We start from the raw sequence: 115,343 nt of genomic DNA on the forward strand, positions 1-115,343 counted from the left end.
AACATCGCCGTCACTGCCATCGTGCGCCCTGCCCCTGTCATAATGGCAGTATGCGCGCGTGAGGCACTTTTCGTCAATTTCATATGGCTCATAGCTACGGTTCGCTTTCCTGCTGCTGAATAGCGGGTTCATTAATGTCGAGGGATTCGAGAAGTTCGCGCGTCGCCTGCTCTGCGGCGGCTTCGTCCTGTTCGTCGACAGTTTGCTGGTCAACGGTCTGACGCAGTCGCACCCCGTCACGCGTCACAAGGCCAAGATCGCGTGGATCGCGAAGCGCAGCGGGATCGTACATGGCGCGCAGCGAAGTCATCAGTTGATAGAAGGGGGCACGGATATTGATGCGCAGATCAATCGGAATTCTGGCAATAGCACGGGTGACGAAATTGCTGTCCGCCGTCTCCCCCTGTCCGATCCCGGTGAAGCGCACCCGCGTGACCAGTTCGCCCGTTAGCGGACCGTCCATGTCGATGTCCATCGTATCGAACCGCAAATCGCGCAGCGCCGCAAACGCATAATTGGCGAAGAAAGACATATCCTCATAAGTCAGATCCCCTACGTAGGAGAGGTTGCCGCCCGGCGCGCGCGCGACCAGTGACCCGCCGACAAGTTGGCCATTGCCGCCTTCATCGAATACAATGGGGATCGTGCCGTCAAACGTGCCATTGGCGGCAAGATTGCCCATCTCCATGCTCTCGACAAATTGCGCGGCTTCCAGCCCGACTATATCCATGATGTAGGCGCGGCTTTCCGCCACGCCGATGTTGATTTCTACCGGCCGCATGGTCAGCGTACCGCCCATGAAGGGCCAGCTCGCGCCAGTTACAGTCAGTTGCTCCCCGTTCAGAAGCTGGAAGCCGATGTCGCCGTCAGTCACCTCGATACCGGGATTGATAGAGCCAACAGCGATCCGCTGATCGGGGGCAGTGGTCAGACCTAACAGATCGGTGAACACAACCGTGCCGCGGGCACCTTTTACCGGACCGAACGCAGCAGCAAGGTCCAACCCGTCACTGGAAAATTCACCACGTGATGTAACGGTGTCTGAATTCCATTCGATGCGTCCACTGCCGGTGACCGTGCCTTTGACATTGGCGACCACGCCGAGCGCGAGGCGGGTAAGATCGAGCGGCTGGAAGCCTTCGCCGAACGTCAACCGGTCAATCGCGAGATCGGCCCTGCCTGTACTGGTGGCCAGATCATGCGTCATGCTTACGCCCGAAATGACAGTACCTGTCTCTGGATAACGAAGCAGCGCCTCTGCAGTGATAATATTGTCGGCAAGCGCAAGAGCGGCGCCCTGTGCGGACAGCGGTTCAAACCGGCGCGCTCCACCGCGGTCCTGAAGTGTGAACCCGGCATCGCTGATAAGGAATTGCCCATCCTCATAACGCCAGTTGCCATTTGCGCCGAGAATGTCGAGAGGGACCGAGGCGAGGAACACGTCCGCCCCCGCAAATTCTCCGCCAATCCCCGCCGCCGAAACGTCGGCGCGCAAATCTGTGATGGTGAAGCGTTGGGCATTGTCTGCCGGGCCAAGCACGATATCGAGATCACGGGCAGCCACAGCGCCGGGATAGGCAAAACCTACCGCTCCGCTGCGCAGCCCCAATGGAGTGCCGGCCAGTTCGCCTGACAAATCAAGCGAATTCACGCCTGCCGCCAATCGCAGACCGCTGTTGTCGTAACGCAGGATCGGGCGACCGGATGGCGGGCATACAGTAAGCGACTGGCGGCCCAAAATGAGGTTGGACACTTCCAACCGGTCAAAGCGGATATCACGGCACCCGCTCCACAGCGCAATTGCGCCGTTGGCGCCGATAGTACCATCAATCGGCAAAACCAGGCCTTGTGCGGATCCTCCCGGCAGCGGACCGCTTGCGAGCGCCCTACCTTCCAGCGCAAGACTGCCATCCCGGCCTTGAAGAACAATCAGCTGCGGGATCGCAAGCCGTGCATCACCGGCGGAATATTCCCGCATCGCCAGCCGCAATTCCAGCGCGCCGTTGCCGCCCTGCTCCATACGTCCGGTGATCTGCGGCAGGCCATCACCGCCAGTCGCCAGATTGCCGGAGAAGCGCGGCAGACCCTGCCCGCCCAGCGCCACCTGCGCGCGTGATAGCGAAAGCAAGGTCGCGCCACTGGCCTCGCGCAGGCGCGCTTCCGGGACGATAACGCTGGTCAAATCACCGAACATGCGCGCATCGAATGTTGCCGAAAGCGTGGCACCGCGCATTGCGCGCGGCAAATTGCTGCGCAGCTTGACCAGCAAGGGTGCTGCCAAAGTGCCCTCGGCTGCGGTAATGGCAGATGCCAGTTGCGCATCGAGATCTGCACCCAGAGCAACACCGTTGGCCGCAATATCGCCTTCCACATCGAGCCGCGCAAAATCTTCGAGTGTTCGCAGGCGGCCTTCCAGCGCCAGTTCACTGGCAGCCGCCGCAGGTGTTTGCAGCCCGCTGGCGGTCACATCATACAGAACATTCAGATCACCATCACGCCATGTGAAGCGACCGTCTCCGGCGAGGCTTGCCATGCGCGAGGTCGACAGCGATCCGCGCCCTGTGGCTATGCTGTAGGTTCCCTCGAAATCGGTCAGGTTGCGTTCGGCCTGACCTGCAATCTGCAATGCGCCGTTGTTCAGGGCGAAGTCCTGTTCGGGGCAATTAAGCCCGGCGAACCGCAGCGGTCCGGCAAAAGCTGGTCGTTCAGCGTCGATCGACAGTTCGCCGTAAAGGGTTGGTGATCGCACTGTACAGCCGGGGAAGGTCAGCGCCTCTGCAGTCGCGGCAAGCTCTGCCCGGAAACCACCGCGCAAATGGCCGCCACCCGCCAGTTTCAGCCCGACGCGGCCATAATCCGTTTCCAGCAGTCCGCGGCCATCGTCGATTACCAATCGCGCATCGGGAAAGGAAAAAGGTTCCGCATCATCTTCGCCAAACAGCAACGGATCAAGCTCGCCAAAACTCAGATGGCCTTCGCGGTAACTGCCGTAGATGCGAGGACGCACTACGGTAATACCAGCGAGATCAGGCAGGCCGAAGCGCGGGATAATTCCGATTTCAAGCCGCTCTATGGTCAAATCAGGCCGCGCAGGATCGCCGATCACCAGATCGGTCAGCACTTGCAATTGCGGAGAGATCGTCTCGACAGTGTAAGTGGCGCGGATGTTGTTTTCGGCCAAGGTATCGGCGATCAGCGTATCGGCGATTTCCTTGCGTTGGAGCCACGTAACCAGCAGCGCAAGCACCAGAACTATGGCAAAAATGCACAGCGCATTTCGCAGCGGGCGGCGCTTCCTGCCTTGGGGACCAGGTTCCCCTTTCTTCACGGCTTCTTGCACCATTTCATACCGAGCCTTGCGCGAGCCGCGCAGCAAAGGCAATGCAATCTGTGCAAAAGGGGCGAGGCCAATATGGCGCAAGGTACAGAAAATCCTCCGAAATCCACGCCGAACGGGGCATCGGGTCACCGTGCCCGCCTGCGTGAAAGGCTGCTCTGCGGCGGGGCGGAGGCGCTGGCGGATTACGAAGTGCTGGAATATCTCCTGTTCGGCGCACTCGCGCGCGGCGACACGAAACCTGCCGCAAAAGCACTGTTGGCGCGATTCGGCACTTTGGCGGGCGTATTGAATGCCGATCCAGGCGCGCTTAAACAAATCAAGGGCGTGTCCGATGCCAGCGTCGGCCAGCTCAAGATTGCAGCGCTCGTAGCCCGGCGGATGGCTCGCAGCGAGGTTTCGAACAAGCCCGTACTCGGCAGTTGGCAGGCGCTGATGGATTATCTCGCCATTGATATGGCCCACCTTACGATAGAGCGCGTTCGGGTGCTGTATCTCAATGCAAAGAACCGGCTGCTGCTCGATCACCACGTGGGTGACGGCACGATTGACGAAGCCGCGATCCACCCGCGTGAAGTCATCAAGCGCGGGCTTGACTGCGGCGCATCGGCGCTGATCCTTGTGCACAACCACCCCAGCGGCAATCCCGAACCCAGCCGCGCCGATATCCGCATCACGCAGGCGATTGCAGAAGCCGGAAGGCCGCTTGGCATCACGGTCCACGACCATGTCATCATCGGGCGCGAGGGCCATGTTTCGCTGCGCGCAAAAGGCGTAATCTAGCGGCGCGTCAGCTTCGCAGCGCGATCCCGCGCCGAACATAATGGCAGCGATTACGAAACGAAACCGATCGCCTATCACCAACGCTGTTACCTTCGCATGTGCTACCCCCCTTGCAATGCGTCGATGAAGGCAATAGCCGCCCTGCAAATCCTTCCCATTGCCAAATCCGGAGTTTCTGATGGTCCCCCGCTATGCCCGCCCTGCCATGACAGCGATCTGGGAGCCGGAATCCAAATATGAAATCTGGTTCCTGATTGAAGCGCACGCTACCCAGAAGCTGGCCGAACTGGGCGTGGTTCCGCAAAGCGGCGCTAAGGCGCTGTGGGATTGGTGGAAGACCGATCCGGGCATCGACGTTGCTGCTATCGACGCCAAGGAAGCTGTGCTGAAGCACGATGTAATCGCGTTTCTTGACTGGGTGGCAGAACAAGTCGGGCCCGAAGCGCGCTTCATGCATCAGGGCATGACCAGTTCGGACGTGCTGGACACGACGCTGGCTGTCCAGCTCACCCGCGCCACGGACCTGCTGCTGGAGGATATGGATGCCCTGCTCTCCGCGATCAAACGCCGTGCACTGGAACACAAATACACCGCCACCATCGGTCGCAGCCACGGCATTCATGCCGAACCCATGACATTCGGGCTGAAGCTGGCTCAGGCCTATGCCGAATTCGACCGCAGCCGTGCGCGGCTGGTGACGGCCCGCGCCGAAATCGCGACCTGCGCCATTTCCGGCGCGGTGGGCACTTTTGCAAATATCGACCCCAGCGTTGAGGAATATGTGGCGCAGCAGCTTGGCCTGTCGGTGGAGCCGGTCAGCACACAGGTAATCCCGCGCGATCGCCACGCCGCCTATTTCGCCGCCCTTGCCGTTGTCGCCAGTTCTATCGAGCGTCTCGCGGTCGAAGTGCGCCACCTTCAGCGGACCGAAGTTCTGGAAGCGGAGGAGTATTTCTCCCCGGGCCAGAAGGGTTCATCCGCCATGCCGCACAAGCGCAACCCGATCCTGACCGAGAACCTGACCGGGCAGGCCCGCATGATCCGTTCCTACGCCCTGCCCGCCATGGAAAACGTGGCGCTGTGGCATGAACGGGATATCTCGCATTCCTCCGTCGAACGCTTCATCGGGCCGGACGCGACGATCACGCTCGACTTCGCGCTCGCCCGCCTCACCAGCGTGGTCGACAAATTGCTGGTTTACCCTGATCGGATGCAGAAAAACCTCGATAAGATGGGCGGTCTTGTCCATTCACAGCGTGTGCTGCTGGCGCTGACGCAAGCGGGCATCACCCGCGACAATGCCTACCGGCTGGTACAGCGCAATGCGATGAAGGTGTGGGAATCGGACGGGCGGATGTCGCTGCTCGAATTGCTCAAGGCAGACGAGGAAGTTGCCGCGGCAATGTCCGCGGCGGAACTGGAGGACAAGTTCAACCTCGACTATCATTTCAAGCATGTAGACACGATTTTCGCGCGGGTTTTCGGGGAATAGCCCTCGCCCTTCCCAATTCACTGTCTTCAGCCTAGCATTACCGCAATCACAGTCCTCACAGGGAATCCCGTATGTCCATCGTCCGCACTGTAATCTGGGTTCTGCTACTGGTCGGCCTGTTGCTGTTCTCGATCGCCAATTGGGACCCCACGGTCACCGTGCGCATCTGGGAAGGGATTGTAGTCGACACCAAGATCCCGGCCATCGTCATTGTATCATTCGCCATCGGTTTCCTGCCGATGTGGCTTTACCACAGGGCCAGCAAATGGGGTATGCAGCGGAAGATCGCCAGCCTCGAAAATGCTGCGCGCACTGCGGCTGCAACGCCAGTTGCCCCTCCCCAGCCTGAAGTGGAACGGGACACCGTTGTGCAAACATCAGCGCCCGAACCTGCAAGCAATGATACCGTACTGGAAGCCGATCCTGACATGACGACAGGCTCTACCCATCGTCCCGTTTCGGAGTAGATTTCCCCGATGAGCAATCCCGTCTTCCTCGCGCTCGATCTGCCCCAACTCGACGCGGCAAAGGCTCTTTGCGCGAAGGTTAAAGGCCATATCGGCGGGGTGAAGCTGGGCATGGAATTCTTCTATGCCCATGGCCATCACGGCGTGCATGAGATTGCGCATCTTGGACTGCCGATCTTCCTCGATCTGAAACTGCACGACATTCCCAATACCGTAGCGGGCGCGATGCAATCCATTCATGTGCTGGAACCTGCCATCGTCACGGTCCACGCGGCCGGGGGGCGCGCCATGATGGAGGATGCGAAAGCTGCGGCAGGGGAAGACTGCAAAGTGGTCGCCGTGACCGTGCTGACCAGTCTTGATGACACAGCCTTGCAAAACACCGGCGTTGGCAGCTCCGCGCATGATCAGGTCATGCGCCTTGCCGAATTGGCAGAGGCCAGCGGGCTGGACGGGATTGTCTGCTCCGGCCACGAGGTGAAGGCTGTCCATGACCAATGGAAAAAGGGTTTCTTCGTCGTCCCCGGCCTGCGCCCCGGCGGCAAGGCAACTGGCGACCAGAAGCGGGTCGTCACCCCGCGCCAGGCCCGCGACGACGGCGCAAGCTGCCTTGTAATAGGCCGCCCGATCAGCCGCGCGGATGATCCGCTGATGGCAGCGCGGGAGATTGAAGGGACCTTGTGAATAAATTCATGACACTCTCATTCGCTGCCGCACTATTATCGGCTTGTGCCAGCATCACAGCTATCCCGGCAGAGGGCATTGATTTGATGAACCCGGAACACGGCGCAGCTACGCTTGCAACGTGTTCAAGAAATGCGCCGATGGCGACCGGCGGATTTTTTACGCCCTCGCCTGCAGACATCACCAAATTGGAAAGCGATCTCGCAACCCTGCTATCGATCTCAACCGAAAATGCGGGGCAATCAGCATCCTTCGCAGTCGATCTGTCTTCTTATCGCCGGGAATATATTGGATATCAGCGTGACGGCGCTCGCATGATATACGGCAATTTCCTGCCAGTGCTCAGGCGTTCGAATCCGGTGCGGATGCGTTCGAATGGTCTTCCTACGATCGCATGCGATGGGGGGGCGGCATTTTTCGGGGTCGAGTATGCGATTGCAGATGGTAAAGTGGAGGCCGTTCGTTTCAATGGGTCGCTTGGCGGGCGCGCGCAAGAAGATATCCTGCGCTAGGCCGTCATTTTTCTGGCAATCGCGCGCACCACTATTTAGGTGACTGGCCATGCCGGAAACACTTATCAAGATTTGCGGGCTGACCACGCCCGATGCCGTGGACGCTGCCGTGGATGCAGGCGCGACTCACATCGGGCTGGTGCATTTTGAGCCTAGCCCGCGTCACCTTTCGATTGGCGATGCGGCAAAGCTGCGGGCACGCGCTCCGGCAGAGGTCAAGGTCGTGCTGCTGACTGTGAATATGCAGCCGCAGGAGACCGCGATCGCTCTTCAGGATGTCCAGCCAGATGTGCTGCAATTGCACGGCGCGGAAACGCCCGAATGGCTTGGCCTGCTGAAAGACAAGACAAAGATGGAAATCTGGAAAGCCGTCGGCGTGAAAGACCGGACGGCGTTGGAAAAGGCGCAAAGGTTCAAAGGCAGCGCCCACCGCCTGCTGTATGATGCTGCGCAAGGCGCACTGCCGGGCGGAAACGGCCTGTTGCTCGATTGGCGGCTGCTGATGAATTACCACCACACAATGCCGTGGGGACTGGCAGGCGGATTGAATGCCGAGAACGTAGCCGATGCGATCCGCTACACCGGCGCGCCGCTGGTCGATGCGTCTTCAGGACTGGAAAGCGCGCCCGGCGTGAAGGATACCGCCAAAATCCGGGCTTTCTGCAAGGCCGCACTTGCTGCAAAGGCTGCTGCATGACCGAAAATACACCCAACTCTTTCCGCAACCAGCCCGACGATCGCGGCCATTTCGGCCAGTTCGGCGGGAGGTATGTGGCTGAAACGCTGATGCCGCTCGTGCTGGATCTGGAAAAGGAATACCGCAAGGCGCAAGGCGACTCCGCCTTCAAGGCCGAGTTCGACGATCTGCTTGAACATTACGTTGGCCGCCCGAGCCCGCTCTATTTCGCGCCCCGGATCACCGAGGAATTGGCCAAAACTGCCCCGCAGGGAATGGGCGCGCAGGTCTGGTTCAAGCGGGACGAGCTGAACCACACAGGCGCGCACAAGATCAACAATTGCATCGGGCAAATCCTGCTCGCGATGCGCATGGGCAAGACGCGCATTATCGCGGAAACCGGCGCGGGCCAGCACGGCGTTGCGACCGCGACCGTATGCGCTCGCTTCGGCTTGCCATGCGTCGTCTACATGGGTCAGGAAGACGTGCGGCGGCAATCGCCCAATGTGTTCCGCATGAAGCTGCTCGGCGCAGAAATCGTGCCGGTAACGGCAGGGCGCGGCACGCTAAAAGATGCCATGAACGAGGCGCTGCGCGACTGGGTCGCGAATGTGCATGACACGTTCTACATCATCGGCACCGCCGCTGGCCCGCATCCCTACCCTGAGCTCGTCCGCGATTTCCAGAGCGTGATCGGCAAGGAAGCCCGCGCACAAATGTTGGAACGCACCGGCAAGCTGCCTGATCTGGCGGTGGCCTGCATCGGCGGCGGATCGAACGCCATCGGCCTGTTCCACCCCTTCCTCGACGATCCCGAAGTCAAGCTGCTCGGCGTGGAAGCGGCAGGCAAAGGCCTTCACGGAGACGAACACGCCGCCAGCCTTGCGGGCGGTTTTCCCGGCGTTCTCCACGGCAACAAGACCTATCTGCTGCAGGACGAAGACGGCCAGATCACCGAAGGCCACTCGATCAGCGCAGGTCTGGACTATCCCGGCATCGGCCCCGAACACGCATGGCTGAAGGAAACAGGCCGCGTGGAGTACACCTCCAGCACCGATGACGAGGCGCTGGAAGCTTTCCAACTGCTCTGCCGCACCGAAGGCATCATCCCGGCACTGGAACCGTCACACGCAATTGCAGCCGTGGCGAAAGTCGCACCAACGATGCGGAAAGATCAGACGATCCTGATGAATTTGTGTGGTCGCGGGGACAAAGACATCTTTACGGTGGCTGAGGCTTTGGGGGTGGAGATTTGACCTTCTCTCCTGCCCGCGCGGGTATTTTCTTCCTCTTCGGCCTGCCGATTGGCTTCATTCTTTCCGCACTTGGCTTTGCCATTGGCGGACTGGAGATCACCGCTCCGGCAATTGCCCCATTCGCAGGCGGGATCGCAGTATTGATCGCCATTGCGGCGGGACTATGGAAGCCCGCGAAATGATCCGCCTCTGCACCATCGTTACCCGGGAGAAGGCGGGAGTCCGTCTATTCGGCAGCGCCTGCGGAGGAATGGTTTCTGGCCTTCGCCGGAATGACGAAGAGCCGGTTGATGCACTGGAGTGAAGATTTGAAGCCCAACAAAACGGGCAAACAGAAAATCTTGCCGATGGAGGGCTACGAGGAGAGGTTTTTCTCCCGCACCATTGGTCGATTCATCAGGAATTGGAGCGTACGCCGAGCCAAGTTGGCTTTCGTTATCTCCACGCCGATTTATGCCGGGTTTGCAGCATTCGCGCATTTCTTTGACGAACCGGTTACTTTCGTAGAGGCGGCAACTTTCACGACAACCGCATCTTCCCTGACCACAGTGATAGCGTTCTTCTCAAAACACGTACCGGACATTGATTTTGACTAACCGCCTCTCCACCGCCTTCTCCAACGGCCCCGCTCTCGTCGCCTTCATCACCGCTGGCGACGGCGACACCGACGCCAATCTTGATGCGCTCGTGGCAGGCGGTGCGAATGTTATCGAGCTCGGCATGCCGTTCACTGATCCGATGGCGGATGGGCCCGCCATTCAGGCAGCGAATATTCGCGCGCTCGGCAATGGCACCAAGACTGCCGATGTGCTCACAATCGCGACCGATTTCCGCACCCGCCACCCGGAGGTGCCGCTGGTTCTGATGGGCTATGCCAATCCGATGATCCGGCGCGGGCCGGAATGGTTTGCCGACGCGCTGGAGGCTGCTGGCGTAGACGGCGTTATCTGCGTCGATCTTGCGCCGGAGGAGGACGAGGATCTCGGCCCTGCCTTGCGCGCCAAGGGCATCGCTCCCATCCGCCTTTCCACTCCCACCACGGACGATGCGCGCCTGCCGCAAGTGCTCGATGGCTCAGCCGGGTTCCTGTATTATGTCAGCGTGGCGGGCATCACAGGCAAGCAAAGCGCGGCGATCGACTCGATCGAGGCCAATGTGCGCCGCATCAAGCAACACACCGATCTGCCCGTTGCGGTCGGCTTTGGTGTGCGAGAACCAGACCAGGCGCGGGAAATCGCCCGCATTGCGGACGGCGTTGTCGTAGGCTCTGCCTTTATCGATCTAGTCGAAAAATACGGCAGCGATGCGCCGCAGCATTTGCAGGCCCTCACCGCAAAGCTTGCAGACGCGGTCCATAATGCGCGATAGGCGCTGGCTAAGGAGACAGAAGCAATGAGCTGGCTAACCCGCGTCCGTGAACGTCTGCCGTTCGGCACAAAGCGCGAAACGCCTGACAATCTGTGGGTCAAATGCCCGCGCTGTCAGGAAATGGTGTTCCTCCAGGAATATGAGGCGAACCTCAGCGTTTGCACCAAATGCGATCACCATGGCCGCATCGGCGCCGATGCACGACTGGCGCAATTGCTGGACGAGGGATACTCGCTTCTCCCCGCGCCGCGGGTTACTGAAGACCCGCTGAAGTTCAAGGATTCCAAGCGTTACAAGGACCGGCTGAAGGCCGCGCGCGATGCTAATCCTCACCCCGATGCCTTCACCGCTGCTTATGGCGCGATCGAGGGCCGCGCGGCAGTGGTTGGCGTGCAGGACTTTACTTTCATGGGCGGCAGCATGGGCATGGCCGTGGGCGATGCCTTTATCGCCGCCGCGCAAAAGGCGCTGGACGAGAAGTGCGGCTTTATCTGCGTAACCGCCGCTGGTGGGGCGCGGATGCAGGAGGGCATCCTGAGCCTGATGCAAATGCCGCGCGCAACGGTGATGACCCGGCGGCTGCGCGAGGCCGGCCTGCCCTATATCGTCGTACTGGCGGACCCGACCACGGGCGGGGTTACGGCCAGCTATGCGATGCTGGGCGATGTGCATGTTGCGGAACCCGGCGCATTGATCGGCTTTGCTGGCCAGCGGGTGATCCAGGAAACCATCCGCGAACAATTGCCCGAAGGTTTCCAGCGCGCAGAATATCTGCACAAGCACGGCATGGTCGATATGGTGGTCCACCGGAATGAGATGCGCGGGACACTGGCAGAATTGCTCGGGTATTTGAGCCCCGCAAAGGCGGCTTAGGTCGCGCATACGCCGGTGAAAGACTTCGCCATATCCGATGATCCGGCGGTACAGCGGCAACTGGACCGGCTGGGCTCTCTGCCTTTGCCCGGCAAAGGAGCCATAGGGCTTGATACGATCCGCACTCTGCTGGACCGGCTCGGCAATCCGCAGAACGATTTACCGCCGGTTTTCCACGTTGCAGGCACCAATGGAAAAGGCTCCACCTGCGCATTCCTGCGCGCCATGCTGGAGGCCGACGGCAAGCTTGTTCACGTCCACACAAAGCCGCATCTGGTGCGTTACAATGAACGTATCCGGGTTGGCGGAGAGCTGATTTCCGACGCGATGCTCGCTAGCCTGCTGGAAGAGGTGTTCGACGCCTCCGAAGGTCTGCCCGCCAGCTTTTTCGAAATCACCACTGCGGCCATGTTCCTCGCCTTTCACCGCGAGCCCGCCGATGCCTGCGTGATCGAAGTCGGGCTTGGCGGGCGCTTCGATGCGACCAATGTGCTTAGGCGGCCCGCCGCCTGCGGGATTGCCGCGCTTGGCGTAGACCATGCGGACTGGTTGCTGCAGAAGGACCCAAGCGCCCCTTCACCCGATCAGCCATTGGTGCGGATCGCCTTCGAGAAGGCCGGTATAGCACGCAACGGCTCTCCACTGGTGACACAGAATTACCCTTCCGAAGTCGAATATCGCATCGCCCAAAGCGCCCATGCGGCTGGCTCGCCTTTGGTAATGCGCGGGCGTGATTGGCAAGCGGTTCGCTCCGAGCAGGGTATCGCCTACCGCGACGAAAAGGGTGAGCTGGCCCTACCTCTGCCCGCTATGCCCGGGGCACATCAGGCGGACAATGCCGCGCTTGCCGTGGCGATGCTGCGGCATCAGGATGCGGTAACGGTTTCAGCGGACGCTATGGCAAGCGGCATCCGCGCCGCGCGCTGGCCTGCGCGGCTGCATTGGCTGGCGGCGGGGCCAGTGACGGAAGCTGCAAATGGTCGCTCCGTCTTGCTCGATGGCGGTCACAATCCTGATGCGGCGGAGGCCATCGCGCGTTATCTGGCGCAGGTCGAAAAACCCGTCGATGCACTAGTAGGGATGATGGCCGCGAAGGACGCGCGACAGTTCCTCAGCACCCTCGCCCCGCATCTGAACAGCGTGACCGCGCTGCCGATTGCAGGCCATGACCACGCGCCGCTGGAGGAATTGCAGCAGATTGCAAAGGATGCTGGTGTTGCTGAAACGTCCACCGCGCCGGGCCTGCTCGCCGCGCTGGATACCCTGCCTTCACGGGACGGTGGCACAGTGCTTATTGCCGGATCACTCTACCTTGCGGGCAAGGTACTAGCTGCAAATCGGGAATTTCCGGACTAAAGCTTACTCTGCGGGTACGACCTTGGGATCTGGCGTCACCACACCGGCCGCGCGGCCAGAGCTTTTTTCGCGAATCCATTCCATGATGCACAGCACAACCGCCACGCCGCCAATCGCCGTGGTGAAAATGAAGACCCAGTAATAGCCGCGATCTTCGATCATCTCGCCAAGCGCGCCGCGCCCGAGCGTACCGACAAGCAGGGTAAGCGAGGACAGCAGTGCATATTGCACGGCGGAATATTTCTTCGACACGATGGAACTGAGCCACGCGACATAGGCCGCGCCCGCGATGCCGATGGCAAGGTTCTCCCACATGACTGTGAAGGTCAGCCGCGGCAATGCATCGGACCCGAAGGGTGCCATGAAGTTGATCAGCGCGGAGAAGCCGATCGCATCGCTGGCCGCCTGCATCAACGCCCCGCCCCGGGCCATATCGGCATACAGCAGGTTCGTCAGAGCCGCGAGAATTGCGCCCAGCGTAAGCGTGGCCATACGGCCAATCACGGTGATCAAATAACCACCGATGGCCAGTCCGGCGATGATCGCGCCGACGCCGAAGAATTTGGAGGCGAAGGCCACCTCGTCATTCGTATATTGCAGCTCACCCAGATAGAACGGATAGGCAAAGGTGCCCCAGATCGCGTCACAAATACGGTAGGTGAGCACGAGCGAGAGAATCAGCACGAGCGACCAGCCCATGCGGCCCACGAATTCCACCAGCGGCATCACCAGCGCGCGATAAAGGTGATCGGCAGCGTAGGAATTGCTCGCGCGCGGCGGGAGGTCTTCGGTCAGCAGATTCACGCCCTGCTTCTTCTGTGAAGCCAGCCAGCCTGCGATCAAGGCAGGGATCACAACCGTCGCGACGATGATCCACGGCCCCCAGGTGATCGTGAAATCGGTCGGGTTCGGGCGCTCTTCGGGCGCATAGGTCAGCGACATGAACATGAAGGTCAGCACACCGCCGATGGACACCGCCCACAGCAGACCGACAGCCATCAGCGCGCGGGCGCGAATCGCGGGCTCCAGTTCGCCCTTACGGCGCAGGCTCAGCAGCAATTCGTCTTCCGCTTCGCCCTCGATCGGATCGCCGACCTTGGCATCGGGCGCCCAAAGGCCCGCAATGCCGATCACCAGCAAGATCGCACCCATTACCAGGTAGGTTTGCGGCCAGCCAATTCGGGCGGCGATAATCAGGCCCAACGCCCCGCCAACCAGCGCCGCCAACCGGTAACCCATTTGATAGACAGTGGAGAGAATATCGAGCGTCGCGTCCTCATCGGCCACGTCGATACGCCATGCGTTGATGGCAATGTCCTGCGTCGCGCTGGCCAGAGCGCCGATGCCTGCCAGCAGGCTGAACCAGCCCATATTGCTATCAGTCGGATTGCTCAGGCTGAGCGAAATCAGGATGATGCCGAGCAGTATCTGCGCCGGCACAATCCATTGTTTACGCCTGCCAAGCTTCGAAAAGCCGGGGATCGTCACCTTGTCGATCAGCGGTGACCACAGGAACTGGAAGGCATAGGCCAGACCGATCAGGGAAAAGACTCCCATCGTCTCCAGCTCGACTTCAGCCTCGCTCAGCCACGCATACAGCGTGCCCAAAAACAGCGCGAATGGCAGGCCGCTGGCAAAGCCAAATAGCGCCATATACCCGCTCTTGGGATTGCGCAGAGAACGAAACAGCGTGCCCCAGCCGGGCTTTTTCTTCGGTGTTTCTGCAGCAGTTTCGCCAGCAGTTTCAGGGGCGGCTTCGGCCATGCGGCGTGCTCCAATTGGTCAGTTGGTTTCCGTCTAGCTGTAATTCATCGCAATGGAAGGCTGGATGAACGGGTCTTCAACGCCTAAGGGCAGGCAATGTCCGAAAATGATCGCTCAGCAGATCGCCCCGAAGGTGATCGTATCGCAAAATTGCTCGCCCGCGCCGGTGTCGCCAGCCGCCGGGAGGTGGAGCGCATGATCGAAGACCGCCGGGTCAAGATAGATGACGAGGTGGTGAAAACGCCTGCAACCTTCCTCACCAGCCTGAAAGGCGTGAGTGTTGACGGCAAGCTGGTCGGCAAGCCGGAGCGCACGCGCCTGTTCGCCTTCCACAAACCATCGGGGCTGTTGACGGCGGAGCGGGACTTTACCGGCCGCGCGACAATATATGATGCTTTGCGCAATGCCCTGCCCAAGGATACGCCGCGCGTTATGCCGGTGGGCAGGCTCGATCTGAATACCGAAGGCCTGTTGCTGCTGACCAATGATGGTGAGCTGAAGCGGCAGATGGAACTGCCCTCATCTGAAATCCCCCGCACTTACCGCGCCCGCACCTATGGCGACGTATCCCAGCAACAGCTTGAAACGCTGATTGAAGGGGTCGAAATCGAAGGCATGAGATACGGCCCGATCGATGCCAATCTGGAACGCCGCACGGGCAGTAACCAGTGGATTGAAATGACGCTGACCGAAGGCAAGAACCGCGAAGTGCGCCGCGTGCTGGAATACCTCGGTCTCGAAGTCAGCCGCCTTCTTCGCGTCGCCTACGGACCCTTCTATCTGGACGATCTGCCGCGCGGCGGTGCCGTGGAAATTCGCAAGGAAGACCTCGAACGCTTCCGCTCCACGCTCAAACCGGCGAAGGGCAAATGAGGATAATCGCGGGCGAATGGAAGCGGCGCAATGTGCGCGCGCCGGCCGGGGAAGGCACGCGACCGACAGCGGATCGGACGCGCGAGACGCTGTTCTCCATGCTCGCCAGCAGGCTCGGCACGTTCGAAGGCTTGCGCGTCGCAGACTTGTTCGCCGGATCGGGCGCCTTGGGGCTGGAGGCACTTTCCCGCGGAGCAGCGCATTGCGTTTTCGTGGAGCAGGATGCCGCCGCCATCCGCACCATCAGGGACAACATCGCCGCCTTCCGCGCCCAGCAGAAATGCGCAGTGACAGCCGGATCTGTGATGACACTCGGCGCGGCGAAAGCCCCCTTTGATCTCGTCCTGCTCGATCCGCCCTATGGCACCGGTGCGGGCGCTGTGGCGATTGAACGGCTGATACGACTGGGCTGGATCGGTGAAGCGACATGGGTCGCATTGGAAGTCGGCGCGAAGGAAGACGCCAAGGTCCGCGTGCTGGAAGTGGACAGTGAACGCAAGGTCGGATCTGCCAAACTGGTTCTGCTTAGGCACCCGGGTCCAACTTCAGCCGAATAACCCGCGCCGCGCCCTTGCGCCGCACCCTCCCGTTCCCTAGTTGTTCACGTGTGACTGACGCCCTTATCCCTGCCGAAAATGCCGGCGAAGACACCGGCCTGCAAAACGTGCCCGAATGGCTCGCCCGGCTGAACCAGCCGCAGTGCGATGCTGTGATGACGACCGAGGGCCCGGTGCTGATGCTGGCCGGCGCAGGCACCGGCAAAACCTCCGCGCTCACCCACCGCCTCGCCCATATCGTGCGCGAAAGGCGCGCATGGCCAAGCGAGATCTTGTGCGTCACGTTCACCAACAAGGCCGCACGCGAAATGCGTGAGCGAGTGGGCAAACTCAGCGGCGGAGCGCTGGAGGGGATGCCATGGCTTGGCACGTTCCATTCCATCGGCGCAAAGATGCTGCGCCGCCATGCTGAACTGGTGAACCTGAAAAGCAATTACACCATTATCGATACGGACGATCAGCTGCGCTTGCTCAAGACATTGGTGCGCGAGAACGAGATCGACGAGAAGCGCTGGCCGCCACGCCAACTGGCCGGATTGCTCGACAACTGGAAGAACCGGGGTCTGAACCCAGATGATCTGACCGCCGTGGACAAGGAAAGTTACGCGAACGGCAAGGGGCAGGAAATGTACCGTCTCTACCAGGCGCGGCTGATCAGCCTGAACGCATGTGATTTTGGCGATCTGCTGCTCCACATGCTCAATATCTTCCGCAAGCACCGCGATGTGCTGGAGCAATATCAGCAGCGCTTCAAATATGTGCTGGTGGACGAGTATCAGGATACCAATGCTGTCCAGTACCTGTGGCTGCGGCTGATCGCGCAAAAGCGCAAGAACATCTGCGTGGTGGGCGATGATGACCAGTCGATTTATTCATGGCGCGGCGCAGAAGTCGCCAATATCCTGCGGTTTGAAAAAGATTTTCCCGGCGCGAAAGTGGTCAAGCTGGAGCAAAACTATCGCTCCACTCCGCAAATTCTCGCCGCTGCCAGCGGGCTGATCCAGTCCAATAGCCAGCGCCTCGGCAAGACACTGTGGACCGATCTTCCTGCAGGCGACAAGGTGCGCATTGTCGGCGTGTGGGACGGGCCGGAAGAAGCACGCCGCGTGGGTGAGGATATTGAGCGACTGGAAAGCGAAGGCGCACCTTTGGAACAGGTGGCCATACTAGTGCGCGCGCAATACCAGACACGAGAATTCGAGGACCGCTTCATCCAGATCGGCCTCTCCTACCGCATCGTTGGCGGTTTCCGCTTCTACGAACGTTCTGAAATCCGCGATGCGATGGCATATTTGCGCGTGATTGCGCAGCCTGCGGACGATCTGGCGTTTGAGCGAATTTACAACCAGCCAAAGCGCGGGCTTGGCGCAAAGACGCTGGAGAAAATGTACCAGCACGCGCGCCGTCAGCGCCTCCCCCTCGCCGCCGCTGCGCTGGATCTTGCCGATACCGATGAACTGCCAGCCCGCGCTCGCAACACCACGGCAGATCTCATGCGATTGTTCGTGCAGTGGCGCGAAATGGCGGAGGCGGTCACACCGTCGGACCTGCTGCGCGCTGTGCTGGAGGATTCCGGCTATGACGCGATGCTGAAGGCGGATCGTTCGCCCGAAGCGGCTGGCCGCGCGGAAAACCTCGTCGAATTGCAGCGCGCGATGGAGGATTACGAAACGCTCGGTGATTTTCTTGAGCATGTCGCGCTGGTGATGGACAATGACGCTGCCTCTGATGAGGAAAAGGTCACCATCATGACGATGCATGCAGCGAAGGGACTGGAATTCGACAATGTCTTCCTCCCCGGCTGGGAAGAAGGCGTTTTCCCCTCGCAGCGATCACTCGATGAAGGCGGCTTGGCCAGCCTTGAGGAAGAACGCCGCCTCGCCTATGTCGCCATCACCCGTGCCCGGCGGCGCTGCACCATATTGCACGCAGCAAACCGGCGGATCTACGGACAGTGGACCAGTTCCATCCCCAGCCGCTTCGTGGAAGAATTGCCCGAAGAGTTCATCGCCAGCGAAACCACCATGACCGGTGGCCGCTCCCTGTGGCAGGCCAACTGGAGCGAAAGCGAAGACCCTTTCGCCCATGTCAGCCAGTCGCGCCCCGACCGATCGCAGCAACGCGGCCCGGGCTGGCAACGGGCACTGGCCACCGGCTACGAAACGAAGCAGACACGGGTGAAGGAAAATAGCCGTAGCGCCGCCAGCTTCGCCGCCAATCCGCGGGTCGATATCGCGCTGGGCGACCGGGTCTTCCATGAAAAATTCGGTTACGGCGAAGTGATCAGCCAGGAAGGCAACAAGCTGGAGATCGAATTCGAGAAGGCCGGGACGAAGCGGGTAATCGATAGCTTTGTTACCTTGGCCTGACACTTACCGATTGATGGGCGCGCAGCCACGTGCTTAAGAACGTCTGGGTCGCATAATCGAGGGGGATTAGCTTGACCAAGCAGGCATCATTGATCGCGCCATCACCGGCTGCGGATCGTTTCACGGAAATCGATGCTCTGCGCGGCTTCGCGCTTTTCGGCATTTTGCTGGCAAATTTGCCCAACTGGATGGGCATCGGCGTCGTCCCGCCCGATCAAATGGCCGTTCTTATGCGCGGTATCGGGCTCGAAAACTTCACCGCATTCTACAACGGCGTGCTCGACGGCAAATTCTATACGATCTTCTCGCTACTTTTTGGCCTCGGCTTCTCCCTACAACTTGAGCGGCTGGAAAAACGCGGCGCAGACGGGCGAGCTGTCTTTATGCGCCGGATGGCAGTGCTCCTGTTCTTCGGACTATTTCACCTCTCCTTCATCTGGGGCGGCGACATTTTAACTCTCTATGCCCTGCTCGGGTTTACGCTGCCGTTATTCCGCGGCTTGTCGGACAAGGCGCTGCTGGCAACAGCTGCGTTTGCAATCTTCGTCGTGCCCTTTGCCGGTGTGGCTTTGTTGAACACGCGCAATCCGGAATGGATTGCCCCCCTATTCGGTCAGGCAGACGCACTGTGGGTTGCCGCAGGTGGCAACGCAGACGATGATTATTTTGATGTGCTGAAGTACGGCGGGTTTTCGGAAGCGATGACACGCGCCGGGAGCTTGTGGGCATACAATATGGTCGAAAAGATCGAAAACTGGCGGATTTTCAAGGTGCTCGGCACCATGCTGGTGGGTATGTGGGCGGGACGGATGCTGCTGCGCGGGCAGCTTCTGGAAAACCGCCGCCTCCTGTGGAGCGTATTTCTGGGCGGTCTTGTTATCGCCCTTCCCACCTTGTGGATTTATGCCCAGCAACCACCGCATTCGCAAACGCATTGGGCGTCGCTACTGGGCACTGCACCTGCCGGGTTCGCCTATGCGGCGGGCTTCGTCTTGTTGCTTGACCGCCTACCGGCGCTGTCTCGAATATTGTCACCAGTCGGGCGAATGGCGCTTACAAACTATATAGCCACCAGCGTCGTGATGGGTTTCGTGTTCTACGGACTTGGACTGGGATTGATAGGCGATGTGCCGACAGGCACCGTTTACGGCATGGGTTTGCTTTTCTTCGGTGTTATGATCGGCTGGAGCCATTGGTGGTTGGCGCGTTACAAGCAGGGTCCGTTGGAAGCGTTATGGCGCCGGCTCACCTATCCCAAAAACAGTGCGGCGGTGCCAGCGGCGGCTTGAGCGACTTCAGAATTTGTTTGGGTTCGGCCCTGGTTTCAGACGTTCGAACTTCAGTTTGACGAACTGCTATTGGCATTGCGCCACGCATCGAATTTGCGCGGCCGGACCGGACATGCTTTTCTGTCCGAGCTGGATATGCCTTGGGGGGACCATAATGAAGCAAGTTCTTATCGCTGCCGCACTCGCCCTGGCGCTATCGGCGTGTTCCCCCGCACCTTCTCAAAGCGATCAGCCGCAAGCAAACACACTCGAGCTTGAGGTCCAGGGAATGTCGTTTGCCGGGCCGGATACAATCAGGTCGGGTTGGACCACCATTCGTGTCGTCAATAATGGCGGGATGACACATCATGCGCTGGTTTATCGCCTGCCCGAAGGGGTCACAGCGGAAATGGTCGACGAGCAGATTGTGGGCCCCATCCAGAGGAGCCTGACTGCGGCGATCGCTGGCGACACGGAGATGGCGGCACAACTCGCAGCAACAATGCCAGCATGGGTAGGTGACCTGACATGGCTGGGCGGACCAGGCATGATGTCTGACGGAGTGACCGGCGAAGCGACGATGTATCTGGAACCGGGCAACTATCTTGTCGAATGTTACGTCAAGACGAATGGAGTTCAGCACAATTTCAACCCGGAACCAGGCGAATTCGGCATGGTCTTTCCGCTGACGGTGGTTGCTGATGAGGGAGGAATGGCAGAGCCGGATGCCAATGTGACGCTGAGACTAACCAATGGCGGGTACCAAATTTCGGACGGCGCTTTCGTGTCAGGTGACAACTCCGTGCGGGTCAGGTTCGAGGAACAACGCCTCTATAACAACTTCGTCGGACACGACGCGCATATGTTCCGCATCGAGAGCGATACCGATGTCGATGCTGCGGCAAACTGGCCGGATTTCTTCCCGATCGACGGACAGCAAACACCGGCTCCAGCACACTTTGTGGGAGGTATCCATGACATGCCACAGGGAGCCACGGGCTATTTCACAGTGAGGCTCGAACCAGGTGATTACGGCATTACGGCAGAAATACCCGGTGCGAAGCAAAACGGGTTCTTTTTGCGATTCAGCCTGGACAATGATTAGACAAATTGCAGGCTGCTGATCAGTCAGGGTTAGATATAAGTCTTTCCTAAGCCGGGCGTCCTATGCAACCACTCGCCATGCTTTTTGACCATGCCTGATCTTGGCATTCGAATAAATAACCAGGCGCGGATATTTCGAATATTCACTCATGATCAAATTTTTGACGACACAAGTGTCACCCTATCCCTTTGACCTTTAATATATTGATTTCTTGATTTATTTTTGCAGTTTCGAAAGGTGACACCCTGTAACCATTGTCACCCAATACGACCGGACCATACGCAGATGCGTCTGCTCCAGATATCCAGAAAACGCCTTTCATTGATCGCTTTGTGACATCACCCACTTCGTATAGTGCAAGCGCAAATGCCGGTTGCCGGCCAAGCCTTGAAAGACTTGATTTGAACCCGATTTTCATCCGCCAGACTGGCCCGCTGAACTGGGCACGCCGCACTTTTGTCAGGCAGCTTTACAAGCGCGTGTTGAAGCGTGAACAGGTCATCACTCTTCCCAGCGGCCGCCCGATGACGCTGCCGTTGGGCAGTAGCTTTGCTTCAGAGATCTACATAACCGGCTGTAATGTCGATTGGGGCGCCGAACGGCTGTTTTACGACATGCTGACAGGCAAGGGCGCGTTTCTCGATATTGGGGCGAACATCGGTTATTTCGCGCTCTACATGGCGCCGCGCGCTACACGTACCTTTGCTTTCGAGCCTGATCCGCGCTCCATTGCACGGCTCGAAAGCAATTTAACCGGGCAAGGCGATATCGAACTGGTGCCCATGGCGGTCGGCCGAGAAGCCGGAACGGCGCAGTTTACTCTTGCAGGCGCGCCGGAGCTTTCCAGCTTGAGCGCTGCGGGCAGTTCGGGCAGTTCGGGCAACGCCGATACCGTCTCGGTCCCGGTCGTGACAATTGATGGCTTCGTGAAAGAGCGCGGCCTTCAGGTCGAGGCGATCAAGACCGACATCGAAGGCTTCGATCTTGATGCCTTGCTGGCCGCAACCGAAACGCTGAAAGGCCAGCGGCCGCTGGTTCTGACCGAAGCGCCGATGAACGCGGAAATCGCGGCGCTGGCCGAAGGGGTCGACTATGCCATCTGGTGCTATGCCCTGAACCGCGAAACAGGCACGAAACGGTTTATCGAAGGCAAGAACCTGAAAAGCGCAGAAAGCGCCAAGATGTTGTTTATGGTGCCTTCGGAGCGAGTTGGGGAACTGCGCTCCAAAGCTTGAACATCATCACCAATCGACAAGGTCAGCCTTTGAAACCGACCTCCAGGAAGCCGGGCTTGGGTCCGTTCCATTCACCAGCTTCCACCGGCCCATCGTCCTGATCACGGCGACGCGGCTTCCGTGCTTCCTTGCGCGGTTCTACATCGCGAGCTTCTTCGCGCTTGGGCCTGGTCTCTTGCTTGCGCTCTCGCGGCTTGCGTTCGGGCGCATCTTCACTCTCCGGCTTTTTGCCCCGTGACCGCGTCCGCTTATCGTCTGATTGCTGTTCCTCCGGAGCGTCCTCACGCTCCTCGCGCTTGGCCCTGGATTTCGGTTTTGCGGCAGCGTCGGGCAATTCGACCCGTACGTCTTTCTTGCCAAAAACATTGATCTTTGCACCGGTCAGCTTTTCGACATTGTCGATCGCCTCGGCATCTTCTGGCGTTACGAAGGTGAACGCGCGGCCCTTGTTTCCAGCGCGGCCGGTGCGGCCGATGCGATGGACATAATCGTCCGGGTGCCACGGCGTGTCGTAGTTGAACACATGCGACACGCCTTTGATGTCCAGCCCTCGCGCGGCGACATCGCTGGCGACCAGGATGTTGATTTCCCCATCCTTGAAACGCTGCAATTCCTGATTGCGCGTCGCCTGATCGATATCACCGTGGATTTCGCCGGAGCGGAAACCGTCGCGCTGAAGGCTCTTGTTAAGATCGCGCACAGTGGTCTTGCGGTTGGAGAAAATAATCGCGGTGTCTACCAGATCGTTCCGCAGCAGCCAGGTCAGCGTGCTCTTCTTGTCACGTGCACCAACCGGCACTTTGAAAGCGGTGATATTTTCATTGGTCGATGCCGCGCGGCTTACTTCGATCCGCTTGGGATTGGTGAGAAATTTCTTGGCCAGCTTCGCAATCGGCGGCGGCATGGTCGCGCTGAACAGCATGGTCTGGCGCGGTTCGGGCAGTTTTTCACAGATGAATTCGATATCGGGGATGAAGCCCATGTCGAGCATGCGGTCCGCTTCGTCGATCACCAGCAGTTCACAACCGTTCAGCAAGATTTTGCCGCGTTCGAACAGATCCATCAACCGCCCGGGGGTTGCGATCAGTACGTCGACGCCTTCATTAAGGGCCTTCACCTGGTCACCCATCTGCACGCCGCCAATCAGCAGCGCCATTTTCAGATCGTGATTTTCGCCGTATTTTTCAAAATTCTCGGCAACCTGTGCCGCCAATTCGCGGGTTGGTTCCAGAATGAGGCTGCGCGGCATAAGTGCGCGGCGGCGGCCGCTGGCCAGAATATCGATCATCGGCAGCACGAAGCTGGCCGTCTTGCCGGTGCCGGTTTGCGCGATTCCAATGATGTCTTTCATCATCAGGACGGCGGGAATAGCCTCCGCCTGGATCGGCGTGGGTTCGGTGTAGCCGGCGTCATCAACGGCCTTGAGCAATTCAGGAGAAAGGCCGAGATCGGCGAAAGTTGTCAAAATATAGGTTTCCGGAAAGTAAGGTAGCCATGCGAAGGTGCATTGGCATCGCGCCGCCTCTAGTTCGTATCAAGGCGAAAAGTCAAGATTTCCGCAAGGCGGCGTGGAGGATTGAGAACGGGGCGTTACTAGTCGGCAACGGCCACAAGTCGCGTGAAATCGTCCACCTGGCAACTTGCGCCAGCCCGGGATTGCAGACGGTCCCGTGCAACACACAAGCGCCTGTCTTCGCTACGCTCAATGTAAAAGCCTGCATAAAAGGCCCGCGCGGAACAGCCATTTTCCAGTGAAGCTGCGAGAATTTGATCGCCGCCGGTGAAGAACAGCAACCGGTTATCGTTGGTGGGCTGTACGCCAATCACGTCTTCTGCATCGATGCAATTGCCGTGATCGACCTCTTCATACCGCGTCCGCATGGGACGGCGTGGCAATTCCGACATCATTTGCCGACGGGCTTCCTGGGCTGCAGGACCGATGCGAATAACAACGCGGCGTTCGATCCGCACCTGATTCTGCAAAGCCGGCTGCCGCGCCCGCTCCAGCGTGTCGAAAGGCGCCTCTGCATCAGGATCGAAGCCAAGGACCGTGCCGGGCAGCGGGATCGATTGGCTCCATGTTTGTCCCGGCCGCGACGGCGCTGCATCCTGCGCCTCCACACGCGGTACCATCTGCCCCGCCAAAAGCGGAACGGTAATGGCGACAAGCGCGAGAAGGGCGAAAAGGCGTTTCATGCAGGTTGTAGCTCCGCAAAAGCAAGTCGGCGCCCGCTTCTGAATGTCTGCGTTCTAGCGGCAGGTATTGAATGGCGGCTTAACTGGTCGATTGCCCTTTGCAAGCCTGCCCGTCCAATGGCATTTGCTAACGAATGACCCAAACAGACGCATTTCTAGACGCAGCCCGGCACTTGCTGGGCGAACGCGGGATTACCACCGATGCTGAATTGGTGTCCCCGTGGCTGACCGATTGGCGCGGGCGGTACACCGGAAAGGCCCGCGCACTCGCATCACCGGCCTCGGTGCAGGAAGTCGCCGGTCTGGTGAATCTGTGTAGAAAATTCGGCGTGCCGATCGTTCCGCAAGGCGGCAACAGCGGCATGTCCGGCGGCGCCACACCTGATGACAGCGGCGATGCGATCGTCCTGTCTTTGCGGCGGATGAACTCAGTGCGCAAATTTGACAGTGAAGCGAAACAGATCACCTGCGATGCCGGGCTCATTTTGCAGGCTTTGCATGAGATGGCAGAGGCAAAAAATCTGCGTTTCCCGCTAACCTTGGGTGGCAAGGGCTCTGCCACCATTGGCGGGCTGATATCGACCAATGCAGGCGGCACGCAGGTCCTGCGCCATGGTTCGATGCGCGCGCAGGTGCTCGGCATAGAGGCAGTTATGGCGGATGGAACGGTTTTCGATTCGCTCACCCCGCTCAAGAAGGACAATCGCGGTTTTGACCTCAAGCAATTGCTGATCGGTTCCGAGGGAACCCTCGGCATCATAACAGGTGCGACCTTGCGGCTTGTACCTGCATTGGCACAGCGCGCCGTGTTGTGGGCCGGGCTTGGTGAACTGCGCGATGCGCGCAAGCTGCTCCTCCACGCGGAACAGATAGCGGGCGACGCGCTAGAAGGGTTCGAGGTGCTGCCACATCATACGCTTGCGTCGGTATTGGATCACAACCCGGCGGCGCGCTCGCCCTTGCAAGCGGACCATGCGTGGTACGCACTTGTCGAATTGGCAGCCGACACCTCTGCCGGCGGAAATCTTTCGGCGCTTGCCGAACACTTGCTGGAGGAGGCATTTTCAGCCGGCTTGCTGGAAGATGCGACCATCGCAGCAAACGAAACCCAGGCGGAACAATTCTGGGCAATCCGCGACGGAGTGTCCGCTGCCGAACGCGCTCTTGGCCCGGCGATGCAGCATGACATCTCCGTACCCGTTGCCAGGATGGCCGATTTTGTCGTGGAGACCGTGCCCAAGGTAGAAGCGAAATTTCCCGGCACGAGGGCAGTCGCCTTCGGTCATCTAGGAGACGGCAACGTGCATTTTCACGTGCTTGCACCAAAAGGCGCGCAGTCCGGGGTGTGGGAATTGGAAGAAGGCAAGGCCATCAGCGGGCTTGTGCATGATCAAGTGACGTCATGGGGCGGCTCCATCAGCGCTGAACACGGCATCGGGCAGATGAAACTTGATGAATTGGCGCGATTGGCAGACCCGGTGCATCTGGCGATCATGCGACGGGTGAAACAGGCGCTTGATCCTGATCACCTGCTTAATCCCGGCAAACTGGTGCCCGACCTGGATTAGAAGCTGCACTGCGACTTGCATGGGACGCACGCACACATTAAGGCCCGCGCGCAACATTACGGTATCTGTGGCAGCGGTGAATGCTGCGCGATGGCTACCTACCGACAATCCTGACCGGAGAGATAATCATGGCCAGCGCGCCGAATTCCACCCTGCCCGTCCTTTACAAAGACCTCGTTCCCCTCAACAGCAATGACCACCTGACGTGGAAGGGCCGCACTACGGACAAGGCGCCGTGGATCGCCAGCCAGCATGCGATTCCGCTTACTGTTGAAGAATTTCCGGTGGCGCAGCGCGACTATCCGATCGTATTTTCATCCGGCGAACGCCCTGTTCCACTGGCGCTGATGGGCCTGAACGAAGGCGTAAACGTGTTCTTCGAAGAAGACGGTACGCCGATCGGCACACCATATGTGCCGGCGTACGTTCGTCGCTATCCTTTCCTGCTCGCCAAGCTGCAGCAGGATTCGGATAATCTTTCGCTGTGCTTCGACCCGAGCAGCGGCCTTGTTGGTGATTTTGAAGAAGGTCAGCCACTTTTCGGAGAAGATAAGCAGCCGAGCGAACATTGTCAGGCATTGCTGCAATTTTGCGAAAAGTTCGAAGAAGCGGGCAACAAGACCCAGCTTTTCATGGACGAGTTGACCAAGGCCGACCTCCTGATGGACGGCGAAATTTCCATTCAACGCCGCGACAAGCCGGATCAGCCATTCACTTACCGCGGCTTCCGCATGGTAAATCAGGAAAAGCTGCGTGAACTGCGCGGTGACCAGTTGCGCAAATGGAATGAAAACGGCCTGTTGCCGCTTATTTTTGCCCACTTGTTCTCACTGGACCTGATGCGGATGATTTTCGCCAGGCAGACCGAACAGGGCAAGGGCCCGATTGCTGCGGAAATGGCCAATGTCGCCGCAGAAGCGGAGGCCCCGAAAGCCTAACGGCAACCTGCCTTGTAATTGCGATCGGGCGCGGCTTGGCAACAGGCGGCGCCCTTTTGCTGTGCACTTGAAATTTGGGCTCTCATTCCTAGATTTCAGAGGTCCGGTCGCCGCTCCCCTCATGGCGCGGCCGGATTGGCGCACCTTGGTGCGCCACCTCCCTGAACCTTGGCCGCCTCGTGCATTATGCACGGGGCGGTTTTTTCATTCAGCCGCTTCGGCAAATCCGCCTGATGCTTTGGCAAGTTCATCGGCCAGTCGGCGAACCAAACCTGCAACGATGCCCACGACATCGGGCAGCCCAGCACCCAGCTCCCGCAACTCACCATCCAGATAGGCTGAACGGCATATCTCCAGTTGCATCGCGCTGATCCCGCGCCCGGGCGCGCCGTGCCGATCAAGCACATATCCGCCAGCATAGGGCCGATTGTGTGCAGACAAGGCTCCGGCCGCCGCGAAGTGGTCAAACCCCGCCATGACGAGACGGCTGTCGCAGGAGCCACCGAACCGGTCCCCGATCACATAATCGACTGCGGGATCATCACCTGTTTTCGGGCCGAGCGGTGGCATAGAGTGCAAATCCACCAATAGCGCTGCTCCCCAGCGGTCGCGCATCGCCTCCAGCGTGCGGGCAATCGCCGCATGGTAGGGTTGGTGGACCGTTTCGATTCGCTCAGCCAGATCGCTGCGGGATATTTGTGCGCTCCACAATTCGCCAAGCCCCGGCAAACGGCGCGGAACAAGGCCAAGCCCGCTGCGCGCGCGGCGGCCCGCGGCATGCCTTGGGCGTGTTGCAGCCGCCCTTCCCGCTACCATTTCCCAATCAACGTCATCGGGCGACCGGTTCAGGTCAATCATCGCTCTCGGCGCGTGCGCCACCAGCAGAGCGGCCCCCGTTTCGCGCGCTACCGCGTCGCCGACAAGATCGACGTATCGGTCTTCCAGACGAAGCGGGGCAGTATCAGGATGGCGCAGTGCGCGCACCAGCGGGAGCGGATATTCACGCCCGGCATGCGGCACTGAAATCAGGATTGGAATGGGCCTGCGGCGGCAAAACGAAAAAGCGGGCTTGCCATCGCTTCCGGGTATCAGCCCGCCGCCGCGATTGCGCGAATCGCCAGCCGATGTATCGCCAAGGTCCATGGCCAGCGTTGCTGAAGGCGATTGACGCCCTTGTCAAAATTCGCGGGGGAAAGAACATATCGGCCTTGTCCTGTATCAAAGCAGGGCACCTGCGATCTGGCGCAAGACTTTTTTACAACATCGGCGCTAAGTGCAGCTTACAAATCACGAACACCATTACAAGAGGACGAACCGCATGATCCGGATCCTGCTGGCCGAAGACGACACGGCGATGCGCACATATCTGAAGCGCGCGCTCGAGCAGGCTGGTTATTCGGTAGCAGCAGTAGGTTCCGGAACAGAGGCTCTGCCGCTGATCCAGACCGAGATTTTCGATCTTTTGCTTTCCGACATTGTCATGCCGGAAATGGACGGAATCGAACTGGCGCAGCGTTGCAGCGATCTGAGCCCGTCGACCAAGGTGATGTTCATTACAGGCTTTGCCGCCGTGGCTCTTCGAGCGAACCGCGAAACGCCGCAAGCCAAGATGCTGTCCAAACCATTCCATTTGAAGGACCTTGTTCTGGAAGTGGAACGCATGTTTGAAGACGTCGCAGCCGCTTCACTTTGACGGCTAAGCTTCGGCTGCGTGATTTAGATTGAGCGGCAAGTTGGAAAGCCCCCTTGCAAGCAGGTCAAGGCAGCGCTAGATGGCCCGCCTGCCTTCCGACCGAAGGCACATCCCGAATGGTGCGGGCGTATAGCTCAGTGGTAGAGCACTATGTTGACATCGTAGGGGTCCCAAGTTCAATCCTTGGTACGCCCACCATTCGAAAAGCAGCCGTCTCTGTGGCGCCTCACTGAATATCATTCGCCCTTGGCGGTCAGATGACCGCGCGATTGCTCTTCAATGCTTTCCAGTTCCGAAATCGTCTGATCGATGGCTTCGCGCTGTTGGCGAAGCTCTGCCAAACGGTGCTGCGTCGCATCGAGCATGCGCTGCGCCTGAACCTTCTGGTCCGGGTCTTCATCATAAAGCGCCAGAAATTCACCGATTTCACGGATACTGAAACCCAGCCGCTTGCCGCGCAGAATCAGCAGCATCCGGCCCATTTCGCGTTTGGAATAGGCGCGCATGGTCCCAACCCGCTGCGGCGATATAAGGCCTTTGTCCTCGTAAAACCGCAAAGTTCGCTGCGTCACGCCAAGTGCTTCAGCGGCCTCGGCAATGCTTTTCAGCGGCTCGTCACCCTGCGCTTCGTTCATGGTGGCAATGCTATCCGGCATCAGCGTCTCCATCGGCAGCGGCTTCGCGTTTTTCCTTCTCCTCGGCGACAAGCTGCTTTTTCTCCAGCTTGCCGACCAGTGTCTTGGGAAGCTCGTCCCGGAACTCGTAAGAATCTGGCATTTCGATCGGATTGAGGCGCATCTTCAGAAATGCATCGAGCTGACCTGCGTCCAGTTCCTCACCTTCGTGCAGCGCTATGAACAGCTTGGGCGCTTCGCCGCGATAATCATCGGGAACGCCAATCGCGACTGCTTCTTTCACAGCTGGATGTTCATAGGCCGCATCCTCGATCACGCGCGGATATACATTGTATCCGCTGCACAGGATCAAATCCTTGATGCGGTCGACGATGAACAGGTATCCGTCCTTGTCGAGATAGCCGATGTCGCCAGTTCGCAGCGCGCCATCGACAAAGGTCTTTTCCGTTGCGTCAGGCCGGTTCCAATAACCTTTCATGACCTGCGGACCGCGCGCGCAAATTTCTCCCTTTATGCTTGGATCATCATGCAGTGCGCCTGTTTCCGGATCGCGGATTTCAATGACCGTGTGCGGGAACGCGGGCCCGGCGGAATTTTCCTTCACCGGCTGACGACCGAGCAACGGGTTGCTGGTGATGATGGGTGACGCTTCTGTCAGGCCGTAGCCTTCCGATACGGGAGAACCCGTGCGCTTTTCGAATTGGAGCCGCACATCAAGCGGCAGCGGCGCGCCGCCAGAACAGCTGGTGCGAACTGCGGAGAGATCGGGCACTTTGTCATCCGGCAGCGATCCCAAGGCATTGTAAATAGTTGGCACTCCGAACAATTGCGTCGGCGGCTTGCGCTTGATGGTCTTCAGCACCTCGTCCATTTCAAATTTGGGCAGCAGCACCAGTTCGGCGGCCGTATCGACGCCAAAATTGAGGACGCAAGTGAGCGCGAAAACGTGAAACAAGGGCAAGACGCCCAGCGTGCGTTCCTGCATGTCGCGCATTTCGCCCACGTGCAACATCATCTGCGCGCTGTTCGCGGCAAGATTTGCATGGGTGAGCATGGCACCCTTTGGCCGCCCGGTCGTTCCTCCTGTATATTGCAGCACCGCCACATCGTGCGGATCCTGCGAAACTGCCACGGGAGAGGCATCATGCGCAGCGAGGCTGCGGTAATTGAGATAGGCCACGCCGGATTGCCGCTTGGCAAGGGCCGACCGTTTGACCGTGCGCAGGCCAACCCCTTTCCAGAACGGCAATACATCCGCCATCGGGCACAGGACAATCTGCTCCAGCGCGCCATTGCCAAACGCGGCCGCCACTTTCCGGTGCAATATCTCAAGATCCGGAACCGCGACCATTTTGGCGCCCGAATCGGTCACCAGAAATTCAACCTCGCTGTCGGAATACAGCGGATTGATATTCACCACGACACCGCCAGCGCGCAGCACGGCGAAGTACATGATGACCGAGTAGGGCGTATTGGGCAGGCACAAGCCGAAGCGGTCCCCCTGCCCGAGGCCTGCCTTCTGAAGGCCGGTGGCAACACGGTCCACCAGTTTACCTATCTCTTCATAGGTCCATTCACGGCCCAGGAAATCCACGCATATGCGGTCCGGAAAATTGGCCACCGCGTGGTCCAGCAGTTCTGTCAAAAGCCGCGGGCGCAAATTGCCATCCGCATCAATAATGCGGCTGGTGTCGAGCGGTCGCGAGCTGGCGTCGGCAGGGCGCATTTATATCCTCTCTTTCCCCGGTTTCTTTCGCATGAAATTGTCATGCGGGACGAAAGGCGGGGCTTGATTCCAATTTGCTTAACGTATACGTCAAGCATCAGACTTTATCGTAATCATTCGGCGCAAAAGGTCAATCGCGTCGAAAATGAGAATTTTTGAGGAAAGGCTTAGGCACTATGGTTGATGTCGTCATCGCGGGATATGTCCGCTCCCCCTTCCACCCGGCTTATCGCGGCGCGTTTGCGCGTGTCCGTCCGGATGATCTTGCAGCGAACACGATTCGCGGGCTGATTGATCGCACCGGCGTGAAGGCGGAAGATATCGAAGACATCGTGATGGGCTGCGCCTTCCCTGAAGGTGAACAGGGCTTCAACATCGCGCGCCTCGTTGGCCTGCTGGCCGATTTGCCGCTGAGCGTTGGCGGGATCACAATGAACCGGTTCTGCGGTTCTTCCATGAGCAGCATTCACTACGCCGCCGGCCAGATCGCCATGGGCGCAGGCGATGTCTTCATCGCTGCCGGTGTCGAAGGCATGAGCCGCGTTCCGATGACGGGCTTCAACCCGATGCCAAACCCTGCTCTCGCCGCCAAGAGCGCGGCCTATCTTGGCATGGGAGATACGGCAGAGAACGTCGCCAAGAAATACAGCCTGACCCGCGCGGAACAGGAAGCGTTTGCGGTGAAGAGCCAGAACAAGGCTGGCGAAGCGATGAAGAACGGCTCTTTCACTGACGAGATCGTCCCCTACACTCTTCCCGATGGCACTGTTATCGATACCGACGGCACACCTCGCCCCGGCACAACGACGGAAGATCTTGCGGGCCTCAAGCTGGCATTTGACGCAGAAGGCACAGTGACTGCTGGCACATCTTCACCACTTACCGATGGCGCGGTTGCCGTGCTGGTTTGCAGCGCGGATTACGCAGCGAAGAATGGCCTGAAAGTGATGGCCAAGATCAAGAGCATGGCCATTTCCGGCTGCGCACCCGAAATCATGGGTATCGGTCCGGTCGAAGCCAGCAAGAAAGCGCTGAAGCGCGCTGGCCTGACGATGGACGATATCGACATTGTCGAACTGAACGAAGCTTTCGCCAGCCAGTCCTTGGCCTGTATTGCCGACCTCGGCATTCCGGAAGAGAAGATCAATCTGGACGGCGGCGCGATTGCCATTGGTCACCCACTTGGTGCGACCGGTGCACGCATCGTCGGCAAGGCTGCCAGCCTGTTGCAGCGTGAAGGCAAGACATACTCGCTTTCCACGCAGTGCATCGGCGGCGGACAGGGCATCGCGACGATCCTGGAGAAGGCATAATGGCTAACAATACCATCAAGAAGGTCTGCGTCATCGGCGCTGGCACGATGGGTGCCGGTATCGCCGCACAGGTCGCCAATGCGGGGATTCCCGTGCTGCTGCTCGATATTCTTCCCAAGGAAGGCGACAATCGCAATGCAGTCGCCGAAGGCGCTGTTGCCAAGATGCTGAAGACAGAGCCTGCACCTTTCATGGGCAAGCGGGCTGCAAAGCTGGTCGAAACGGGCAATATCGAAGATCATCTTGGCAAGGTTGCCGAGTGTGACTGGGTGGTCGAAGCGATCATCGAACGGCTCGACATCAAGCAGGATCTGTATGCCAAGCTGGAAGCCGTGCGCACGCCCGGCACGGCGGTGTCGTCCAACACCTCCACGATCCCCTTGGCGCAGCTGACTGATGGCCGCTCCGATGCGTTCAAGCAGGATTTCCTGATCACACACTTCTTCAATCCGCCGCGCTACATGCGCCTGATTGAAATCGTGGCTGGCCCGCACAGCAATGCCGAAACCGTGGCCCGCGTGTCCGACTTTGTCGATCGCAAGCTTGGCAAGAGCGTTGTTGATGCCGAGGATTCTCCCGGCTTCATCGCCAACCGTGTCGGCACATTCTGGATCCAGGCATCGGTCAACGCTGCCTTTGATCTTGGTGTAACCGTGGAAGAAGCCGACGAGATCGGTGGCCGCCCGATGGGTGTTCCCAAGACTGGCATTTTCGGCCTGATCGACCTGATCGGCATCGACCTGATGCCGCATCTGATGAAGTCACTCACCAGCACTCTTCCCGCCGACGATCCCTACGTGAAGATCGCCCGCAGCGAGAAGCTGATCGAGGACATGATCGAAACTGGCTACACCGGCCGCAAAGGCCTCGGCGGTTTTTACCGGATCAACCGCGAAGGCGGCGGCAAGGTCATGGAATCCAAAGACCTGAAAAGCGGCGAATATCGCGCTGCTGCGCGCCCCGGCCTCGTCCGCGGGCCTGCTGCCAAGGGCGATCTGGGCGCATTGATCGAAGCACCGGGCAAAGTCGGCGCCTATGCGTGGGCGGTGCTTGGCCCGACCCTCGCCTATGCCGCCAGCATCGTGCCTGAAGCAACGAAGAGCGTTGTCGGCGTCGATGATGCCATGAAGCTCGGGTACAACTGGAAGATGGGTCCGTTCGAGATGATCGACCGGATCGGCGCGGCAAAGCTGCGTGAAAAGCTGGAAGCCAGCGACATTCCGGTTCCCGCTATTCTCCAGCAAGTTGGCGACCAGACCTTCTACCGGATTGAGAACGGCAAACGCCAGTATTTCGGCACCGATGGCGCTTATCACGATGTCGAACGTGCTGAAGGCGTGCTGCTGCTGGAAGATATCAAGCTCGCTTCCGAGCCGCTTATGAAGAACAGCTCTGCCGCTTTGTGGGATGTGGGTGACGGCGTTGTCGCGCTGGAATTTACCGGCAAGATGAACGCGCTCGACGGTGAGGTTATGAAGCTCATCCAGAAAGCCATTCCGCTGGTAAAGTCCGACTATAAGGCGCTGGTCGTTTATAACGAAGGCTCCAACTTCTCTGCCGGAGCCAATCTCGGCCTCGCGTTGTTCGCATTGAACATTGCCGCATGGAGCGAAGTCGAAAAGTCGATCCGCGGCGGTCAGGATGCCTACAAGGCGCTGAAATATGCGCCCTTCCCCGTCGTTTCCGCTCCGTTCGGCCTTGCGCTGGGCGGCGGTTGCGAAATCCTGCTGAACTCGGACGCCATTCAGGCGCATGCCGAAACGTACACCGGACTTGTAGAGACCGGCGTGGGTATCATTCCCGGCTGGGGTGGTTGCGGCGAAATGCTCAGCCGCTGGGCAGACAATCCGCGTCAGCCGAAAGGCCCGATGCCAGCCGTAAGCAAGGTGTTTGAAATCGTATCTACGGCCACGGTCGCCAAGTCCGCTGCCGAGGCGAAGGACGTTGGTTTCCTGCGTCATACCGATCAGATCACCATGAACCGTGACCGCTTGCTGCATGATGCCAAGCAGCGCGCCCTGGCAATGGTCGATGGGTATGAAGCGCCAGAAAAGCCCGAGTACCGCCTGCCCGGACCAACCGGCAAGGCCGCACTCGACCTGGCTGTCGACAGCTTCCACAAGCAAGGCAAGGCGACCGACCACGATGTGACCGTGGCTGGCGAACTTGCATACGTGCTGAGCGGCGGCGATACCGATATGATCGATACTGTAACAGAGGCCCAGATGCTGAAGCTTGAAGTCGAAGCCTTCATGCGTCTTGCCCGCAATCCGAAGTCGCAGGCCCGCGTCGAGCACATGCTCGAAACCGGCAAGCCGCTCCGCAATTAATCCACGAAAGGACCTGTCCAATGCAAGTCTATGAAGCCCCCATCCGCGACATGCGGTTTACTCTTGAAGAGCTCCACACCGACGACGGTTTCGGAAACCTCGAAGGGTTCGAGGATTTCGACGAGGATATGACTGCGGCAATTTTGGAAGAAGCAAACAAGCTGTGCCGCGACGTGCTACTCCCGCTCAACTGGCCGGGTGATCAGCAGGGCTGCCGCATCGAAAACGGCATTGTGCGCACGCCCGATGGCTTCCCCGAAGCTTACAAGCAGTTCTGCGAAGGCGGTTGGGCAGGTCTTGTGGTTCCCCAGAAGTGGGGCGGCCAGGGCGCGCCTCACTCGCTCGCCAAGATGGTCGAGGAAATGAGCTGTTCCACCAACCTGTCGTTCGGCCTGTATCCAGGCCTGACGGGCGGCGCGATGGTCAGCCTTGAAGCTTATGGCAGCGAAGATCAGAAGAACTTCTACATGCCCAAAATGGCCAATGGCGAATGGTCCGGCACCATGTGCCTGACAGAACCGCATTGCGGCACCGATCTGGGCATGCTGCGTACCAAGGCAGAGCCGCAGGAAGACGGCAGTTTCCTTATCACCGGCAACAAGATCTTCATCAGCGCAGGCGATCATGACCTGACCGAGAACATCATCCATCTCGTGCTCGCACGCTTGCCCGATGCGCCCAAGGGCGTGAAGGGTATCTCGATGTTCCTGGTACCGAAGTACCTTCCGAAAGAAGACGGTTCGCTGGGCGACTTCAACAACATGAAGGCCACCGCGCTAGAGCACAAAATGGGCCTCAAGGCTTCGGCAACCTGCCAGATGAGCTTTGACGGCTCCAAGGGCTGGCTCGTGGGTCCACTCAACCGCGGGCTTGAAGCGATGTTCGCGATGATGAACACCGAACGTGTTGCTGTGGGCATCCAGGGCCTTGGCGTTGGCGAAATCGCCTATCAGTCCGCTGTCTGGTACGCGAAGGACCGTTTGCAGGGCCGCTCGCTTTCAGGCGTGAAGAACCCCGATGGTCCAGCCGATCCGATCATCGTGCATCCAGATGTGCGCCGCATGCTGATGACCATGCGCGCCTACAATGAAGGTTGTCGCTCGGTGTCCGCATGGGTCAGCCGCGCGCTCGACGCAGAGCACGCGTCGCCCGAACCCGAAGCACGCGCACGTGCAAAAGACTTCGTCGCACTGATGACCCCGGTCGTGAAGGCGATGTTCACCGATCTGGGCCATGAAAATACGCATATGGCGATCCAGATTCACGGCGGTCACGGCTACATTCAGGAAACCGGGATTGAACAGTTCGCGCGTGATGCCCGGATTGCGCAGATCTATGAAGGCGCGAACGGTATTCAGGCGCTGGATCTGGTCGGCCGGAAACTGCCCGACCGCATGGGCCGCAATTTGCGCTCCTTCTTCCACCCGGTATCGCAATTCGTTGAAGACAATGCCGGCGATGAGAACATTGGCAAGCTGGTGGCATCGTTGCAGCAGAGCTTCGGCGCATTGCAGCTTTCCACCGGACACATTGCACAAAAGGGCATGAAGGACCCCGAAGAAGCAGCGGCCGCAGCTTATGATTACCTGCGTCTGCTTGGCTTCGTGGCAATGGGTTACTGCTTCGCCAAGGCGGCCAAGGTCGCGCATCAGAAGCTGGCCGAAGGCGCTGAAGACGAACAGTTCTACAAGTCCAAGATCATCACCGCGCAGTTCTTCTTCGACCGTCTGCTGCCGCCCGCGACGGCGCAGTTCATGGCGATCAAGAGCGGCAAGGCGAGCATGATGGACATGCCGGCAGACGCGTTTTGACCGTCGATGACTTCAAGGCGCGGCTGACGGTTCCGGCCATCGCCGCGCCAATGTTCCTCGTGTCAGGTCCCGACCTTGTGGTCGAGACTTGCAAGGCAGGCATGTGCGGCACTTTCCCTGCTCTCAACCAGCGCACCAGCGAGGGATTTGAGGACTGGCTGAAGGAAATCCAGGACCGGCTTGGCCCGGATGATGCGCCGTATGGTGTGAACCTGATTGTCCACCAGTCGAATCCGCGTGTGCAGGCCGATCTGGAATTGTGCGTAAAGTACAAGGTTCCGCTGATCATCACGTCGCTTGGCGCTGTGCCTGATCTGGTGAATGCAGTGCATTCCTACGGCGGTTTGGTATTCCACGATGTGATCAAGCGTCGCCATGCCGAAAAGGCCGTGGAAGCAGGCGTGGACGGGATCATTGCAGTTGCAGCCGGTGCTGGCGGCCATGCAGGCACCTACAGCCCCTTCGCGCTCGTGTCCGAAATCCGCGATTTCTATGATGGCGCGATTATCCTTTCAGGCAGCATGAGCCATGGCGGCCATATCTTGGCCGCAGAGGCGATGGGAGCTGACTTTGGCTATTTTGGCAGCCACTTTATCGCAGCTGCCGAAAGCATGGCGCCTGCCGGTCAGAAAGAAATGATGATTGGCGCGACCGCCAAGGATATCACTTATACCAACAAGGTGACCGGGGTGGGCGCAAACTTCCTCACGCCCAGCCTTGACGCGGCAACCTTGCACGATGCTCCGGGCGAAATGTCTCTGAACGAAGAGGCAAAGGCGTGGAAGACGATCTGGTCAGCGGGCCACGGTGTCGGCGCGGTGCATGATGTGCGCCCGACACGCGAATTGTGCGAACAGCTGATTGCCGAATACCGCGCAGCAAAAGCGAAAATCTGCGGTTAAGCGGCACTAAAGTGGCGGGCGCTCATTAAAGATATGATGAGTAGCAAGAAGCAACCAATTGTCCCGCGTATAAACGCTATCGTAACGGCCGTGCCGGAGTGCGATGTTCATGCGCGCTATACCGATTGGGCGGAGCAACAATTGCCCGGGCGCAAGGCGGCAGTTTTCCGCCGGATGGAAGCGCGCGGCGGCATTGACCACCGTTTCTCAGTGCTTTCCGGCACCGATGCGGCGATGGATTTCGGCAGCTTTTACATGAGCGGTTCCCCGCCGGGGACGGCGCAGCGGATGCAGCGTTATGCAGAAGCCGCGCCGGATCTGGCGCTGAAGGCGATTGCGGGCCTGCCGTCCACCGACGGCGTGACGCATCTGGTGATTGCCAGTTGCACCGGCTTTATGGCCCCTGGCCTGGATCAGGTCATTGCCCGCCGTCTCGGACTTGCCACCAATGTGGAGCGTGTGAGCATTGGCTTCATGGGCTGTTATGCCGGAGTGACACTGCTGCGCACCGCTGCACATATCGTCCGCTCCCAGCCCAGTGCGCGGGTGCTGGCGGTTTCGGTCGAGCTTTGCACATTGCACTTGCAGGAAACTGACGACCTCGAAAGCCTGCTGGCGATGGGCCAGTTCGCCGATGGCGCGGCAGCAGTATTGGTCAGCGCGCAAAGCGAGGGGCTCGGCCTCGGGGAAGGTCTTTCCGCAACGCTTGAAGATAGCGAAGACTTGATCACCTGGACCGTCGGCGACACCGGCTTCGCCATGCACTTGTCCGGCGCTGTTCCAGGCAGGCTGGCAGAAGCGCTCGATGATCCACAATTGCAGGCGACAATCGAAGGCGATCTGCGGCCAGAGGCATGGGCCATCCATCCTGGTGGGCGCTCCGTGCTAGATGCGGCTGAAAGGGGCCTGAAGTTGCCATCGGAGGCACTGAAATCCTCTCGCGCCGTGTTGAGCGAGTGCGGCAACATGTCATCCGCCACCGTGCTTTTCGTGCTTCAGCGATTGATGGCAGCAAAGCCTGAGAATGGCATCGCGCTGGCCTTCGGGCCGGGTCTGGCGATGGAGGGCCTCCGTTTTGGGTGGGAGACCGGCAATGCTTGAAGAACGGCTCCAAACCGAAGAGCTGATGGACGATCCTTCGCTGCCGGAAGATATCTACCGCGAAGTTCTGGCAGATCTTTCCAAGGTCAATCGTGTCACCCTCGCCTATCGCCCCACACTGAAGTTCCTCGAGAATGCGCTTGCTGGCCGCAAGAGCTTCAAATTGCTCGATGTGGGTTTTGGCCAAGGCGACATGCTGCGCGAAATAGCCGACTGGGCCGAGGCCCGCGGCATCAAAGCGACGCTCGTCGGCGTAGACTTGAACCCTCGCAGCGAAGCCGCGGCCCGCCTTGCAACTCCTGCAGCAATGCCGATCACCTATCGCACCGGCGATTACGCTGATCTTATCGGCGATCGCTGGGATTTCGTGATATCCAGCCTTGTCGCCCATCATATGACGCGGGAGGAACTCGTGCTGTTCCTGCGCTTCATGGAGAGCGAGGCAAAAATTGGCTGGTTCATCAATGACCTGCACCGCCACGGGCTGAGCTATCTTGGTTATCCAGTCCTGGCAAAACTGGCGCGGTGGCATGAAATCGTGCGGCAGGATGGACAGACCTCCATCGCCCGGTCTTACCGGGCGGAGGAATGGCAGGCCATACTGGCCGAGGCCGGAGTCACCGGCGCCTGTATTGAACGCTTTTTCCCGTTTCGCCTGTGCGTATCTCAGACCCGTTAGACCTCCCCATCGTCGGCGCTGGACCGGCGGGCTGCGCAGTGGCGATTGCACTGGCGCGCCGCGATGCCCATCCGCTGCTGATCGACCGGGACGAAGAGGTCGGCGATCCCCTGTGCGGAGGGTTTCTTAGCTGGCGCACCGCAGAGCAATTGCATTCCCTCGGCATCGACCCCGCCGCTCTTGGGGCGCATCGTGTCACGAAGCTGCGCTTGTTCGATGGAACGCGCAAAGCCGAACTTGATCTACCCCACGCAGCATGGGGCCTGTCGCGCCATGCAATGGACACGGCATTACGCGCCAAAGCATTGGCAGTAGGCGCGCGGATTGCGTTCGACACTATCCGCGAAGTCCGGCCCGGCGTCGTCATAGGCAAGTCGCATGAGTGGAAATCACGCGACATCTTCCTCGCGAGCGGCAAGCATGACATTCGTGGCCGATCCCGCCCGCGCAAACGCAAGGACACGGCTTTGGGCCTGCGGTTACGCTTGCCACCGACGCCCGACCGGCAACGCTTGCTCGAAAAGGCGATTGAATTGCACCTATTCCCGGGCGGATATGCGGGCATAGTGCTGCAGGAAGGCGGTTCGGCGAATATCTGTCTGGCCTTACGCAAAAGCGCACTTCGCGATGCGAGCAGCTCTCCGGAAACACTGTTTGGGCAAGTCGCCGACAGCAACCCTGCCTTTGCCGCACGACTGGGAAGCGATTGGCGCGAAGGCCGCTTCGATACAATCGGCGCAGTTCCATACGGTTATATCGCCGACAGGACAGAAGCGGGCATCTGGCGGCTAGGCGATCAAGCCGCCGTCATTCCCTCGCTTGCAGGGGAGGGAATTTCCATCGCGCTGGCGAGCGGCATTATGGCTGCCGACTATTGGCACGAAGCAGCCGGTTCCTCGAGCTTCCAGTACGACTTCGCGCGAAAGGCCCGCAAACCGGTTCGCCTCGCCTCTGTGGCATGGCATCTGGCTGAAACTCGGATCGGCGCGCGCGCTGCCATTGCACTGGCCAGTCTTGCCCCCTCTTTAATTGCCAGTTTTGCCGACCTTGCGCGTATTGAAGCTGCGCCCTCCCTTGCGCCGCGATAAGGCTCTGCTAGGACGCGGCCAAACCGCATCACTTCAGACACAAAACAGGTAGGCCCAACATGGCGAAAATTCAGGTCAAGAACCCGGTCGTTGAACTCGACGGCGACGAAATGACAAAAATCATCTGGCAGTGGATCCGCGAACGGCTGATCCTGCCTTATCTCGATGTCGACCTGAAGTATTACGATCTTTCCATTGAGAAGCGTGACGAGACGGACGATCAGATCACCATCGACGCCGCAAATGCCATCAAGGAACACGGTGTTGGCGTGAAATGCGCCACCATTACTCCTGATGAAGCCCGCGTTGAAGAATTCGGCCTCAAGCAGATGTGGCGTTCGCCCAACGGCACGATCCGTAACATCCTTGGCGGCGTCGTATTCCGTGAGCCGATCGTGATCGACAATGTGCCGCGCCTTGTGCCCGGCTGGACCGATCCCATCGTTGTGGGCCGCCACGCCTTTGGTGACCAGTACCGCGCCACCGACACGCTGATCCCGGGCGCAGGCAAGCTGCGCCTGGTATTCGAAGGCGCAGACGGCAAGAATATCGACCTCGACGTGTTCGAATTCGAACAGCCCGGCGTTGCGATGGCGATGTATAATCTGGACGAGAGCATCCGTGATTTTGCTCGCGCCAGCTTCAACTATGGCCTCGACCGTGGCTGGCCGGTTTATCTCTCCACGAAGAACACCATCCTCAAGAAGTATGATGGGCGCTTCAAAGACCTGTTCCAGGAAATCTTCGACACCGAAGGCTTCAAGGAAAAGTTCGAAGAAGCCAACATCACTTACGAACACCGCCTGATCGACGACATGGTCGCAGCCGCTCTCAAGTGGAGCGGCAAGTTCGTATGGGCCTGCAAGAACTATGATGGTGACGTGCAGTCCGACATCGTGGCTCAGGGCTTCGGCTCGCTCGGACTGATGACTTCGGTTCTGATGACGCCAGATGGCAACACTGTGGAAGCAGAAGCGGCGCACGGCACCGTGACCCGCCACTTCCGCCAGCATGAGCAGGGCAAGGCGACTTCCACCAACCCCATCGCCAGCATCTTCGCATGGACGCGCGGCCTGATGTACCGTGGTCGCTTCGACAACACGCCCGACGTGGTAGCTTTTGCCGAAACGCTGGAGCGGGTCTGCATCGAGTGCGTTGAACAGGGCAAGATGACCAAGGATCTCGCGCTTCTTATCGGCCCGAGCCAGAGTTGGATGACCACCGAGCAGTTCTTCGAAGCCATCGTTGAAGGCCTTGAAGTGGAAATGAAGAAGCAGGGTCTGGCTTGAAGTCGACCTCAGTCAAACATTTGTAGTGAAACGAGGCAATCCAGTGCGCTATGCGCTGGGTTGCCTCTTCGCTTTCAGAACAGTCAAATAGGAAAAGTGGCCGCCAGTCATGAGCAGCAAAGCCCGCCTTGAAGTCCGTCAGGCCGAAACTGGCGATATTCGCCGCATCGCCGCGCTGGCGAAGCGCGTCTATGATGATTTTGCGCCCTACACACAGGGTGAAATCCGCGGGCAACTGAACAACTATTCGGCGGGCTGTTTTGTTGCCATTCTGGATGACAAGCTCGTCGGCTATTGCGCCACCATGCGCATTGGCGGAGATAAGGCGCTGCGTCCGCATACGTGGGATGAAATCACCGGCAATGGCTACGGCAGCCGGCATGATCCCAATGGCGATTGGCTGTACGGATATGAAATGGTCGTCGATCCCAAAGTGCGCGGCACCCGCATTGGTCGGCGGCTGTATGAAGAGCGGCGCTCTTTGGCCGAACAGCTGGAACTGAAAGGCATCGCCTTTGGCGGGCGCATGCCAAACCTCAAGAAATCATGGCGCAGGGTAGATAGCCCTGCCGATTATCTTGAAAAAGTCATCGCGGGCAAGATCCATGACCCTGTCCTGCGTTTTCAGCTGGCCAATGGCTTTGAACCAATAGGCGTGCTGGCCAAGTATCTGCCTGAAGACCGGAATAGCCGGGGCAACGCAGTCCACATGGTCTGGCGCAATCCCTGGGTCGATCAGGAAGCGAGCACGCAGGCGCGTGTTCCACGCGGCGTGGAAAACGTGCGCGTCGCCACCTGTCAGTTGCAGGCACGGGCGGTGAAGGACTTTGACGAGTTTATCGGACAAATCCGCTATTTCGTCGATGTTGCAGCGGATTACGAAGCAGATTTTATTCTGTTTCCCGAATTGTTCACGCTGATGCTCCTCAGCGCTGAAGCGGAAGAGCTTTCGCCATTGGAAAGCATTGAACGCCTGTCCGAATACACGCCGCGCATCCGCGAAGCGCTGAGCGAGATGGCGCTCAAATGCAATATCAACATTATCGGCGGCTCCCACCCGACGCGGATGGAAGACGGCGACATTCACAATGTTGCGATGGTGTGCCTGCGCGATGGATCAATCCACGAGCAGGAGAAGATCCATCCGACGCCTAACGAGGCATATTGGTGGAACATTCGCGGCGGTGATGCTGTGGATGTAATCCAGACAGACTGCGGCCCCATCGGCGTGCTGATATGTTACGATTCGGAATTTCCGGAACTCGCACGCAGACTGGCCGATGAAGGCGCGCGGATCATCTTCGTGCCTTTCTGCACCGATAGCCGCCAAGGCTATATGCGCGTGCGTTACTGCTCCGCGGCCCGGGCGATTGAAAACCAGTGTTATGTGGTGATGAGCGGCAATGTCGGCAATTTGCCCAATGTCGCCAACATGGACATCCAATATGCGCAGAGCTGCATCCTGACGCCTTGCGACTTCCCCTTTGCACGTGACGGGATTGCGGCCGAAGCGACAGAGAATGTCGAAACGCTGACTATCAGTGATGTGAATTTGGCTGATCTTGCATGGGCCAGAGCTGAGGGTACCGTGCGAAATCTGGCTGACCGGCGTTTCGATCTCTACCGGATCGAGTGGGAACACCGGGAAGGTGCAACACAGGCCGAACCCAGCGGCCCGCCACCAACGCGCCAGCATGGACCGGGTGGCGGCTAGGCAGCTTGCCAGGCTCCCAGATTATTTGCGGGCGGCGATGTCGAACAGTTTTTGTGCCGCGAGGACGGCGGCGGGCGCGTTAGGCGCAGTGGCATCTGCCCCGACTTCGGCGGCGAGGGCCGGATCAGCGGTAAATATCGGCCCGCCCACCATTATACCGATGTTGCGGTTTTTCGAATCGCGGCGCACATCGACAATTACGGACTTCAGCCCTTCGACCTGCAAATCCGATCCGGCGGTCAGCCCGATAACGGCGAACCAGTTGTCGCGTACCGTACGCGCGATTTCGTCCGCGTCACCCGAATATTCGGTCGTGACTTGCCATCCTCCGGCAACCAGCAGTTTTTCAATCATGGATGCCCCGAACACATGATGGTTGCCCGGCGTGGTGGCCATAATGACCTGACGCCGCGTCTCGAATTCCGGAAGTGCGTAGGTCTCGTTGAAAATCGATAGCAGCGTTTGCAGGCGTGCAACGCCGAATGTGACATCGATAAAGTCACATTCGTCATTTTCCCACATCGTACCCAAAAAGCGCGCGGTCGGTTCGAGTAGCTCCACATAGAGAGCTTCCATAGAAAGGCCGCGATCCCGCATGACTGTTACATAATCCGCTGCCGCATCAAGATCGTCACCCAGCACGATATGGGCAAGCTCGTCAATTTCTGCGCCGTTTGGCCGTAAACTCTTGATGACATCGTCAATCGGCGGTGCATTTACGACGACTTCTGTATGCAGACGCAAAAGGCGCGGAATGATTTCGCCGGACACGATACGGGCCAGACTTCCCTGGCGGTCAGCAGCGTCGGGGCGCTGATATATCTCCGGTGCAGCAAAACACTTTTCGAACTGCCGCAGGTCTCTGCGGCCCACCACGGGCGTGCTTGTCATATTTGCCGATTGGCCCATCCCACACCTCTCATCGCGCGCCTTTCTGGCGAGTCCCGAGCATACGAGCAGATCAGAGTGTGTAAGTCGATAGCGATGCAATTCGGAATATCCACCTTTGGCGGACTGCCCAAAGAACGGGACCCCAAGACCTAGACCAAAGCATGTAGTCGTTGCGGATCGGCACAACGGCCGTCTTCAACCAAGTCCGGGATATTCGGCGATCGCAGCACTTACCGAATCGAAATAGTTTCCGCGTCCGTCGCCGTCGCCAAACTCACCAGCCAGATTGCCAGCCACGCTGCGACAAAACCCGGGATGATCTCGTACACGCCCGTTGACGCGCCGAGGCCTGTCGCGATCCATGCCATGACGGTCGCTGCGCCCACAACCAGCCCGCTGACTGCGCCAACGCCGGTCATGCGTTTCCATGTGAGTGACAGGATTATCAGCGGCCCGAATGCGGCGCCGAAGCCCGCCCAGGCGTTGGCGACCAGTGAAAGCACGCCGCTTTCCGGATCACTAGCGATCGCGATGGCAGCCAGTGCCACCAGCGCCACGCACAGTCGGCCCACATTGACCATCTCGCGCTCGCTTGCGTCCTTCTTCAGGAACAGGCGATAGAAATCTTCGGTTAGCGAGCTGGAACTGACCAGCAGCTGGCTCGAAATCGTACTCATGATCGCAGCGAGCAACGCGGCCAGCAGAAAGCCGGTAACGAAGGGGTGGAACAAAGTATTGGCCAGAAGGATAAAGATCGTCTCGGGATCCTCCAACGTCAGCCCGTTCATCTCGACGTGCGCGCGGCCTGCAAGTCCCACGCCAAGCGCGCCAATCAAGGCAACAAGCATCCAGCTCAAACCAATGGTCCTTGCTGCCGGTATCCCGCCATCACGCACTGCCATGAAACGGACGATGATATGCGGCTGCCCAAAGTAGCCGAGACCCCAGGCGACGGCTGACAGGAAACCGACCACTGTCAGCCCGCCGAACCAGCTGAGATAGTCCGGACTGATATCCGCAAGCGCGTTGCCGACATTGCCCCAGCCATCGCCAAACAGCACCACCAGCGGCATGAGCACCAGCGCAATCACCATGATACAGCCTTGGACGAAATCCGTCAGGCTCACAGCCAGAAAGCCGCCAACCATCGTGTAAGCAAGCACGACCACAGCAGTAATTATGACGCCAGCCATATAGGGCGAAAGGCCCAGCATTTGCCCGTCGATGAAGGTGCTTTCAAACAGCTTGCCACCGCCTACCAGCCCTGCCGCAGAATAAACCGCGAAGAAAACCACGATGATGATCGCGGAAACCACTCGCAGGGCGGTGGCTTTGCCTGGAAACCGGTTGGCGAGAAATTGCGGGATGGTGAGTGCATTGCCGTACTCCACCGTTTGACGGCGCAGGCGCGGCGCGACGACCCACCAATTGATCACAGCGCCAACAAACAATCCGATCCCGATCCACGCCTCCACCAGTCCGGTGGCATACAATGCACCCGGCAAGCCCAGCAGCAACCAGCCCGACATGTCGGAAGCACCCGCAGAAAGCGCAGCAACTGCAGGGTGCAAATTGCGCCCGCCCAGCAAGTACCCCTCACTATCGGCGGTGGAGCGTTTCCACGCGAACAATCCGATGCCCAGCATCAAGATGAAATAGGCAGCGAGAGCGATCAGTGTTCCTGTTTGCATGACGGCCTGCATAGCGGACTGGCCTGCTGTGTCACGGTATGCCTGGTCATGATCTCCTATTTCGCAGTTGCAGCGAACACCGTGCCTCTGTCATAGGCTCTTTATGCACGGTGCCGAAATTTCCCCATTGATGAAGGACGCCCTGGTTATCCTTGGCGCGACCGGCATTGTTATTCCGCTTTTTGCCCGCTTCCGCGTGACCCCGATCATCGGGTTCATTCTGGTTGGGCTGCTTGTCGGGCCATATGGCCTTGGCCGGATGGTTTTCGAATATGAGTGGCTGAGCCATGTCACGATCACCGACCCCGAACGGTTAGAGCCGTTCGCGGAGTTCGGCATAATCCTGCTGCTATTCACTATTGGCCTTGAGCTGAGTTTCAACCGCCTTTGGCAATTGCGCAAGCTTGTATTCGGTCTCGGTGCGTTGGAACTGCTGGTTATCGGCGCTCTGCTGGCGGCGGTTCTATCCATGATGGGGCAATATTGGACCGGGGCGATGGCGCTAGGCCTTGCCCTTGCCTTCTCCTCCACCGCGCTGGTGCTGCCGATTTCCGGCACCAACACACCTGTCGGCCGTGCGGCGCTTTCGATGCTGCTGTTCGAAGATATCATGATCGTGCCGATCATATTCCTTCTGGGTGCCTTGGCCCCCAATATGGCCGAAGGGGGTTTGGGCGATCTTTGGACAACGCTGTGGCAGGGTGCACTTGTTGTCGCAGTCATGATGATCGGTGGCCGGTTGCTGCTGCCGCGCCTGTTCGCACAGGCTGCACGCACCAAAAGCCCGGAACTGTTCCTTGCTGCCAGCATGCTGGTGGTGATCGGGGCCAGCCTGGTTACCGCCTTTGTAGGTCTGTCCCCGATCGTTGGCGCATTGCTTGCCGGATTGCTGATCGCGGAGACCGAGTACCACACCGAAGTCGAAGGCATCATGGAACCGTTCAAGGGCCTCGCTCTGGGCATATTCCTGATCACCATCGGCATGGGCATCGATCTGTTCACGATCTGGGACAATCTGGCGATGATCGCGGGCGCAGTTATCGGTGTGCTGCTGCTGAAGGCCATCGTTACCGGCATCTTGCTACGCCTGATGGGCGCACGCAGCGCAACCGCGACAGAAACCGGCATCCTGATGGCAAGCCCGTCGGAGACATCGCTGATCGTGCTCGCTGCTGCTTCCAGCGCGATGCTGATCCAGCCCGGCACAGCGCAATTCTGGCAGATCGTGACCGCTATCGGACTAACCGTGACGCCGCTGCTCGCCATGCTCGGCAAACGGCTCGCGCGATCGGTCGATGAAGCTCCATCGCTGGAACATCTGGACGGGGATGCCGATACGCCGCGCGTCATTATCGTCGGCTTCGGGCGCGTCGGCAAATTGATCGCACAAATGCTTCAACGCCATGACCAGCCCTATGTTGCCATCGATTCCAACCCTGACTTGATCGAAGAGGCGCGGCGTGAAGGGTATTATGCGGTCTTTGGCAACGCATTGCGCGAAGATGCGCTGGACAAGCTGGGCATCGCGCGCGCGCCTGCCGTTATCCTGACCATGGACGAACACATCCTGGCACAGCGCATGGTCAAAAAGCTACGCACCGCCCATTCGGAACTGCCAATTATCGCGCGTGCGCGCGACAGTTTCCACGCGGCAGAGCTATATCGCAGCGGCGCCAGTACAGCAGTGCCGGAAACGCTGGAAAGTTCACTGCAATTGTCCGAAGCGGTGCTGGTCGATATCGGCGTACCGATGGGGCCGGTCATCGCCTCGATCCACGAAAAGCGCGATGAGTACCGGGAAAAAATCCAGAAAGAGGGCGCGCTGGAGCACAAGCCGAAATTGCGCACGAGCACCATGGAGAGCTGATCGTTGCCAAGAAAGCGACGTGGCCGTGCTTCAAACAGTCAAAGTAGCATTTTCTTCCAAGGCAATTATCTCAGGCAATCATTTGCCTGCCAGCACTTCCTTGATGGCAGCAATGGCAACATCACTCTTATCGCCGTCCGGACCTCCGCCTTGCGCCATGTCAGGGCGGCCGCCGCCCCCCTTGCCGCCAACCGCGGCCACGCCCGCGCGCACAAGATCGACCGCGCTATGAGTGCCGGTCAGGTCGTCGGTGACGCCAACCGCAACGGCGGCCTTGCCATCGTTCACTGCGACAATTGCCGCAACGCCCGAGCCCATGCGTTTCTTCGCCTCATCCAGCAGGCCGCGCAATTCCTTGGGGTCCATACCGTGCAGTACCTGTCCTGAGAAGGCGACGCCGCTAACGTCTTCATCAGCCGCAGGTGCGGCCCCTGCTGCGCCTCCGCCACCAAGCGCGAGCTGCTTCTTGGCCTCCGAAAGCTCACGTTCGAGCCGTTTGCGTTCATCCATCAGGGCAGCGACGCGCTCCTCCACCTCGTCTGGCGAGGTCTTCAGCGTTGCCGCAACCGATTTGAGCGATTCCTCGCGTCCTACCATCCATTGCCGCGCCGCTTCACCAGTCAGTGCCTCTATCCGGCGAACGCCCGATGAAACTGCGCTTTCGCCGATGATCCGGAACAAGCCGATATCCCCTGTCGCTTTGACATGGGTGCCACCGCACAGCTCGACCGAATAATTGCGGCCCGATCCCTGCCAGTCGGCCCGACCAATCGACAGAACACGCACCTCTTCCCCGTATTTTTCGCCAAACAAGGCCATCGCACCAGCCTCTATTGCTTCATCAGGGCTCATCAGTCCTGTTACAACCTCCTGATTGGCGCGAATTTCTTCATTCACTTCCGCTTCAATGGCTTCAGCTTCAGAAGGCGCCAGCGGCTTCGGGTGCGAGAAGTCGAAGCGCAAACGCTCTTTTGCTACAAGCGAGCCCTTTTGCGTCACATGGTCGCCAAGATGGTTGCGCAGCGCGGCATGCAACAGGTGCGTTGCGGAATGGTTCGCGCGGATCGCATCACGCCGAACCGCATCTACGGCAAGATGTACCGTATCGCCCACCGCGACCTGACCGGATTTGATCTTGCCATGGTGCGCATGCAGCCGGCCCAGCGGCTTGGCAGTGTCGCTAACCGCAATCTCGAGCCGGTGATCACCGGAAATCGTGCCGCTGTCGCCCATCTGGCCGCCGCTTTCGCCATAAAACGGAGTTTGATTGGTCAGAATAGTGACATTCTGTCCGCTGTCAGCCGACTGGACTTCCTTGCCGTCCACGACCAGCGCGACAACCTTGCCCTCACCTTCGGTGGCGCTGTAGCCGGTAAATTCCGTCGCGCCTTCACGCTCCGCTATATCGAACCAGATCTCGTCATCGGCGGCCGCTCCGGACCCCTTCCACGCTGCGCGCGCCGCGGCCTTTTGCTGCGCCATTGCGGCATCGAAACCCGCACGATCCACACCGATACCGCGGTTACGCAGTGCATCTTCCGTCAGATCGTAAGGAAAGCCGAACGTATCGTAGAGCTTGAAGGCGGTTTCGCCTGCCAGACTGTCGCCTTCTGCAAGATCGCCGGTTTCTTCATCGAGAAGTCGCAGACCCTTTTCAAGGGTCTGGCGAAAACGCGTCTCTTCACGCTCCAACACTTCGGTGATCAGCGATTGCGCGCGAGGCAATTCGGGATAGGCCTGACCCATTTCGCTAACCAGCGTCGGCACCAACCGATGCATCAGCGGCTTGTCCGCACCCAGAAGATGTGCGTGGCGCATGGCCCGCCGCATGATCCGGCGCAGTACATAACCGCGCCCTTCATTGGACGGCAAAACACCGTCGGCGATCAGGAAACTGGTCGAGCGAAGATGATCTGCGATGACGCGGTGGCTGGGCAAGCTGACGTCATCGATCCTGGACTTCACCAGATCTTCGCTAGCATCCACAATCGTGCGGAAAGTGTCTGTTTCAAACACATTGTGAACGCCCTGCATGACGGTCGCCAAACGTTCCAGGCCCATTCCGGTGTCGATACTGGGGCGCGGCAGATCACCCGTAATTGTGTCAGCCTGCTGGAGGTGCTGCATGAACACGAGATTCCAGATTTCGACAAAACGATCGCCGTCTTCGTCCGGTGACCCCGGAGGTCCGCCTGCCACATCCGGCCCGTGATCCCAGAAAATTTCGGAACAGGGTCCGCAGGGGCCGTCTGCCCCCATCGCCCAGAAATTGTCCTTCGTGGGGATGCGGATGATCCGGTCTTCCGGTAGGCCAGCAATCTTGCGCCACAGATCGAATGCCTCATCATCAGTGTGATAGACGGTCACGCTCAACCGGTCTTTTGCAAGACCGAGCTCTTTGGTGACCATTCCCCACGCAAGTTCGATTGCGCGTTCTTTGAAATAATCACCGAAACTGAAATTGCCGAGCATTTCAAAGAAGGTCAGATGCCGCGCTGTATAGCCGACATTGTCCAGATCATTGTGCTTGCCACCGGCCCGCACACATTTCTGGCTGCTGGTAGCGCGCGGTGCCGGTGGTGTCTCAACCCCGGTAAAAACGTTCTTGAACGGCACCATCCCTGCATTGACGAACATCAGAGATGGATCGTTATGTGGGACGAGCGGGGCCGATGGCACCACCTGATGATCGGCAGCTGCGAAATAGCCAAGAAAAGCGCGGCGGAGGTCGTTAGTCGATTGCATAAAGGCGAATTAGGCGCTGCAAAGCGCTGCGACAAGCGCAATGCTTATCTTGCTGTAACCAAGATGACCGATTGGCCATTAGACCTTACGTGCAGTGACCATCCATGCGGCCGCCCGAAAGGCGACAATATTGTGATGACAATTGCGCTCGACCAAGGCCCTGAGGAGTTTCAGAAACCGCTCCGCGGAACCGGTATCGAGTTCAGTCAATGCCCGAGCAGCAGGTCCGATGCGTTTGAAATAGGCCATGGCTTCCTCAATTGCGTGCTCTCCGGCACCGGCAATCATCGGGAAGTCGAAAGGCGTTAACTGAACCTGCTTCCAACCAGCCTGTGAAAGTATTGCTGCAACCCGCGTCGGATCGGCGAATGCAAAAGGTCCTGGTGCATAAGGGTCAACGGCCTCCGGCGGATTGGGAAGAAGTCGAAGAACATCCGCGAAGAGCGGGTTTTCGGACCGCGAGCGGAAACAGGAGAACAACAGTCCGGCACCGTCTGCCCCTTGTTTCGCGAGATTCGCGAATGCTGCAACAGGATCTGCGAAAAACATGACCCCGTGGCGGGAGATCAGCAATTCCGGAGCAGCGCCCGGTTCGCTTTGCCAGTCCGCAGCATCTGCCAGTTCAAAGGATGCATTCGCGCGGTGCGCCCCGCGTTCCTTTGCAACTTCTATCAAACGCGGTGACACATCGACACCGATTACAGTTGCTTCCGGTCGGCCACGGGCAATTGCAAGCGAGAGTTCTCCTGCCCCGCATCCTACGTCCAGCACCCGGTCAAAGGCAAAGCCGCGGGTCCCGGCAAGCAATTGTTCTGTAAGGTGGCTGAAGCTGCGATCTGTCCGGCGCCACTCCTGCGCCCATGCATCGCCCGTCCTGCCTTGCCAGTCGTCCTTTTCAGCCACGTTTGGCCACCCCCCAAGATTTTCTCCTACGGTACTTTAGTATCGCAAAGTTACACGGAAGTAAAAATACGAAGAAGCCGGCGGTGGCAAACTATAAAGTCTGCCTTCGCCGGCTCCGGTTTCGCAAGAGGTGGGACAGAAAAATCACTGCCTTGGGGAGGGTCTCCCCACCACCTTCTTCTTGAGGATCAATCTTCAGGCTCCGCGTCCGTGCCCTTCATCATCTCCTCGGCGACCTCATCGGTTTTGCTGCGAATGGCAGCCTCCAACTTGGCGCAAACTTCTGGGTTTTCCTTCAGGAATGTCTTGGCGTTTTCCCGGCCCTGACCAATCCGGATACTGTCATAACTGAACCATGAGCCAGACTTTTCGACAAGATCAGCCTTCACCCCGAGATCGAGAATCTCACCAATTTTGGAAATGCCTTCGCCATACATGATGTCGAATTCGACCTGCTTGAACGGAGGGGCAACCTTGTTTTTCACGACTTTCACCCGGGTCGAGTTGCCGATCACTTCGTCGCGGTCCTTGATCGCGCCTGTGCGGCGGATGTCGAGGCGGACAGAAGCATAGAATTTCAGTGCGTTACCGCCGGTGGTCACTTCTGGATTGCCGTACATCACGCCAATTTTCATGCGCAGCTGGTTGATGAAGATCACCATACACTTGGAACGGTTGATAGAACCCGTCAGCTTGCGCAGCGACTGGCTCATCAAACGGGCCTGCAAGCCAACGTGGCTATCACCCATCTCGCCCTCGATTTCAGCGCGGGGCACCAATGCCGCGACCGAATCGACGACCAGCACATCAATCGCATTCGAGCGCACCAGCGTATCAACGATTTCAAGCGCCTGTTCACCGGTATCGGGCTGCGAGATAATCAGTTCATTGATATCGACGCCAAGCTTTGTCGCGTAGATCGGATCCAGCGCGTGTTCGGCATCGATGAAAGCGACTGTGCCTCCGCCCTTCTGCGCTTCTGCCAGAACATGCAGCGCGAGCGTGGTCTTGCCCGAGCTTTCCGGCCCGTAAATTTCAATTACACGGCCCTTGGGCAGGCCGCCAATGCCGAGTGCGATATCCAGACCGAGCGAGCCGGTGGAAATCGATTCGACGTTCATGGTTTCTTTCGAGCCGAGCTTCATTGCCGAGCCCTTGCCGAATGCGCGATCAATCTGCGCGAGTGCGGCATCGAGTGCCTTCTGACGGTCCACTTTGGATTCCTTTTCAACCAATTTCAGGTTCGTACTCGCCATGACACGGCCTCCGTCAGTTCGCTAGGGGTGATACCCATTCATCAACTGACGTAGCTTGTACCCACTTTGTTCCACAAGAACAAGAGTGGAACGAAATTTTTGTTGGATCGCCCAATTTGTCGTCGGAATAGGCCGGTTTCGCGCTCTAATCCTCGCCTTCAGGCTGAGGTGGGCGCACCTCCCATTCGAGCAGGCGTGTGCCATTGGCTGGCACCATGACCTCAGCGATTCGCTGGCCGTCCTGCACCTGCTCCCGAATCCCGCGATATTCCCATTGGACCGGACTTCCCAGATTCACCCGCACAGTCACGGGGTGCGGGTTGGCGTTGGTCAGTTCTGCCGACATCGTGGTCCAGTTGGTACGCCATTCCTCGTTCGAGCGATCTGCGCCGGAGGTGCAGGTCGTAAACACCTGATTGCTGGATGAAAGCGTCAGTTCGACATCTTGGCCATTGGCAAAATCGCGCAAGGACGTTTGCCCGACGAGCAGTTCCTGACCGCGGCCACGCTCGAAAATCGTTACCTGGCCCGATGGCAGCGCGGCCCCGAGGCCGCTTTCTTCATTGTTGACGGTTTCGATAACCAGCTGCGCCGGCGCCGGCTGAAAATTGGAATAGATGGGAAAACAGGTCGCGCGGTACGCAAGCGCTCCCTCAATGCCTTCCTCGCGCAAGAAGGCGACCTGCTTCAACCCTTGCGCAGTCACATCGACCGGCACGGGGACACGGTATAACTTGAGATCGCCGAGATTTTCTTCGCCAGCCAATACAGGAGGTGGTGGAGGCGGCGGCGGAGGAGGAGGTGGTGCCATCATCATATCCGCCATCGTTGCGCGTTCCACTCGATTTCCCGTCACCACAATCGTTTGGCGATCCCTGTAATCAGGAATTGGTGATCCTGCCGCCGTGCTGCCGAAGGGATAACAGGTCAGTTGCAAAGGCTGCGCAACTGGCGGCGCGGCCAGTTGCCGGAAATCACTTACGACATTCAGCGTGCCTGCCACCGCCATCAGCTCTGCCCCCATAAAGCTCTGGCCATTGTCGTTCAGGATTGTCAGCCAGCTCGTCAGGTCAAAACGAAGGTCATCGGCATCACCGCCTTCATCCACGGTCGCGACATAGTTTGCTTCCCAATCGAAGCCCCATGCAAGGTAAGACAAGGTTACAGTATAGGTGCCGCCGCTTTCGTCCGCCGTATCAATTGTGAACACCGGATTGGCGGACAGGCCATCTGGAATGCCACCAAATGTCAGTCGCTCGGGCAAGCCGGAACAGCTCACTGCCTCATACCCGTCCCGCGTTTGCAGCACGAGACCGCCATCGGCGCGGGTTCGGACAATCGCATCATCGCTTGCGCTCGCGCCGGTCGCCGGATCAGTGCGGGTGATGGTCACGCGGTTGCCCAGCATTCCATTCACCAGCGCGGCAGGACTAAGCAGATCGGCGTTGCGGTTTTTCTCAATCGTGCCGCCCGGCAGGCCTGAGACAATGGCACTGACCGCCACCATTCCCTCTGCCACCCCATCAAAGCGAATTCGCGATTCGCCAGGAGGAAGCGTGACGGTGCGCGTTTCGCTGATCATCGCAAAACCCTGCGGCCAATTCGGGTTCATTGGCTGACCCACGCCGCGGTTGGGGTCGCGGTAGACCGTCACGGCCAAGGCCTCTGGCGCAGAGGCTTCTACCGCGACACGGTCCTGCGCATGGGCAGGCACGCAAAGCGCTACCGTCGCCAAACCGGCGCTGGCGCAAAGCCATGCCGGCCGAAGGGAAAGAAGGCGCACCGCCCTCCCCTTAATATCGCGATTCGTAAGTTACGCGCACCACCCGCTCGCCATTGGCGGGCACGGTCACACGGTAAAGCCGGTTGCCGTAATTGACCTGCTCACCCTCGACATCCTCAGATGTCACGCGGAAATCGCGGCCCCACCAGCCACGGTCCAACCCGCCCTGCATCAGTTCGACCTCGACAGCCTCGGACTTCGCATTCGTGAAGGTATAACGCATGGTGGTGCGGTAATAATCGACGGTGCGGTCTACTTCGACTTCTCTGGTTAGCTCGCCATTTTCATACACGCGGTATCGCGCGCTGCGCTCGTACTCACCGGGCGAAATAACCTGACGGCTTTCGACCTCGGCTTGCATGAAAACGTCAAACGCATCGCCTGTCCGCAGCGAAAGTGTGCTGCCCATCGGTGTGTGCCCGATGCCGTTTTCACCGATGAATTGCGGGCTACCCTGCGCGTCACGCTGATAGAAGCGCACTGTGCCAGCGGGCAAAGCATCGCCCAGGCCGCCCCCATTTTCAGCATTGGCACTGCTGGAGCTGAAACTGATCGCGCTGGACGCGGGACGGAAATCGCTATCGCTTTGCAGCCAGCTGCTACCGATCGAATATACGCGGCGAGCGGGAACGCCCTGCACGTCCATAAAGCTCACCTGTTTCGTCTGCGCATTCGCAATCGTTGTGCGGCCTTCGATTGGATAGAGATAGAAATCGCCTAGCCGCTCCCGCTCAGCAGTCTCGGTTCCGGGGCGCACAAGATCTGGACGCGGTCGACTGCCGCCTTGGTTCCCACCCTGACCGGGAGTTCCCGCCACCAGCAGCGTGTCTGCATTATGGAAAGTCGTGCCGGTATTGTTGATCAGCGTGACCCATCCCTGCATATCCACCGTACCGCGGTTTTCATCATACAAAGCTACGTAATCGGAAGACCAGCCAAGGCCGGGTGTGAGGTAGCGAATGGATGCGGGACGCGTACCGGAACGGTTGGAATTAAGTGTGACGGAAAGCGTAGGGCGAGAGCGCAAATTAGGCGGCACACCGTCAAAGATGACGCGCACCGGCAGGCCATCGTCGCGCAGCACCTCTATCCGGCTGCCTATGCGCACGACTACGCCGCCAGCAGTGGAGAGGACCTCGGCTTGCTCGCGCGTTTCTGTGCCGGTGGCAGGATTTGTGCGGACCAGCGTCACCATTTGTCCGATGGCCTTTTCCATCAGCTTTTGCGGGGTGAGCAGATCGAAATCGAAATTCTGTTCCACAATGGCGGTACCATCGGCGTTGAAGCTGAGTGTTTGGGGGCGAATTTGGGCAGATACATCGGGGAATTCGATGCGCGTGGTCCCGCGCCTGATGTCGAGCTGCCTGACATCCTGCACCAGCGCCAGATTGCCCTGATATATGGTTACTGCAACATCGCCTTGGGCGGTTTCCTCTGCGGAGGATTCCCCTTGCTGTGCGGCAGCGGGCAGCGCGAAGGCTGAAGCAGCCACCAAGCTCAAGAGCGGCAGGGCGGCGGCGAAAAGGCGCTTGGTCATGACAATTGTCCCTCACTCAAAGACTTGCTCGTGATATAAAGTATCACGTCCTGTACGGCGCATGAACACAACTTGTTGAAGTGTTTGTGAAGTAAGGTTGCCTTACAGGCAATCGCCTTGCGCTACGCGGCCACGACAAAGACCTGGAGGCTATTGCCGCGATGCGGATTGCCGCAGCACATTGCCCACTTTTTCGCCAATCTGCTTCACGCTGAATGGCTTGGCGATGAAATGCATATTCTCGATGTCGATCTCGCTGCGGAGCTGTTCTTCAGCATAGCCGGACATGAACAGGATCGGCAAACGCGGCCGAAGCTTGCGAATTTCTTTTGCCATGGCTGGGCCATCCATGCTCGGCATGACAACATCGCTCAGCACCAGATCGAAGCGGTCTGGCTCTTTCTGCAAAGCTTCCAGTCCCTCGTCGCCATCCGTGGCTGTGACAATGGTGTAACCCTGCCTCGCCAAAGCTCGCTCTGCCACAGCGCGCACCATGTCTTCATCCTCGACCAGCAGGATTGTTCCGCCACCAGACCATTCACGGACCTGCTCTTCGGGTTCGGTCCGGGCCTTATCCTCCTCAGTCAATTCGTGAACCGGCAAGTAGATCGTAAATCGCGCGCCTTTGACTTTGCCATCGGCGCCCTTCGCATTGCTTGCAAAGATGAAGCCGCCCGACTGTTTGACGATTCCGTATACCGTGGACAAGCCAAGACCGGTGCCTTTGCCCTGCTCCTTCGTGGTGAAGAAGGGTTCGAAAATCTTGCCCAGCACCTCTTGCGGGATGCCGCCGCCGGTATCCTCTGCGATCAGCACCGTGTAATCGCCCGCAGGGATGATTTCGCTTCCCATACGGCGAATGTCCTTCGCCTCCACACGGCGCGTGGCGAAGGCAAGCGTGCCAGTTGCCACTTCGCCGCCGCCTGCCGACTGGATGGCATCGCGGGCGTTGACTGCCAGATTGATGATGACTTGCTCCAGCTGGCGCGGATCGGCCCGGACAAGGCCCAGATCGCGGTCATGCCGCACCTTCAACGTGATTTTCGCACCGAGCAGGCGTTTGAGCAGCTGGCTGACTTCGGAGATAATATCCGGCAGTTGCAGGATTTCCGGCTGCAAGGTTTGCTGGCGGCTGAAGGCAAGCAATTGCCGCGTCAGGCTGGCTGCACGGTTGGAGTTCGCCTTGATCTGCTGGATATCGTCGTAATCGCTATCGCCGGGCGTGTGCCGCAGCAGCATGAGATCGCAATAACCGATAATCGCGGTGAGCACATTGTTGAAATCATGCGCCACGCCCCCTGCAAGCTGTCCCACAGCCTGCATCTTGGTGGCCTGCGCCACTTGCCGTTTGAGCCGCGCCTCTTCCGTTGTGTCCGCCAGACTAAGCAGGACTGCTGCCTCTCCCAAACCGCGCACACCAGCCAGACCCAGGCTGACAGGTTCGTCCGGATCGCTCCGCAGACGCACGGCAATATCGCCTGAACTGGCAGGGCCTTGGCCATGACGTCGCACAGCATCTGATATCGCTGCCTTGTCACGCGCCACCACAACGTCACCCGGATAGGGCGGCAGATCGCTTTTGCCGATACCGGCCGCACGGCGAAAAGCCGGGTTCGCGTAAATAAAATGCCCGTCGCGGTCTGTCGTCGCCAGCCCTAGCGGCAATTGCTCCAGCAACCCTTCAAGCTGGACCGCCTGACCTTTGACATCGCCGGTTGCCGCGCCGCCAATGCCGACACCTGCATCGATCAGCAACATCAGCGATGGGGCTTCGGCTGCAGCTTTGCCCGGTATACGCTCACGCGCGGCTTCCTCTGGATCGACCAATGGCACCTGCACCAAAGTTTGCGGGCTGCCTTTCTTGCCTTCGCGTGCAAAATATATCCGCTCACGCTCATCGGAACGAAGCAACTGCACGAATTCCTGCCCGGTCATGCGTGCCGCTTCATCGCCAAAAGCGCGGCGGGCCAACGCCGCATTTCCAGCACGGATCGTACCATCAGGAGATACCATCGCGACGGTGATCCCTGCCGCGCCCATGACTTGGCCGAACATGCCGGTAATGTGTTTGGCAATTGCGACAACCGGTTCGCTGCGGACTACCGGAGCAAAGCGCCAGATAAGGTATTCATCCGCCTGGCCAGCGCGCACCGCGCTTGCATTCCAGCTTTGATCCTCATCCGCAATGGTGACTGTTTCGCCTTTTCCATCGCGCCAAACCGCCCGCGCCAGCCGGGCCAGCTGGTCTGCGCTGAAACCGTCTACCGGAAGGCTTGGCGGGCCATTGTTGGACCCGAACCAAAGTTCAAACGCAGAGTTTGCACACACAAGCCGATTGGCCCTGTCTGTAATCGCTATGGCAAGATCCCGCTGCTCGATCGCAGCGACAGTAACCGCCCAGTCGGGCGCATCGGACTGCATCGAAGCAGGACCTTTGGCTGGCAGGCGCCCGGCGATAAAGGCAATCATGCCCAGCACGACCAATCCGCCGGCGTAGGCAAGCGACGCGCCCGCGCTTTGAGTGGCATATTGTACCAGCGCCACGCTGGCGAGCACGGCGGCGGCCACGGCCAGGCCGTCCACCAGTCTGCGGGATTGTTGCAAATGCGCCAAATTCATGCCGCCCGTTTAGAGTCCAGACCGCGCACTCGCAACGGCCATGACGTAGCTTTCGATTATTGCCGTGTGCTCGTCGGCACGCCGAGGACTTTCCCGTTCCCCGGTCGCCGCGACCATCGGCGTGCGACCATGAACCGCCAAAGGAAGCCGGCGAACAAATAGCCGATGGCGGCGGTCACAACGGACAGCACGACAAAACCAAACGCCGTGACACCGGCAGTTTCGAGCCACCAGCCAAATTCGACCCACCAGCCTTGCTCCATCGCAGCCTTGGCAGTTCCGAAAGTTTCGGGATCGACCTTCAGCGTAAATCGCCCGACTTTATTGGCCACTACCAACCAGAAAGGCACGGTGAAAGGGTTCGTCACGAAAGTGATAACAGCGGCAACCGGCACATTTGCGCGCGCCGGAAGTGCCAGGAAGGCGGCGAGAAAAATCTGGCCCAGAGGAATAATAAAGGCCGCAAACAAGCCTAACGCCACGCCGCGCGGGACAGAGCGGCGAGTAAATCGCCAGAGTTCCGACCGGCCAAAGCGATGGGCAATAGGCGCAAGCCAGCGATTACGCTCCATATCGGAACGCTTCGGCATTTTCGGCATGCGTGCCGAAAACCAATTGATCGCTTTCTTAACCATGATTCTATGTGCGGTCTCTACACCTTCAGCGCCAGCCTGTAACGTGGTGATAGACGAGCAGATAACAATGTCAGCTTAACGACAAACAGGAACATTGGGGCACGGTGGTCACAATATCCCGTCGGCGCGTCTTTTGTATCAGCCTTTGTCGCGCATCAGCCGCGCTTTATCGCGCTTCCAATCACGGTCCTTGATTGTTGCGCGCTTGTCATGGGACTGCTTGCCCTTCGCGAGTGCCAGTTCGATTTTCGCCCGGCCTTTGCTGTTGAAATACACGGACAGCGGCACCAGCGTCATGCCCTTGCGCTCCACCGCGCCTAGCATCTTGTTGATTTCCCGCTCATGCAGCAGCAGCTTGCGCGGACGCTTGGGTTCATGATTGTTGCGGTTGCCGTGGCTGAATTCCGGGATGTTCGCGTTGATCAGCATCACCTGTCCACCGCGCACTTCGGCATAGCTTTCTGCAATCGTGCCTTCACCGCCGCGCAGCGCCTTCACCTCGGTCCCTTGCAGGGCCAGCCCCGCCTCGAAAGTTTCCTCGATATAGTAGTTGAACCGCGCGCGCCGGTTTTCGGCGACGACTTTCTGCTTGTCGAACGGGGCGGGTTTAGGGCGTGCCATGATGCAGGCGATGTAGGCATTGTCGCGCCCAAAGCAAACCCGCTTTGCGTCATCGGCCTAGTTTACGACAATCGTGCCTTTCATCCCGAGCGCGCTGTGGCCCAGATGTGTGCAATCGACGTCGTATGTGCCCGCTACCGGCACCAGGAAAATCGATACGCCCCGCCCGCCGCGCAGTTCAATCAGCCCATTGCGCACAAGATCGGCATCTTCTGCGCGAATCTGCGCTGCGGCAAAAAATTCGGCCGCCGCGAAGTTGTGGCCACTGTCAGATACATTGGTGAACACCAGCTCCACCGGCACTCCCGCTGCAAGTTGTAGATTCCGCGGTTCAAAATCAAAACTGCTGAGGGAGACTTCAGCCCGCTGCACAGCGGAGAAATCGGTCGAGACAGCAGCAATCTGCGGCTCGATGGGCCGTGTGCTGACGCAGCCTGCCATCAGGAGAGCGAGCGGGAGGAGAGCATAGCGTTTCATATCCTCTAAACGCTCTTCCCCCGCATTGGGTCCTCCCGCCTTACATCAAATCCTCAGGGAGCGTCGGCGTGTTGAGAATGGCGATAAAGCGCTGCCAGCGCGCTTCACTACTTTCGCCAGCGGCCTCGACCGCATTGCCAACGATTTCTTCGCCCAGCCCGTAATTGATCACATAGCTGCGATAGGCGTCCATGAAGCGCAATGATTGCTCGGCGCGCTCGCGGCTTTGCAAGCGGTAGCGCATCGACGCCTCGATCACTTCTTCCCGCGTCATTGTCTGATCGAGATAGGCGGCGGCGAGCGTGTAGTAGGCGCCGGAGAGATCGCCCGTAGCTTCCCGCAGTTCGTAATAGGCTTCCAGGTCGCTCGCATCGATCCCCGCCAGCGGAGCAAGCACATCGCGCTCATATTCCAGCTGGCTCGTTCCGGGGAATGCCAGCTTCACGCCGTATTCGGCGCTGCCTTCGGAAATGATTGCGCGCGGACTGTAAAGCGGCAGCAACGTGTATTCGATCTGGCCCATGGCATTCACCCGGTCCCGCTCGATTAGTGTCGAATAGACGTGGTGGCCCGGATAGGCTTCGTGGCAGCCGACATCCACGGCGCGGTCCAGCCGGGTTGGCAGATCGGTATTGATCTCGATCACCGAGTGATAATCACCCTGATAATAATTGAACCCGCCCCACGGCTTGTCTGTCACCAGACTGAGTGTGAAATTTTCACTTTCGGGCAGCGGAATATGCGGCAAGGTGCGCGCACGGCATTCGGCCACGGCAGCGTCGATTACGGCGCGCAAGCGGTCGTTTGGGATGATGAAACGATCCTGAAAGGCATTCAGCCGTTCGTTCAGCGGGCCATCGCTGGCATCGCCGGGCACCAATTCCTCAATCCGTTCAAGCACCGGGTCAAGCGTGGTCAGGTCGATGAGTTCAGGCCGAACACCAAACAGGCCCTCTGCCTCATCCTGAAAAGAGATTTGCTCCCCGCGCAGCATCCGCAGCCGGACCTTCGCGGAATTCAGCATGGCACGAAGATACCGGACCCGCTCCGCCTCAACACTGCCCGCCGCTACCGGCAACGAGCGCAGCGTTGCATCAAGCGCGAATACCCGCGCCTGAAGTACGGGCAGCGACACATTGTCATCCTCCGCCGCGGCAACCGCCGCCAGATCTTCCGGCCCGTAATAGGCATCGACATAGCCGGGGTCTTTCTCCCCAATAGCCAGCTGCACACTGAGATATTGCCGCGCCAGATCGTCCAGCGCAGGCGGAGGGACGTTGGGCATTGTGGAGCAGGATGCGAGCGCGAGGGCTGTTGCTGCGAGAATGCAATTCTTGATCATACGGTAACTCCTGCAAATTCCATCGCCGCATCCACCGCCGCTTTCGCAGCGTCGGAGCATTCGACAATCGGCATCCGCACATCGGGGGCGAACCAGTCGAACAGCTTGCTCAAGCCATATTTCGCCGGCGCTGGCGAGGCATCGGAGAACATCGCCCTGTGCAGCGGGTAGAGCTTTTCGTTGATCTCCCGCGCGGCGGCGAAATCGCCCGATGCAGCGGCGGCGTGGAACTCCGCGCACAGCTTTGGCGCGACATTGGCGGTCACCGAAATGCAGCCCACCTGCCCCATCGCATATCCGCCCAGCACCAGCGGATCATCGCCCGAAAGCTGGCACAGCGCAGGCGCGCCCATGCGGTGGGTGACGACGCGGGAGAGGTCTCCGCTCGCATCCTTCAGCGCCACGATCTTTTCAGGAAAGCGGCGGTGCAGTTCCACCACCGTCTCCGGCAAAATGTCAGTCACCGTGCGGCCAGGCACATTATACAGCACAATCGGCAGATCGGTGCGCTCCGCCAGATAGCTGAAATGTGCGAGCAAACCGGCTTGCGAAGGGCGGTTATAATATGGCGCGACCAGCAGCAGCGCGTCTGCGCCCGCGATCTGCGCCTCCTTCGCGTGCCACAGCGCGGTGCGCGTGTCGTTGGAGCCTGCGCCAGCTATCACCGGCACGCGGCCCGCGGCCTGCTCTGCGCAAACGGCGATCACCCTGTGATGCTCGTCATTGTCCAGCGTGGCGCTCTCGCCAGTTGTGCCGCATGGCACCAGACCGCTGGTGCCGTTGTCGATTTGCCAGTCGATGAATTGCCGATAGGCGCTCTCATCGAACGCTTCACCGCGAAACGGAGTCGCCAGGGCCGGAATTGAACCAGAGAACATTGTCGCCGCTCCTGCGTTGTGTTGTTAAGCAGGCAATACAACCGATTGCCTTCAATATTTACGTGAATCCCCCACCGGAGGAATAATGCATTCAGCGTCTGATAAGGAGAGCCTTGGCACAATGTCCAGCATGGTTCGACTTCCACTGATAATCGCCCTCGCCGCAACCACCGCTATGGTCGCCCCGATTTCTGTTGCCGCCCAAGAGGCAAGTGCGTGGGATAATGCTCGTGCCAGCCTTGTGGCAGAGGGCCCTGGCCCGATGGCGCCGCAAATCGCGCGGTGGGAACGATTGTGGGAAGACCGGCAGGCGCAGCTTCCGTTCACGACCTACGCCAATTTTCTGATCGCCAATCCCGGCTTCCCGGATGAGGCCACTTTGCGCGCCCGTGCAGAGCGCCGCTTGCGCGAGGAATTCACCGACCCGGCATTGCTGCTGCAGTTCTTTGAAGGGCAGGATCCGTCCACCAATTATGCGAAAGCGCATTACGCGCTGGCGCTGATGGGACCGGACCGGGCCGCTTCGCAGCGCTGGGCGGTAGAGGCATGGCGCGGCGGCGAAATGAGCCCGACAGCTGAAGCGGCCTTGTCTGCCACCTACGGCAGCGTATTCTCTCAGGAAGATCATGATCAGCGCATGGATGCCCTTTTATGGCAGCGTGACGGCGATGCGGCAGCGCGCCAGCTTGCTTTGGTGTCGCCGGGCAAGCGCGCCGTGTTCCAGGCACGTCTTTCAATACTGCAAGGCGGTGACGGAGCGACGACTGCCGCCGGGGCCACGGCCGATCCGGGGTATCTCTTCAATCGCAGCCGCGAACTGCGGCAGGAAGGCCGCGTCGATGCGGCAGTGCGGATGATAGTGGACGGGCCGCCGTTGGCCTCTTTGCCGCTCGACCGCACGGCATGGATCACCGAGCTGCTCGCTGTCGGCCGCGCCGCAAGCCGTGCCGACACGCCCCGCGTCGCAGCCCGGGCGAACGAGGCTTTCGCGCCCGGCGAAGATATCTCGGGCATGGAATACAAGCTGCGCGATGATTACACCTCGCTGATGTGGGCTGGCGGCACCAATGCGCTCTGGCATCTGGGTGACGGCGCAACTGCCGCGCCGCTGTTCTACCAATATGGCGCTGCCGCGCGCACCAGCCAGACCCGGTCAAAGGGCTTTTTCTGGGCGGGCGAGGCCTACCGGCAGGCAGGCATGACTGCCGAGGCCACGCGCCATTACGAGATGGCAGCGCAATATAATGACCGTTTCTACGGTCTGCTGGCGCTGGACAGGTTGGGCCGGGCGCTGCCGCAATATGCAGCCGCACCGGAAGCATCGCCAACAGATGAGGAACGTCAAGAATTCCTCTCCGCACCGATTACCGCCGCCGTTGCCGAAGTCGCGCGTGATGCGCCATGGTCAACGGGCATCCGCTTTTACCGATCCATTGCAGATCAGGCCGAAACCATTGGCGAACATCTGCTCGTGGCAGAGCTTGCCCGCGACATCGGGCGGCGGGATTTGGCGGTAAACCTTTTGGACGCGGCGGCTGCTGACGGACATGAAGGTTTTACCCGCATCGGCTATCCCGTCTTGCAGACCCCTGCTGGCAGCAACTGGACGATGGTTCACGCCCTTGCCCGCCAGGAAAGCCAATTTGCCGAAAACGCGATCAGCCATGCCGGCGCGCGCGGCATTATGCAGTTCATGCCTGCCACCGCGCAGGAAGAGGCGCGCCGGGCCGGTGTGCAATATTCGGCAAGCGCACTGATGGATGATCCGCAATATGCAATGCGGCTGGGCAGCAACCACATCGAGCGGCTGATTGCCTATTACGACGGCAGCTATCCGCTTGCGATCGCTGCCTACAACGCCGGGCCAGGCAATGTTAATCGCTGGCTGCGTGAAAATGGTGACCCGCGCCGGACAGGCGACTGGTTGCGCTGGATCGAGGAAATCAGCTTTTTCGAGACTAAGAATTATGTGCAACGCGTGATTGAAAACGCCGTGGTCTACGAAACCCTCTATCCGGACCGGGCCAGCATGGGCCGCAGCCGCGATGTGGGCGATTTCCTGCGGTAGGGTTGCCACGAACCAGCCTGCTAACGGCCCCCTTGCTATGGGTCCTCGCTGCGTGTGCGCCTGAGAGTGTCACTGCGCAAGCGGGCGAGGCACGCCATGTGTTCTACCTGCATGGCCGGATCATAGAGGTTCAGGGACTTCCGGCGATAAGTGAACGCTACGGCGAGTACCGCTTCGATGCGATCCAGGACAGGTTGGCGGCTGAAGGTTTTGTGGTTCACGCACCCGTCAGGCCGGCCAACTCCGATGTCGATGCACAGGCACGGCAATTGGTTCTGGAAATCAATGACCTGATTGATGGCGGCGTTCCTGCACAGAACATCACGGTGATTGGGGCATCGAAAGGAGCTTACATTGCTTCGCTGGTCTCGCACCATGCTGAAAACCCGCAATTGCGGTTTGTCCTTCTGGCCGGATGTGCGCCAGCAGTCACGGACCATATGGTGCAAAATGGCATCGGGTTTTCTGGTGCGGTTCTGACCATCCGTGACAGTCTCGACACGCTGCTTGCAGGGTCATGCCAGGATGTCTTCAATGCGTCGGAAAACGCGACACAGATGCGCGAATTGGTGGTGGAGACAGGGCTAGAGCACGGCCTGATTTACGGACCACGGGACGAATGGATCTTGCCGGCGTTAGACTGGGCGAACGCCGTTTCAGTTCGCTAATCTCTGCATTCTTGATCCACATCAATGCTTGCATCTCCCTTTTTGCGCAGTGTGTTTACGTTGGGAGAGACCGTTGGACAAAAGCGCAAACAGTACGCGAGGCCATGTGGCAGACGATCTGACGTTCGCAGATCTTCGCGCCGCATTGGCTGCCGGATGGCAGGATTATCGCAAACAGCCCTTGTTCGGCCTGTTCTTCGCAGCGATTTACGTGGTGACCGGATTGTTTATCTACGCCGCCGTTATGGGGCGCGGTGAAATCATCTGGTGGATCGCAGCGCTGGCGGGGTTTCCGCTGATAGCCCCTTTCACCGCTGTCGGCCTGTATGAAGTCAGTCGCAGGCGAGAAGCCGGTCTTCCTATGCGGTGGGGTGCAGTGCTCGGAGCGCTGAAAGGACGCGGGGATGAGCAATTGTTGTTGATGGGCGGCATATTGTTTGTTGCTTTCAGCTTCTGGGTCATCATCGCGCACGGTATCTTCGCGATCTTCATGGCTGAAGCTGGCGCAGGCGGGGAATCCATCGCGGCTCTGGCCACGCCGGTCGGTATCGCAATGCTGACAGTCGGCAGCATTGTCGGTGCGATCATCGCCCTGTTTTTCTACGCCATCACCGTAATCAGCCTGCCGATGCTGGTGGACCGCGATGTCGATTTCATTACAGCAATTATCACAAGTGTTTCGGCATTGCGCGCCAATCGCAAGGTGTTGCTAAGCTGGGCCATCATCATCTCTGCGGCGCTTTTCCTCTCGATGTTGCCCGCTTTTGTTGGCCTGCTGGTGACACTGCCGGTGTTGGGTCACGCGACATGGCACTTGTATCGCCGCATCGTTCCGGCGACAGGCGTTGGTGCCACAGATTGAACGCCAGAGACCTTTGTGACTGACAGAACCAATCCCATCACTCCCGCAGGCCTGACTGCGCTCAAGGCGCGCTATGACCATCTGCTCGGTACCGAACGGCCCGAAATCACCGAAATCGTGAGCTGGGCTGCGGGCAACGGCGACCGGTCAGAAAACGGCGATTATCTGTATGGCCGCAAGCGTATGCGGGAAATCGACCGGGAACTGGCATATCTCGCCAAGGTGATGAAATTCGCCAAGGTCGTCGATCCGTCACAGCAACCCGACAAGAGCCGCGTTTTCTTTGGCGCGACCGTAACCATCGCAGACGAGGACGATGAAGAACGCACGCTGACCATTGTAGGTGACAAGGAACAGGATGCCAGCGCCGGCCTTGTCGGCTGGTCCAGCCCCATCGCCCGCGCCCTTCGCCGCGCGGAAATTGGCGATTTGCGCACCGTCAAATTGCCCGGCGGGACGAAGGAATGGGAAGTCATCGCGATCATATATCCTGACTGACCGAAAAAATTTTCGCCAATCGTGTAAGACTTCCCGTGCCGGGCCGACTACCCAATCATGGCACGAGAGAATGACACATTGCACGATGCGCATCTATCGCAGGATGAAGCTTACCGGCAGGCTGCCGCCGCTTACGGAGCAGCAATTGCCCGCTTGGCGCGTGGTTATGAAGCCGATGCCGATCTGGCCCGCGACCTGGTGCAGGATATTCACGCCGCGCTGTGGCGCAGTTTCGCCTATTTCGAAGGGCAATGCTCGGTACGCAGCTGGGTTTACCGGATCGGCCACAATGTCGCGGTAAGCCATATACAGGCCGCTCGCCGCACAAAACCGGGCAATTACGCCGGGTTGGACGAGATCGACCATCTGGCTGCGTCCGACAATCCCGAATCCACGGTGGGCGAAAACCAGATGGCAGACCGTCTGCTCGCCACGATCCACCGGCTGAAACCCGCCGATCGGCAGGTGATGCTGCTGTATCTTGAAGATTTGACCGCTGCCGAAATCGGCGATGTCACCGGCCTGTCTGCCGGGGCGGTCGCCACCCGTATTCACAGGATCAAGGCGCTGCTCGCCGAGCCTTTCCAGCAAGAGGAGCCAAGACCATGACCCCCGAAGAGCACGCCCGCGCCAGCTGGCAAAACGAAGGAGAAACCATGCCCCTACCCCCAATCGAGGAATTGCGCGCCCGTGCGGACCAGTTCCGCCGAACCATCGTGCGGCGTAATTGGGGCGAATATGCTGCTGGGGCTTTTGTTATCCTGGCATTTTCGACCATGGCTGTGACCGGCCCGTTACTGGCGATGCGCATTGGCGCTGCTCTGATAGTTGGCGGAACATGTGTGGTCCTGTGGCAATTGCATCGCCGCGGCAGCCCGCTTTCTCCAATGGAGCACGGCGGCCAGCTATCTGTGCTGGAATACCAGCGGCGTGAGCTTGTCCGTCAGCGCGACGCATTGGCCAGCGTTTTCAGATGGTACCTGCTCCCGCTGATGCCCGGCATGGCCATTATGATGCTTGCACCGTTGCTATCAACTGCTCCCGCGCAATGGGCGATGCCGCCAGCAACCGCATTGCTTGCCATGGCAAGTGTGGTCGCGGTGTTCGCGGGAATTTATGTGCTGAACAAATGGGGGGCGCGGAAATTGCAAAGTGAAATTGACGAGATCGACTTCCTTAAAGCGGGCTGAAAAGCCTCTCTCGGCGCAAGCAAAAGGGGCGCGGTTTTCAAGCCGCGCCCCTTCTAATTGTGTGTCTTCAATGAACTTCAGGATTCAGGCTTGGTCGCCGGACGCGGCTTTGGCTGCGCACTATCCTTCGGCCGAGACTGCGGCTTAGCTGCCTTTGCCGGGGCCGTATCCTCTTTCGCTTCGGGCGAGAACAGGCTTGGTGTTTCCGCATCATCGGAAATCTCCGCCATCAGACCGGAATGGCCGTCCGCCGCACCCTTGACCATGTCGTTCAGCGAGGAACCGGTGAGACCGAGTTCCTTCATCAACCCATCCAGAACCGGCGCCTGTGCGCGGTAAGCGAGGGCTGCGGAGACCGCATCGTTGGCAAGGTTACCGGAGCCGCCGCCGTTGCCGCCGCCAGTTGAACCGGCAGGGCCGCTACGCTGCGTCAGGCCGTCCACCTGAACGATCTTGATGCTGTCGATGGCCTCCATTGGCTTCGCGCTTTCGCGGATCGCTTCGGGCAGGACCTTGAGGAGCGCCAGTTTCGTCTGAAGCGAGATCTGCTCCATCGAGAGGATGTTTGCGGCCTCGTTGATGGCCTGCTGGCCAGCAGCCTCAACTTCAAAACGGACGCGCGCAGCTTCTGCCCGCAGCTTTTCAGCTTCGGCTTCACCCTGTGCTTCAAGGCGCAAGGCTTCCGCGCGGTTGGACGCAGCATCCTTTTCCGCTTCGGCTTCCACCTTGACACCAATGGCTTCGCGTTCCGCCTGCTTGGATGCTTCGATCAGCTCGATCTTTTTCTGGCGTTCAGCGATTTCGCTTTCACGCGCTGTTGCAACTTGCTCCTCTGCAGCCACGGCCTTGGCACGGGCCGCATCAGCTTCGGCACGGGCCTGACTTTCTTCGCGTGACTTGTTCTGAACGGCAATCTGCTGTTCCTGCCGGGCGATTTCGAGAGCGCGCACCTGGTCGATCCGCGCTTCTTCCACCAGCCGGTCAGCTTCGATCTGCTGCGAATCCACTTGCTGCTTCGCTTCGATCCTTGCCGAATCAGCTTCGCGCTGGCGCTCGGCCTGTTCGCGGGCGATTTCGGACATTTGCGAAGCACGGCGCACTTCAACTTCGCGCTCCTGACCAAGCCGCGCATATTCATTGTCACGGCCAATCTCGAATGATTTGGTATCAGCTTCGAGGTTCTTCATTTCCATCTGCACACGGGTGTCCTGCTCGATATCGTTACGCAGCTTCTTGCGCGCTTCGATCTGCTCGGTCAGCTTGGTCAGACCTTCGGCATCGAAGGCGTTGTTGGCGTTGAAATGTTCGATACTGGTCTGGTCAAGCCCGGTGAGCGAAACCGATTCAAGCTCAAGTCCGTTCATCGCCAGATCGCTGGAGGAAACCTGCTGCACCTTCTGCACGAAATCGGCGCGCTGTTCGTGCAGTTCGTTCATTGTCATGCCTGCTGCAACAGAGCGCAGCGCATCGACGAACTTGCCTTCAACAAGATCTTTCAACGCCTCTGGCTGCATCGTGCGCTGGCCCAGCGTCTGCGCGGCCATGCCAATCGCTTCGGCATCGGGTTTTACGCGAACATAGAACTCGGCCTTCACGTCGATCCGCAGCCGGTCGAGCGTAATCAGCGCCTCTCCATCGCGGCGAATGACGGACAGGACCAGCGTGTTCATATTAACCGGCATCGTTTCATGGAACACCGGCAGCACCAATGCGCCGCCGTTCATGACCACTTTTTCACCGCCAAGACCGGTCCGCACGAAGGCCGTTTCCTTCGACGCACGGTGGTACAGTTTGATGAGGAATACGAAGATCGCGAATATCGCGGCTCCCGAGATGCCGATCCATATGATGCCGGATTCTAACAGATTATCCATTTCTTCTCCTTGCTATGAAAATTGAACTATTGGCCGCGCGCTCAACCCATCGGGGCGAGTTTACGCTCGGCTAGTGGTACGCCGAAGAAGGTCTCGCCTTCTCTTCGCACCAGCAAAACCTGGTCGCCAGCAGGAATGATGCTGGAATCTTCATGCGGCTCGACCATGACGTAATGGGCGTGGCCGAACCGGTCCCGGACCTTGGCTCGGGCAGGCGAGCCTTTCGCCGCCTTGCCGGTGGTAATGGTGCCGCGTCGCCCGACGAGGCTGTCCAGCCGCACTGCGCTTGTTTCATCCTGCGGCATGAACCGGCCCAATGGCCTCACCAAACCGGCTGTTGCCGGAATGCTTGCCCCACCCGCGATCAACGCCGCGAGCCATACGTAGAGCGGCGATCCAGTCAAATCGACGGCAAGGGCCTGCGTGCTGATGCCGACCCCGCCAAAGACCGAAAGGAAAACGATCAGCCAGACGAACACCGGGACTTTGCCAAGACCCAGCAATGTGGCCACTGCCCCGCCAAGCCCCGCTGCCGTCGGATCGCCGATATCCGATCCGGCATCCAGATCAGCGTCACCGCCGAAATCGAAATCGCCAAGGCCTATCAGCTGCAAGAGACCAAACAAAAGCATAACCCCAAGCGCAATGGCGAAGGGCAGATTGTAATCGGCAAACAGGCTCATCTCTCTTACCGCCTCCCGTTCATTTGCCGGGGGCGCCTTTCATCTTACGGGTTTTCTAGGAGAACCCCCTCCGTCCTGATTCTCCTACGGTAAATACACGGAATTTACCAGAAAAACCGGATTTTCAGCGTACGATTTTCGGGTTTTGGCGCGCGCCGAATTTGTGCCTATATATAGGTATGCTCCGTCGCTCCCTGCCCCTTCTGCTGTTGCTGGTTTCTACCCCGCTTTGGGCCAATGATCGGTCACGCGACAGCCTCGGTGTATTTGGCGATTGGGGCGCATTTCGCGATCCTGAAACGCCGCGCTGCTATGCCATTGCGGAGGCCGAGGCGAACAGTTCGCGTCGCGATTTCCAACCGTTCGCCAGCGTGGCCACTTGGCCGTCACGCAACGTCCGTGCGCAGGTCCACTTCCGGCTTGGTCGACGCTTGGCTGAAAATCCGCGCGTTCAGCTTGCTATCGGAGGGGAACGTTACACGCTGACCGCCGGTGATGGTGACGCTTGGGCCGCAGACACCCGCACCGATCGCGCCATCGTTGCGGCGATGCGGGCTGCGGGAGGTATGTCCGTCAGCGCCACCGATATGCGCGGCAATCGCTTCACCGATCGTTACAGCCTCGATGGAGCTGCCACGGCGATTGACGCGGCCAACGTCGGCTGTGCGCAGATCCGCTAGCCAAACGCTCGCTCCCGCCCTATATCGATGCCTCCCATGGCCGATACGAACCTTATGAGCATTCCCGGGCAAGTAGACCCGGTTCCCGTCGCACGTGACATCACGCCGCGCGAAGATGGCCGCGTCGATCTGATCGGGCTGCCGAAGGCGGATATCGCCGCGCTGTTCGAAGGCGCCGGGCTGGACAAAAAACAGGCAAAATTGCGCGCCAAACAGGTGTATCACTGGCTGTACCATCGCGGCGTGACCGAGTTTGAAGCGATGACCGATATCGCCAAGACCATGCGCCCGTGGCTGACAGAGCGGTTCGTGATTGGCCGGCCCGATGTGGTGGAAGCCCAGCATAGCACCGACGGCACACGCAAATGGTTGCTGCGTACCGATGATGGCCATGAATTTGAAATGGTCTTCATTCCCGACGCGGATCGCGGGACCTTGTGCGTGTCCAGTCAGGTCGGCTGCACCCTCAATTGCACTTTCTGTCACACCGGCACGATGCGGCTAGTGCGAAATCTGACCCCCGGCGAGATCGTCGGGCAAGTCATGCTGGCGCGTGATTCCCTTGGCGAATGGCCCAAGGGCCGGATGGATATTGCCGAAGTCGAGGACGAGGCGGAATATACCGCAGACGGTCGCTTGCTCACCAATATCGTGATGATGGGCATGGGAGAGCCACTGTATAATTTCGACAATGTCCGCGATGCCCTTCGGCTTGTGATGGACGGTGATGGCCTTGCGCTGTCAAAGCGGCGCATCACGCTGTCGACCAGCGGCGTTGTACCAGCGATGGCGCGCTGCGGCGAAGAAATTGGCGTGAACCTTGCCGTGTCGCTCCATGCAGTCACCAAGGTAGTGCGCGACGAGATTGTCCCGATCAACCGCAAGTTCGGCATCGAGGAATTGCTCCAGGCCTGCGCCGATTATCCCGGCGCCAGCAACGCGCGGCGCATCACGTTCGAATATGTGATGTTGAAGGACAAGAACGACAGCGATGCCGACGCTCGCGAGCTTGTTCGCCTGCTGAAGCAATATGATCTGCCCGCCAAGGTCAATCTGATCCCATTCAATCCCTGGCCGGGCGCAAATTACGAATGCTCCACTCCAGAGCGCATCCGGTCCTTTTCGAACATCGTGTTCGAAGGCGGGATTTCCGCGCCCGTGCGCACGCCGCGCGGCCGCGACATCGATGCGGCTTGTGGCCAGTTGAAAACGGCCGCCGAGAAGAAGAGCCGCGCCCAGCTTGACCGAGAGGCGGCAGAGGCAGAGCCAGAACCTCAGGCGAGCTGACGGCGTAACCGCGGTTTGTCGCCATAGGTGGCCCAGCGCCATAGGTATTCCAGCGGTCCAAAAGCATACACCTTAAGCCAGAAATGGCTGAATACGGTTTGGGCCGCGAAGAATATCAATGCGTAAATGGTGAATGCGAAGGTGCCTTCCCGCCCGCTGAGTGCCAGTCCCGGGCCGACGCCGAAAAGCAGGAACGCAATGAAAAAGCTCTGCGCGATATAATTGGTCAGAGCCATCCGGCCAACCGGAGCAAAAATGGCGGCAACGGGCCGCAGACCGGAATGGAAAAACAGCACAATCAGGCAAGCATAGCCAAGCGCGGTCAGCGGGCGTGACACATAATCGACCAAATCAACCAGCTCAGCGCTTCCGAACAAAGGTTGCATCTGATCCATGCTGACAGCAGCGTTGATGTATTGGCCCGCCAGACCGAGCGGCAATGCAACTGCCATTACCTTTGCGTATTGCGGCAACAATTCTGCTGCCCTTTGCACCCAGCCGCGGCGGGCAATGTAGGCACCGATCAAAAACCGGCCCAAAGCATAGAGAACCCATGTGTAAAGCATACCTCCCGCCACCCATTCATACCAATTGATGCGCATGAAACCTGCGAAAATCGCGGTATAATTACCAGCTGCGCTTGCCGCCTGCCGCGAAAGAATTGCAGCGTCATCAAAGCCCGTCGAAGCATCGGCAAAGAACCCGCTTATCTGGATCAGATGAGTAAGAACCGGAGAACCAAAAACCGCCAGGGAAATTCCGATTATGATAAAGGCGCGCTGGCTGAGGCCGCGCATGAAGAACAACAGGAAACCGGCAAGCGCATAGACATGAAGGATATCCCATATCCACACGAACGACATATGGACCAATCCAATGGCAAGCAGGATGAACAGGCGCCGCAAATAAATGGTTTCGAAAGCGACATCACGCTTTTGCAGCCGCTCCATCTGGACCCAGAAACCGATACCGAACAAGGTTGCAAACAGGGTGTTCGCTTTTCCGTAAACCAGCCATGACAAGATGAAATGTGTCCGGGTATCTGCAGGGGCTGAAGAAAGTGCAGCAATTTGTGCATCCGTTGCCATCCACGGAGCAACGGCGAATTCGGTCAGGTTCGCGAGAAGAACCCCTAAGAGTGCAAAGCCGCGCAATGCATCAAGCACACCGATACGTTCGGCAGATGTCACCGGCGCAGCGCCAACCAGACTGTTGTTCATGATAATCCCCCCAGATACTGATCTGCTATCTTCAAAGACTTGTTCTGAAAAGTACGAGGTCGCATTTTATGCCCATGGCTGACCCCGCCACTCTCGCCTATTACGAAAATTCCGCGCCTTCCCACACGCTCAGCTCCGGGCAGGCCCCAAGCCGCGATCTGGATACGTTCTTGGATCGCGTTGGGCCCGGTGCAAATATTCTGGAACTTGGCTGCGGGATGGGCCGCGATGCAGCGCGGATGGTGGAACGCGGGTTTGTCGTCGATGCGACTGACGGTGTGGCGGCTATGGTGCGAAAGGCCAATGAATGCTTCTCGCTCGGCGCGCGGCAAATGCGTTTCGAAGAGCTTGCTGCACAAGCCGAATACGATGCCGTATGGGCGCATGCCTGCCTGCTGCATGTTGCCCGCACAGACCTGCCCGCAATACTTCGCGCCATCCACCGCGCGCTGAAGCCGGGGGGATGGCACTATGCCAGTTTCACTCTCGGTTCAGGCGAAGGGCGATGCCGGTCGGGGCGGCTCCACAATTTTCCGGACGAGGACTGGGTAATTTCCGCTTATGAAACGGCGGGGTTCGGTATCGCCCATCACGCGATCCGGCCTTTCGGCGGAGCGGAGGGGACGATCCGCGATTGGATCGCAATCACAGTCAGGGCCAGCGATTGAACTCGTCCAAGAAACGTTTCGCCGTGTAAATTAAATCCCAACGATCCGTTCATCTTAGGTTGGGATTATCTGAACGATACCAGGTTTCTCGGCGGCATCCACTGTCCGAATCGGAAAGGTTAATCGTGATGAAAAAGTCCATCCTTGCTCCCATGTTTGCACTCGCTGCGGCCACGACCCTGGCCCTTCCCGCTGCCCCTGCCATGGCGCAGGGCGGACCACCTTCCTGGGCACCCGCTCACGGTTATCATGGCCAGGATCGCTACGACCGAGACGATCGTTACGATCGCCGTGATGCGCGCCAGGATCGGCGTGAGCGCCGCGAAGACCGCCGATATCGCCAGCGCGACTATGACGACAATGGCCGCTACTACGAACCACGCCGGGTGAGCCGTAACGACCGTGTCTGGCAGGGCCGCGATGGGCGGTATTATTGCGAACGTGACAATGGCACGACCGGTCTGATCATCGGTGCCGCCGGCGGCGCGCTGCTCGGGCGTACGATCGATACACGCGGCGACCGTACAGTCGGCACATTGCTCGGGGCAGCCCTTGGCGGCGTGCTCGGACGCGAAATCGATCGGGGCGATGCACGCTGCCGTTAAAGTAACCGGAGCCTCGCACTGCGCGAATAGCTCCTTGTCCCCCCCAGACTGGCGCCGCCGCTCTTCCCCTCAGAGCGGCGGCGTCAATATTTTGCGCAGCAGGATTTTACCCCTCGCCTGAAAATCTGCGCTATGGGCAGCTTCATGAGCGCCCAAAAGCACCCCTTCTTCGACATGCACACGCACGGTTTCGTGCGCGTCGCAACCAGCACCCCCACCACGCGCACGGCAGATGTCGCCTACAATGCGCAAGGGATTATCGAGCAGGCGCAGATGGCGCATGAAAGCCATGTCGATCTACTGCTCTATCCAGAACTTTGCCTGTCATCCTATGCGCTGGACGATCTGCATATTCAGGCAGCCTTGCTTGAGGCGGTCGAGGCCGAGATAGAGACAATCCGCGCCGCGAGCGAGGACCTGACGCCGGTATTGGTCATCGGCGCGCCGCTGCGCCGGGGCGGCCGCATATACAATTGCGCCGTAGTGATCGCTCAAGGCGAAATTCTGGGCGCAGTGCCCAAAAGCTACCTCCCCAATTACCGCGAGTTTTACGAAAAACGCTGGTTCGCACGCGGCAACAATTGCCAGGATCTTTGGCTGACGGTGAACGGTTCGGAAATTCCATTCGGCACCGATCTGATCTTTTCCGCCAATAACCTTCCTAGTTTCACATTCGGGATCGAGATCTGCGAAGATTTCTGGAGCCCGGTTCAGCCTGGCACGATGGCCGCGCTGGCTGGCGCGACAATTCTGCTGAACCTGTCCGCCTCCAACATCACTATCGGCAAGTCGGATGAGCGGCACCTTCTGTGCCGCGCATCATCCAGCCGCAATGTCTGCGCCTATGCCTATTCCGCCAGCGGCTTTGGCGAAAGCACCACAGACCTGTCATGGGACGGCCAAGGCATGGTGTATGAGCTGGGCGATCTGATGATCGAAAGCGTCCGATTTGAGCTGAAGCCGGAGCTGTGCGTTACCGATATCGATACGCGCCGCATCCTGAATGAGCGCATGCGCATGGGCACGTTCAATGATGCGGCAGAGGATATGGGGCGGCCTGAAGATGCTTTCCGCACGATAGGGTTCGATCACGCCTGCAAGGCTGGCGACATCGGGCTGAAGCGCGCCATTCGCCGCTTTCCGTTCGTGCCCAACCGGATCGAGAAGCTGGACGAGGATTGCTACGAAGCGTTCAACATCCAGGTCGATGCGCTGATGCGGCGGATGCAGGCGACAGGCGCGAAATCGCTGATTATCGGTATTTCCGGCGGGCTGGATTCCACCCACGCGCTGATCGTGGCGGCAAAGGCATGCGACACGCTCGGCCTGCCCCGCTCCATGATCCGCGCCTACACCATGCCCGGCTTCGCCACTTCTGACGGGACGAAGGCAAATGCATGGAAATTGATGGAGGCTTTTGAAGTCACCGCAGAGGAAATCGACATCCGGCCCGCTGCGCGGCAGATGCTGGATGACATGAACCACCCCTTCGCTGACGGAGAACCGGTTCACGATGTGACGTTTGAAAACGTGCAAGCAGGCCTGCGGACCGATTATCTGTTTCGCCTTGCCAATCACCATAAAGGCTTTGTGATCGGTACCGGCGATCTGTCAGAGCTGGCGCTGGGCTGGTGCACCTACGGCGTCGGCGACCAGATGAGCCATTACGCGGTGAATTCCGGCGTGCCCAAAACATTGATTCAGTATCTGATCCGCTGGACAACGCGGACCAGCCAGTTTTCTCCTGTATGCGATGTCGTTCTGGAAGAGGTACTCGGTACTGAAATCAGCCCGGAACTGGTTCCGGCGGACGCTGCAGGCAACATACAGAGCACCGAAAGCATCATCGGCCCCTATGAGCTCAATGACTTCTTCCTTCACCACGTGTTGCGCTGGGGTCAGCAGCCAAGCCACGTGGCATTCCTGTGCTGGCACGCATGGAAGCAGATAGAGGCTGGGCAGTGGCCGCACGAATTCCCGGAAAGCGGCAAGAACCAGTATGATCTGGCCGAAATCCGCGGCTGGCTGGAAAAATTTCTTAAGCGCTTTTTCCAGTACAGCCAGTTCAAGCGCAGCGCCCTGCCCAACGGGCCGAAAGTAAGCTCAGGCGGCGCATTGTCTCCGCGCGGAGACTGGCGCGCGCCCAGCGACGCCGTGGCCGATGTGTGGCTCGCTGAACTGCGCGCGAAAGTGCCTGACACCGAAGGATGATTATTCCGTCCTGTCCGCAATATGCAGAGGCCAGGCAATACAAACTCGACAAACGGCGGATGGTTGCTCCGTTCGATAACTTGGCCGACTTCATTGCCAATGAGTTTTCAGTCCCGCGCCCGTTGCTGGTGCGGCTGGATCAGCCAGATGGGCGAGCATTGGATCGCCATCGCGTGGAGGTGGTGTTTGACCTGGAAGAGGATGCCAGGCGCTTTCGCGATCCTGAAATGCCGCCTTTCAATCAAGCCAAACAGAAATTGGTCGTCGATGCTTTCGCGGCCATGCTCGCCGATATCGCGCCACTACGAAGCGGGATGTTGAATACGCTGACTAATTTTCGCAAAACCCCGCTGCCATCGTCCGCAGCGATGGACAAGCTTTTCGTCATATTCTCATCATTTGAAAAACCTGCGCGCATCGAAGCCGTTGACGCAATTCACGAAAGCGAAGTTGAAGAAATAGCACGCCAGCTGGGGCTCTGGAAAGTCCATCGGCTATTCGCCGGGGTCACCTTCATGTTCGAGACAGACGCGGAAGCAAGGGCCGCACTCACCAATGGCGCTGCGGCCAGATGCAGGAAGCTTCTGGCCGAGGCGTTGCGGCCCCACGACACTTTCGGATATTTTGCGGATCGACCGGTTCACACCAAAATCGACAGCCGCGAATCTTTCCAGCGCGACTTTAACGGCAGCTGGTTCCATTACACTCGCTGAGCCCGAAACTCGCGGAACATTGGCTGAGATCTCTAGCCTGCCTGCAAGTGATGGATCTTCGATTCGTCCGTATTGTCGATGACTTCGGGACGCTGCTGGACCAGCCTGTCATAATCGGCAAATGCCTTCTCTATTACGGATCGCTTTGCCAGGATGAGCGAGGCGACACCATTGGTCAGCCCGCCTTCGTCGCCCACACGCCCGAGAGCAGCGGCAATGTCCGCAACTATCGCATCTTCCGGCGAGTCATGCACATGCCCCCGATCATCGCGGTATGCTTCAATGGAATCAGCCATAGCTTCAAACCCCCTATGTTATCCAATTTGGCTTTTTACATTTGTGACGCTGAAGTAACAACGGCCTTTATCATATACCTCTACTTTTATTTCAAATTGAAACAATCGTTTATGCCACCGTATACTTCCATATATGGCCTCGATATTCTATTTCTCAGGTCTGAAAACTTTGGCGCCGCAAACGACGCATGAGTCCATGCCTGTTGCGCTTGCCATCCAATCGCATTGACGTAGTGTGGAAATATGAGCAGCCCGAGCGTCCTTGTCACTGGCGGAGCCAAGCGGCTGGGTGCCGCAATTGTCCGCCGTTTCGCCGGAGCAGGCTGGCACGTGTTGATCCATTGCAACCGCTCACGTGCTGCTGCCGAAACCTTGGCAGACGACTTGCCAAGCGCGGAAGTGGTGCAATGCGACATTTCCGACCTTGATGATGCGCGATCCTTTATCAGCACGCTGGCGGACCGGATTGAGAATTGGCAATGCATCGTCAATTGCGCGTCAATATTTGAACCAGACGATGTAACCGGCCTTGATCCCGCAACGAACCTACAAGCCATGATGATCAACGCAGCAGCGCCCACTTTGATGGCCCAAACCTTCCTTGCGCAGGCGCGCAGCAATGGCGGCCGCCGCGTGATCCAGATCACCGATCAGAAACTGGCCAATCTCAATCCCGATTTCTTCAGCTATACCATGAGCAAGGCCGCAGCCGATATCGCTGCCCGGATGATGGCGATGGTAACGGATGCCGATGACAGGGTTTATACCTTGGCTCCCGGCGCGATTCTGCCCAGCCATGACCAGTCAGACGAGGAAGCCCAGCGGTCGCACCTCCTCAACCTGCTTCAGCGGCGCACCGATGGCAATGAAATCGCCGATGCCGCGCTGTTTCTGGCCGAAGGGCCGCTCGCATCCGGACAGTCCATCTATGTCGACTCAGGTCAGCACCTGCTGGATCAACCGCGCGATGTCATTTATCTCGAACGTGAAGGGGACGGGGCATGAACAAGAGCGCCAAGCCGGCAAAACGGCACGCTTTCAGCACCCGTATCTGGCACTGGATCAACGCGGTCAGCCTCATTATCCTGTTTATGAGCGGCCTGAACATTTCAAACGGCCATCGCCGCCTGTATTGGGGCAATGACGGCTTCGCTCCGGCTGATGCGTGGCTGGAAGTGCCGCGCTTTCCCGGCTGGATGACAATTCCCGATTATTACAGCCTCGCCGCTGCGCGTGACTGGCATATCGTATTTGCGCTCGTGTTTGGCTTTGCGTTCCTTGCATTCATGATCTCTGCTGTCCTGAACGGCCACATGGTCCGCGATATCTTTGCGCGGGCACGTGAATGGCGGCTCAGCAATATCGGCACCGATATCAAAGAGCACCTCAAGCTGAATTTCGAGCATGGCGGCGGCAAATACAATATCCTCCAGAAGATCGCCTACGCGGGCGTGATACTGGTCCTGCTGCCGCTGATGATCTTCACCGGCATGGTGATGAGCCCCGGCATGGAAGCCGCCTGGCCATGGATGACCGATCTGTTCGGCGGGCGGCAAAGTGCGCGCTCCCTGCATTTCATTGCCGCATGGTTGCTGTTCGGGTTCTTCGTGTTGCACATTGTGCTGGTTCTGCTGGCAGGGCCCATCGGGCAGATCCGCGACATGATTACCGGCGGCAAACTGGAAGGATCAAGCGATGCAGAGGCGTAATTTTCTGGTTGCCGCAGGCGCTGCTTTCCTTGCCGGATGCAATGAAATTGGCGATTCCGCCTGGTTCGGCAAAGTCGTTGACGGAGCGCAGAACTGGCACCGCGGGCTTCACCGCGCGCTTGGCGGCGGTCGCATCACGATGGCCCCGGAATATGACCGCTCGGCCATTTCCCCGGTATTCCGCGCCAATGGCAATCGCACCGTAGATACTGACGCATACCGCGCAGCAGAGGCCGAGGGTTTTGCCAACTGGCGGCTTTCCGTCAGCGGACTGGTGGACAATCCAGCCGAGCTTTCGCTGGAGGATATCGAGGCCATGCCCCAGCGCACACAAGTAACGCGCCATGATTGTGTGGAGGGGTGGAGCGCAATAGGCGAATGGACCGGCCCGCAGCTTTCCACCATTCTGGAAGCAGCAGGCGTCCAGCCGGAAGCCAATTTCATCGTCTTTCGCTGCGCAGATTTCTTCATGCGCGGCCCGGCAGACAATCGCCGACAGGTCGATTATTACGAAAGCTGCGACATGGACGATGCCATGCATCCTCAGACAATAGTCGCGCATCAGTTGAACGGTGAAACCCTGCCCGTTGCCAATGGCGCGCCCTTGCGGATGCGGCTCGAACGCCAACTGGGCTACAAGCACGCAAAATATCTGACCGGTATTGAAGTGGTAGCCAGCCTTGACGACATCAACGGCGGCGAAGGCGGCTATTGGGAAGATGTCGCCGGATATCAGTGGTATGCGGGGATTTAGTTCTCGGGCGGATAAACGCGGTTCATCGCGTCCCAGTTTACCTTTACCAGTTCCTCCAGCACGCCCATGTCCACATCGGCCAGCTTGTTGATGTAGAGGCAACTTTTGCCGCGTGAGTGTTTGCCCAGCCGCTTCAGCAGCTGTTCGTTCTTCGCGCTGGTCACCTCTTCGCAATATCCGCCCATGAGGTAGACCGAATGCTTGGCCTTGCGCGGTGAAAAACCGGTGCGCAAGAAATCGCCTTCGCGGCCGCTATCATACTTATAGTGATAACTGCCGTAGCCGATCATGCTCGGCCCCCACATCACCGGCTCCTCGCCCGTAACCCGGCGAAAAAGCGCGTCGAGCTGCTTGGCCTCGCCGCGCTTGCCATCATGCTCCACCGCTGCAATAAATTCGTCGACAGCCTGCGAAGTCGCCTTGGTCTTATTCTCGCTCATAAGCGCGATCATACCTCACAATTGACTTGTCGCCAAACGGGCCGCAAACCCCGGCGCTGGAAACCAAACTGAAACAATCAGGGGAATCGCACCTTATGTGGCTGCTCGACAAACTGCTGAAGAAAGTCATCAAGGCCGGCCGGCTCGTCATCACCGATCACGACGGCAAAGTGTATGAATTTGGCCCCGGCGGTGACGTTAATGGCGAATATGGAGAGCCAATCCACATTACCTTCTCCAACGCGAAGGCTGCAAACCACATCGCGCGTTACCCGCAGCTGGGCACGGCAGAAGTGTTCATGTGGGAATGGATGGATATCGAGGCGCCGCATGATCTGCGCGATCTGATCCTGTTCTTCACTGCCCAGTCCAAAGCCATTGGTGACAAGGCAATCCAGCCGCAAAGCAAGATGAAATGGCTTGCCCAAAAGGCCATCGCCAAGGCTGACAGCGTCAATTTGCGCGGCAAGGCCCGTGCAAATGCGGAGCACACCTACAACCTCACCCGCCGCCTGTATGAACTGTTCCTCGACGAGGACCGTCAATACACGATGGGGTACTACCGCGACACTTCGAACAGTCTGGAAAAGGCGCAGCTCGACAAAAAGGCGCACCTCGCCGCGAAGCTTAATATCACAGCCGAAAACGGCCCGAACATGCGGGTGCTGGACATCGGCTGCGGCTGGGGCGGCTTCGCGCTCTATCTCAACCGGATGTATGGCTGCGAAGTGCTGGGCGTGGCGTTGGCACCAGACCAGATCGCCTTTTGTAAGGAGCGCGCTGCGGAAGCTGGCGTGTCCGACAAGGTCAAATTCGCGCTGATGGATTACCGTGATGTGCGCGGAGAATTCGACCGGATCAGCTCCATCGGCCTGCTCGAACATGTCGGCACACCGCATTATCCGCAGTTCTACGAACACACCGCCAAGCTGCTGAAGCCCAAGGGTGTGATGATCAGCCATGCCTGCGGCCGCGCAGGCCCTCCGGGCTTCACAGATGCCTTCACGCGCAAGTACATCTTCCCCGGCGGCTACATCCCCGCCTTGTCGGAACTGATTTCGCAAAGCGAGCAGTTTGGCTGGCAAGTCATGGATGTGGAGGCGATGCGCTTCCATTACTGTCATACGCTGGAAGAATGGTACAACCGCACCGTCATGCACCGTGAAGAGCTGGTCGAAATGTATGACGAGCAGTTTTATCGCATGTGGCTGTTCTATCTTGCCGGGGCCGAGCAGGCCTTCCGCAATGGCGGATTGGTGAACCACCAGCTTGTCTATGTAAAAGACCGCGAGGCTCTGCCGATGACGCGCGACTTCATGTATGAGGAAAGCGAGCGTCTGCGCGGTATGGAAGAACCGCCACGATGGCATCTCGATCCGGAACTGAAGGAAGCTGCGGAGTAATTGCTGCTCGTTCGGGACCTTAGGAAGACGGTTCCTGGCGCAATTTGCGGCGGGATTGCTATCTGGATCATAGTTGGGCGAGAACCCTTTTGGTGGCTGCTTCTGCCGGCAGGCCTAGTGGCGTGCTGGTGGCTTATCCGGAAGCCGGTTAGGCTCGCAATGACGAAGAGGCATCGCCTGGAGATTTTCGATCTCGCGCTCGGCGGTATGGTTTTCGTGCTCATCTTCGCCGGCTTCGCTGCGTTGTACGGATTGTCGCAACTGATCGATCTGGTTCGCCAATAGGGAGGTTCCATTTAACCCTTTGCCGCGAGGGGCGCTGCGGCGCGGCAATCGAGACAATTTGCCCACTGGATGACTTCGCTTTGCTGACCATGACGAGCTAAAGAGCCTCGAATGAGCGACCGCCCCCTCACCCGCGCCAGCGTTTTCGCGCAGGCCTGGCCCATTATGCTCGGCCAAGCCTCCGTACCGCTCGTGGGCTTGGTCGATACCGCCGTTATCGGACGGACCGGAGATGCCGTAGCGCTGGCGGGAGTGGCTCTGGGCGCGACGATCATCAGCCTTGTATTCTGGAGCTTCGGCTTCCTGCGCATGGGGATGACCGGACTGACCTCTCAGGCCAGCGGTTTCGGAGATCCGCGCGAAGTCGATGCGTTGCTGCTGCGCGCGCTTGGGATCGGGCTGGCACTCGGCCTTGTGATTCTCGCTCTTGGCGCGCCCATCACGCAGCTCGCTTTTGCGGTCATGGCAGGGTCCGAAACGATTACCGGCGAAGCGGGCGGATACATGCAGGGCCGTTTCTTCGGCGCACCGGCCGCGTTGGCGGTTTATGCGATCAACGGATGGCTGCTGGGCCTGGGTCGTACACGGGAAGCGCTGGCGCTTCAGATCGCAATGAATGCCGCCAATATCGCGCTGGATGTGTGGTTTGTCTGGGGATTGGATATGGGCGCATATGGCGTTGGCCTTGGCACGGCCTGCGCGGAATGGATTGCGCTGGTGCTGGGCCTGCTGATCGTGGGGCGCGTTGCGGGGGCCAATATCCTCGCCCTCGCCCGCCAAACACCGCGCAGCCTGCTGCTGGACAAAGATCGATTGCTGCAGCTCTTCGCAGTTAATCGCGACATTATGATCCGCACAATTGCGCTGCTTATTCTGTTTGCATGGTTCGCCAATGCCGGCGCACGGATCGGGGCGGCAGCACTTGCGGCCAACCATGTGCTGCTGCAATTCGTGAATGTTGCTGCGTTCATACTCGATGCCTTTGCCTTCACGGCGGAGGAGCGCGTGGGCAAGGCCTATGGTGCGCGCGATGCGCAGCAGTTCAAGCGCGCTGTCCGCCTGACCAGTGAATTCGCGTTGGCGAGCGGTATAGTGTTTGCGCTCGCCTTCTTCCTTGCAGGGGGGCCTGTAATTGACCTGCTCACCACCGATCCTCAGGTTCGGGAAATCGCGCGAACTTTCCTCCCCTTTGCCGCGCTCGTACCGCTGATCGGAATGCCGAGCTGGATGCTCGACGGGGTTTTTATCGGAACAACCCGTGGCCGTGCGCTGCGCAATGCCGGCGTGATTGCCACAATTCTCTACATCGTGCTTGATCTTGCGTTGCGACCAGCGGGCAATTGGGGCGTCTGGATCGCAATAACTGCAAGCTATGTGTTGCGTGCAGGGGGACTTGCGCTTTATCTGCCCGAATTGCTCCGCGATATCGGGGGCGGTCACCTTACTGTAAGATCAAACAAGAGCACCGATTAGTCCATGATGCCCAAACCATTCCGCAAAGCTGTTGCTCGTCTTATTGCTGCAATAATGCTGGCCTTTGCCGCCCTTGGCGTTGCCACGCCCGCACTGGCAGAGGTGACTGTGCATTTTCATTCCTTCAACGGATCAGTCCTCTGGGGCCGCTATCCGCACACATTCGTAGTATTCGAAGGCGAGCTTGAAGACGGATCACGGGTGAATGAAAACTTTGGCTTTTCCGCTCGCAGCAGTGCGCAGGCGATCACGTCCGGCCCGGCAGAGCACATGATTATCACCGAGGACGAAGATACGATCCCCGACACTAACCGCCACTTTTCCGTCACGGTATCCCCGGCACAGTACCGCAGACTGCGCGCCGAAATTCTCGCGTGGCGCAATCATCCTGGCCGGTTCTACGACCTTGACGAAAACAACTGCATCCATTTCGTATCACGCATGGCAGCAATGGTTGGGCTGCGGACAGATGTACCAAGCCAGTATCTGCGCCGACCAAAGGCATGGCTGAATTACATTACTCGCCGCAATCCGCAGCTTGGCGCGTCCGAGATAGACTGATTGCAGCAACACCCGCGCGCTGCTAACCGCCGCGCGATCACGCACACGGGAATTCTTACATGTCGGATATCAAAAAGGTCGTCCTCGCCTACTCAGGCGGGTTAGATACCAGCGTCATCGCAAAATGGCTGATGACAGAACGCGGGCTGGAAGTTGTTACCTTCACCGCCGATCTGGGTCAGGGCGAAGAAATCGAACCTGCGCGTGACAAGGCCCGTTTGATGGGCATTCCGGACGAGCATATTTTTATCGAAGATCTGCGCGAGGAATTTGTGCGCGACTTCGTTTTCCCGATGATGCGCGCCAACGCCCGATATGAAGGCGATTACCTTCTGGGCACCAGCATTGCCCGGCCATTGATCTCCAAGCGTCTGGTAGAAATCGCGCGGGAAACCGGCGCAGATGCTATCGCACATGGCGCAACCGGCAAGGGCAATGACCAGGTTCGTTTCGAACTCAGCGCCTATGCGCTTGCACCGGATATCACCGTTATCGCCCCTTGGCGCGAATGGGACCTTACCAGCCGGACAGCCCTGATCGAGTGGGCCGAGAAGCACCAGATCCAGGTGCCCAAGGACAAGCGCGGCGAAAGTCCGTTCTCAACCGATGCCAACCTCCTTCACACATCTTCTGAAGGCAAGGTGCTGGAAGACCCGTGGGAAGAAACGCCGGACTATGTGTACTCGCGCACCAATCATCCCGAAGACGCGCCCGACGCGCCGGAATATATCACGGTGGATTTCGATCGCGGTGACGGCGTGGCACTGAATGGCGAGGCGATGAGCCCCGCCACCTTGCTGACCGCTTTGAATGAGCTTGGCCGCAAGCATGGCATCGGACGGCTCGATCTGGTCGAGAACCGCTTTGTCGGAATGAAATCTCGCGGCATGTATGAAACGCCAGGCGGCGAGATTTACGCTGTCGCGCACCGCGGGATCGAGCAGATCACTCTAGATCGCGGCGCAGCACATCTGAAGGATGAGCTGATGCCGAAGTATGCAGAGCTGATCTACAACGGCTTTTGGTTCAGCCCGGAGCGCGAGATGCTTCAGGCCGCCATCGATCTCAGCCAGGAGAAGGTTTCCGGCACTGTGCGCCTGAAACTCTACAAAGGGCTGACGAGCGTAGTGGGCCGCAAATCCGATAACTCACTTTACTCTGAAGCGCATGTGACTTTTGAAGATGACGCCGGCGCCTACGATCAGGCCGATGCGGCGGGCTTCATCAAACTGAACGCACTGCGCCTTAGATTGCTTGCGAAACGGGACCGCTAGAGGGATCTGGAGCAGGATTGGCAGTCATTATCCCGAAAGATCGCAGATAGTTTCAGCCGAAACGCCGAGCCGTTGACTTATCCACTCTTGTCCACTGGCATTCTTTCGAAAAGTGGATAAGTCGATGCTCGCGCCCTTGCCCGACTCGGTCGGCACGCGCATTCTCAAAACATCGAAGACGGAAAGTCCCCGCCACGAAGGACCGCTAGTCGGTTTGGATACAGGAGAGACAGGAAGAATTCGACGCGATGTTGCAAAGTCGCGGTGGAGGAAAGAACAGGAAAAGCGACCTTCGGGTAACTGGGATTGTTCAGACTGTTGAAACCGTGAAGTTTCTGCATCGGTAAAGGCCGGAGGAGAAATCCGGTATCGAGGAACTGAAAGCACTGAGGTGCGGAAGGGGCCGTTCGAGATACCAGAGGACAAGATCGGTCTCGGACAGGTGGAAAGAATGGCTGAGATCGCTTGCGATATCGCCAATCGGAAAATCTGCTCCGGCATCGGCGCGAGCGCCCGGCGACATATTCCGCAAGTGAAGCGATCCTTCGGGAACGTGGAACGGAAGAAGAAACGCCAGGCGCCAAGTATCCCTTAGGGGGTCCACACGCCGGTGAGAGTGGGGTCGGCAGCAATGCCGGCCCCATTTCTCGTTCTGGCCCCCCACTTTTTCATTGCGCAAAGACCTTTCGAATCGCTCCATGTGCTGCGATTTTTTCGGTTTTTTCTGGTTTTGGGGTCATTGCGCGCCCTGCAAAACCAAACGTGTCACCCCGTTTACGTACCCATTTTACGGCGAGTCGAGCGTCGCCTACGACAAGCTGCGGGAACGCAATAGGTGTGTTCACTATCTACGCGTATGGGCGCCCTCATGAGGAAAAAGACCTTTTTCGGCAACACGCCACGCGCAATCGCAATTGTGGCCGCCTTCGCACTTTTCGGGACAACCGGCGCTGGTTTCGCCCAGCAGCAAGTCGAAATGACTTCGACTGCTGCCGCCCGCAACCCGGTGGCACCAGCCTTCACGCCCAGCGACGAAGCAACGTTCGAGGCGGCTTTCGCCCGCTTCGACACACCGGTTGAACCGCAACTGCCGGATCATGCTGTCGACATTACCACGATCGAGCCCGCTACGCCTCCGCCAGCGCCAGCCGCAACTTCGCTCGGCACAGGCGTTGCCAGCTATTACGGTCGTCGCTTCCATGGCCGTCGCACTGCCAATGGCGAGCGTTTCAACATGAATGAGATGACCGCCGCACATCGCACGCTTCCTTTCGGCAGCCGCGTGCGGGTGACCAACACCAGCAATGGCCAGTCGGTCATCGTTCGCATCAATGATCGCGGACCGTTTATTCGTGGCCGTGAAATCGATGTGTCACGCGCCGCTGCAGAAGAAATCGGCATGATCCGCCGCGGCCACAGCAATGTAGAGCTAGAACTTCTCGATAGCTGAGCGCTGCAGGCTTCAGCCCCCGGCAACAACCCCGTAGGTTGCCGCGCAATCGCGGGTAATGGCCTGCATTTCGTCAAACCGATCGCCATAGGCATCAAGCACGAAAATCCCGCGCCGGTCGAACTCTGCCGTCATGCAGCCGCAAATCGATTCCGCTACGGCAGTGCTGGGCGCGATCTGATCGACCTGGCGCACGCATTGCCCGCGCATCCGCTCTTCGTTCAACCCGCCTGATGTCGGGCCTGATCCCCCGCCCGGTTCGCCGAACAGTGACGACGTGAGCCAGAAACCGCCGATGGCGAATGCGATGAAAGTTATGAACTTGCCCATATCCCGCTCTCCCGGTGTATTGCGGTGATTGTCGTAGGAAAGGGTTACTTTTCGTTTAGCGGCACCAGACTGCTCGGCCCGGCCCATTTAACGACGCCAATCCAGGCCGCGCCGGTTCTTCCCGCGTAGCAGCCCGAATAGCCTCCCCGCCCCCTATGGCCCCAACTGGCCGCGTATTGCGCCCTCCGGCTTTCCGATGGTTGTGACGATGATGTAATAATCTTCCCGGTCGGCCAGCAGCCGGTCCATGACGCTGCGTTCCACATTGACGCAGGTTTCGTCCCCGTCCGCATCCGGCAGGCGGAGGCGCACCAGCAGAATGCCGTTCTCCCCCCGCTCGCCTTCGCGGATTTCCAGGCCGTTGGGATCGCGCAATCCCTCCAGATCGAGATAATAGCAGATCCGTTCACCCGCCAGATCGAACTCTGAATCGAAATCGCCCAGCGCATCGTCCACGCCTTCACGGTTGGTGACGCTTTCCCCGAACATTGCCACGCCGACAAACTGGCTGTCCTGCGCGTGTGCGCCTGTCACCACACCCGGCACACAAAGCCCCGCCAGCAGCACCGCCGCCACAGCCGCAGCGCGATAGATTGTCCGTTTCATAGCAGCTCTCCCACCCAAGGGCCCGCCGCCAGCCGGTTGCCCGGCCACCACGGGCCGAATACCTTATAATATAGGCATTTGGAGGCGTGATGGGAAGTGTCCGGCAGGGTGACAAAGGTTACACACTGTCACCCTGCCCGAAGGCCTGAGAAACGGCAGTTTGCTGCGGGTTTGCGGGTGTTTCGCGGTGGGTGACACTTTGCGCGGACGTTTTTGCGATATGACAGCTGCGCGCGCGCTCGATACGCCGTCTGCGACGATATGCCGAGCGCCCCATACGAGGGATCTATACGAGGGGCCGCACATTGCCATGCTGCGAAAGCGCCCCACAAAACGCGGCCTGCCTGGCGGGGATGAGCAGCGGCGGACGGCCTACCGCCGGGTCAGCCCCGCCCTCGCTTTTGTGAAGGACGGGGAGCCGGTGGTGGTGATGCGGGGTTTGGAGAGACATGGGCGGACTCGCTGCTGGCTGAAGAGAAGCGCGTAGCAAGGCATGGATTGGGGGGTGTAGGAAAATATCGGTGCAGAAAATGCTCAATTCAAATTAAGCTATTCGTAGTGTGGTATTTTAATGACCCGCCCGACGTAGATTTTATCTTTGTCAAGAAGCAAGCCAATCTGTCTATTATAAGCAAATAAAATATCAGCTTTTCCAACATCATCATAGTACTTCTTGGCGATTTTTTGCAATGAGTCTCCCATCACAATCTCATATTCTTCGACCATGTTAGGAGGAATTAGAAATCCATCTGGACCAATTAGGTGTAAGTCTTCTTTTTCGATTAAACCCTTAATTTCAGGCTTTCTATTTTCTAAATCAGCATGGATCACTTTCAATGACTCAGGGCGATATTGGCCATCCGGTATGGTATGCGTGCGATCATCGTTGAACCTATCGACCAAAGATTGATGCACGTCATCCGCCGTAAGATTGGGAAATGATCGCGTTTCTGTGCCGACACCCATTAGCCAATCGCCCCATGTCCAATCTGTCTTGTCAGGGACATTGTGAAGACTAGCCAAGTGGTTCGGTTGAAGTCGGTAAAGAGGCGAGCCTTCGTCCTTGTCGAACTTCAGACCAGCCAATTCGGCACCTCGAAACACCCATTCTAAGGCTGCGTCAGATAATCCAACGACAGGCCCCCCACCCCCTACCGACCCATGGGTTCCAGGAAAAATCTTTTCATCGTAACGTTCTCCATATCCATCACGCAGCTCGTCAATGTTTGACCAGAGGGTTGGGGTGAACGTGCGGCGCTGCTCATCTGCAGCGACTGCGTGGCGCGCATATTCAATAAAGGTACTCAATCTTGTGTCATGGAAGCCATACTCCTTATTGACCAAATCTTCGACAGCATCGGGCACGGGTAGGCCGAGCGCACCCACCGTATCCCAAACGCCTAAGAATTTGACACCGAGATCGATTTTTTTATCGTGATCTCCTTGAGGATAGTTCTGATGAAGCCATGATCGATCTCTACTCAGACACACGCCGCTTTGTCGATCGTATCTGAATTGACGACAGTAATCTGTATCTGGGCTAGCATCGGGGTCACGACTGACATAAAGTTCGATCGCCTCGCGGAGGTTGATAAGGTGCCGTCGGTCAACAATGCCAACATTGCGAATCAGGCCACAGAAGGATCGTGCCGTAAACGCCCCTCTAGAAAAGCCAAACACGTAGATTTCATCGCCCGGTTCGTAGTTCAAAATTAGGAAAGTGTAGGCTTCAATGATGTTTTGGCGTAAGCCCCATCCGAAAGCACCGGCAAAGCGATTAGAGATATCACTCAGATCGCCTTCGAAGTCGAATGTTCCCACTCCCTCGTCATAGTGAACTATTTGTGAAATTTGGCCATCACTCAGGCTCACAGCCTGAGCTATCTTGGCAACATTTGTCGCGTCACCGCTGTCAATTTCATTCCACGTACCATCAAAACAAAAAACTAGTCGCTTCATACCAAACCCCTGACGTTGACTTCCTCGAAAGTTCTGCTTATGTTCCTTACTGAATCGGGTCAAGAGCGCAAGTTTCTTTAAAACGCATGAGACCGACGTGCCCATCTAGCCGCGCGGCGACGGTTGCAACCTTTCTCGACATAGACCACATAGAGAACGGATGAACTCCATGACCTTACCCTTGAAAAGTGTAGCGAACAGCTTCCTCCAAGCGGATTTCCGTGACGGATTTGCTTCCATTTCGCCCATGAAAATCCAAAAGCTCGTATATCTCGCCCATGGTTGGAATCTGGCTATCAACGATGAACCGCTCATTTCAGAAAAATTCGAGGCATGGCCATATGGACCAGTAGAAGAAGAACTCTATCACATCTTCAAGCAGTATGGGAACGGGCCGATCAGGGACTACGCAAAATCATGGGCAGGTAATGAGGAAAAGGCTTTCGTCGTCTCGGACGCGAACAGTGGCTTTTATGATATCTTCAACCGAGTGATGCAAAAATATGGACACTTTACAGCTTTGCAGCTTTCCGCTTTGACCCATCAGCCTGGGACGCCGTGGTCCGAGACGCGGGCCAATGGGTGGCCAGAAATTCCGGATGATATGATCCGCGATCATTTCCGCGAATTGGCAGCGCATGGCGGCTAAACCGCCTTCCAGTCCGCCTCATGCTACCTTGGAAAATCTCTCAGAGGCCAAGGTCAGTCCGCCCAAACCTGATCGAAAGGCACACAACGAAGCCGCCCATTTCGCGCATGAAGAAAACATGCACAAGTCTAAGCTTGGATGGGTGGGCGCCGTGTGGGGATCAAAATCTGAGAAGCCCGGAAACATCGCCGCGATTGTGGCGATCGTCCTCTTGGGATTCGTCGGTGTGCTCATTTTTAGATATAGCGAATGGGAACTCTTTTCTGAAACTCTTACGGCAATGATGAGTACAATTAGTCTCATTCTCGGTTATCTGTTTGGAAGTAGCTCTCGGGACTAAGCTAATACTTCGTCAGACTTCGGCTCCCCTCACTTCCCCAACATAGCCTTCAAATACCCACCAGTATAACTCGCCGCCACCGAAGCGACCTTCTCCGGTGTGCCTTCGGCGACAATCTCGCCGCCGCGGACGCCGCCGCCCGGGCCGAGGTCCAGCACCCAGTCGGCGGTTTTGATCACGTCTAGATTGTGCTCGATCACCACAACGCTGTTCCCCTGATCCACCAGACGGTGCAGCACTTCGAGCAGTTTGCGCACATCCTCGAAATGCAGGCCGGTGGTCGGTTCATCAAGGATATAGAGCGTTTGTCCGGTGCTGCGTTTGCTCAGCTCCTTCGCCAGTTTCACGCGCTGCGCCTCTCCGCCTGACAGCGTGGTCGCCTGCTGGCCCACCTTGACGTAGCCCAGCCCCACCTCGTTCAGCATCGCCATCTTGTCACGAATGGGGGGCACGGCCTTGAAGAAGCCTTCCGCGTCCTCGATCGTCATATCCAGCACGTCTGCGATGGACAGGCCCTTGAACTTCACCTCCAGCGTTTCCCGGTTGTAGCGTTTGCCGCCGCATTCCTCGCAGGTGACATACACATCGGGGAGGAAGTGCATTTCGATCTTGATCAGCCCGTCGCCCTTGCACGCCTCGCACCGGCCGCCTTTCACGTTGAACGAAAAGCGGCCCGGCTTGTACCCGCGCGCCTGCGCCTCCGGCAGGCCCGCGAACCAGTCGCGGATATTGGTGAAGGCGCCGGTGTAGGTGGCGGGGTTGGAGCGCGGGGTGCGGCCGATGGGGGACTGGTCGATCTCGATGATCTTGTCGCAATATTGCAGGCCCGTCACCTTGTCGTGCGGACCGGCGATCACGCGCGCGCCATTCAGCGTGCGGGCGGCGGCGGCGTACAGCGTGTCGATGGTGAAGCTGGACTTGCCCGATCCGCTGACGCCGGTGACGCAGGTGAAGGTGCCGAGCGGGATCGACGCGGTGACATTCTGGAGGTTGTTCGCCCGCGCGCCGTGCACCGTCAGCTTGTGCCCATTGCCCTTGCGGCGCTTTGCCGGGACAGCGATCTCGCGCCGCCCGGTAAGGTAATCGGCGGTGAGGCTTCGCTTGGCCTTCAGGATCTGTTTGAGCGTGCCTTCCGCCACAACCTCGCCGCCATGCACGCCCGCGCCGGGGCCAAGGTCCACGATATAGTCGGCGGTGCGGATCGCGTCCTCGTCATGCTCCACGACGATCACGGTATTGCCGAGATCGCGCAGGCGTTTCAGTGTTTCCAGCAGCCGGTCATTGTCGCGCTGGTGGAGACCGATGCTTGGTTCATCCAGCACATAGAGCACGCCCGACAGGCCGGAGCCGATCTGCGAGGCGAGGCGGATGCGCTGGCTTTCCCCGCCGCTGAGTGTGCCGCTGGTGCGATCAAGGTTGAGGTAATCGAGGCCAACATTGTTGAGGAAGCCCAGCCGCTCCACGATTTCTTTCAGGATGGCCTTGGCGATCTGGTTCTGCGTATTGTTCAGCTTCTCCGGCAAGGCAGTGAACCACGCCAGCGCATCGGACACGCTGAAGCGCACCGGCTGGCTGATGTCGGTACTGTCGATCTTCACCGCCCGCGCCTTCTGGTTGAGGCGCGCGCCGCCGCATGTCTCGCAAGGCTGCGCGGTCTGGAACTTGCTCAGTTCCTCCTGCATCCACGCGCTTTCGGTCTGCACCAGGCGGCGGTTGAGATTGCCGATTACGCCCTCGAACGCCTTTTCCACGGTGTACTGCTTGCGCCCGTCCTTGAAGGTAAGCGGCACGCGGCGGCCCTTCGTTCCGTAGAGGATAACGTCCTGGTTCGCCTCGCCAAGTTCATTCCATGGGGTGCTCAGGTCAAAGCCGTATTCCTTGGCGAGGCTGCCCAGCACCTGCATGTAGTATGGCGACGGCGGGTTGGACTTGGCCCACGGCACCACCGCGCCTTTCTTCAGCGTCAGTTCCTCGTTCGGCACGACCAGCTGCGGGTCGAACAGCTGCTTTTCGCCGATCCCGTCGCAGGTAGGGCAGGCCCCCTGCGGCGCGTTGAAGCTGAACAGGCGCGGCTCGATCTCCTCGATGGTGAAGCCGCTGACCGGGCACGCGAATTTCTCGGAAAATACGATGCGGTTGGCAGGCAGCCCCGCCCCCTTCATCGCGCCGCCGCCCTCTGCTTCATCCTCGCGCCCCGGCACCACTCCATCGGCGAGGTCCACAAACGCCAGCCCCTCGGACAGCTTCAGCGCGGTTTCGAACGAGTCCGCCAGCCGCGTCTCCAGCCCCTTTTTCACCGCCAGCCGGTCCACCACGACTTCGATGTCATGCTTGAACTTCTTGTCGAGCGCAGGCGCTTCCTCAATCGCATACATCTCGCCGTCCACGCGCACGCGGGTGAAGCCGGCCTTCTGCCATTCGAGCATTTCCTTGCGGTATTCACCCTTGCGCCCGCGCACGACCGGCGCGAGCAGATACAGCCGCGTGCCTTCCGGCAGTTCCATCACCCGGTCGACCATGTTGGACACGGTCTGCGCCTCGATCGGCAGGCCGGTTGCAGGCGAATACGGCACACCGACGCGCGCCCACAGCAGCCGCATGTAATCGTAAATCTCGGTAACAGTCGCCACGGTAGAGCGCGGATTGCGCGAGGTGGTCTTCTGCTCGATTGAGATCGCAGGCGACAGCCCGTCAATATGTTCCACATCGGGCTTCTGCATCATTTCGAGGAATTGGCGCGCATAGGCGCTCAGGCTCTCGACATAACGCCGCTGCCCCTCGGCATAGATCGTATCGAACGCGAGGCTCGACTTGCCGGAGCCGGAAAGCCCGGTGATGACGATCAGCGCATCGCGCGGCAGATCAATATCGATACCCTTGAGATTATGCTCGCGGGCGCCTTTGACGGAAATATGTGTGAGAGCCATGGCGGTCCAAGTGGGGGCTTGCTGGCGCTGAGTCCAGAGGGTCGGAAGACCGTGTGGAGAACACGGCCTGCGGGCGCGCAATGTTCACCAAATGTTCGGATTGGTCAAGGGGTCGGCTACTCGAACCCTAGCGCCAATACCTCTCTCCGCTCCCGAGCGAAGTGCGCGCGGATCGAGCCGAGCACGGCGCGCACTTGGGGAAGCTCACGGACCTCCTCGTAAAGCGGATCGTCGGCGAGCAAGCCGATCGCCTCATAGTTCACGTGGCTTAGCTGCAGCGGCCAGCCATAGTCTGGCAAGCGCTGGATGACCGCTATTGCACTCGCGTCATCGCCGGTCAGCGCGGCAAGCCGCAATTCATAAAGGAGAGAGAATACCGAAGTCTGTCCTGAATCACTCCAAAGCTGGGTCCACTCACGCGCCAGAGCGACCATTTCCTGCGCTTCGCGGTCGCGGCCTGCGCGGCGCATGGCGAGCGCCAGATAGGGGGAGGCGAAAGGCAGAATTTGATGCGCACGATCGGTATCCTGCGCCCAATTCACGAAGGCCGGGGCGGCGTCAAACTTCGCGTCATAATAGGCGAGCAATTCGTCCTCACGCCCGTCACGCAGCAGCAATGACATCGATTCACCAGCTATTTGCCGATCGTCCCAGAAATTCTGCGGGGTGATGCCGGCAGCGAGCAATTCGTTCCGCGTCGGCATAGTCCTGTCGCGCATCTGGTCTAGAAGGTCGGTACGCGCATCGACGGGCACCACCACACCAGAATCCATTGGCTGCAGCCCCAGCAGGAAGCGCGCGTAGCGTTCCTGCGTGAAGAAGCCCCAACGACGCTCCGCATCGCTCAGATTGCCCCTGGCTTCACGCACCAGCCGCATGAATTCGGACAGATCGCCATCGATCCGTGCCAGCCGCGCGCGGGCAAGAAGGCGCTGCGGCTCGGTCGCCGAAGCAGCGATGACGCGCCGTTCGAGCTCTCGGGCCAAATCGAAATCGCCCAATTCCATGGCAGAATCCGACGCGCGCCAGCTTGCCGGCCACAAAGGATCGACTGCTACGAGATGGCGGACAGTCTCCAGCACCTTCCCGTCCCCCGGCCCAGCGTCCCGCTCAACGATGCCGCGCCAGAACCAGGCTTCGGCATCGCCAGGATCGATCTGCGTTGCGAGCCGCAAGCGCTGAAGCTGCAATTCGAGATCATCAATTTGCAATATCCCGGCGACCTTGAGCGCATCGACCGAACGCGGATCAAGCTCGAGCGCGGCCTCTGCCTGCTCTAGCGCGGTGGCCGAGCGCGCGTCCTTTTCCGCTCGATCAGTGGTTGGATAGAGAAAATTGGCCTTGGCAAGGCCAGCCAGGCCATCAGCGAAATTGCGATTCCGGTCGACGACCTGTTCCAAGATTTCGTACGCGGCCATTCGTTGCTCCACGCCGCGGCCTTTCAGCAGGCCCATTGCGGTGAGATAGAGAGCGTAGTCTTCGTCACTTCCAGCCTGTTGCGTGTCTTCGGATTGCGGTGGCCTTCCCAATGCCTCAAGCATGACGCGTACCGCGCGCAGGGGCAGGAACTCAGCAGCATCAGGCGCTGACTGGAGACTGTCTGTCCACACATTCTCCCCGGTCTCAGGATCAATCAGGCGTGCATTGAGTGTGATGGTTGCCACCGAATTACTCAGTTCTCCCTGCCATACGAGGTCGGCATCGAGCGCAGTTCCGATTTCGGCAGGTGAGCGGCCCTCAGCCGCCAACTGTATGGCGCTTTCGCCGGCGCGCACTTCCATGCCAGTGTTCCGACCCAATTGGGACCGTATCTCGGCCTCCATGCCGCTAGCGTAGAACGGATCAACACCCTCGCTCGCCTCGAGCGGGAGCATGACTACCGTGAGCGGATCGGTAATTGGTCGTGAGGTAAACCACGCAAAGGCGCTTGCCAGCATGGCAATCGCGATGATGGCAATGGCGAGGATCGGGAAGCGTCTTTTGGCCTCCGCTTGCGGCGACTGCAGTGGCTGCGTCGAGACAGCCTCATCTCCATCCATGAGCAGCCGGTAGCCCACTTTCGGCAAGGTTTCGATTTGCGCATCATCTTCTCCCAGATTGCGGAAGACTGCGCGAAGGCGAGAAATTACGCGGGTGACCGAGGCATCGCCTACGATCCTTCCATCCCAGCAACATTCGATCAGATCATCGCGGGAAAAAATGCGGCCCGGCGTGCGCGCCAGCGTGACCAGCACCTGCATGACCTTGGGCTCGACATGCTCTTCGCCGCCCGCTCCCTCCACGACCGTTTTATATGGGACCACGCGCAGGGAGCCGAGTTCAAAAGGCTGCTCGCGCGCAAGATCAATCGGCGATAGCGCCGGGTCCGGCGCTCCATTCTCCTGCCCCGGCACAGGCCGAACCTCGCCCATAAATCCCCCTCTATCCTGTTGTAGAATATGAATTTGATCATCACGGCATGACGCGATGCAAGCAAGCAGAAATTTAAGGAAAAAGACACAAAACTACAAATAGTGCGCCCTATGCTTTTCATTAATTACATCATTCGCAGTTCATCACAATAAAATCACTTAAATAATCAGCGTTCCTTGGTCGCGGCTTCAACTGGCGATGTGCAGTTTCATCCTCATCCGGCGGGGAAGCTGGAAAACACAGCGGATGCGATTTTGCACCCGCCATTTGAGGAGACCAACCATGAACACCAAACTCATCTCGACCGCTTTGGCTGCAGCCACTCTGTTCACCCTGTCCGGCGGCGCAAGCGCCCAACAGGCCGCGGAAGTCGAAGTCACATTTTACGACCTCGATCTCTCGTCCGACCGCGGCGTCGACATTCTTGACCACCGCATCGAACGCGCTGTGCGGCGGGTGTGCGGTGACACTGCCCTCAGGGCCGATTTCAATCGCTCTGCCACACGCCGCTGCATCACGCAGACCCGCGATGATGTCCAGCCGGTGCGCGAAGAAGTGATTGCAGAGGCCCGCAGCGGTGATGCGGCACGGATGGCCCGCGCGACGCTGATTGTGCGCACATCACCAGGCTGACCCGCTGACCAAGTCCAGGATTACGGCCCGCTGGTAAGGGGACCGAGCCTGAAGGGTCCGGAAGCGCAAGGCTTCCGGACCCTCTTTTTGCGGCTCATCCGGCTACCCGGCTCGACCCACGTCTGAACGCAGGTTCTGGCCGGTGTTGCGCTTCGACGGCGAAGCTGACAATAATGAACAATGAGTGATCAGGTCGCAAACCTTTCAAATCGCTGCAAGTCCGCTGCAATGGGTGAATATCCTTGGGATAGCCTGCTGCGCGATATCGGAGAGTGGGTTGGCGGTTCCAAGGGTATGGTGCTGGGTATGGCGCAGGGCTCTTCCTACGGATCATCACTCAACTGGAACCACGATCCACAGGAACTGGACCGTTACAATTCCCACTACAACAAGCTCGATCCGCGGCTGCCCTTTTCCCGCAAGACTGCGCTGCATTCATGCCAGTTGGGCCAGCAGTATGTCCGCAACGAAGATATAGCTGACACCGAATATTTCGATGCAATCAGCTTGCGCGGCAATGTGTGTGACAGTGTGCACGGCATTATCGCAGACGACACCGAAATCGGACGCCACGCCATCAGCATTCAGCGCGGTTTCGAGGAAGATTTTTTCGAACGATCACACGCCCGTCAATTGCAGGCATTGCTGATGCCGCTGGAACAGGCGGTGCGGGATTCTATCCGGGTTGCGCGGGTAAGCGGCGACATGGCTCCGGCCGAAAGGCTGCTGTATGCGTTGATCGATCCCGGGCTGAACTTGCAATGTTTCGATCGGCCAGAGCTGGCTGCCCAAGACTGGCGCGACTACGGCTTTTCCATTGAGGGACGCCGTTTTGTACCAGACAATCAACGCCACGCCGGCGTGCTCGAACGTGCTGTGCGGCTGGGAATTTCCGGACATGCAAGCAACCTGCGCATTGGCAGGCTGGAAATTTCCATAAGCGCCGTTCCCGCGCCGCTGGGCTGGGCTGGCGACAATTGCGCTTTCCTTTCGGTTTGCTTGCCGGATTCCAAGAACAGGACCGCGACAGAGCTGTTTGCACTGGCGCATGATTTCTCGGACCGGGAACAGGCAATCCTTGGCGAACTTCTGGGCGGTGCGCCCATGCGCGACGCCGCAAGCCAACTTGGCATGGGATATGAAACGCTGCGCTGGCACGTGAAAAACATGTGCCACAAAAGCGGCTATGCGCGGCGAGAGGCGATGGTTTTGGCTGCATTGACGGGCGAGATTTCCACCTAACTAACGGTTTATACCGAGAAAACGCACGCAACTACCCAATTGGGTGGAGACAGGTTTTGCATCCCGCCCTAGCTCGTCCGGGTGGCCGGTGGATGGGGGGCAACACCGGTCACACCAGTTTGTCCGTCCAAAAGCAGGCACAATCGTCCATTGATCCGACCCCCGATCGGGCCTGTCGGGCAATATGCTGTTACGCCCTGCTTCGGTAACCAGGTGCAGACAGGCGCGGCGCGGGGCTCTACAACCAGACCCATGCTTATCGCCTTCAACAAGCCATTCGGCGTCCTTTCGCAATTCAGTTCGGGCAAGGATGACAGTCCGCACCCCACCTTGTCTGGTTTCGGACTGCCGCCAAAAATCTATCCTGCGGGCAGGCTTGACCGGGATAGCGAAGGACTGCTTCTGCTGACCGACGACGGGCGTTTGCAGGCGCGCATTGCGGAGCCGCGCCACAAAATGCCCAAAACCTATCTGGCGCAGGTGGAAGGAGTGCCCGATGATGCCGCGCTCGCATTGTTGCGAAGCGGGGTGGAACTGAAAGACGGAACCACCCGCCCTGCCCTTGTCGAAGCGATAGAGCCTCTGCCGGAATTGTGGGACCGTGACCCGCCGATCCGCGTCCGCAAGTCAGTGCCCGATAGCTGGGTTCGCCTGACTATCACCGAAGGTCGCAACAGGCAGGTCCGGCGCATGACAGCGGCTGCCGGCTATCCCACCCTGCGGCTGGTGCGCTGGCAAATCGGAGAGTGGAGCTGCGAAGGATTGGCGCTTGGCGAAAGCCGCGTAATCCAGGGCTAGCAGCCCGATGTCTCGGCGCCGCCTTTTCGTAGCACTGCGTCCACCGGCAGAAGTGTGTGAGGCCTTGCTGGACACAATGGAAGGCGTTGCCGGGGCGCGGTGGCAGGATGCGGATAATCTGCACATCACATTGCGCTTCATCGGAGAAGTCGACCGGCATATGTATGCCGATATCCTGACCGCGCTTGAAAGCGTTGCGATGCCTCCGTTTCCGGTTGAAATTTCGGGCGTCGGTCATTTCGAAGGCAAGCGCCGCTCCACCGCGATCTGGGCACGGGTGACGCCCTCGCCCGGACTCGCGCAATTGCAGCACAGGATTGAGATGGCTTGCCGCCTTGCGGGGTTGCCCCCCGAGACGCGAAAATTTGTGCCCCATGTAACGCTAGCACGGCTGAATTCCGGCAGCGCGCCCATTGGGGAATGGCTGGCCGCGCATGGCAGGTTATCTTGCACGCCATGGCTGGCGGAAAGCTTCGCCCTTTATGAAAGCGATCTCACTCCCAATGGTGCGATCTACCGGGAAATACATCAATTTCCGTAATTTACGCGATTCATTTGAGATGACATCAAACGTTGGATGCGCGCGGTGAAGCGTGGACCTTTGCCCAACGCCACCCGTTGATCAGGTGAACAGAAGTAACCGCGCTCCCGCTGCAACCGCATGATCTCTTTCATTTTGCAGGCAGCCAGGCGCCGAACAGGAGTACAATGTCTATCCGAATGCCCGTCACAGCGGGCCATGCCATATCACCACTGTCATCCCGAATCGAACCACCAACCCCCCGCGAACGCGCCGCCATGGTGCGCGCACTATTGCGCCGGATGCGCCGACGTGGCCGAGACGAAGCACCCGCCAAAAGCCCGCGCGGACGCCGCCGGAAGCGCAAGGCGGCCCTGGCTGTTTCCGCCGCCATGATGACCGTCGGGACCACCGCTTACGAAATCGCCCAGCCGAGCGCCGCAGGAGCAATGGCGCCATCAGCCGAGTACAGCTTCATTCGGATGTCCGCCGGGAAGATGACCTCAAGTGACGCGCTGAAAGAGGCAATTGTCGAAGAAGAAGGCCTGCACCTGACCGTTTATGCCGACCCTGTTGGCAAGCCGACTGTCGGTGCCGGTCATTTGGTGCAGACATCCGATGGACTTTCGATTGGCGACGCGATCTCGTATGATCAGGCGCTGCAATTGCTTGAGAGTGATCTGGAATATGCCGAAGCAGCAGTCGCACGGCTCGTCGGCGATCTGCCGCTTTACCAGCATGAATTCGACGCATTGGTCGATCTGGTTTTCAATGTGGGTGAAGGCAACACGAGCGAGCAAGCCAGCCCCAAACTCAATGCAGCGATTGCCGCCGGGGACTATGCCGGAATTGCAGCTGAACTGGCCTATCACAGTGCGGGTAACGCAGCGCCGCCGGGCCTGGTCCATCGCAGCGACCGCCGGCAGGCCATGTTCGCCCAGAATGATTATGCCGATCCGCGTCCCGCCGGGATTACCGTAAAAAGCGCGCAGATGGCGCCCGCCTCCGTCAGTTAGTCTGTTCAAGTCCGTTCAGCGGCTTGGCAGGTTACTCTGCTATAGCTAGATGGACAGTTTCAACGGCAACCAGACTGCACATTACCGGATTGCCGCCACACGAGAGAGAAAAAAGAAGGGTCCGCACGCAATGAAATCTCGCCTGCTAGCTACCACCACCGTCATCGCCCTGATGACATCAGCCTGTACAACCATGGAAGACACCGAGATGGCCTCACTCCCGCAAACCGTGGAGTACAATCCGACGATCCCGCAAGCGACGAGCATTTTTGCGGAGCTTTCGCCGCTTTACATGCATGCGCCGCAATTCGATCAGATTGCTGATGGCGAATGGCAGGGCATCATCGAAGAAGCGATTGCTATCCAGCTTGCCGAAATGGATGCCATCGCAAGCAATCCCAACGCGCCCGACATGGGCAATACCCTTGTTGCGATGGAACGTTCGGGTCAGGTTTTCTCACGGTCCTATGGCGCGTTTAGCCAGATCGTTGGCGCGAACATCAACGACACGATCGCTGCGACCGACGAAGCGCTGGCGCCGCAAATCGCCGCGATGAACGATAGCATTTATCTCAATGCTGATCTGTTCGCCCGCGTGAAGACAATTTACGACAACCGCGCAGCCATGGCGATGACGCCGGAAGATGCGATGTTGCTGGAAACGGTTTATGCCCAGTTCGTGCACCGCGGCGCAGAGCTTGGCGCAGAGCCGCAGGCTGAACTTCGCCAGATCAACGAACGTCTGTCTTCGCTTTCCTCGCAAATCTCGCAAGCGATCACCACCGGCCAGAATGAAGCCGCGATCCTTGTCGATACGCGCGAAGAGCTTGCCGGATTGTCCGACGGTCAGATCACTTCCGCCGCAGCCGCTGCGACCGAAGCTGGCCATGATGGCAAGTTCATGCTGTCCGTCAGCAACACCACCGGCGTACCCACGCTGGCCCAGCTTCACAATCGCGACGTGCGCGAACGGCTGCACAACGCCAGCGTCAACCGCAACCAGTCGGGCGAAACTTCGACTTTGCCAATGGTCCGCGAAGCAATTGCGCTGCGCAACCGCCGTGCTCAGCTGTTTGGTGAACCAACCCATGCCAACTGGCAGATGTATGACCGCATGGTTTCTGACCCTGCCCTCGCCATCGGCTTCATGACCGACATGGTTCCTGCCCTGCGCGCCACGCAGGAACGCGAAGCTGCCGTGTTGCAGGCGCGAATCGAACAGGATGGTGAAGATTTCCAGCTCGCCCCGTGGGACTGGGAATATTACGCCGGGATCGTTCGTCAGGAACGCTACGCCCTCGATAATGAGGAAATCAAACAGTACTTCGTGGTCGACCGCGTGCTGGAAGACGGCGTGTTCTACATGGCTGGCGAATTGTACGGCCTGACCTTTGAAAAGCGCAGCGACATCCCGACATATCATCCCGATGTCAGCGTCTACACCGTCTTCCATGATGGTGAGGCGATTGCGCTGTTCTACTTCGATCCGATGAGCCGTCCGTCCAAGCGCGGCGGTGCGTGGATGAGCAATTTTGTCGAGCAGAGCCATCTGCTCGGTCTGCGTCCGGTTGTCACCAACACGCAGAACATTGCCCCGCCTGCTCCGGGTGAACCGGCGCTGGCCACTTGGGACGATGTAGGCACGATGTTCCATGAATTTGGTCATGCGCTGCACGGCATCTTTGCCGATCAGCAGTACCCGTCGATTTCGGGCACCAATACTGCGCGCGACTGGGTAGAATTCCCCAGCCAGTTCCACGAAAACTTCGCCGCCGTTCCTGAAGTGCTGCAACGTTATGCACGCCACCATGAAACAGGCGAAGTTATTCCTGACGAGCTGATCGAGGCCATCGACCGGTCGAGCAAGTTTAATCAGGGCCATGGTTTTGGCGAAGTGATCGCGGCATCGCTACTGGATATGGAATGGCATTCGCTCGACCCGAGCCAGCCTGCGCCGACCGACGTTATGGCGTTTGAGGGCGAAGCGCTCGAGAGGATTGGCCTGCGTTCGGATCTCGTACCACCGCGCTATCGTACGCCGTACTTCCGGCATATTTTCGAGCATGGCTACGACGCCGGCTATTACGCCTACACCTGGACCGAAATGCTGCACCATGATGCCTACAGCTATGTTGAGGCAAACGGCGGCATGACGCGGGAGATGGGCGACCGGATCGTGTCCACATTCCTCGGGCAGGGCCATTCGAAGACCTATGAACAGATGTTCCGGGACTTCACCGGCCGTGATCCGCGGGTCGAGCCGCTGCTTCAGGCACGCGGCCTGATGGCGGAAGGTGAATAACGCCTAGAAGTCAGTGATCAACGCGCGCTGGCCGGGTTCGCCCAGCCAGCGCGCTTTCACGCCCCAGGCTTGCGCGATATTTTCCGGCGACAGGGCATCCTCGGGTGCGCCGTCTGCAACAAGATTGCCTTCATGCAGCACCAGCACGCGGTCCGCGTGGTTCATTGCCAAAGCAAGATCATGCAGCACCAGAACGACACCGCAGCCGGACTCAGCTTCGCCTTTCAACACCGCAAGCAGCGACAGTTGATGCGCAATATCCAGCGCAGCGAGCGGTTCGTCGGCCAAAACCCATTGCGGTGTTCCGGCCAGCACGCGCGCCAGCAACGCACGTGCTTTCTCGCCGCCACTCAGGGTGGAAACAGGACGTTCGCGAAACGCATCCAAGGCGCAGGCGACAATGGCCTGGTTGATTTCGGCCTTGCCCTCGTCTCGGTGCGGCAAGCGCCCCAATGCGACCAGATTGGCCACCGACACATCCCACGCGATCTCTGCCGATTGCGGCAGATAGCCGATGTTGCGCGCACGGGTTAGCGGGTGCATCGCCGGCAGCGGTTTGTCGCTCAAGGTGACTTCGCCTGTATCTGGCGCAATCAGATTGCCAAGCGCCGAAAGCAGCGTCGATTTGCCCGCGCCATTGGGACCGCAGATTGCGGTGATGTCGCCAGGAAGAAATTCGCAGCTGACATCGCCCAGCACGCGTTTTCCGGCGCGTCGCACAGACAGGTTCTTGCACGCCAGGATCATGCCAGCCCCCTCATGCCAAGCCCCCTCATGCCACACCTCGGCGCATGCGGAGCAGCAGCCACAGGAAGAACGGCGCACCGATCAGGCTGAGTGCAATGCCCAGCCGCAGTTCGGTAACCAGCGGCAGAATGCGGCACACCACATCTGCCACCAGCACCAGCAGCCCGCCCGCCAGTGCGCTCGGCACAATCAGGCTGGAGGGACGCTTGTCCGTCAGCGGGCGCACCAGATGCGGCACGATCAGTCCGACAAAACCGATGATTCCGGCCACGGCAACCCCTGTGCCAACAGTCAGGCCCGTGCCCAGCACCATCATTCCCATCAGCACGCGCGGATTGACGCCGAGGGAGCGCGCGGCCTCCTCGCCCAAAGTCAGGGCATCAAGCGAGCGTCCAGCCCGCCACAGCACCAATATTCCTGCCAGCGTAAGCGGCGCGGCCATTGTCACATCATCCCAGCTGCGATCCGTCAGCGCGCCCATCAGCCAGGTCACGATGCTGCTCATCGCAAAGGCATTGGGCGCAAGGCTGATCGCCAGGGCAGTCAGCGCGCCTGCAAGGCTGGCGATCATCATGCCCGCCAGCGTGAACAGCGCGATACCGTGGGCCGGATTGCTCGTGCGGCCTGCGATCAGGGAAAGCAGCGCCATGGCTCCGCCGGCCCCGGCAAGCGCGAAAGCTGGCAGGACTAGGCCGGAGGTTGCACCAATATACAGCGCGATGACCGCTCCCAAAGCGGCGCCCGGCGCAATGCCGAACAGGCCCGGATCGGCCAGAGGATTGCGCAAATATCCCTGCATTGCCGCGCCCGCCGCACCCAGCCCTGCACCAATCACCAGTGCCAGAACGGCGCGTGGCAGACGCAATTCTGCAAGGATCAGCGCAGCATTGGGCGTGGTCGCCGGGTCAAGCCATACGCGCCCTGCGAGCAAGGACAGCGGAATGGCGAGCGCCAACAGCACCATCAGGGTAACAGTCGCGCGAGTCACAGCGAACTGTCCCGAATTTCGGCAAGCCGCGCCAGGGCGCGCGGGATCGATGGACCGCCGCAATACAGCAGCGCAGAATCGAAAGTGTCGTAACGCACATTGTCCAGCTGGCGCAGCACGGGGTGGGACAGCATCCGCTCATTACCGGCCGCCAGAACAAGGCTTGGCGGATCGGACAGCACTTCTTCCAGCGGCAAATACGCACCCTGCCCCAGCCCGCGCGATGCCGCGTGGCTGGCAAATCCGGTGTGTTCCAGCATGGCGGAGGCGAGCGATTGTTCACCCGGAACGATACCGCCAGCTTGCCACAGCAAGGTGTTTACGGGCGAGCCGCTGAACGCCGCCGAATTCCACGCCGTATCGATGCGCGCCACCAATTGCTCCCCGCGCTGCGCCTCTCCGGTCACGGCGGCAAGCTGGCGAATTTGCGCGTGGCTCTCCTCCAGCGTGCCTGCGATGCCGAGCAGTTCGACGCGGATACCGGCGTTTTCCAGCGCGCTGCGGGTGGCGGGCGGCATGAATATATCCGCCACCACCACATCTGGACCCAGAGCGATGACTTCCTCCGCCGTGCCGCCGTTGGACGGATACCCCGGGGCGTCCCCTGGCATCATGGAACTGGAGCGCGGATCGTGGCTGTAATGCGAAATGCTGAGCAATTGGCCCGGCGCGGCAACCTCATGCAGGATCGCATCGGCGCAGGGGTTAAGGCTGACGATGCTCGGCACGCCACTCGCCGCTGGGTGAGGCTCTGCTGCGCATCCGCCCAGCAGAGCCGTTATGACGAGTACCGCCCTCACAATGCCAGCCGCGCCCCCACAAAGACAGCGCGCCCGCGCGTCGCATAGCCTGCAACTGTCTGGTAATCCTCGTCCCAGATATTCTCGACCCGGCCAAAAAGCTGGATCTGCTCAGTCACGTCAAACGCAGCGCGCAAGGTCATCACTTCATAGGCATCCAGCTGCGTAAAATTGCCCGCATCGTCAAACGCGTCGGAAACAATCCGCAGGTCTGCCCCCAAGGAAAGCACATCAAGCGGCGACCATTCCGCCGTAAAGGTCGCCGCATGGCGCGGGCGGCGCGCGAGTTCATTGCCGGTGTCGCGGTTTTCCGTGTCAGTGAAGGCATAGGCGGCCTGCAGGCGCAAACTATCCGCAACCAAGGCGCCCGCTTCCACCTCGACACCGCTGGCACGGGTGCGCGCAATATTATCGTAAGTGCCGAACTGGCGGTTATCGCAAATCGGGTCGGTCACACCAAAACATCCGATAAAAGCGATCTGGTCCTGCGTGGTGCGGCGGAACGCGGTGACAGAACCGTAGAGCGCCTGCGAACGGTCGCCGTAAGCCACACCGATATCCATGCTCGTGCTCTCTTCCGGTGTCAGCGCGGTATTGCCGAAATCGGACAGCAACTGGAACAGGCTGGGCGCTTTGAAGCCTTCGCCAATGCTCGCGCGAAGACGCCAGTTCTCCGCCACTTCGTAGCTTAGGTCTGCGCCAAAGCTCGTTTCACTGCCGAAATCGGTGTGATCATCCACCCGTGCGCCAATGTGGCCGGAGATACCCCGCCACTCGATCCCGGCTTGAAGATAAGCGCCGAAAATCCGTGTGTTATCGCCCGTATCGAACAGCGTTTCATAACTCGTCCATTCGTTCTCCGCGCCGAAATTGACGATCAGCGGGCCGATGGGCCGCCATTCGCCGCGCAAGGTCAAGCGGTCCGACTGGCCTTCACTGGTGAAGGTCTGCGCGCCGCTGCCGTCCAGATTATCGCGCGAGGTATCGGCAAAACTGTAACTCGCCTGCACGAACAGCGGGCCGGTGTCATACACAGCGCCAGCCGAGCCAAATGTCTGCGAGGTGTCCTGCACGTCATCGGTATCAGCCAGAATAAAATCGGGCGCAGGGGTGCCATCGATACCGAGCGATCCTTCGGCCTGCCGGATCCGTGCAAACACCTCGAAAACCGGCGAGAAATAATAACGGCCATGGCCTTCCAGCACCCATTGTTCGAACCCGTCCGGCTCCGTCCCGCCGGCGGCAGCGGAAAAGCCATCGGTGCGCGAATAGCTGGCTGACGCGCCGAGGAACCCGGTGTCCGCATCGGCGATGCCGCCCGATGCTGCGCCGGTAAAGCTGTCATCTGCGCCGTATTCCGCACTGGCCGCCAGTCCGCTTTCGGCGCGTGTCGAGGCGACAATCACCCCGCCAATTGCATCCGAACCCCAGATTGTAGAATTGGAGCCACGCAGCACCTCAAGCTTGGAAAGATTGCTGCTGAGAAGATTGCCGAAGTCGAACCCGCCCCCCGGAGAAGCTGGGTCGGACACGCGCACACCGTCCACAATGGTCAGCACCTGCTCAGCCTCGGAACCGCGGAGCCGAACGCCGGTGAAGCCGCCCTGCCCGCCATTGCGGCTGAAGGTCAGGCCGGGAACACGTTCCAGCACGCGGGTCAGATCAGGCCCCTGCACACGGCGGATTTCTTCCTCGCCGATTATGGTGATGGCCTGGCCGGTATCTTCCAGCTCGATCCGTGTGCCAGTGGCGGTTACGGTGATCGTGTCTTCAGCGCGCTCTATGCTATCAGAAGCGAGCCTGGTCTGCTCCTCCCCATTCGGCCCATCCTGGGCCATTGCGGGCAGAGCAAGTGCGGACAAAGAAACACCAAAAAACAGATATTTATACATTAAACCTCCTATCAAAAGCGAAATCGCCGCTAATGACGGAGGGAGCGCCAACAATGGCACTCTCCCGCTAGCTTTCGGTACACCCCGCCCGACCGCTTAAGCGACCATCACTGGCAGGTCTCCTGGCTCCCGGATCAGCACTTGTCGCCCACCTTCCCGCGTAAATGCAGTGGTGTATCGGGCGTAAGCTCCCCGGTCACAGTTGCGGGGGCAGCGGAGGTATTTCACCTCCTTCCCTCTTAGGTCCACGCGAATGGACAACCCGTGACGTCGGATTTGGCAATAGGCCCGCCGCACGCCGCCCGCAACCCAAAGCTCGCAGTGCAGGCGTTGTCGCTGCGCCGTCCCGCTACGGTACGGGGGTATCATCGAAAGTGTTTGGCAAGGCTTTCACGGCTATATCGACGGGGTGGAATATGTGCCCATCTCTATCCCGGAAAATCCACGCCGGGATTTTCGCACGCCGCGTGTGTCGCTGCGCGAAAAACTGCGTCCGCTTGCCAAGAAGGCAATTGTCGCCGGTTTGGCCGTCGCCGTACCTGCAATCGCTGCCAACGGGGCGATCAGCGCGTTTGAAAGCGAGCCGGAAACGCCCCAGACCGTGCTGATGCCATTTGAAATACCGGGAGAAAGCTTTCCCGGATCGGCGTTCTATTATCTGGAGGAAGTCCCCCAGATGGTTGAAAACAAAGGGTGGGACAGCCCGGTTCAGGTCATTGGCAGTGCTGTTTCGCTCGATACGGCAAGTGAGGGCGCCGAAACACAGCTTGCTAATCTGCCTCTCGCCGCATCGCCGCTGCGCATTCGCGGGACGGACCGCGATCACATGCGCGCGCAGGAATGCATGACGCAGGCGATCTATTACGAAGCGGCAAGCGAAAGCGATGCGGGCCAGCGGGCAGTCGCGCAGGTTGTGCTCAACCGCGTTGCCCATTCCGCCTATCCCCGCAATGTGTGCGGGGTGGTTTATCAGGGCAGCGAACGCACGACCGGCTGCCAGTTCAGCTTTACCTGTGATGGAGCATTGTCGCGGCGACCGTCCGCTACTGGCTGGGCCCGCGCCAGCCGCATAGCGCGGCAATCGCTTGCCGGCATAGTGTACGCCCCGGTCGGCACGGCAACACATTACCATACGCTAGCAGTGAACCCTTATTGGGCGAGCAGTCTGGAAACCGTCGGCGTCATCGGTTTTCATATCTTCTATCGCTGGCCCGGATCGGCTGGACGGCCATCGGCCTTCAACGCAGGATACGCAGGCGCAGAGCCCGCTGCACGCCGGGCGAGCGCTTCTACTCCCGATGCGCCCGCGCCGGAAAGCCCGCCGGCCATGCCCGGCTTCTCCGTTCCGGCCACAGCGACGAACCTTGGCCAAGACCCTGTCCGTCAGGCTCCGGCAAATCAGATCGATGAGACGGCCCAGTCGGGCACACCTGTTCTGCCGCAAAGCGGCGATGTGCGGTCGGAATATGCCAACAGCGGGCGCTGGATAGAGCGGCCCTGAAAAACCTTCCGTGACCTAATCGCTAAGATTGTGGCAACCATCCTGCAAAACAATCGCTTAGTGGGCGTGCGCTAAAAGGGCACCTGTGTCGCAGCAGCGGCATGAGACCTTCAGCAATCGCAGGCACCAGATCTATCCATGTCCATTCGCTTCGCCGCTCCCGCAAAGTCCTGCAAGGTTCGCATGGCGCCAGACTTCGTCCGCCGCATTCGGTCGTTCCCGGCCAATGACGATGGAGATATAGTGGGCGCCGAGCATCTGAGTGCGGCCCTGCGCCATTTCGCCAAGCACGGGATTGCAGCGGCGCAGAACGCACGCGAACAGGCCATTGCCGCAGGCCGCGCCGGCGACCGCCAGACTTTTGAATGGTGGCTGGAAATCTGCCGCGCTCTGGACCGCCGCATGGCGCGCGGGATTGACCAAGCAGGTCGAACAGCTTCGATTTAATTACCATATACTTATGCTGGTATAGGGACTGCGGTCTAGGGGTACACTTACCGGATCAATGATGTGCCGCGCCTAAGACCGCAAGCATGGCATGGCTTGGCGATCACTTTCACACACAATGGCGCCTTGCGGTGGCCGGCTTCGCGATATCCCCAGCCTTCATCGTCATGCTCTGCATGGGCGGAATGTCCCGTATCGGCCTGATACTGGCATGCGCAGCCATTGTTGCAGGCAATATCGGTCTTGGCCGCGCACTTGGCCGGAACACTGCCGAGAGGCTTGCGAGCGCCAAAGCACACCTCGATGATGCCGAAGTGATCCTGAAAAAAGCGCAGACCGACCCGGTTACCGGGCTTTTTAATCGGTCAGGAGGCGATGCTTGCCTGCCTTTGCTGGCAGAAGACCTTGCTGCGGACGAGCACCTGATCCTGATGTCGATTGACCTTCGCAGGTTTCGGGAAACCAACAATTTGCTTGGCTATGCCGTGGGCGATGAAGTGCTGCGCAAGGTATCGTTGCGTTTGCAGGAAGCAGCACCGCCCGGGGCCCTGATCGCCCGTATTTCCGGTGACCGCTTCCTGCTTGCCTGCCGGCATGCTGCACCTGAATCGGCGACAGGGATTGCCTCGCTGATCAATCAGGCGATGGCAGTACCGCTACATATCGATGGGCATCGCATTCCCAATGGCGCAGCAATCGGCGTTGCGACCATGCCGGGCGATGCGCAATGTATTGAGCAATTGCAAAACGCGGCGGATCTCGCGCTTTATCATGCCCGCGCCGCGATGCATGGCGAAATGCGTTTCCATCATCCCGGAATGATCCGCAGTCTCGATCATCAGAAGCGGACGGAATCCGAGCTGCGTGATGCCATCTTGAAAAATGATATTTCGGTCACGTTCCAACCAGTTGCAGACCTGCGAACCGGAAAAATCTGCGCATTCGAAGCGCAGGCAATATGGCTTGATCCCGTCAGGGGAGAAATGGCCCTTGATCAGATCCTGACCAGCGGCGAAGCCGGCGGGCAGGTGATAACCCTTGGCAACTGGCTCACCACACAAGCGGCGACAGCGGCAAAAGACTGGCCGAGTGATGTGAGCCTGAGTGTTAAGCTGCTGCCCTCGCACATCATGGCATCAGGTGCTGCCTTGGGCGTGCTTGCCGCGCTGAATGCAACGGGACTGGATCCCGTCAGGCTCGAAATCCAGATCGGTGGCAACATGCTGCGCGGTGATGACACCGCAGTCCGCGAATTTGTGGACCATCTGGATAAACACGGCGTGTGTTTTGCGATCGATGATCCTGAAATAAGCCACGCGTCGATCCAACAGATACTGCGCTATCCCTTCTGCAGCATGAGGATCAGATCCGAACCGCGCGGCGATGTCGCCGTTCGCGCCATGGCCAGCCTCGGCCAGCCACTCGGCCTGACGCTTTTGGCCAGCGATCTCGCATGCGCAGCGCAGCTTCGCACCGCCCGTTCGGCGGGCTGCACCATGGGACAGGGCCGCTACATCAGCCAGGAAGTGTCCGCCGAAATCGCGCTGCAATTGCTGAAGCGCGAAAAAGACCCTTCAGTGGAAGATCTGTTCGGAGCCCGGCAACTGGCCAGCTGACGCGCAAGCAAAGCCGGGCGGCGAAGACCGGGAACCGCGCAGCTTTCAAACCGTCAAATACATGGCACTTTGAAACCCGATCACAGCCGTTAGTGCTATTGCGAACTGTTATCAAAGACATTTCCCGATTGGCTGTTGCAAACCCCCAATCAGCCGCCTAGTGCGGGTGCCTGAATTCGGTGCGCGGCCCCGCTGGGCGCATGGTCGCGAATGCTTGAGCGAGACAAATGCGCCCGTGGCACGAAGGACTTAGGTTTACCCCATGGCACGCAAGAAGATCGCACTCATCGGCTCCGGCATGATCGGCGGCACACTCGCCCACCTCGCAGCGAAGGCGGAAATGGGCGATGTCGTCCTGTTCGACATTGCCGAAGGCATGCCGCAGGGCAAGGCGCTGGACCTGTCGCAGTGCGGCCCGGTCGAAGGCTTTGACGCGAAAATCACCGGCACCAATGACTATGCCGATCTGGCGGGCGCGGATGTTGTGATCGTGACCGCTGGTGTGCCGCGCAAGCCCGGCATGAGCCGTGACGATCTGCTCGGCATCAATCTGTCCGTGATGAAGGCCGTGGGTGAAGGCATCAAGAACAACTGCCCGAACGCATTCGTGATCTGCATCACCAACCCGCTGGATGCGATGGTGTGGGCACTGCGCGAATTTTCCGGCCTGCCGCACAACATGGTCGTCGGCATGGCGGGCGTGCTGGACTCTGCCCGTTTCGCAACCTTCCTCGCATGGGAATTCGATTGTTCCGTGAAGGATGTGAACGCATTCGTGCTCGGCGGCCACGGCGATACCATGGTGCCCGTGCTCAGCTATTCCACAATCAACGGCATTCCGGTGAAGGACATGGCCAAGATCAAGGGCATTCCCGAAAGCCGCCTCGACGAAATCGTGGCGCGCACCCGCGCAGGCGGCGGCGAGATTGTCGGCCTGCTGAAAACCGGCTCCGCCTATTATGCTCCCGCCACCAGCGCGATCAGCATGGCGCAGGCCTATCTGGGTGACCAGAAGCGCATCCTGCCATGCGCGTCCTACGTCGAAGGCAAATATGGCGTAGATGGCCTGTATGTCGGCGTCCCAACGCGCATCGGCGCGGGCGGCACGGAAGACGTCATTGAAATCGAACTGTCGGACGAAGAAGCGAACAATCTGAAGGTCAGCGTCGATGCGGTTGAAGAACTGCTCGATGCGTGCCGGGGATTAGACGCGAGTTTGGTATGAAGCTGGGCAAACTCTCGGCTGGTTTGGCCCTCGTTTTTGGCTTGCTCAGCCTCACAACCGCAGCACAAGCTCAAGAGATTGAACGCCAGCTGATCGCCGAATGGACCTCCAGCAGCCGTGCTCCGGAAACGCGCACCGAATGTGTTGACCGCGAGGGTGGTCGTGATCACCTCGGCAATCGCTTCCGCGCCTGCACAGAATGGCGCACACAGGCACGCATCTATTTGCAGCGCACCTATCTGGTACTGAGCGGTCCTGTACAGCCTAATCGCGACAATCGCCGTGCGGCAGAGGGATGCATGAATGTTGCCGCTGCCGCTGCTCAATCAAGCGCTGGCGAGCAGGTTGGTGGTGATGCATCCCCTGTGGCTCAAGCTGCTTTCAGCCAATGTGTCGATGCCGCCGAAATGTCCAATTCCGATGCCTATACGGTATCGATTCTTGAAACTGCTGACTGGTCCGGTTGGCTCTGAGCAATTGCATACTAAGGAATATCCATGTCCATCCTCGTAAACAAAGACACCAAGGTCATCACGCAAGGGATGACTGGTAACACCGGCACGTTCCACACGCAGCAGGCGCTCGATTATGGAACCAAGATGGTTGCGGGTGTGACGCCGGGTAAAGGCGGGTCCGAACATCTCGGCCTGCCGCAGTTCAACAATGTTGGCGAAGCAAAGGCAGCAACCGGCGCGACCGCAAGTTGCATTTACGTGCCGCCGCCCTTCGCTGGCGACGCGATCCTTGAAGCGATCGACGCTGAAATCGAGCTGATCGTTGCGATCACCGAAGGCATTCCGGTGATGGACATGGTGATGGTGAAGCGCGCGCTTTCCGGCTCCAAATCGCGCCTGATCGGCCCGAACTGCCCTGGCGTTCTGACGCCCGGCGAGTGCAAGATCGGCATCATGCCCGGCTCCATCTTCCAGAAGGGCAGTGTTGGCGTTGTCTCCCGCTCGGGCACGCTCACCTATGAAGCTGTGCACCAGACCACGGCTGTGGGCCTCGGTCAGACGACCGCTGTCGGCATCGGCGGCGATCCGGTGAACGGCACCAATTTCATCGACGTGCTCGACCTGTTCCTGTCCGATGATGAGACCAAGTCCATCATCATGATCGGCGAAATTGGTGGCAGCGCGGAAGAAGAGGCAGCCGAGTTCATCAAGCAAGAAGCCGCCAAGGGCCGGTCCAAGCCAATGGTCGGCTTCATCGCTGGACGCACCGCGCCTCCGGGCCGCCGCATGGGCCATGCCGGCGCTATCGTATCGGGCGGCAAAGGCGGCGCGGATGACAAGATTTCGGCGATGGAAGATGCGGGCATCCGCGTATCCCCCTCGCCATCCGAACTTGGCACCACGCTCGACGCGCTGCTGAAAGAACTGGCGTAAACCGAACGCTCTCCCGCACCGTCAGGAACCGACATGGGTAACGAACCGCAAAATTTCCTCCCCGAGCTGCCTTCGCAGGGCGATGCGCAAGCCGGGCCTAGCTGGGGCAATCCGCGCTGGCCGCTGGTCGATGATGCGGGCGATTTGTCGGCCGCGATGGACCCGACCGACATGGTCGCGGTGGTGCAGCAGGCTGCGGCAAAGGCGGGCAAGCCGGCAGACAGTGCCAGCGTGGAAGAGGCGTGCCGCGATTCCATTCAGGCGATGCTGCTGATCCGGCTGTACCGGGTGCGTGGCCATCTGGCGGCGGACCTTGATCCGCTGGGATTGTCGCACCGCGAAACGCCCGAGGACCTTACGCTCGCTTGGCACGGCTTTGCAGGCAAGGAAGACAAGGAGGTCTTCGTTGGCGGGGTATTCGGGTTTGAATGGGTGAAGGTTGGCGTACTGTTCGACGTACTCCGAAACACCTATTGCGGCCATGTCGGCCTGGAATACATGCATATCGCCGACACTGAAGAGCGGCGCTTTTTGCAGGACCAGTTCGAAAAGCCCGAAGAGACGATCCAGTTCACCCCCGAAGGCAAGCAGGCCATTTTGCAGGCTGTCATCAGGGGCGAAGAATATGAAAAATTCCTCGGCAAGAAATACGTCGGCACGAAGCGGTTCGGCCTTGACGGCGGCGAAGCAATGATCCCGGCGCTGGAAGCGGTGATCAAATATGGCGGCTCCACCGGGATTCGCGAAATCATATACGGGATGGCGCACCGGGGCCGATTAAACGTGCTCGCGAACGTCATGGCGAAGCCTTACCACGTGATCTTCCACGAATTTTCCGGCGGCAGTGCCAACCCTGACGATGTCGGCGGATCAGGCGATGTGAAATACCACCTTGGCACCAGCACGGACCGCGAATTTGACGGCATCAAGGTGCATATGAGCCTCGTCCCCAACCCCAGCCATCTGGAAGCGGTGAACCCTGTCGTGCTCGGCAAGACCCGCGCGCAGCAGGCGATGCATGATGATCTGGATACGCATGAAAAGGTCCTGCCGGTCCTGATTCACGGCGATGCGGCCTTTGCTGGCCAGGGCGTGGTGTGGGAATGTTTCGGCATGTCCGGCGTGCGTGGTTATTCCACCGGCGGCTGCCTGCACTTTATCGTGAACAACCAGATTGGCTTCACCACCAGTCCGAAATTCGCACGCTCATCCCCCTACCCGTCCGACGTGGCGAAAGGCGTTCAGGCGCCCATCCTGCATGTGAACGGCGATGATCCCGAAGCGGTGACTTTCGCCTGCAAGCTGGCCATTGAATATCGCCAGAAGTTCAAGCGCGATATCGTGATCGACATGTGGTGCTATCGCCGGTTCGGCCACAATGAAGGCGATGAGCCGAAGTTTACCCAGCCGCTGATGTATGATGCGATCAAGCAGCACCCGCGCGTATCGGAAATCTATTCCGATCGTTTGCTGAAGGAAGGCGTGATCGAAGCTGGCACCGCGCCTGCCATGCGGCAGGACTTCATCGACCACCTGGAAGGCGAATTCCAGTCGGCCAAAAGCTACACACCGAACGAAGTCGACTGGTTCGCCGGCCGGTGGAGCGGGCTGCACAAACCGGCCGATCCGGAAACCGCGCGGCGTAATGTCGAAACTGCGATCGACAAGAAACTGTTCGACAGTCTTGGCCGCACGCTGACCACCGTTCCAGACGATCTCACGATCCACAAGACGCTGGGCCGTGTCCTCGATGCGAAGCGTGAAATGTTCGCCAGTGGTGGAGGTTTTGACTGGGCAACCGCAGAAGCGCTCGCCTTTGGCAGCCTGGTATCAGAAGGATTTGGCGTACGCCTTTCCGGCCAGGATTCGGGCCGCGGCACGTTCAGCCAGCGTCATGCGATCTGGGTCGACCAGAACAGCGAAGACAAAT

The 115,343-nt window shown here is 59.1% G+C and carries 103 protein-coding genes, 1 tRNA gene and 1 riboswitch (2 of these 105 running past the window's edge); of the genes, 69 read left to right on the forward strand and 35 right to left on the reverse strand.

Features of this window, described 5'->3' with window-relative positions; translation table 11 throughout:
- Together AB731_RS13810 and AB731_RS08595 are read right to left on the reverse strand one after the other, a co-directional pair.
- Positions 1-41, reverse strand: partial view of a YnbE family lipoprotein gene (locus AB731_RS13810; RefSeq protein ID WP_231638889.1) — the 5' end (the start) only. Its footprint begins 151 nt before the window's first position; the window shows 41 of its 192 coding nt (coding positions 1-41); it begins with the start codon at positions 39-41; its stop codon lies beyond the left edge, outside the window.
- Positions 42-94: 53 nt separating this feature from the next.
- Positions 95-3,343, reverse strand: coding sequence for an intermembrane phospholipid transport protein YdbH family protein (locus tag AB731_RS08595; protein ID WP_047093897.1), 3,249 nt, complete (start codon positions 3,341-3,343; stop codon positions 95-97).
- A 69-nt stretch (positions 3,344-3,412) separates the two neighbouring features.
- Between AB731_RS08595 and radC the strand changes: the two genes are divergently transcribed.
- From radC to AB731_RS08655, 13 genes are all read left to right on the forward strand, one after another.
- Positions 3,413-4,120: a RadC family protein gene (radC, locus tag AB731_RS08600; protein ID WP_047093457.1), complete on the forward strand. Its 708-nt coding sequence runs from the start codon at positions 3,413-3,415 to the stop codon at positions 4,118-4,120.
- A gap of 178 nt (positions 4,121-4,298) precedes the next feature.
- Positions 4,299-5,612, forward strand: a complete 1,314-nt coding sequence (gene purB / locus AB731_RS08605) for an adenylosuccinate lyase (protein WP_047093456.1) — start codon at positions 4,299-4,301, stop codon at positions 5,610-5,612.
- Between the two features lie 71 nt (positions 5,613-5,683).
- The gene (locus AB731_RS08610; RefSeq protein WP_052768975.1) at positions 5,684-6,079 is read left to right on the forward strand and encodes a hypothetical protein; all 396 of its coding nucleotides are present in this window, start codon (positions 5,684-5,686) and stop codon (positions 6,077-6,079) included.
- Positions 6,080-6,088: 9 nt separating this feature from the next.
- Positions 6,089-6,763 carry an orotidine-5'-phosphate decarboxylase gene (gene pyrF, locus AB731_RS08615; protein WP_047093455.1) on the forward strand — a complete coding sequence of 225 codons (675 nt, stop codon included), beginning with the start codon at positions 6,089-6,091 and terminating at the stop codon, positions 6,761-6,763.
- Positions 6,764-6,771: 8 nt separating this feature from the next.
- Positions 6,772-7,275 (forward strand): hypothetical protein, encoded by a 504-nt coding sequence (locus tag AB731_RS08620; protein ID WP_047093454.1) that lies wholly within the window; start codon positions 6,772-6,774, stop codon positions 7,273-7,275.
- A gap of 49 nt (positions 7,276-7,324) precedes the next feature.
- The gene (locus tag AB731_RS08625; RefSeq protein ID WP_047093453.1) at positions 7,325-7,972 is read left to right on the forward strand and encodes a phosphoribosylanthranilate isomerase; all 648 of its coding nucleotides are present in this window, start codon (positions 7,325-7,327) and stop codon (positions 7,970-7,972) included.
- Positions 7,969-9,207, forward strand: coding sequence for a tryptophan synthase subunit beta (gene trpB, locus AB731_RS08630; RefSeq protein WP_047093452.1), 1,239 nt, complete (start codon positions 7,969-7,971; stop codon positions 9,205-9,207). Before AB731_RS08625 ends, trpB begins: the two co-directional genes overlap by 4 nt.
- Positions 9,204-9,389, forward strand: a complete 186-nt coding sequence (locus tag AB731_RS08635; protein ID WP_047093451.1) for a hypothetical protein — start codon at positions 9,204-9,206, stop codon at positions 9,387-9,389. The genes trpB and AB731_RS08635 overlap by 4 nt, the downstream gene beginning before the upstream one ends.
- Complete coding sequence (locus AB731_RS14315) at positions 9,386-9,511, forward strand: hypothetical protein (RefSeq protein ID WP_269429521.1); 126 nt, start codon at positions 9,386-9,388, stop codon at positions 9,509-9,511. Before AB731_RS08635 ends, AB731_RS14315 begins: the two co-directional genes overlap by 4 nt.
- Positions 9,498-9,803 (forward strand): hypothetical protein, encoded by a 306-nt coding sequence (locus AB731_RS08640; protein ID WP_156167416.1) that lies wholly within the window; start codon positions 9,498-9,500, stop codon positions 9,801-9,803. Before AB731_RS14315 ends, AB731_RS08640 begins: the two co-directional genes overlap by 14 nt.
- Positions 9,796-10,575, forward strand: coding sequence for a tryptophan synthase subunit alpha (trpA, locus tag AB731_RS08645; protein WP_047093449.1), 780 nt, complete (start codon positions 9,796-9,798; stop codon positions 10,573-10,575). Before AB731_RS08640 ends, trpA begins: the two co-directional genes overlap by 8 nt.
- 24 nt (positions 10,576-10,599) lie before the next feature.
- On the forward strand, positions 10,600-11,448 hold the full coding sequence (gene accD, locus AB731_RS08650; RefSeq protein WP_047093448.1) for an acetyl-CoA carboxylase, carboxyltransferase subunit beta: 849 nt from the start codon (positions 10,600-10,602) through the stop codon (positions 11,446-11,448).
- Positions 11,449-11,463: 15 nt separating this feature from the next.
- Positions 11,464-12,804, forward strand: a complete 1,341-nt coding sequence (locus AB731_RS08655) for a bifunctional folylpolyglutamate synthase/dihydrofolate synthase (protein ID WP_047093447.1) — start codon at positions 11,464-11,466, stop codon at positions 12,802-12,804.
- A gap of 3 nt (positions 12,805-12,807) precedes the next feature.
- Here AB731_RS08655 and AB731_RS08660 read toward each other — a convergent pair whose 3' ends face one another.
- Positions 12,808-14,568 carry an AmpG family muropeptide MFS transporter gene (locus AB731_RS08660; RefSeq protein WP_047093446.1) on the reverse strand — a complete coding sequence of 587 codons (1,761 nt, stop codon included), beginning with the start codon at positions 14,566-14,568 and terminating at the stop codon, positions 12,808-12,810.
- 96 nt (positions 14,569-14,664) lie between these two features.
- Here AB731_RS08660 and AB731_RS08665 point away from each other — a divergent pair, with 96 nt between their 5' ends.
- The 6 genes from AB731_RS08665 (at position 14,665) to AB731_RS08690 (ending at position 21,975) form a co-directional block, all read left to right on the forward strand.
- Positions 14,665-15,441, forward strand: coding sequence for a pseudouridine synthase (locus AB731_RS08665; RefSeq protein WP_047093445.1), 777 nt, complete (start codon positions 14,665-14,667; stop codon positions 15,439-15,441).
- Positions 15,438-15,998: a 16S rRNA (guanine(966)-N(2))-methyltransferase RsmD gene (gene rsmD, locus AB731_RS08670; protein ID WP_047093444.1), complete on the forward strand. Its 561-nt coding sequence runs from the start codon at positions 15,438-15,440 to the stop codon at positions 15,996-15,998. The genes AB731_RS08665 and rsmD overlap by 4 nt, the downstream gene beginning before the upstream one ends.
- Positions 15,999-16,048: 50 nt before the next feature.
- Entirely contained in the window at positions 16,049-18,367 is a 2,319-nt protein-coding gene (locus AB731_RS08675; protein WP_082126421.1) for an ATP-dependent helicase, read from the forward strand.
- Between the two features lie 71 nt (positions 18,368-18,438).
- On the forward strand, positions 18,439-19,656 hold the full coding sequence (locus tag AB731_RS08680; protein ID WP_047093443.1) for a DUF418 domain-containing protein: 1,218 nt from the start codon (positions 18,439-18,441) through the stop codon (positions 19,654-19,656).
- A gap of 154 nt (positions 19,657-19,810) precedes the next feature.
- The gene (locus AB731_RS08685; RefSeq protein ID WP_047093442.1) at positions 19,811-20,740 is read left to right on the forward strand and encodes a hypothetical protein; all 930 of its coding nucleotides are present in this window, start codon (positions 19,811-19,813) and stop codon (positions 20,738-20,740) included.
- Positions 20,741-21,141: 401 nt separating this feature from the next.
- Positions 21,142-21,975 (forward strand): FkbM family methyltransferase, encoded by an 834-nt coding sequence (locus AB731_RS08690; RefSeq protein WP_047093441.1) that lies wholly within the window; start codon positions 21,142-21,144, stop codon positions 21,973-21,975.
- 22 nt (positions 21,976-21,997) lie between these two features.
- Here the strand turns inward: AB731_RS08690 and AB731_RS08695 are convergent, their stop codons facing one another.
- Together AB731_RS08695 and AB731_RS08700 are read right to left on the reverse strand one after the other, a co-directional pair.
- On the reverse strand, positions 21,998-23,440 hold the full coding sequence (locus tag AB731_RS08695) for a DEAD/DEAH box helicase (RefSeq protein ID WP_047093440.1): 1,443 nt from the start codon (positions 23,438-23,440) through the stop codon (positions 21,998-22,000).
- Positions 23,441-23,568: 128 nt separating this feature from the next.
- Positions 23,569-24,171 carry a hypothetical protein gene (locus tag AB731_RS08700; protein WP_047093439.1) on the reverse strand — a complete coding sequence of 201 codons (603 nt, stop codon included), beginning with the start codon at positions 24,169-24,171 and terminating at the stop codon, positions 23,569-23,571.
- 134 nt (positions 24,172-24,305) lie between these two features.
- Here AB731_RS08700 and AB731_RS08705 point away from each other — a divergent pair, with 134 nt between their 5' ends.
- A complete protein-coding gene (locus AB731_RS08705) occupies positions 24,306-25,739 on the forward strand; it encodes an FAD-binding oxidoreductase (protein WP_047093438.1) in 1,434 nt (477 codons plus the stop codon).
- Positions 25,740-25,867: 128 nt separating this feature from the next.
- Positions 25,868-26,677 carry a SapC family protein gene (locus AB731_RS08710; RefSeq protein ID WP_047093894.1) on the forward strand — a complete coding sequence of 270 codons (810 nt, stop codon included), beginning with the start codon at positions 25,868-25,870 and terminating at the stop codon, positions 26,675-26,677.
- Positions 26,678-26,881: 204 nt separating this feature from the next.
- On the opposite strand, the gene AB731_RS08715 is transcribed toward AB731_RS08710, so the two are convergent.
- The gene (locus tag AB731_RS08715) at positions 26,882-27,820 is read right to left on the reverse strand and encodes an N-formylglutamate amidohydrolase (RefSeq protein ID WP_047093437.1); all 939 of its coding nucleotides are present in this window, start codon (positions 27,818-27,820) and stop codon (positions 26,882-26,884) included.
- A 175-nt stretch (positions 27,821-27,995) separates the two neighbouring features.
- Between AB731_RS08715 and cpdR the strand changes: the two genes are divergently transcribed.
- Both cpdR and AB731_RS08725 read left to right on the forward strand, forming a co-directional pair.
- Positions 27,996-28,370: a cell cycle two-component system response regulator CpdR gene (gene cpdR / locus AB731_RS08720; RefSeq protein WP_047093436.1), complete on the forward strand. Its 375-nt coding sequence runs from the start codon at positions 27,996-27,998 to the stop codon at positions 28,368-28,370.
- A 123-nt stretch (positions 28,371-28,493) separates the two neighbouring features.
- Positions 28,494-28,568, forward strand: a tRNA-Val gene (locus AB731_RS08725).
- A gap of 38 nt (positions 28,569-28,606) precedes the next feature.
- On the opposite strand, the gene AB731_RS08730 is transcribed toward AB731_RS08725, so the two are convergent.
- Both AB731_RS08730 and AB731_RS08735 read right to left on the reverse strand, forming a co-directional pair.
- Positions 28,607-29,026, reverse strand: coding sequence for a MerR family transcriptional regulator (locus AB731_RS08730; protein ID WP_231638890.1), 420 nt, complete (start codon positions 29,024-29,026; stop codon positions 28,607-28,609).
- Entirely contained in the window at positions 29,016-30,731 is a 1,716-nt protein-coding gene (locus AB731_RS08735) for a long-chain-fatty-acid--CoA ligase (protein ID WP_082126422.1), read from the reverse strand. The genes AB731_RS08730 and AB731_RS08735 overlap by 11 nt, the downstream gene beginning before the upstream one ends.
- Before the next feature lie 176 nt (positions 30,732-30,907).
- Between AB731_RS08735 and AB731_RS08740 the strand changes: the two genes are divergently transcribed.
- The 9 genes from AB731_RS08740 to AB731_RS08780 all read left to right on the forward strand — a co-directional run bounded on the left by AB731_RS08740 (position 30,908) and on the right by AB731_RS08780 (position 42,958).
- The gene (locus AB731_RS08740) at positions 30,908-32,044 is read left to right on the forward strand and encodes a thiolase family protein (RefSeq protein ID WP_047093434.1); all 1,137 of its coding nucleotides are present in this window, start codon (positions 30,908-30,910) and stop codon (positions 32,042-32,044) included.
- Positions 32,044-34,374, forward strand: a complete 2,331-nt coding sequence (locus AB731_RS08745; protein ID WP_047093433.1) for a 3-hydroxyacyl-CoA dehydrogenase/enoyl-CoA hydratase family protein — start codon at positions 32,044-32,046, stop codon at positions 34,372-34,374. Before AB731_RS08740 ends, AB731_RS08745 begins: the two co-directional genes overlap by 1 nt.
- Positions 34,375-34,394: 20 nt before the next feature.
- Positions 34,395-36,185 carry an acyl-CoA dehydrogenase C-terminal domain-containing protein gene (locus AB731_RS08750; protein WP_047093432.1) on the forward strand — a complete coding sequence of 597 codons (1,791 nt, stop codon included), beginning with the start codon at positions 34,395-34,397 and terminating at the stop codon, positions 36,183-36,185.
- On the forward strand, positions 36,182-37,087 hold the full coding sequence (locus tag AB731_RS08755; RefSeq protein WP_082126423.1) for an NAD(P)H-dependent flavin oxidoreductase: 906 nt from the start codon (positions 36,182-36,184) through the stop codon (positions 37,085-37,087). Before AB731_RS08750 ends, AB731_RS08755 begins: the two co-directional genes overlap by 4 nt.
- Positions 37,088-37,123: 36 nt before the next feature.
- Positions 37,124-38,188: a type III polyketide synthase gene (locus tag AB731_RS08760; RefSeq protein ID WP_047093431.1), complete on the forward strand. Its 1,065-nt coding sequence runs from the start codon at positions 37,124-37,126 to the stop codon at positions 38,186-38,188.
- Positions 38,181-38,867: a methyltransferase domain-containing protein gene (locus AB731_RS08765; RefSeq protein ID WP_052768973.1), complete on the forward strand. Its 687-nt coding sequence runs from the start codon at positions 38,181-38,183 to the stop codon at positions 38,865-38,867. The genes AB731_RS08760 and AB731_RS08765 overlap by 8 nt, the downstream gene beginning before the upstream one ends.
- A complete protein-coding gene (locus tag AB731_RS08770) occupies positions 38,846-39,955 on the forward strand; it encodes an NAD(P)/FAD-dependent oxidoreductase (RefSeq protein WP_047093430.1) in 1,110 nt (369 codons plus the stop codon). Before AB731_RS08765 ends, AB731_RS08770 begins: the two co-directional genes overlap by 22 nt.
- Positions 39,956-40,014: 59 nt before the next feature.
- Positions 40,015-41,244 carry an NADP-dependent isocitrate dehydrogenase gene (locus tag AB731_RS08775; protein WP_047093429.1) on the forward strand — a complete coding sequence of 410 codons (1,230 nt, stop codon included), beginning with the start codon at positions 40,015-40,017 and terminating at the stop codon, positions 41,242-41,244.
- 109 nt (positions 41,245-41,353) lie between these two features.
- A complete protein-coding gene (locus tag AB731_RS08780; protein WP_047093428.1) occupies positions 41,354-42,958 on the forward strand; it encodes a bifunctional GNAT family N-acetyltransferase/carbon-nitrogen hydrolase family protein in 1,605 nt (534 codons plus the stop codon).
- Between the two features lie 21 nt (positions 42,959-42,979).
- Here AB731_RS08780 and AB731_RS08785 read toward each other — a convergent pair whose 3' ends face one another.
- Both AB731_RS08785 and putP read right to left on the reverse strand, forming a co-directional pair.
- Positions 42,980-43,849 (reverse strand): cobalamin B12-binding domain-containing protein, encoded by an 870-nt coding sequence (locus AB731_RS08785; protein ID WP_052845706.1) that lies wholly within the window; start codon positions 43,847-43,849, stop codon positions 42,980-42,982.
- A 230-nt stretch (positions 43,850-44,079) separates the two neighbouring features.
- Entirely contained in the window at positions 44,080-45,540 is a 1,461-nt protein-coding gene (putP, locus tag AB731_RS08790; RefSeq protein WP_047093889.1) for a sodium/proline symporter PutP, read from the reverse strand.
- Positions 45,541-45,643: 103 nt separating this feature from the next.
- Between putP and AB731_RS08795 the strand changes: the two genes are divergently transcribed.
- The gene (locus tag AB731_RS08795) at positions 45,644-47,407 is read left to right on the forward strand and encodes a cation:proton antiporter domain-containing protein (RefSeq protein WP_047093427.1); all 1,764 of its coding nucleotides are present in this window, start codon (positions 45,644-45,646) and stop codon (positions 47,405-47,407) included.
- A 78-nt stretch (positions 47,408-47,485) separates the two neighbouring features.
- Here AB731_RS08795 and alaS read toward each other — a convergent pair whose 3' ends face one another.
- The 11 genes from alaS to dapA all read right to left on the reverse strand — a co-directional run bounded on the left by alaS (position 47,486) and on the right by dapA (position 62,203).
- On the reverse strand, positions 47,486-50,152 hold the full coding sequence (gene alaS / locus AB731_RS08800) for an alanine--tRNA ligase (RefSeq protein WP_047093426.1): 2,667 nt from the start codon (positions 50,150-50,152) through the stop codon (positions 47,486-47,488).
- Between the two features lie 78 nt (positions 50,153-50,230).
- The gene (locus AB731_RS08805; RefSeq protein WP_047093425.1) at positions 50,231-51,055 is read right to left on the reverse strand and encodes a class I SAM-dependent methyltransferase; all 825 of its coding nucleotides are present in this window, start codon (positions 51,053-51,055) and stop codon (positions 50,231-50,233) included.
- 188 nt (positions 51,056-51,243) lie between these two features.
- On the reverse strand, positions 51,244-52,311 hold the full coding sequence (recA, locus tag AB731_RS08810) for a recombinase RecA (protein WP_047093424.1): 1,068 nt from the start codon (positions 52,309-52,311) through the stop codon (positions 51,244-51,246).
- A gap of 145 nt (positions 52,312-52,456) precedes the next feature.
- Positions 52,457-54,025, reverse strand: coding sequence for a DUF4139 domain-containing protein (locus tag AB731_RS08815; RefSeq protein WP_052845707.1), 1,569 nt, complete (start codon positions 54,023-54,025; stop codon positions 52,457-52,459).
- A 79-nt stretch (positions 54,026-54,104) separates the two neighbouring features.
- A complete protein-coding gene (locus AB731_RS08820; RefSeq protein WP_047093423.1) occupies positions 54,105-55,631 on the reverse strand; it encodes a DUF4139 domain-containing protein in 1,527 nt (508 codons plus the stop codon).
- Between the two features lie 150 nt (positions 55,632-55,781).
- On the reverse strand, positions 55,782-58,250 hold the full coding sequence (locus tag AB731_RS08825) for a hybrid sensor histidine kinase/response regulator (RefSeq protein WP_047093422.1): 2,469 nt from the start codon (positions 58,248-58,250) through the stop codon (positions 55,782-55,784).
- A gap of 56 nt (positions 58,251-58,306) precedes the next feature.
- Positions 58,307-58,840, reverse strand: coding sequence for a DUF2062 domain-containing protein (locus AB731_RS08830; protein WP_047310215.1), 534 nt, complete (start codon positions 58,838-58,840; stop codon positions 58,307-58,309).
- 183 nt (positions 58,841-59,023) lie between these two features.
- Positions 59,024-59,506 (reverse strand): SsrA-binding protein SmpB, encoded by a 483-nt coding sequence (gene smpB, locus AB731_RS08835; protein ID WP_047093420.1) that lies wholly within the window; start codon positions 59,504-59,506, stop codon positions 59,024-59,026.
- A gap of 57 nt (positions 59,507-59,563) precedes the next feature.
- Complete coding sequence (locus tag AB731_RS08840; RefSeq protein ID WP_052845708.1) at positions 59,564-59,983, reverse strand: plastocyanin/azurin family copper-binding protein; 420 nt, start codon at positions 59,981-59,983, stop codon at positions 59,564-59,566.
- 40 nt (positions 59,984-60,023) lie between these two features.
- Positions 60,024-61,325 (reverse strand): hypothetical protein, encoded by a 1,302-nt coding sequence (locus tag AB731_RS08845; RefSeq protein WP_047093418.1) that lies wholly within the window; start codon positions 61,323-61,325, stop codon positions 60,024-60,026.
- Entirely contained in the window at positions 61,322-62,203 is an 882-nt protein-coding gene (gene dapA / locus AB731_RS08850; protein ID WP_047093417.1) for a 4-hydroxy-tetrahydrodipicolinate synthase, read from the reverse strand. The genes AB731_RS08845 and dapA overlap by 4 nt, the downstream gene beginning before the upstream one ends.
- A gap of 121 nt (positions 62,204-62,324) precedes the next feature.
- On the opposite strand from dapA, the gene AB731_RS08855 reads away from it, so the two are divergent.
- The 6 genes from AB731_RS08855 to AB731_RS13665 all read left to right on the forward strand — a co-directional run bounded on the left by AB731_RS08855 (position 62,325) and on the right by AB731_RS13665 (position 67,489).
- The gene (locus tag AB731_RS08855) at positions 62,325-64,271 is read left to right on the forward strand and encodes a lytic transglycosylase domain-containing protein (RefSeq protein ID WP_047093416.1); all 1,947 of its coding nucleotides are present in this window, start codon (positions 62,325-62,327) and stop codon (positions 64,269-64,271) included.
- A 98-nt stretch (positions 64,272-64,369) separates the two neighbouring features.
- Positions 64,370-64,939 (forward strand): hypothetical protein, encoded by a 570-nt coding sequence (locus tag AB731_RS08860; RefSeq protein ID WP_052768969.1) that lies wholly within the window; start codon positions 64,370-64,372, stop codon positions 64,937-64,939.
- A gap of 106 nt (positions 64,940-65,045) precedes the next feature.
- Positions 65,046-65,801 (forward strand): DUF2189 domain-containing protein, encoded by a 756-nt coding sequence (locus AB731_RS08865; RefSeq protein ID WP_231638891.1) that lies wholly within the window; start codon positions 65,046-65,048, stop codon positions 65,799-65,801.
- A gap of 15 nt (positions 65,802-65,816) precedes the next feature.
- The gene (gene greB, locus AB731_RS08870) at positions 65,817-66,299 is read left to right on the forward strand and encodes a transcription elongation factor GreB (RefSeq protein WP_047093414.1); all 483 of its coding nucleotides are present in this window, start codon (positions 65,817-65,819) and stop codon (positions 66,297-66,299) included.
- Between the two features lie 57 nt (positions 66,300-66,356).
- Positions 66,357-66,908 carry an RNA polymerase sigma factor gene (locus AB731_RS08875; protein ID WP_047093413.1) on the forward strand — a complete coding sequence of 184 codons (552 nt, stop codon included), beginning with the start codon at positions 66,357-66,359 and terminating at the stop codon, positions 66,906-66,908.
- Positions 66,905-67,489: a hypothetical protein gene (locus tag AB731_RS13665; protein WP_052768968.1), complete on the forward strand. Its 585-nt coding sequence runs from the start codon at positions 66,905-66,907 to the stop codon at positions 67,487-67,489. Before AB731_RS08875 ends, AB731_RS13665 begins: the two co-directional genes overlap by 4 nt.
- A gap of 77 nt (positions 67,490-67,566) precedes the next feature.
- Here AB731_RS13665 and AB731_RS08885 read toward each other — a convergent pair whose 3' ends face one another.
- Together AB731_RS08885 and AB731_RS08890 are read right to left on the reverse strand one after the other, a co-directional pair.
- A complete protein-coding gene (locus tag AB731_RS08885) occupies positions 67,567-69,363 on the reverse strand; it encodes a flotillin family protein (RefSeq protein ID WP_082126424.1) in 1,797 nt (598 codons plus the stop codon).
- Between the two features lie 41 nt (positions 69,364-69,404).
- The gene (locus tag AB731_RS08890) at positions 69,405-70,046 is read right to left on the reverse strand and encodes a YqiJ family protein (RefSeq protein WP_047093412.1); all 642 of its coding nucleotides are present in this window, start codon (positions 70,044-70,046) and stop codon (positions 69,405-69,407) included.
- Between the two features lie 179 nt (positions 70,047-70,225).
- Here AB731_RS08890 and AB731_RS08895 point away from each other — a divergent pair, with 179 nt between their 5' ends.
- Both AB731_RS08895 and rlmN read left to right on the forward strand, forming a co-directional pair.
- A complete protein-coding gene (locus AB731_RS08895) occupies positions 70,226-70,726 on the forward strand; it encodes an invasion associated locus B family protein (RefSeq protein WP_047093411.1) in 501 nt (166 codons plus the stop codon).
- A gap of 36 nt (positions 70,727-70,762) precedes the next feature.
- Entirely contained in the window at positions 70,763-72,013 is a 1,251-nt protein-coding gene (gene rlmN / locus AB731_RS08900; RefSeq protein WP_047093410.1) for a 23S rRNA (adenine(2503)-C(2))-methyltransferase RlmN, read from the forward strand.
- Here rlmN and AB731_RS08905 read toward each other — a convergent pair.
- Complete coding sequence (locus AB731_RS08905) at positions 72,001-73,233, reverse strand: DUF418 domain-containing protein (protein WP_047093409.1); 1,233 nt, start codon at positions 73,231-73,233, stop codon at positions 72,001-72,003. The two genes, rlmN and AB731_RS08905, sit on opposite strands and share 13 nt — an antisense overlap.
- 74 nt (positions 73,234-73,307) lie before the next feature.
- Between AB731_RS08905 and AB731_RS08910 the strand changes: the two genes are divergently transcribed.
- The 4 genes from AB731_RS08910 (at position 73,308) to AB731_RS08925 (ending at position 77,430) form a co-directional block, all read left to right on the forward strand.
- Positions 73,308-73,901 (forward strand): class I SAM-dependent methyltransferase, encoded by a 594-nt coding sequence (locus AB731_RS08910; protein ID WP_064971818.1) that lies wholly within the window; start codon positions 73,308-73,310, stop codon positions 73,899-73,901.
- 128 nt (positions 73,902-74,029) lie between these two features.
- A complete protein-coding gene (locus tag AB731_RS08915) occupies positions 74,030-74,506 on the forward strand; it encodes a glycine zipper 2TM domain-containing protein (RefSeq protein ID WP_047093407.1) in 477 nt (158 codons plus the stop codon).
- Positions 74,507-74,650: 144 nt separating this feature from the next.
- On the forward strand, positions 74,651-76,717 hold the full coding sequence (locus AB731_RS08920; protein ID WP_047093884.1) for an NAD(+) synthase: 2,067 nt from the start codon (positions 74,651-74,653) through the stop codon (positions 76,715-76,717).
- Positions 76,714-77,430, forward strand: coding sequence for a hypothetical protein (locus AB731_RS08925; RefSeq protein ID WP_156167418.1), 717 nt, complete (start codon positions 76,714-76,716; stop codon positions 77,428-77,430). The genes AB731_RS08920 and AB731_RS08925 overlap by 4 nt, the downstream gene beginning before the upstream one ends.
- Before the next feature lie 32 nt (positions 77,431-77,462).
- Here the strand turns inward: AB731_RS08925 and AB731_RS08930 are convergent, their stop codons facing one another.
- Complete coding sequence (locus tag AB731_RS08930; RefSeq protein ID WP_047093405.1) at positions 77,463-77,726, reverse strand: hypothetical protein; 264 nt, start codon at positions 77,724-77,726, stop codon at positions 77,463-77,465.
- 243 nt (positions 77,727-77,969) lie between these two features.
- On the opposite strand from AB731_RS08930, the gene AB731_RS08935 reads away from it, so the two are divergent.
- From AB731_RS08935 to AB731_RS08945, 3 genes are read left to right on the forward strand one after another with little or no spacing between them, the layout of a single operon-like run.
- The gene (locus AB731_RS08935; protein ID WP_047093404.1) at positions 77,970-78,731 is read left to right on the forward strand and encodes an SDR family oxidoreductase; all 762 of its coding nucleotides are present in this window, start codon (positions 77,970-77,972) and stop codon (positions 78,729-78,731) included.
- Positions 78,728-79,435, forward strand: coding sequence for a cytochrome b/b6 domain-containing protein (locus AB731_RS08940; RefSeq protein WP_047093403.1), 708 nt, complete (start codon positions 78,728-78,730; stop codon positions 79,433-79,435). The genes AB731_RS08935 and AB731_RS08940 overlap by 4 nt, the downstream gene beginning before the upstream one ends.
- Positions 79,422-80,189 (forward strand): molybdopterin-dependent oxidoreductase, encoded by a 768-nt coding sequence (locus tag AB731_RS08945; RefSeq protein WP_047093402.1) that lies wholly within the window; start codon positions 79,422-79,424, stop codon positions 80,187-80,189. The genes AB731_RS08940 and AB731_RS08945 overlap by 14 nt, the downstream gene beginning before the upstream one ends.
- Here AB731_RS08945 and AB731_RS08950 read toward each other — a convergent pair.
- Positions 80,186-80,629 carry a DUF1801 domain-containing protein gene (locus tag AB731_RS08950; protein WP_047093883.1) on the reverse strand — a complete coding sequence of 148 codons (444 nt, stop codon included), beginning with the start codon at positions 80,627-80,629 and terminating at the stop codon, positions 80,186-80,188. The genes AB731_RS08945 and AB731_RS08950 overlap by 4 nt on opposite strands.
- A 95-nt stretch (positions 80,630-80,724) precedes the next feature.
- Here AB731_RS08950 and AB731_RS08955 point away from each other — a divergent pair, with 95 nt between their 5' ends.
- From AB731_RS08955 to AB731_RS08985, 6 genes are all read left to right on the forward strand, one after another.
- Entirely contained in the window at positions 80,725-82,032 is a 1,308-nt protein-coding gene (locus AB731_RS08955; RefSeq protein ID WP_047093401.1) for an SAM-dependent methyltransferase, read from the forward strand.
- A gap of 159 nt (positions 82,033-82,191) precedes the next feature.
- A complete protein-coding gene (locus AB731_RS14320) occupies positions 82,192-82,317 on the forward strand; it encodes a hypothetical protein (protein WP_269429523.1) in 126 nt (41 codons plus the stop codon).
- A 111-nt stretch (positions 82,318-82,428) separates the two neighbouring features.
- A complete protein-coding gene (locus AB731_RS08965) occupies positions 82,429-83,790 on the forward strand; it encodes an MATE family efflux transporter (RefSeq protein ID WP_047093399.1) in 1,362 nt (453 codons plus the stop codon).
- 54 nt (positions 83,791-83,844) lie between these two features.
- Positions 83,845-84,351, forward strand: a complete 507-nt coding sequence (locus tag AB731_RS08970) for a hypothetical protein (protein WP_156167419.1) — start codon at positions 83,845-83,847, stop codon at positions 84,349-84,351.
- Positions 84,352-84,410: 59 nt separating this feature from the next.
- Positions 84,411-85,625, forward strand: a complete 1,215-nt coding sequence (locus AB731_RS08975) for an argininosuccinate synthase (RefSeq protein ID WP_047093398.1) — start codon at positions 84,411-84,413, stop codon at positions 85,623-85,625.
- Positions 85,626-86,493: 868 nt separating this feature from the next.
- Positions 86,494-87,075 (forward strand): septal ring lytic transglycosylase RlpA family protein, encoded by a 582-nt coding sequence (locus AB731_RS08985; RefSeq protein ID WP_231638892.1) that lies wholly within the window; start codon positions 86,494-86,496, stop codon positions 87,073-87,075.
- A gap of 12 nt (positions 87,076-87,087) precedes the next feature.
- Here AB731_RS08985 and AB731_RS08990 read toward each other — a convergent pair whose 3' ends face one another.
- The 3 genes from AB731_RS08990 to AB731_RS09005 form a co-directional block, all read right to left on the reverse strand.
- Entirely contained in the window at positions 87,088-87,405 is a 318-nt protein-coding gene (locus AB731_RS08990) for a hypothetical protein (RefSeq protein ID WP_047093396.1), read from the reverse strand.
- Positions 87,406-87,558: 153 nt separating this feature from the next.
- Positions 87,559-88,011 (reverse strand): CHRD domain-containing protein, encoded by a 453-nt coding sequence (locus AB731_RS08995; protein WP_047093395.1) that lies wholly within the window; start codon positions 88,009-88,011, stop codon positions 87,559-87,561.
- Positions 88,012-88,560: 549 nt separating this feature from the next.
- Positions 88,561-89,970, reverse strand: coding sequence for a phospholipase effector Tle1 domain-containing protein (locus tag AB731_RS09005; protein ID WP_047093880.1), 1,410 nt, complete (start codon positions 89,968-89,970; stop codon positions 88,561-88,563).
- A gap of 160 nt (positions 89,971-90,130) precedes the next feature.
- Between AB731_RS09005 and AB731_RS09010 the strand changes: the two genes are divergently transcribed.
- Together AB731_RS09010 and AB731_RS09015 are read left to right on the forward strand one after the other, a co-directional pair.
- The gene (locus tag AB731_RS09010) at positions 90,131-90,619 is read left to right on the forward strand and encodes a Panacea domain-containing protein (protein ID WP_082126425.1); all 489 of its coding nucleotides are present in this window, start codon (positions 90,131-90,133) and stop codon (positions 90,617-90,619) included.
- Positions 90,609-90,959 carry a hypothetical protein gene (locus AB731_RS09015; RefSeq protein ID WP_047093394.1) on the forward strand — a complete coding sequence of 117 codons (351 nt, stop codon included), beginning with the start codon at positions 90,609-90,611 and terminating at the stop codon, positions 90,957-90,959. Before AB731_RS09010 ends, AB731_RS09015 begins: the two co-directional genes overlap by 11 nt.
- Before the next feature lie 29 nt (positions 90,960-90,988).
- On the opposite strand, the gene uvrA is transcribed toward AB731_RS09015, so the two are convergent.
- Together uvrA and AB731_RS09025 are read right to left on the reverse strand one after the other, a co-directional pair.
- The gene (gene uvrA / locus AB731_RS09020; protein WP_047093393.1) at positions 90,989-93,886 is read right to left on the reverse strand and encodes an excinuclease ABC subunit UvrA; all 2,898 of its coding nucleotides are present in this window, start codon (positions 93,884-93,886) and stop codon (positions 90,989-90,991) included.
- 116 nt (positions 93,887-94,002) lie between these two features.
- On the reverse strand, positions 94,003-96,297 hold the full coding sequence (locus AB731_RS09025) for a winged helix-turn-helix domain-containing protein (protein ID WP_047093392.1): 2,295 nt from the start codon (positions 96,295-96,297) through the stop codon (positions 94,003-94,005).
- Positions 96,298-96,580: 283 nt separating this feature from the next.
- On the opposite strand from AB731_RS09025, the gene AB731_RS09030 reads away from it, so the two are divergent.
- The 6 genes from AB731_RS09030 (at position 96,581) to AB731_RS09055 (ending at position 102,809) form a co-directional block, all read left to right on the forward strand.
- Entirely contained in the window at positions 96,581-96,931 is a 351-nt protein-coding gene (locus AB731_RS09030; RefSeq protein ID WP_047093391.1) for a UrcA family protein, read from the forward strand.
- Between the two features lie 180 nt (positions 96,932-97,111).
- Positions 97,112-98,173 carry a helix-turn-helix transcriptional regulator gene (locus tag AB731_RS09035; protein WP_047093390.1) on the forward strand — a complete coding sequence of 354 codons (1,062 nt, stop codon included), beginning with the start codon at positions 97,112-97,114 and terminating at the stop codon, positions 98,171-98,173.
- 252 nt (positions 98,174-98,425) lie between these two features.
- Complete coding sequence (locus AB731_RS09040) at positions 98,426-98,971, forward strand: pseudouridine synthase (protein ID WP_047093389.1); 546 nt, start codon at positions 98,426-98,428, stop codon at positions 98,969-98,971.
- 7 nt (positions 98,972-98,978) lie between these two features.
- Positions 98,979-99,512, forward strand: coding sequence for an RNA 2',3'-cyclic phosphodiesterase (gene thpR, locus AB731_RS09045; RefSeq protein ID WP_047093388.1), 534 nt, complete (start codon positions 98,979-98,981; stop codon positions 99,510-99,512).
- Between the two features lie 167 nt (positions 99,513-99,679).
- Positions 99,680-100,507 carry a lysozyme gene (locus AB731_RS09050; RefSeq protein ID WP_156167420.1) on the forward strand — a complete coding sequence of 276 codons (828 nt, stop codon included), beginning with the start codon at positions 99,680-99,682 and terminating at the stop codon, positions 100,505-100,507.
- A gap of 130 nt (positions 100,508-100,637) precedes the next feature.
- On the forward strand, positions 100,638-102,809 hold the full coding sequence (locus tag AB731_RS09055) for a M3 family metallopeptidase (RefSeq protein WP_047093877.1): 2,172 nt from the start codon (positions 100,638-100,640) through the stop codon (positions 102,807-102,809).
- A gap of 3 nt (positions 102,810-102,812) precedes the next feature.
- On the opposite strand, the gene AB731_RS09060 is transcribed toward AB731_RS09055, so the two are convergent.
- The 4 genes from AB731_RS09060 to AB731_RS09075 all read right to left on the reverse strand — a co-directional run bounded on the left by AB731_RS09060 (position 102,813) and on the right by AB731_RS09075 (position 107,236).
- The gene (locus AB731_RS09060) at positions 102,813-103,556 is read right to left on the reverse strand and encodes an ABC transporter ATP-binding protein (RefSeq protein ID WP_047093387.1); all 744 of its coding nucleotides are present in this window, start codon (positions 103,554-103,556) and stop codon (positions 102,813-102,815) included.
- Positions 103,557-103,581: 25 nt separating this feature from the next.
- Positions 103,582-104,520: a FecCD family ABC transporter permease gene (locus tag AB731_RS09065; protein ID WP_047093876.1), complete on the reverse strand. Its 939-nt coding sequence runs from the start codon at positions 104,518-104,520 to the stop codon at positions 103,582-103,584.
- A 20-nt stretch (positions 104,521-104,540) separates the two neighbouring features.
- Entirely contained in the window at positions 104,541-105,272 is a 732-nt protein-coding gene (locus tag AB731_RS09070; RefSeq protein ID WP_231638893.1) for an ABC transporter substrate-binding protein, read from the reverse strand.
- 68 nt (positions 105,273-105,340) lie between these two features.
- Positions 105,341-107,236 carry a TonB-dependent receptor plug domain-containing protein gene (locus AB731_RS09075; protein ID WP_047093386.1) on the reverse strand — a complete coding sequence of 632 codons (1,896 nt, stop codon included), beginning with the start codon at positions 107,234-107,236 and terminating at the stop codon, positions 105,341-105,343.
- A gap of 95 nt (positions 107,237-107,331) precedes the next feature.
- Positions 107,332-107,517, reverse strand: a riboswitch (cobalamin riboswitch).
- 137 nt (positions 107,518-107,654) lie between these two features.
- Here AB731_RS09075 and AB731_RS09080 point away from each other — a divergent pair.
- The 7 genes from AB731_RS09080 to AB731_RS09110 form a co-directional block, all read left to right on the forward strand.
- Complete coding sequence (locus tag AB731_RS09080; RefSeq protein WP_082126445.1) at positions 107,655-108,737, forward strand: cell wall hydrolase; 1,083 nt, start codon at positions 107,655-107,657, stop codon at positions 108,735-108,737.
- Positions 108,738-108,875: 138 nt separating this feature from the next.
- Entirely contained in the window at positions 108,876-109,184 is a 309-nt protein-coding gene (locus AB731_RS09085) for a hypothetical protein (protein WP_052768964.1), read from the forward strand.
- A gap of 86 nt (positions 109,185-109,270) precedes the next feature.
- The gene (locus AB731_RS09090; RefSeq protein ID WP_047093385.1) at positions 109,271-110,800 is read left to right on the forward strand and encodes an EAL domain-containing protein; all 1,530 of its coding nucleotides are present in this window, start codon (positions 109,271-109,273) and stop codon (positions 110,798-110,800) included.
- Between the two features lie 262 nt (positions 110,801-111,062).
- A complete protein-coding gene (gene mdh / locus AB731_RS09095) occupies positions 111,063-112,025 on the forward strand; it encodes a malate dehydrogenase (RefSeq protein ID WP_047093384.1) in 963 nt (320 codons plus the stop codon).
- Positions 112,022-112,498, forward strand: a complete 477-nt coding sequence (locus AB731_RS09100) for a hypothetical protein (protein WP_047093383.1) — start codon at positions 112,022-112,024, stop codon at positions 112,496-112,498. The genes mdh and AB731_RS09100 overlap by 4 nt, the downstream gene beginning before the upstream one ends.
- A 24-nt stretch (positions 112,499-112,522) precedes the next feature.
- Positions 112,523-113,413: a succinate--CoA ligase subunit alpha gene (gene sucD, locus AB731_RS09105; RefSeq protein ID WP_047093382.1), complete on the forward strand. Its 891-nt coding sequence runs from the start codon at positions 112,523-112,525 to the stop codon at positions 113,411-113,413.
- 33 nt (positions 113,414-113,446) lie between these two features.
- Positions 113,447-115,343 carry the 5' portion of a 2-oxoglutarate dehydrogenase E1 component gene (locus AB731_RS09110; protein WP_047093381.1) on the forward strand. The gene runs 950 nt beyond the window's last position, so 1,897 of the gene's 2,847 nt are visible here — the first part of the coding sequence; it begins with the start codon at positions 113,447-113,449; its stop codon lies off the right edge, out of view.

It is taken from the genome of Aurantiacibacter marinus (genome assembly GCF_001021555.1).
Taxonomy (GTDB): domain Bacteria; phylum Pseudomonadota; class Alphaproteobacteria; order Sphingomonadales; family Sphingomonadaceae; genus Alteraurantiacibacter; species Alteraurantiacibacter marinus.

Excerpts from the sequence above, each read along its gene's own strand:
- AB731_RS08595 (WP_047093897.1), bottom strand. The coding sequence starts at position 3,343 with ATGGTGCAAGAAGCCGTGAAGAAAGGGGAACCTGGTCCCCAAGGCAGG.
- radC (WP_047093457.1), top strand. The coding sequence starts at position 3,413 with ATGGCGCAAGGTACAGAAAATCCTCCGAAATCCACGCCGAACGGGGCA.
- purB (WP_047093456.1), top strand. The coding sequence starts at position 4,299 with ATGGTCCCCCGCTATGCCCGCCCTGCCATGACAGCGATCTGGGAGCCG.
- AB731_RS08610 (WP_052768975.1), top strand. The coding sequence starts at position 5,684 with ATGTCCATCGTCCGCACTGTAATCTGGGTTCTGCTACTGGTCGGCCTG.
- pyrF (WP_047093455.1), top strand. The coding sequence starts at position 6,089 with ATGAGCAATCCCGTCTTCCTCGCGCTCGATCTGCCCCAACTCGACGCG.
- AB731_RS08620 (WP_047093454.1), top strand. The coding sequence starts at position 6,772 with ATGACACTCTCATTCGCTGCCGCACTATTATCGGCTTGTGCCAGCATC.
- AB731_RS08625 (WP_047093453.1), top strand. The coding sequence starts at position 7,325 with ATGCCGGAAACACTTATCAAGATTTGCGGGCTGACCACGCCCGATGCC.
- trpB (WP_047093452.1), top strand. The coding sequence starts at position 7,969 with ATGACCGAAAATACACCCAACTCTTTCCGCAACCAGCCCGACGATCGC.
- AB731_RS14315 (WP_269429521.1), top strand. The coding sequence starts at position 9,386 with ATGATCCGCCTCTGCACCATCGTTACCCGGGAGAAGGCGGGAGTCCGT.
- AB731_RS08640 (WP_156167416.1), top strand. The coding sequence starts at position 9,498 with ATGCACTGGAGTGAAGATTTGAAGCCCAACAAAACGGGCAAACAGAAA.
- accD (WP_047093448.1), top strand. The coding sequence starts at position 10,600 with ATGAGCTGGCTAACCCGCGTCCGTGAACGTCTGCCGTTCGGCACAAAG.
- AB731_RS08660 (WP_047093446.1), bottom strand. The coding sequence starts at position 14,568 with ATGGCCGAAGCCGCCCCTGAAACTGCTGGCGAAACTGCTGCAGAAACA.
- AB731_RS08665 (WP_047093445.1), top strand. The coding sequence starts at position 14,665 with ATGTCCGAAAATGATCGCTCAGCAGATCGCCCCGAAGGTGATCGTATC.
- rsmD (WP_047093444.1), top strand. The coding sequence starts at position 15,438 with ATGAGGATAATCGCGGGCGAATGGAAGCGGCGCAATGTGCGCGCGCCG.
- AB731_RS08685 (WP_047093442.1), top strand. The coding sequence starts at position 19,811 with ATGAAGCAAGTTCTTATCGCTGCCGCACTCGCCCTGGCGCTATCGGCG.
- AB731_RS08700 (WP_047093439.1), bottom strand. The coding sequence starts at position 24,171 with ATGAAACGCCTTTTCGCCCTTCTCGCGCTTGTCGCCATTACCGTTCCG.
- AB731_RS08705 (WP_047093438.1), top strand. The coding sequence starts at position 24,306 with ATGACCCAAACAGACGCATTTCTAGACGCAGCCCGGCACTTGCTGGGC.
- AB731_RS08710 (WP_047093894.1), top strand. The coding sequence starts at position 25,868 with ATGGCCAGCGCGCCGAATTCCACCCTGCCCGTCCTTTACAAAGACCTC.
- AB731_RS08715 (WP_047093437.1), bottom strand. The coding sequence starts at position 27,820 with ATGGACCTTGGCGATACATCGGCTGGCGATTCGCGCAATCGCGGCGGC.
- cpdR (WP_047093436.1), top strand. The coding sequence starts at position 27,996 with ATGATCCGGATCCTGCTGGCCGAAGACGACACGGCGATGCGCACATAT.
- AB731_RS08730 (WP_231638890.1), bottom strand. The coding sequence starts at position 29,026 with ATGCCGGATAGCATTGCCACCATGAACGAAGCGCAGGGTGACGAGCCG.
- AB731_RS08735 (WP_082126422.1), bottom strand. The coding sequence starts at position 30,731 with ATGCGCCCTGCCGACGCCAGCTCGCGACCGCTCGACACCAGCCGCATT.
- AB731_RS08740 (WP_047093434.1), top strand. The coding sequence starts at position 30,908 with ATGGTTGATGTCGTCATCGCGGGATATGTCCGCTCCCCCTTCCACCCG.
- AB731_RS08745 (WP_047093433.1), top strand. The coding sequence starts at position 32,044 with ATGGCTAACAATACCATCAAGAAGGTCTGCGTCATCGGCGCTGGCACG.
- AB731_RS08750 (WP_047093432.1), top strand. The coding sequence starts at position 34,395 with ATGCAAGTCTATGAAGCCCCCATCCGCGACATGCGGTTTACTCTTGAA.
- AB731_RS08760 (WP_047093431.1), top strand. The coding sequence starts at position 37,124 with ATGAGTAGCAAGAAGCAACCAATTGTCCCGCGTATAAACGCTATCGTA.
- AB731_RS08765 (WP_052768973.1), top strand. The coding sequence starts at position 38,181 with ATGCTTGAAGAACGGCTCCAAACCGAAGAGCTGATGGACGATCCTTCG.
- AB731_RS08775 (WP_047093429.1), top strand. The coding sequence starts at position 40,015 with ATGGCGAAAATTCAGGTCAAGAACCCGGTCGTTGAACTCGACGGCGAC.
- AB731_RS08780 (WP_047093428.1), top strand. The coding sequence starts at position 41,354 with ATGAGCAGCAAAGCCCGCCTTGAAGTCCGTCAGGCCGAAACTGGCGAT.
- AB731_RS08785 (WP_052845706.1), bottom strand. The coding sequence starts at position 43,849 with ATGACAAGCACGCCCGTGGTGGGCCGCAGAGACCTGCGGCAGTTCGAA.
- putP (WP_047093889.1), bottom strand. The coding sequence starts at position 45,540 with ATGCAAACAGGAACACTGATCGCTCTCGCTGCCTATTTCATCTTGATG.
- AB731_RS08795 (WP_047093427.1), top strand. The coding sequence starts at position 45,644 with ATGCACGGTGCCGAAATTTCCCCATTGATGAAGGACGCCCTGGTTATC.
- alaS (WP_047093426.1), bottom strand. The coding sequence starts at position 50,152 with ATGCAATCGACTAACGACCTCCGCCGCGCTTTTCTTGGCTATTTCGCA.
- recA (WP_047093424.1), bottom strand. The coding sequence starts at position 52,311 with ATGGCGAGTACGAACCTGAAATTGGTTGAAAAGGAATCCAAAGTGGAC.
- AB731_RS08820 (WP_047093423.1), bottom strand. The coding sequence starts at position 55,631 with ATGACCAAGCGCCTTTTCGCCGCCGCCCTGCCGCTCTTGAGCTTGGTG.
- AB731_RS08825 (WP_047093422.1), bottom strand. The coding sequence starts at position 58,250 with ATGAATTTGGCGCATTTGCAACAATCCCGCAGACTGGTGGACGGCCTG.
- AB731_RS08830 (WP_047310215.1), bottom strand. The coding sequence starts at position 58,840 with ATGCCGAAGCGTTCCGATATGGAGCGTAATCGCTGGCTTGCGCCTATT.
- smpB (WP_047093420.1), bottom strand. The coding sequence starts at position 59,506 with ATGGCACGCCCTAAACCCGCCCCGTTCGACAAGCAGAAAGTCGTCGCC.
- AB731_RS08840 (WP_052845708.1), bottom strand. The coding sequence starts at position 59,983 with ATGAAACGCTATGCTCTCCTCCCGCTCGCTCTCCTGATGGCAGGCTGC.
- AB731_RS08845 (WP_047093418.1), bottom strand. The coding sequence starts at position 61,325 with ATGATCAAGAATTGCATTCTCGCAGCAACAGCCCTCGCGCTCGCATCC.
- dapA (WP_047093417.1), bottom strand. The coding sequence starts at position 62,203 with ATGTTCTCTGGTTCAATTCCGGCCCTGGCGACTCCGTTTCGCGGTGAA.
- AB731_RS08855 (WP_047093416.1), top strand. The coding sequence starts at position 62,325 with ATGTCCAGCATGGTTCGACTTCCACTGATAATCGCCCTCGCCGCAACC.
- AB731_RS08875 (WP_047093413.1), top strand. The coding sequence starts at position 66,357 with ATGGCACGAGAGAATGACACATTGCACGATGCGCATCTATCGCAGGAT.
- AB731_RS13665 (WP_052768968.1), top strand. The coding sequence starts at position 66,905 with ATGACCCCCGAAGAGCACGCCCGCGCCAGCTGGCAAAACGAAGGAGAA.
- AB731_RS08885 (WP_082126424.1), bottom strand. The coding sequence starts at position 69,363 with ATGGATAATCTGTTAGAATCCGGCATCATATGGATCGGCATCTCGGGA.
- AB731_RS08890 (WP_047093412.1), bottom strand. The coding sequence starts at position 70,046 with ATGAGCCTGTTTGCCGATTACAATCTGCCCTTCGCCATTGCGCTTGGG.
- AB731_RS08895 (WP_047093411.1), top strand. The coding sequence starts at position 70,226 with ATGCTCCGTCGCTCCCTGCCCCTTCTGCTGTTGCTGGTTTCTACCCCG.
- rlmN (WP_047093410.1), top strand. The coding sequence starts at position 70,763 with ATGGCCGATACGAACCTTATGAGCATTCCCGGGCAAGTAGACCCGGTT.
- AB731_RS08905 (WP_047093409.1), bottom strand. The coding sequence starts at position 73,233 with ATGAACAACAGTCTGGTTGGCGCTGCGCCGGTGACATCTGCCGAACGT.
- AB731_RS08910 (WP_064971818.1), top strand. The coding sequence starts at position 73,308 with ATGGCTGACCCCGCCACTCTCGCCTATTACGAAAATTCCGCGCCTTCC.
- AB731_RS08915 (WP_047093407.1), top strand. The coding sequence starts at position 74,030 with ATGAAAAAGTCCATCCTTGCTCCCATGTTTGCACTCGCTGCGGCCACG.
- AB731_RS08920 (WP_047093884.1), top strand. The coding sequence starts at position 74,651 with ATGAGCGCCCAAAAGCACCCCTTCTTCGACATGCACACGCACGGTTTC.
- AB731_RS08925 (WP_156167418.1), top strand. The coding sequence starts at position 76,714 with ATGATTATTCCGTCCTGTCCGCAATATGCAGAGGCCAGGCAATACAAA.
- AB731_RS08930 (WP_047093405.1), bottom strand. The coding sequence starts at position 77,726 with ATGGCTGATTCCATTGAAGCATACCGCGATGATCGGGGGCATGTGCAT.
- AB731_RS08935 (WP_047093404.1), top strand. The coding sequence starts at position 77,970 with ATGAGCAGCCCGAGCGTCCTTGTCACTGGCGGAGCCAAGCGGCTGGGT.
- AB731_RS08940 (WP_047093403.1), top strand. The coding sequence starts at position 78,728 with ATGAACAAGAGCGCCAAGCCGGCAAAACGGCACGCTTTCAGCACCCGT.
- AB731_RS08945 (WP_047093402.1), top strand. The coding sequence starts at position 79,422 with ATGCAGAGGCGTAATTTTCTGGTTGCCGCAGGCGCTGCTTTCCTTGCC.
- AB731_RS08950 (WP_047093883.1), bottom strand. The coding sequence starts at position 80,629 with ATGAGCGAGAATAAGACCAAGGCGACTTCGCAGGCTGTCGACGAATTT.
- AB731_RS08955 (WP_047093401.1), top strand. The coding sequence starts at position 80,725 with ATGTGGCTGCTCGACAAACTGCTGAAGAAAGTCATCAAGGCCGGCCGG.
- AB731_RS14320 (WP_269429523.1), top strand. The coding sequence starts at position 82,192 with ATGACGAAGAGGCATCGCCTGGAGATTTTCGATCTCGCGCTCGGCGGT.
- AB731_RS08965 (WP_047093399.1), top strand. The coding sequence starts at position 82,429 with ATGAGCGACCGCCCCCTCACCCGCGCCAGCGTTTTCGCGCAGGCCTGG.
- AB731_RS08970 (WP_156167419.1), top strand. The coding sequence starts at position 83,845 with ATGCTGGCCTTTGCCGCCCTTGGCGTTGCCACGCCCGCACTGGCAGAG.
- AB731_RS08975 (WP_047093398.1), top strand. The coding sequence starts at position 84,411 with ATGTCGGATATCAAAAAGGTCGTCCTCGCCTACTCAGGCGGGTTAGAT.
- AB731_RS08985 (WP_231638892.1), top strand. The coding sequence starts at position 86,494 with ATGAGGAAAAAGACCTTTTTCGGCAACACGCCACGCGCAATCGCAATT.
- AB731_RS08990 (WP_047093396.1), bottom strand. The coding sequence starts at position 87,405 with ATGGGCAAGTTCATAACTTTCATCGCATTCGCCATCGGCGGTTTCTGG.
- AB731_RS08995 (WP_047093395.1), bottom strand. The coding sequence starts at position 88,011 with ATGAAACGGACAATCTATCGCGCTGCGGCTGTGGCGGCGGTGCTGCTG.
- AB731_RS09005 (WP_047093880.1), bottom strand. The coding sequence starts at position 89,970 with ATGAAGCGACTAGTTTTTTGTTTTGATGGTACGTGGAATGAAATTGAC.
- AB731_RS09010 (WP_082126425.1), top strand. The coding sequence starts at position 90,131 with ATGAACTCCATGACCTTACCCTTGAAAAGTGTAGCGAACAGCTTCCTC.
- AB731_RS09015 (WP_047093394.1), top strand. The coding sequence starts at position 90,609 with ATGGCGGCTAAACCGCCTTCCAGTCCGCCTCATGCTACCTTGGAAAAT.
- uvrA (WP_047093393.1), bottom strand. The coding sequence starts at position 93,886 with ATGGCTCTCACACATATTTCCGTCAAAGGCGCCCGCGAGCATAATCTC.
- AB731_RS09025 (WP_047093392.1), bottom strand. The coding sequence starts at position 96,297 with ATGGGCGAGGTTCGGCCTGTGCCGGGGCAGGAGAATGGAGCGCCGGAC.
- AB731_RS09030 (WP_047093391.1), top strand. The coding sequence starts at position 96,581 with ATGAACACCAAACTCATCTCGACCGCTTTGGCTGCAGCCACTCTGTTC.
- AB731_RS09035 (WP_047093390.1), top strand. The coding sequence starts at position 97,112 with ATGAGTGATCAGGTCGCAAACCTTTCAAATCGCTGCAAGTCCGCTGCA.
- AB731_RS09040 (WP_047093389.1), top strand. The coding sequence starts at position 98,426 with ATGCTTATCGCCTTCAACAAGCCATTCGGCGTCCTTTCGCAATTCAGT.
- thpR (WP_047093388.1), top strand. The coding sequence starts at position 98,979 with ATGTCTCGGCGCCGCCTTTTCGTAGCACTGCGTCCACCGGCAGAAGTG.
- AB731_RS09050 (WP_156167420.1), top strand. The coding sequence starts at position 99,680 with ATGTCTATCCGAATGCCCGTCACAGCGGGCCATGCCATATCACCACTG.
- AB731_RS09055 (WP_047093877.1), top strand. The coding sequence starts at position 100,638 with ATGAAATCTCGCCTGCTAGCTACCACCACCGTCATCGCCCTGATGACA.
- AB731_RS09060 (WP_047093387.1), bottom strand. The coding sequence starts at position 103,556 with ATGATCCTGGCGTGCAAGAACCTGTCTGTGCGACGCGCCGGAAAACGC.
- AB731_RS09065 (WP_047093876.1), bottom strand. The coding sequence starts at position 104,520 with ATGGTGCTGTTGGCGCTCGCCATTCCGCTGTCCTTGCTCGCAGGGCGC.
- AB731_RS09075 (WP_047093386.1), bottom strand. The coding sequence starts at position 107,236 with ATGTATAAATATCTGTTTTTTGGTGTTTCTTTGTCCGCACTTGCTCTG.
- AB731_RS09085 (WP_052768964.1), top strand. The coding sequence starts at position 108,876 with ATGTCCATTCGCTTCGCCGCTCCCGCAAAGTCCTGCAAGGTTCGCATG.
- AB731_RS09090 (WP_047093385.1), top strand. The coding sequence starts at position 109,271 with ATGGCATGGCTTGGCGATCACTTTCACACACAATGGCGCCTTGCGGTG.
- mdh (WP_047093384.1), top strand. The coding sequence starts at position 111,063 with ATGGCACGCAAGAAGATCGCACTCATCGGCTCCGGCATGATCGGCGGC.
- AB731_RS09100 (WP_047093383.1), top strand. The coding sequence starts at position 112,022 with ATGAAGCTGGGCAAACTCTCGGCTGGTTTGGCCCTCGTTTTTGGCTTG.
- sucD (WP_047093382.1), top strand. The coding sequence starts at position 112,523 with ATGTCCATCCTCGTAAACAAAGACACCAAGGTCATCACGCAAGGGATG.